Below are 113,833 nucleotides of genomic sequence, written 5' to 3' on the forward strand. Positions count from 1 at the left end.
ATGATCAAATCGGAATGGTGCGCAGCTTCAAATCGGAATGCTGCGCGAGATCACGTCGGAATGCTGCGCACGATCAAATCGGAACACTGCGCGTGATGACCTCGGAATCCGCACCAGCTGCACCGCGCGGCAGATAGATCTAGGCCAAGCCATGGTCGAAGCGGGTCTTGCAGTTGCGTTGCCTCAGTTTAGCGATCGCTATCTCGGCGCCGAGGCGCGCGCCAAGTCCCTCAAACTGGGCATCTGGAGTTCCGACTTCCAACAGCCGGCTGACTATCGGGCCGCCAATCCCAGGGTTCATCGGCCTAAGCCGAAGGCATCCGCCGTGCGCCAGCCTATTGCATCGCCGGCGCCGTCCGGCGTCTTTTACCGCAATTGCAATGCGGCATGGGCAGCGGGTGCCGCACCATTATACCGCGGTCAGCCCGGATATCGGCCAGAAATGGATGGCGACGGTGACGGGGTGGCTTGCGAGCCATTTCGGCGTCGCTGAGCATTTAGGCTGGGTTGAAAGGCCTTCAGCCAAAGTTTCTGGCGCGGTGTTGCGACTTTGCGTAGGCCAAAGACATGATGATCATCGGCACGAGAATCGAAGAGACGGGAACCTTGCTCCGCGACGCGGGCGGTTTCTCACTTCGCCGTGACCTTGGCGGCCGGTGGCGCCTCGACTTGCACCGCGTTCCGGTCGACCATATCGAAAAGCGTGTTCGCATTACGGGCATCGTGGTGGGTGAAGACCTTGTCGATGTCGACGGTGTAGCGCCTGAGAACATTGCTCCTTCACCGCTCGCCGCTGGCGCGTAGCCCCAGTGCGCCACCTGCACCGCTAGAACAAATATTTGAGGGCCTGCCACGCCCCGACGAGGAACGAGCCGCCTACTAACGCGGTCGCGATCCAGAATTCGATAGCGAGCGCCCGGTCGCGCCATTTGGGTCCGCGTTCTTGCATAGGCTCGGCATGACAGCGCGAAATATTGTAGGAAAGCGAATAATCGACGCTTGGCGGCTTCAACATCCTACGGAATATGCATCATAACCCGAACGCACATACAGGCGTTCGATACCGCTGACTCTTTTGCAGAATGCCTGCTTACAGCCTAATAGGTGAAAAGCAGACATTGTCGCTCGTCGGCCATTCGTGGGTCGGCGACTGAATATCCATATCCGACCGCCGATCGAGAGCAGGCCGAAGTTGTGTAGCTGGATAATTTCTGGTGAAAGCGGCCCGGCCGGCGGATGGTGTTTTCTAATCTCGGTCACTACGAATAGATGAGCGAGATCTGCTGGCGAAAGCGCTGGCGCGTTTTTCGTCGAAATCATTCTCCGAATTGCCTAAGCTCAAGACAGTCTTCTCATTGGAAGCGAGACATCGACAGGTAAAGTTTTGCGCGATGCCTACCTTACGTCAGCTTGAGTATCTCGTCGCGGTTGCCGATCTGCGCAACTTTGGGCGTGCCGCGCAAGCATGCAATGTATCACAGCCTACCCTCAGCCAGCAGCTGCGCTCGCTCGAAGACCGACTGGGTGTCGTTCTGATCGAACGGCACATGTCGGGCGCCGAGCTGACGCCGGTAGGCCGCGAAATCACCATTCGGGCGCGGCGCCTGCTCGTCGACGCCGAGGATATCCGCGATCTGGCCCGTCGCAGCGGGGAACGTCTCGCCGGGACGCTACGCTTTGGCGTTACCCCGACACTGGGACCCTATTTGATGCCGCCGATCGTTGCTGCGCTGCATCGCGAGCAGCCTGACCTTCGGCTACATATCAGGGAAGGTATTCCGGAAGAGCAGGCGCTTCAACTTGCGCGCGGTGCGCTCGACATGCTGCTCGGTCCCCTGCCCATCGAAGGTCGCGGACTCACCGTAGAGCCGCTGTTTCGCGAACGCCTGTTTCTGGTCGCCGCCACCGACCATCCACTGGCGAAAATTCCAGACCTGCATGTCGACCATCTGCGCGGCGCGCCGGTTCTGAGCCTCGACCGGCGTCACCACCTCCATCGCCAGGTCGCGAATATTTGCTCCGAGTTCGGCATGGAGCTGCTGCGCGACTATGAAGGCACCAGCCTCGATAGCGTTCACCAGATGGCGACCTCGGGAATAGGACTGGCAATACTCCCCGAACTATACTTCCGCTCCGATGTCGCTGGCCGAACCGGGGTGGTTCTGCTTGAGCCCAAGGGCTTCGAGCTGACGCGCAGCATTGCGGCCGCGTGGCGATCGGGCGCAGCTTATAGCGGCGACTATAGCATCATAGCCGACCGCATCGCAGCCGAGGCTCGGGCGCTGCTTTGATTATGAGCGCGTTCAAACGATAGTTTTCTTCTATCGGTTAGAGCAGAAAATCGAATTGGCCATCTATGGCCTTGCCGCTTATCACTTCTCCCGCGGCCCGGGCCCCTCTGGCGGCTGTCGTTTTGGCAGCTGCGATGTCGGACCGCATCGGATCGGTGATCAGCTCGTGAGTCCGTCAGGGAGTTCTGCACCTTTCCGATCGACCGAACATCGAGAGGAGAGAGGCTATGAATTCTATAACGTATCGATTGGCGCTCGCGCATAGCAAGCTGGACGCGGAGATAAACCGCGAACAGAAGCGCCGAATACCCGATAGCTGGCGGTTACTGCGGCTTAAAAAACTGCGGCTTGTGATCAAGGATCGCTTGCACCGGCTGATCCATTCGCCCCGTCAGGCCAAGGCCTGAGCCATGCGCACTGCCGATGCGGTGTCCGCCATGCCGTGCCCGAATTGCCGGACGGGATTGACCTTGTCCGAGCGTTCGGGCGTCGAAATCGACTATTGCCAGACATGTCGGGGCGTCTGGCTTGATCGCGGCGAGCTCGACAAAATCATCGAGCGCAGCGCCCGCGACGCCCTCCCAGAGCCCCGCCAAGGCGATCACCGGCGGCAAGACAATCGTTCGGATGGCTACCGCGGCGACGACGATCGCCACTACCGCCCAGGCCCGCGAAAAAAGTCCTTCTTGTCGGACCTGTTTGACTGAACGCCGCCGTCGCCGACTTGCATCGGCGGCGGCTTGCCTGCGCATCAATTCCGGGCCCCTCTGGCGACCTTGATGGGTTGCGATGTCGGACAATCATCAATCGCCTGACGTCAGGCCGACCCGGATCGGATCATATTTATGGAAACTCTCGAATATCTATGGTTGGGCAAGCCGCTCTGGATGTGGCTCGCCTTCATTGCCATCGTCGTCACCCTGCTGGCGCTCGACCTCGGCGTCCTGCACAAAAAGCAGCGCGAGATCGGAGTGAGCGAGAGCCTGATCCTGTCGGCGGTCTATATCGGCCTCGGCCTGCTCTTTGGCGCCTGGGTGTGGTGGTACATGGGCGAGACCGCCGGGCTTCAATATGTCACCGGCTTCGTCATCGAAAAAAGCCTCGCGATGGACAATGTCTTCGTGATCGCGATGATCTTCACCTACTTCGCAATTCCGCGGCAGTATCAGCACCGCGTGCTATTCTGGGGGATCCTTGGCGTTATCGTTCTGCGCGCGATCATGATCGGCGTCGGCGCGACCTTGGTCGAGCAGTTCAGTTGGGTGCTCTATATCTTTGCCGCCTTCCTCATCCTGACCGGCATCAAGATGTGGATGACCGCGGGCAAGGACTATGATGTCGGATCGAGCGGGGCACTACGTTTCATCCAGAAGCACCTCCCCGTGACGGACAAGCTCCACGGCGAGCGCTTTTTCGTCCGGCAGCCGGACGCGACGACCGGCAAGGCGAAGCTGTGGGTGACGCCCCTGTTCCTAGCGCTGGCGATGGTTGAAATCGTCGATGTCGTATTCGCGGTCGACAGCGTGCCGGCGATCTTCGCGATCACGACCGATCCGTTCATCGTCTACACCTCGAATATTTTCGCGATCCTCGGGCTACGAGCCCTGTACTTCGCGCTCGCGGCGATGGTGCACCGGTTCCACTATCTCAAATATGCGCTCGCGCTGCTGCTGATCTTCATCGGATCGAAGATCTTCGTGGCCGATGCGCTCGGTCTTGCAAAAATCCCGCCCGCTGTCTCGCTCACGATCACCTTCGCAATCTTGGCAGCTGGGGTCGGCTGGTCGCTGTGGAAGACGCGCCAGCCGTCCACGGCAAGGACAGCGTTGCCTGAATGATCGAACCCGCTTCTCCACCACCTGAAAAGACCAATTCGCAGGCGAACGAACGCCTCCAGCGGACTTTACTAAATCCGCCGGACCCATGAGAAAGGACGCAAGAATGACCTACTCCCGATTCAAACTCAGCCTCTATGCGGGATGGGCAGCTACCACGGCCGTTCTCGTCGTTGCGGTGGCGCACGCATGACGATGAGTCCCAATGAAGCGCTGGCGCTGCTGCGCGATGGAAATCTGGCCTTCCTGAACGACGAGCCGATCATGCCGCCCCTCGATCGCGATACCCGGCTGCGACTGGCCGCTGGGCAGTCGCCATTCGCAGCCTATATCAGCTGCTCGGATTCGCGCGTTCCCCCCGAGCTACTTTTCGGGCGCGGCCTAGGAGAGCTTTTCATTGTTCGAAACGCCGGAAACACCCTCGATACCGCCGCGTTAGGCAGCCTCGAGTTTGCTGTCTCAGTGCTTGGCGTCCCGCTTATCGTGGTGATGGGGCACGAAGGATGCGGCGCAGTCCAAGCGGCTGTCTCGGTGGTCAAGGATCAGGCCCGGTTTCCGGGAAATATCGGCAAGATGATCCAGCCGATCATCCCAGCGGTTCTGGAGGCAGATCTGTCGGAAGGAACCGGGATCGAGTCCGCCGTCAGGCAAAATGTGCGGCGGGTCGTCCGTGAGCTGCGCGACGATGCGTCGCCGTTGTTTCTTCAAGCACAGGCCGAGGATAATCTAATCGTCGTTGGCGCCTATTACGAGCTTGGAAGTGGGAAAGTAGATTTTTTCGATCTTCCGGCGTGAACGCCCTTTAGCCCTCGCATTAACGTTACCATTGTGAGTATGCGCGCGTGAAACAAATTGCCGAAGCGATATGCCATCCATTGGGCGCGTGCGGCTGTCTTGCACCTGGACCTGCCTGATTGCAGTCGGACGCTCTGACCGGCCCCCACCGAGTGGTCCGGGTGGATTGTTAGTGCATTGACGCCTCCCTCGCCAGTGTTGCCCTCCGGTTCCGCTTCGCTCCACCTACGGCCAACACTGGCGAGGGAACGGCCTCCGGCGCCGGTGGCCGATATCCGAGCGAGCTGTGCGGCCGGACGGTGTTGTAATGTCGGCGCCAGGCTTCGATCAGGATCCGGGCCTCGGCGAGCGAGTAGAAGATTTCGCCGTTGAGCAGTTCATCGCGCAGCGATCCGTTGAAGCTTTCGCAATAGCCATTCTCCCAGGGCGATCCGGGCGTGATGTAGAGCGTCTTCACACCGACCTTCGCCAGCCATTCCTGCACCGCCGTGGCAATAAACTCCGGCCCATTGTCAGACCTGATATGCGCTGGTGGCCCGCGCGTGACGAACAGTTCGGCCAGCGCCGCCAGCACGTCGTCGCTCCTGAGTTTACGCGCCACGGGCAACGCCATGCACTCCCGGCTCGCCTCGTCGATGATCGACAGGATACGATATTTGCGACCATCGTGGGTGCGGCCCTCGACGAAGTCGTAGGACCAGACATGGCCGGGATACTCGGGCCGAAGCCGGATGCACGATCCGTCATTCAGCCAGAGCCGCCCGCGTTTCGGTTGTCTTTGCGGCACCTTCAGCCCCTCGCGTCGCCAGATGCGCTCGACTCGCTTGCGGTTCACATGCCACCCCGCATCGCGCAGCAACGCCGTCACCCGGCGATAGCCATAACGACCATATTGCCGCGCCAGCGCAATGATATCCTCGGTAAGAGCCGCTTCGTCATCTGCCCCGCGGGGCGCCTTGCGCTGTGTCGATCGGTGCTGCCCGAGTACGCGGCAGAGCCGCCGCTCGGACACCGGAATCATCGTTCTGATGTGGTCGATACAGCGCCTTCGGCGCGCGGGGCTCAGAAGTTTCCCCGGGCAGCTTCCTGCAATATCAGCTTGTCCAAAGTGAGGTCGGATATCGCACGCCGAAGCCGAAGATTCTCCTTCTCCAGGTCCTTCATCCGACGCGCCTGGTCGGTTTTCAGGCCGCCATATTCCTTGCGCCACCGATAATAGGTCTGCTCGCTGACCGCGATCCGGCGACACGCTTCAGCCGTCGTGGCGCCCTGCGCCAGCACAACCTCCGCTTCACGCAGCTTGCCAATAATCTCTTCCGGGCGATGCTTCTTGCTCGGCATTCATAATCTCCTTCGTAATCCAAAATATCATCAATTTTGGACCACTCAGAAGGGGGCAGATCACTTCCAAAATTAATTGTACACAATCGGACAATGAGTCGAAGGACCGCTAACCTTGGGCTTCGAGCGAGAAAGGAAGCATCTAAATTGAACAACCTGAACCCATGATTGATTGCCGATCACTTAGTCGCACCGAAGTGCCGAAGCTTCCGTGATATCCAGCAAGTTCGCTTGTCGATGCCCGACGAGCAAATAAAGTTTCGCCGTCTGCTCGAGCTCCTCAATCGCGGCTCCTGCCGCCGTCAGTGATAATCCAGAAACAACAGGGCCATGATTTGCCAGCAAAATCGACGAATATCGACCTGCCAATGCGTCGATCGCATCGGCCACGCGGGGGTCTCCGGGTCGAAAATATGGCAAAAGCGCGGTGCGTCCGACCTTCATCAGATAATAAGCTGTGAGCGGTGGAAAAACATCGGCGGGATCAAGATCGGGGAGCATCGAGGCGGCGACCGAGTGGGTCGAGTGCAAATGAACAATTGCTCGAGCTGCGCCGCGTGTGCGGTACAATGCACTGTGCAATGGTAGTTCTTTCGTCGGCGCACGGCCGTCCATGGTGCTGCCATCGGAGCCAAGCAGCGTGAGCGTAGCAGGATCCAGCTCGCCAAGCGATGAATCGGTCGGCGTCACGATCATTCGTCCATCGTCCAACAGCACACTGATATTGCCCGACGTTCCATGGGTATATCCCCGATCGAAAAGCGATCGTCCCAAGCGGCAGATGTCTTCGCGGATCGGCGAGAGGCTCATGGCATGGTCTCCATCATCCTGAGAGCTTTCGCGAAAAATTCATCGTCGCCGAAATTGCCGGATTTCAGGGCGAAGCTGATCCCGCTTGCAGAAAGAAGCGGAACGCCCGGGGCAACGTCTGGCCCTACTGCCATTGCGCCGGGACGAAGCGCCTCAACGACCGCGCCGGACGTTTCGCCGCCAGCAACAACCAGACGTGCAACGCCACGATCTCTCGCTCGCAACGCAAGCTTGGCCATAAGGTTTTCGATCGCCGCCGATACCGCGCCAAAACCGGCTCGCGTGCGACCGCTGGCAACGGCGTCAGGCGTGATGGTCGAATAGATCAAGGGAGCCTTGTCCTGATATTCGCGCGCGAACGCGTCAGCATATTCGAGAACGGGATAGCCTGCGAGCAACGCTGCACCATCAATCGCAAAGGCAGGATTATCTTGTTTATATCTGCTGACCTGCGCGTTCGTCGCAGCTGAGCAACTTCCTGCCAGAAGGAGTGCGGGTCCGCGGCCCGCCTCGAACTCGGAACTGCTGGCCGACAGTTTTGCTGCGGCACGGAAATTGTCGGGCAGTCCAAGGGCCAGCGCCGAGCCACCGGTGACCAGTGCCATCGCTTCGGCCGCGTGGCCGATCGCACGCAAATCATCGTCCGTAACGGCATCGCAGACGATAAGGCCCCCCGGCGCAGCGTCGATAGCCTGCTTGATGGCGTCGATCCCAGCCGTGATGATCCGGTGGGGGACGTGCCTGACCGCGCCGCTGGCTTGATGCCCAAGCCAGCGCCGGATGTCGCTATCGGTCATCGGTGTGACGGGATGATCGCGCATGCTCGATTCCGCCAGAAGGGTATCGCCGACGAACAAATGCCCCTGATAGACGGTGCGGCCATTTGCCGGGAAGGCAGGGCACACAATCGCTTTTGTGACGCCAATTTCGCGCATCAGTGCTTCTGCAACGGGTCCGATATTGCCGCTGTGCGTAGAATCGAATGTCGAACAATATTTGAAGTAAAATTGCTCGCAGCCAGCATCGCGCAGCGCCCGCAGCGCGTCAATCGATTGGCTTACCGCGTCAGCGGGCGCGATCGATCGCGTCTTTAGCGCGACGACGCCCGCATCCGAGCGTGCGCCCTGGATATCGCTGGTTGAAGTCAGCAGGCTGGTGCACATACCCTGCCCCGTCAGGATACTCGCGAGGTCCCCCGCTCCTGTAAAGTCATCGGCAATGCAGCCCAAGATCATAAGTCGTGCTCTTTCAGAAATAGCTCGATAGCTTCGGCGCATGCGGCTGGCGCTTCGAGCGGGAGGAAGTGCCCAGCGCCTTCGATCATCGTCAGCGTCGCGTTTGGAGCGCGTTGCAAATCCCGATAGCGATCACTCGGGCAGATATGGTCATCCACCCCCGCAAGCGCCAAAATTGGTCTTTCTGATGCGGCCACGACGGCGCGAAGATCGGGCCGACGGATATTCATTTCGGCCTGCCGCGCATGAACCGAATGACCCTCGGCCTCCGCCATTTCGGCAATCATGTCCACCACATCATTGGGTATTGCACAGGACGGTGACACAAAGGCGGCCCCCCGCCTCTTCATCAGCGCGCGCAACCCTTCGCGGCGCCCCGCCGCAACGTCGTCGCGGCGGGCTCTGGCGTTAGCCGGGTCATCGGGAAAGGCGTTGCCAGAAATCAGGATCACGCCGGCAACCTTGTCCGGTGCCAAGCGAAGCGCGTCGAGCGCGATAAAGCCGCCAAGCGAGAAACCGATCGCAACAAACTCTTCGGACAGCGCATCCAACAGACCGACCGCGGCCTTCGGAATGCACTCAAAACGGCTGTGCGACCAAATGGAGGCGGAGCGCGACAGGCAATTGAGCAGCGGCGCAAACACGCGTGCGTCACACAGCGTGCCGCCGAGGCAAATCAGTGGACGCGCAGCCCCGGTCATGCCCGGCTGGCATTGACGGCATCGCGCATGACCCCGCGCAGCAGCGCAGCATCATTGCCAGGCGTTACCAGGTCGAAGCCCTGCGCGACACGCATGGCCGCGGCTGGTCCGTTCGAACAGAAGATACCAGCAATTTTGCCCGCCTCCACGGTGCGTCGTCTTACCAGCTCAATAGCATCGGCGACTTCGGACACGCTGCTTTCATTTTCGGGCCGATGGCCCAGCGCCAGCGACAGATCATTTGGACCCACGTAAATTCCGTCGAGGCCTTGCACCCCCAGAATATCTTCGAGATTGTCCAATCCCGCCCGGGTCTCAATCATCCCAAACACCAGCAGCTCGCGATTGGCGCCATCCAGATAATCAGCGCCTCCGTACAGCAGTCCGCGTGCCGGCCCAAACGATCGCGTGCCATCGGGGGGATAACGGCAGGCCGAGACAAGATCCGCGGCGTCACGCGCTGTCGAGATCATCGGGCAGATTATGCCATATGCTCCGGCATCGAGGAACCGCATGATTTCCGACGGCACAAGCCCCGAAGGGCGGACCAGCGGAATTGCATCCGTGCTTGAAATCGCCTGCAGCATCAGAATCGCGGTTTCAAAGCCGATCATCCCATGCTGGCAGTCAACCGTTGCAGCGTCGAAGCCCTGATGCGCTACGGCTTCCGCCGCGTAGGCCGAGCCGATTGACAGCCAGGCATTGACGATCGGTCGTCCTTCCGCCTTGAGTTGGCGCAGCTTGTTCGAACGCATGTTTAATTCTCCGGCAGCAAGTTCGCGGGTGCGAGATAACCGTTGGGATCGCGCCCAAGGTTCATGGAGAAAGCGTAAGCGACGAGGGCAGGCTCCCATTCGATGATTGCACGCGCATCGCCGGTGGTCGTAACACTCATTAGCACCGGTTTGTCGCCGACCGATCGGTACGCCCGCCAGCAGTCGCCCGGGACCGAATAGGTCGACCAGGGTTCGGCTCGCGCGCTGGTTTCAGCGTCCTGCTGGCCCAGCACGACTTCGAGGGAGCCTTCCCGAATAATCAGAACCTGCTTTTGCGAAATGCGGAACGGGCCGACCTGCTGCCCCGGCTCGATCCGCATATATTCGAGACCGAACCCATGCGGATTGCGGATTTTGGCGTCCGCATTGCGGTCTTCGGACATCCCGTTGCCGATGACGGGCGCGATTTCGCAACCATGTCCCGGAACGACATGATCCAGCGTGGCGGCGTGCGACCAGACAAGTTCGTCTGCCGCGACCATGCGCGCGCGCATCTGCTCGGGGGTATAGGGCCGCATCGCCGCAATATCGGCCTCGGTCAGCGGTGTAATCAAATCCTTGTCCGCGGGCTTGGTCGCTCCGCTCGCGGTATCGACCATCATATTGTCGCGCGTGAGAAAGAGGCCGTGTCTTGCGGCATTTTCCAGGATGCTGGGATGCCAGACCACCCCGCCCGACTCATCCTGCCCAAGGAGCGTGAATATCCAGCTGTCATCGGGTCCCGTGTTGGTGAAGCCGCGAAAAATCCAGGTCGGGATCGATAATGTATCACCCGCGCGTCCGACGACTTCGCCGTCCTTGCCGTCGGGACCCCAGCGAAACGTCCACTCGCCGCGATAGATCATAAAGACCTCGGCGGTGTAATGCATGTGAAGATTGTTGGTGACGCCGTGCGGCATCGCCGCCACGCCGAGCGCAAAGCCGTGGGGCTCGGCTAGATTTACGACTTGATCGGCCGACTGCGTCACACCGGGCCCGATAATCGAGTAGTTCAACTTGCGATCAGACCCGGGCAATTTGCAATCGATGAAAGCGAGTTGGCAGGGTACCAGATCCTCATATCTGATCAGCCGACTTTCTGCGCTCACAACAACGCTACTCTTCGCATTCATGGTTTGCCCTCATCCCAGCTTGTGATCGCTCACGCCGTGCGACCATGCTGCGCTTTATCACTGCATTCGAATGCACACAATACACTGTTGCGCCAATTCCTGTTTTGCTTCGCGGCGCGAGGGAGATAAGGACCGCAAACCTGCTCCAGCGGGCGGCGACCTCATGATGGATCCAGGATTATGGCGAGAAAAGCGGCACAGACGACCAGTGATGGCGTGGATAAGAACAAGCCGGTCACATCCTATGATGTGGCGCATGAAGCAGGCGTGTCGCAATCCGCAGTCTCTCGATATTTTACGCCCGGCGCCAGCGTGTCGGCCCGTACCCGCGCCAAGATATTAAAAGCAGTCAACAAGCTTGGATATCAACCAAACGCGATCGCGCGCAGTCTCATCACGCGCCGGTCGAGCCTCGTTGCCGTGGTCGTAGCCAATCTCAGCTTCAACCCGGAATTTACCTCGGTCCTTGGCCAGGCGTTGAGCGCGCGTGGGCTCAACACGCTCCTGTTCACGCTTGATCATGAGAGCGACGCAGATCATGTGATCGACCAGCTCTGGCAGTATCGCGTCGCTGGCGTTGTCGCCGCCGTGACCCTGCCCCCCCGCCATGTCGAAATGCTCTCGCAGCGCGAGATTCCTGTCGTTTTTGTCAACCGCGTTTATGAAGAGGTCGCCGTGAATAGCGTCTCCTGCGACCAGTCGGAGGGCGAGCGCTGGCTGGTCGATGAGCTTTGTGCCGCAGGTCACTGCCGTATCGCAATCGTCTCCGGGCCCGAGGATTCGCCCGTCAGTCGGCAGCGCGTGTCGAGCGCCGCTGAACGGATGGCAAACGTCGGGGTCAAACCCGTCGAGATCGTCGTTGCCGATTTCACCTATCAGGGCGGACGCGAGGCCATGCGCAAACTTGCGTCCAGCGCGAACCGGCCCGACGCGATCATCTGTGCCAACGACATGCTCGCCATCGGCTGCATGGACGAGGCTCGTCATGGGTTTGGCCTTAAGGTTCCCGAAGATATCTCGATCGTGGGCTTTGACGGCTCGGCGGCTGGCCAGTGGGCAAGCTATGATCTCGTCACGATCCGGCAGCCGACAAATTTGATGGTCGATGCTGCGATCGATATGCTGATGGCGCGCATAGACGACCCACAGCTTATCACCGAGAAGCGAGTCTTTTCTGGCGAGCTGGTGCGAGGCGCATCCGCCAGACTCGCCAGCACTTGAATTCTATAGGAGAAAAGTTTAGCATTCGAATGCAACAAATGAGGATGCATGATGCCAGACTTTGACCCACTCGCCGACCTCGAACCAAGTGCCTATGCGCCATTTCGTGACCCCCGCGATTATATCCTCTCCTGGACCGACCAGATCTGGATCGACAAGGGCCTCGGCCGCCTCGGCGAGCATTATGCTGACGATATCAAGGTGCATACTGCTTATGGCGAGACCTATGACTTCGAGCATGTAATCCTCAACAGCATCCAGAAAATGAGTGCATTCCCGAACGGCGGCGGTGGGTCGGGAGAAGATGTTGTCTGGGAGCAGCGCGGGCCGATGGGCTTCATCAGTTCGCATCGCGTGCTGAAGACCGGTACCAACCTCGGATATTGGACCTATGGTCCGCCGACCGGCAAAAACTGGGTGTCACGCACGATCGCACACTGCCTCGTCCAGGACGGCAAAGTCGTAGAGGAATGGCTGGTGCGCGACGAATATGCGGTTCTGCAATCGCTCGGCATCGATCCCGAGATGGTCGCCGCGGATTTGGCCAAAGCATCGCCGGTAACCGGCGAGATCATGGCGATCGCTGACGACGCCGGCCCTTTTGCGGGTTCCTACCCCCATCCGGTGCGCGAAGGCGTCTCGGGCGTTCGGCCAGAGCGTTTCGATGCCGCATGCCGGACCATCCTCGATATGTATGACACGGTGTGGAATCGGCGCCGGTTCGATCGTGTCGTCGATTATTGCGACCCAAAAGTCGTTTGTCACACAGTACGCCTGCATCGCGCGCAAGCCATTGACCCTTACCAGCAGCAGATTATCGACCTCCTTGCGGTCTTTCCCGACGGCAAAATCGAGGTGCGCGACCTTGTCGTCTGCCAATCGACCGAACTTGGCCAGCGGATAGCCGCTATCTGGGTTCTTCATGGCACCTACTCCGGCGTACCGCTTTACGGGCCGCCGACGCGCAGTCCGGTCAAGATACTTGGCGCGACACATTTCGAAATGAGGGACGGAAAAATCTTGCGCGAATGGCGGTTGTTCGACGAAATCGCGGTGCTCGCACAGATTATCGGCGCGCGCGCCAACGCCGCAAAGGCTATTGGCGCCGCCTAAAACGCGCCCGGGTCTCGAAATCTATCGACATCGAGACTTCTGCCTTTTGCAGCCAAATAAAAAGGGGGGCGGATGCCCCCCTTTTCTGTTGGTTGTTCGGTTCGCTTAAAAGCGGATCTTGACACGCGCGCCGTAGTTGCGCGGCATGCCCCAGTTCGCCTGCTGCAAGCCATCGCCACCGGTCTGGGTGCGCTGGTTAAGCATTTCGTTTTCGAGGTTTTCGGCAAAGACATCGAGCGTCCATCGTTCATCGGCCGAAAGGAACGACAGGCGCAGGTCGGTCTGCGTAAAGCTCGGCTGGAACCCCGACAGATCGAAGGGCAGTCCGCCATGCGCGAAATAGGAGTCGCTGTAGCGGAACTGCACCTGAGGGGTCAGCGTGCCGACGCCGATGTCGAAGTCATATCCCGTAGCGATCGAGAAAGTGAATTCGGGCGTATAGGGTGGGCGCTCGCCGCGCAGGTCGATAAACCGGCTGGCAGGAACCGCACCGTTAACGACCTGGAAGCCGCCGGGCAGATTGATCCCGAAGCGCGCGTATTTCGCATCGAGATAGGATGCGCCGATCGAGATTTTCCAGGATTCGACCGGAAGCAGGGCGAGCGAGACTTCGGCGCCGCGAGCCTTCAAGACGCCGCCGTTCGAGGATAGCGTGATGAACGAGCCCACATTGGCCGGGTTCGGGATCTGGAAGGTGGTTGCAAGATCCGAATAGCGCACGTCGTAAAGCGAGATGTTGAGCTCGGCCCTGCGGTCCCAGAAGCGTGACTTCATGCCAAGCTCGTAAGAGCGAGACTTCTGAGGCTGCGTGACGGTTCCATTCTGGTTCATCACGCCCGAGAGGAAACCGGTCGAGGCGGTGGCGTAAAGCATGACGTCGGGATTGACGTCGAATTCGGCACCAGCGCGCCAGGTAACATTTTCAAATGTTGCCCTAACATCTGTTTTCGCCGTCGCTGTAGCGGGATTATACGGAAAGATCGTCCGCGGATCGGTGGGCGCCACGCTTGGGGTCAGACTGCCAAAATAGGCCGCATTGCCATTGATCGCGTGCTTGCGTTCGTTGTTGTAACGGATCCCGCCGATCACCCGCAGCGCGTCGCTTATCGAGAATTTGGCTTCACCGAACACGCCGAGATAGCGGCTGTTGATGAACTGCGTATTGTTCGACGCGGAATTGATCGAATTCGCCAACGACACCAGCGGGGTGCCGGTTTGCACCGGCAGGATAACTCCGTTGGTCGAGGTCGCCGTCGGCCGCGCGGCAAGATTGTCCAACGTATGCCGCAGCGACGAGTAGGAAAAGAGCAGCTTGTCATACGACGCATAGCCGCCGGCCGTCAGCTCGAGCGGACCGTCCCACTGCGAGATCAACTGGAGTTCCTGGGTGTAGGATTTGTTATTCTCCTCGACCCACTCGCGCCCGTGCGCATTCGAGCTGTAATCCGAGTCATTACCCAGCAACGAGGAATAGTTGGTGAAGGAACTGATTGATTTAAGGGCCACCGGGCCGAAATCAAAATTGCCTTCGAGCGTGACGTTCGACTCCCGCAGGCGATCGTCATGGACATAATCGCGAATGACGGTGCGCTTGTCCTTGTTGGAGAGGCCCGGAGTACCGTCGATGAGATCGAAGCGGGGCGTTGCCCCCGAACCACGACGAGGATTTTGGCAATCGAGTACCGGACCGAATGGATCGGTCAAGCCATTGGTCGCCGTCGTGCGACAAGCGCCGTTGATCGCGAACATGCCGGCCGGGTTGCCATCTTCCGCTATGCGTGTGTAACGCAGCGTCAGGTCAACGCTATCGCTCGCGCGCCAGAGAGCCGACGCGCGGAACGACAAAGTGTCGGCAACGCCTAGGTTCGGTCCGATCAAATTCTTGACCCAGCCATCGCTGTTGTTAGTCAACAGGGCGAAACGGGCAGCGAAATTGTCGCTGATGCCCGCGTTGACAACCAGTTCGTTGCGAAGGTCGTTAAAGCGGCTGTATCGGGTATCGATGCTGCCGCTGAGGCCCGGCTCGGAGGTGTCGGGCGCATTGGTGTATATGTTGATCGCGCCGCCGAGCGTATTGCGCCCGTACAGCGTCCCCTGCGGCCCGCGTAGAACCTCCAGACGCTGAACGTCGAAGAACGCGCGCGATTGCTGTGACGAACGCGGCTTGAAGACGCCGTCGACAAAAAAGCCGACGATTGACGTGTTGTCCGCGAACGTGCTGTTGGAGTTGGCACCGCGCAATGCGATTTTCGTATCGTTGCCGCCCTTCGCGAACACGAGGCCCGGCGAAAGCTGCTCGAGGCGCGAGACATCGTTGACCCCATTTTTCGCCAGATCCTCGCCAGAAAGAGCCTGGACGGTCGCGCTGACGTCCTGCAAATTCTGCTCGCGCTTCTGTGCGGTGACGACGATTTCCGTCAGTCCGCCTTCATCGACTGTATCAGCGGTGACCGCGGGCGTGGTTTCCTGCGCCGCGACCGGCAGAGCAGTGAGCAACGCCGCAATGGTAAGGCTACCGGCTGTCCAAAGACGCGTGCGATTTGTGCAGTTCATGATTCCCCCTAGGTCTCAAAAGGACTCGAAGTGGCCCCGACGAGATTTTTGTACTTCGAATGCAAAAATCAAACAAGATGTTTTCGACCTGCGTCATGATTATCCAGAGCCCGCGTCGACAAATCCCCGCTTACGGACGATAAATTGCGATATTTCTCAACCAAATTCTCAATAAACTAATTGCATTCGAACGCAAATGAACGCAGAAATCTCTCCGGGAGATGACGATGACCGAATCCAGCGACACCCAATATCCACGCGCAGAAGATATGTCGCTAACGCGCCGTCTAACCGCCCTCGCCTTCCTTGCCGTCGCCTATATTTTTTACGCTTGGGCGTGGAATACGGTCGATGTCCTTCGCCCCTATATTGCGAGTGACTTGAAGCTCTCCCTGACCGAGGCTGGATCGCTCTACAGTGTCCAGGCGCTTGGCGCCCTCGTCGGCGCGGTCGTGAACGGTCAACTTGCCGACCGCTTTGGGCGGCGCAATGCGTTGATGGTCGTCATGATCGGATTTGGGACCGTCCTCGCGCTCGGAACGATCGTCACCAGCTATCCGCAGATCCTCACTCAGCGCTTCGTCCTCGGATATTTCACCGGGTCGATGTACCCGATCACGGTCGGCATTTATGTCGGGCTGTTCAGTACCGAAGTTCGAGGCCGGGTTGCGTCGGTTATCATGGGCTCCTCGTATCTCGCCGTCGCGCTGCTCGGCGCCGCAACCACCCTGATCTTCGAATTCGAGCTTGATTGGCATTTACTGTTATGGGCTGGAGCCGTGCCGGTCGTTCTCGCCTTTCTTGCACCGCTTGCGGTCCCGAACGATCGCAAGATGATACCATATGGCGGTGCCATCTTATCCAGCACGGCCAAGGGCAAGTTACCGATTAGCGAGCTCTTTTCGCCACGCTTTCGGCGCCAGACAATCATGCTGACGATGGTTTCGGGTTTCAATTTCTTTGCCTATCAAGCTTTTAGCGGCTGGGCGACGACCTATCTCAAAACCGTCCGTATGTTCAGCGACGGCGCGATCGGGATATCCGTCAGTTGGATGTTTGCAGGCAGCGTGATCGGCGGCTTCTTCTGGGGCTGGGTGGGCGATCGCTTCGGACGACGGGCGGCAGCGATCGGTTTCTTTCTCGCGGCAGCGCTGATCCTCGTTTATCTCTATGCGCCGATCAGCCCCGCTGTGTTGAATATTGTCGCCTTTGGTTATGGTGCCTGCCTTGCGTGCAGCGTCGTATGGGGACCGTGGCTCTCCGAGCTATACCCCCCTCACCTGCGATCGACCGCAGCGTCGATTTTCAACTGGGGGCGCATATTCAGTTTCTTCGCTCCGTTGCTGACCGGCCAGATCGCCGAACATTTTGGGCTCGCAGCGACGATGACAATCGCCAGCGTCGTTTTTTCGATCGCGGCAATCATCTGGCTCAGCTTGCCCGAAACGCTCAAGCGAAACGCGGAACCGGTCCGGTCTGCGCCCCTGCCCGCGGAGTAAACCCATTGGACATGGCCTCAACGCGGCCGCGAACCATCGGGATTTTCTCCATGGGCGGTACCATTGCGATGACCGCAAACGCCGGCGGGCGGGGCGTAGCCCCGCAAGTGGGCTTCGATCTGTTGTCGCCCATGCGGCGCCTGCATCCCGATCTGACGCTGGCGCATTTCGAACTTTTCGCCAAGCCCAGCCCCAGCGTCTCCCTCGCCGATGTCCAACTGCTTTGCGACCAGATCGAAGAGAAGTTCCGGCTGGGCCTTTGTGGCGCCGTCGTCACGCATGGAACCGACACCCTGGAAGAAACCGCCTTTGCTCTGTCGCTGTTGATGGCGACAGCAAAGCCGGTTGTCGTAACCGGGGCAATGCGGCACCCGGAAGCACCGGGCGCCGATGGACCGGCGAACCTGGCATCGGCCATATTGGTCGCCGCCAGTGGCCAAGCCGATGGACTGGGACCCCTGGTCCTTTTCGGCGACGAAATTCACGCGCCTCATCTGGTCAGGAAGATTCACAGCAGTCGGCCGCATGCATTTACGTCGGATCCCTTCGGACCGATGGGCCATATCGTCGAAGGCCGACTCGACCTCCAGATGCAGCCCACGCTGAAGCACCGGCCGCTGCGTGTGGAAAGTCCGGTGCTGGCCGTACCCGTCCTTCAGGCGGGACTTGATCTCGAACCTGAAACCGTGGCCGCCTTTTCAGATGCCAACATCGGCGCTCTAATCATTGCAGGTGTGGGCGGCGGGCATGTTTCGTCTCGCGCCGTCGATGCCATTGCAGCGCTCGCAATGAGGATGCCCGTGATCATCACCAGTCGCGTCGGCATGGGCCACACCTTGTCGAGAAGCTACGCCTATGGCGGAAGTGAGATGGATCTCGCGCAGCGCGGTGTGATCAACGGGGGCCGCTGGCGACCGGCGCAGGCCCGGATCATCGTGCAGATGCTTTTGTCCGTTGGCAAATCACGCGACGAGATCGCGGTCTGGCTCGCCCGATAGCGCAGCGATCATTTATCCGGCGCGGATAGACGCCGCACGGCGTGATATGGCGGCCTCAAAGGTGTTGAGCAGCAAGCAGGCGATCGTCATCGGACCGACGCCGCCGGGAACCGGGGTAATTGCCCCGGCAACGCCCGCTGCCTCTTCGAACGCCACGTCGCCGACAAGCCGCTTCTCGCCATCGCTTGACGTGATGCGGTTGATCCCCACATCGATCACGATCGCGCCGGGCTTGATCCATTCGGCGCGCACAAGCCCCGGCTTTCCAACGGCTACCACGACGATGTCGGCGCGCCTGCAGATTGCCGGCAGCCCGACGGTCTTGATGTGCGCCACAGTGACGGTGCAGCCTGCAGAGAGCAAAAGGTCCGCCATTGGCTTGCCTACAATATTCGACATGCCGATGACGATGGCGTCGAGTCCCTCGATATTGGCCCGGACCGTTTCGATCAGAAACATGGCCCCCATTGGCGTACAAGGGATTATCCCGCCTGCACCTGTGACGCGCTCGCCGACATTGGTCGGATGAAAGCCATCGACATCCTTCGCAGGATGCACGGCTTTCAGCACGTTGGTGACATCAATATGCTTGGGCAACGGCAGCTGGATGAGAATGCCGTCGGTTTCCGGGTCTCGGTTCAACCGCTCGATGAGGGCTAGAAGCTCGGCTTCGGCAAGCTGCGCGTCCAGTCTGTGCTCGACCGTGGCGATCCCGACCGCGCGTGCTGCCCGGCTCTTGCTGCGCACATAGGTATGGCTGGCCGGATCATCTCCGACCAGGACGACCGCGAGGCACGGTACGATACCGGTCGTGGCGAGCACCTCGACCTTGGCCTTGAGCTCGCCGTTAAGGCGACGCGCAAGCGCGGTTCCGTCGATCAGCGCCGCTGCCATTTCAGTCGCGAAAAACCACGGTGGTCGATCCGTTGAGTAGCGCCCGACCTTCGAGATGGAACGATAGCGCCCGCGCCAGCACCCGGCGCTCGATATCGCGCCCTTTTCGAACCAGGTCGTCCGGACTGTCCGAGTGACAGACGCGCTCGACATCCTGTTCGATGATCGGCCCTTCGTCGAGGTCCGCGGTAACATAGTGCGCCGTTGCGCCAATCAGTTTGACGCCGCGGCTGTGCGCCTGATGATAGGGCTTTGCGCCCTTGAAACCCGGCAGGAAGCTGTGGTGGATATTGATGCAGCGCCCGGACAGATAGACCGACATATCGTCCGACAATATCTGCATGTAACGGGCGAGAACGACCAGATCGACGCGTTCAGTCTCGATCAGCTCGCGGATCTGACGCTCTTGATCGGCCTTCGTTTCTTTTGAGACTGGCAAATGATGAAAGGGTATCGACCCGAAATCAGCAGGGCCAAACGTCACGCGCGGATGGTTCGACACAATGCCGACAATATCCATCTTCAGCTCACCAATACGCCAGCGATAGAGGAGGTCGACCAGGCAATGATCGAATTTGGACACGAGCAGCAGAACGCGCTGCCGCGCCGTGTCCCGGCGCAGTTCCCACTGCATTTCCAGTTCGTCTGCTAGCGCGGCAAGATCCGTGTGCAGCGCCGCCTCGCTTGCGGGTGCGAGGTCGAACACAACGCGCATGAAGAAATTGGCCGTGGTCGTGTCATCATATTGATCGGCTTCGAGGATGTCGCCATTCGCACGAAAGATGGCGGTCGATATCTTCGAGACGATCCCCCGCTGATTGGGACACGAGATCGTGAGGATGAATTTCTCGGTCATATTGCCTTCGTTTCGAACCAGAGAGAAGAAAAAGCGGCGCTATCGCCCAATCGGGACGCCTTCGGCCGCTGCGGCCGTGCGGAGCCAGTGCCAGAAGCTGCCTGCAAAGCTGCGCGGCACAGCAACCGCGATCGTGTTGGGGGACGCACGCCACGCAATGACGTTGATATACCCGATCACGCTGCACACGCAGGCACCGACGGAGGCCAACGTGGCTTCGAGATCTACGAAAATGCCCTTCTGCAGGACGGTCATCGCCGCCGGTCCGTCGAGCTTCAGGAAAGCAAACCCATCGCCCTGATCAAAGGTCGCTGCCGCATCGCCGAGATCGGGGAACGCGCCGTCGCATAGCGATAGCCAGGTTCCGGGTCCGATTTGCAACATTGTGACGGCGGGCGTGTTGCGGGCGAAGCGCCCCAGAACTTCTGCAACGGTGCCCTCTTCGCCGCGGTACGCCATGGTCACGACGGTTCGGGCCGCAGGCCAGGCCGCCACCTGCACACCAACCAAATCGATGGCGCCCAGATCCTCCAGCATCGGATCAAAGGCGGAAGGGCGACGATCAGGCACGAAGACGCTCTCCTGCTGCGTCGAAGAAGACAGGATTACAGACCTCAACCTCGATGCGGGTTCCCCGCATCGGCGACGCGGCGACGATTACTTCGCCAATGCGCTGCGGGCCGTGCGCCAGAACGCCAAGGGCAATCCATTGATCGAATACGCCGGAATAGGCCACCGACGTCACATGACCCTGGCTTTCGCCCGCAACATGTGCGGCTCCGCTGCGAAACAAATGCGAGCCGGCGCTGAGCCGCTGGGTAGGATCGACCGGTTTCAACCCAACAAGGGCTTGCCGACCCGGATCGACAAGCATCGGTCGCTCCGCCATCGCGCGGCCGATAAAATCCTTTTTCCTGGACAGCATCCGCCCGAGACCCAGGTCGTGCGCGGTCACCTGTCCATTCAGGTCACCGCCCGCAACATGCCCCTTTTCGATGCGTAAAATGCCGAGCGCTTCGAGACCATAAGGTGTGCATCCATAAGTCTGCCCCAGCCGTGCAAGCGTACGAACGAGGGCGTCGCCGTGATTGGTCGGGACCGCAATTTCATAGGCGAGCTCTCCCGAAAAACTCAGGCGGAAAAGGCGCATTGGAATGCCGTCCCAGGTCCCGGCAACTGCGCCCATGAACGGAAAGGTCTCGTTGGACAGGTCGATATCCGGCAACAAATCCTGCAGGAGGGCGCGCGATTGCGGACCGGCAACCGCGATCTGCGCCCAGCTCTCCGTCACCGAGCAAGCGTGGGCTCGGAGGTCGGGCCAGATGACCTGCAGCGCGAAATCGACATGGCGCATCACGGCCACGGCATTCACCGTCGTGGTGGTGATCACGTAACGGCTTTCGTCAAGGCGCGCGACGGTTCCATCGTCAAAGACGAAACCATCCTCGCGCAGCATCAACCCGTATCGGCATTTTCCGACCGGCAGCGTCGACATCATATTGGCGTAAAGACGATCGAGCAGCAGTGCTGCGTCGGGGCCTTCGACTTCGATTTTTCCGAGCGTCGACACGTCGCAGATTCCGACCGCAGACCGCACCGCCTTCGCCTCACGAACCGCACTCGCCAGCCAATCCGCATCGCCCGCCCGGGTAAACCATTGGGCGCGCTTCCAGAGGCCAGCATTGACGAAGCTCGCGCCATTTTCTGCTGCCCAGCAATGTGTCGGTGTCAGCCGTACCGGCTTGAGATGCTCGCCGCGGTGCATGCCCGCCAGAGCTCCGATCGCAACCGGCGTGTGCGGCGGACGCGCTGCAATCGTGCCGACGGCGGCCATTTCGACACCGCGATGCTGCGCAAGTACGGCATGCCCGAGAACCTGTCCCGCCTTGCCTTGGTCGGTGGCCATGCCAAGTGTCGTATAGCGTTTGAGATGCTCGACCGAGCGATAGCCTTCGCGGTCGGCAAGCAGGATGTCCTCGACCGTGACATCGTGCTGGAAGTCGACAAAGACCTTCTGGCCGATTGCCCTGACGACATGAGGCGAAGCCTGCGCAGACGTTCCGATGGGCGGCATGCTCGACGCAGGGCTCATAACGCGTGCCGCTGCAGCTTCGCCGCTCGCGAGCGCGTCCGTCAGGGTCAGGGCGCCGTCGGCGGCGCCGGCGAACATCATGCCATCGGAAAGCTTTTCCTGGCGGAAGGCCTGGAGGCTTTCGTTCCAGTCAGGGCGGTTACCCAGATGACTAGCGAAGCCGATATTCGGGTTCCAGCCGCCAGCCATACCGAGAAGGTCGACAGCAATACGCTCTACGCCGCCGTCGTAACGTCGCACTTCGATCGCTGTCAGGCTCTTGCCGAAGGTCCGAACGATTTCCCCAGAGATGGCGGGCGCAAACGCCAGAGACCGTCCCGGTTGGCGGCGCGCATCGATGACGGCCGCCACATCGACACCGGCAGCGGCAAGGTCGGCTGCCACTTCATATCCGGTGTCACAAACAGTGAAGATTGCGGCACGCTTACCGGGCGCGACGGCATATCGATTGATATAAGTCTGGATCGCCGATGCCATCATTACGCCCGGGCGGTCATTGCCGCCGAACGCGATCGGCCGTTCGGTCGCGCCCGTGGCAAAAATTGCCTGCGCCGCCACGATCTTCCAGTAACGCTGGCGCGGCCGCCCGATGGCTGCCCCCGGCAAATGGTCCGACACGCGCTCGACCGCGGCGAAGCTTTTATCGTCATATGCACCGAACAAGGATGTGCGCGTGAGGATTGTTACCCGTTCATTCGCAACCAGTTCCTTGAGTGCAGCGTCTGCCCAGGCCGTGCCCAACTCGCCGTCGACCTTGTAGCGCTGCGAAAGCAGGCGACCACCGACCCGGCTGTCATTCTCGATCAGCAGAACGCGAAGTCCCCCGCGCGCCGCACACAATGCCGCCGACAACCCGGCCGGCCCCGAGCCGACGACAAGCAGGTCGGTAAAGGCATGACTACGATCATAAGTATCGGGATCAGGATCGCCGCTAAGGCGCCCCAGTCCCGCGGCGCGACGGATCAGCGGCTCATAAAGTTTTTCCCAAAGGGCCGCCGGCCACATGAACGTCTTGTAATAGAAGCCAGCCACAAAAATTCTCGACAACAGCCCATTGATCGCCATCAGGTCGAAGTTCGGGCTGGGCCAGCAATTCTGGCTATATGCTTCGAGACCGTCGAACAGTTCCACCGAGGGCGCCCGGCAATTGGGCTCGGCACGCGCGCCGCTCCCCAGCGTCACCAGCGCATTGGGTTCGTCGATCCCGTCGGTCAAAATCCCGCGTGCGCGGTGATATTTGAACGACCGCCCGACGATTTTGACGTCATGAGCAATAAGCGCCGAGGCCAGCGTATCCCCCGAAAATCCTGTCAGCGTCCGCCCATTGAACCGAAACGCGATCGGTTTGCCCCGGTCGATAAGGCCTCCGGCCGGCAGCCTCGTCACCGCCCCTGCTCCGACGCCAGTGTCACCGACAAGAATTTGTGCGTGCGGGTGTCGCGTTCCACGAGCAACCAACTTCGGCACGCTGCAGCATGATACCAATGCTCTTTCTGCGGTCCGGCGGGATTGATCCGTCCATAGACATAGCCCGTTGCTGCGGCGGTACCTGCGTCATATTCCGGGCGTGTGGGGGTGGCTTCTCCCCGAAAGTAGAATTCGCTGCTGTCGCGCGGGCCGCAATGCGGACAAGAGATGATCATCGCGGCAACCTCACTGCAGATTTGCCTGGGCGCCAGCGCCCTTTTCGTCGAGGAGTTGCCCGCTCGCAAAACGATCGAGCCGATAATGTGCCGCGACGGGATGCGGCGCATCGCGGGCGAGCAGATGCGCGAAACACCAACCTGATGCCGGCGTCGCCTTGAACCCGCCGTAACACCAGCCACCGTTGAGATAGAGACCGGGCACTGGCGTCCGATCGATGATGGGCGAGCCGTCGAGCGTCATGTCCATGATGCCCCCCCACGACCGCAACACGCGGGCGCGCCCGACCATCGGCATGATGGCCATCGCCTCCTCGCAAACATCTTCGACGATCGGCAGATTGCCCCGTTGGGCGTAGCTGTTGTAGCCGTCGAGGTCGCCGCCGAAGACCAGCCCGCCCTTGTCGGACTGGCTGATATAAAAATGTCCGGCCCCAAAGGTGATAACGCCCGGGATGACCGGCTTTAGGCCTTCGCTCACAAAAGCCTGAAGCACATGACTTTCGATCGGCAAGCGCAAATCCGCGAACGATGCAACACGCGATGTATTTCCAGCAACCGCCATTCCCACTTTGCCCGCAAGGATCTTGCCGCGGCTCGTTTCTACGCCGGTGACCCGTCCGCTCGGGTCGCGAACGAAACCGGTGACTTCGCAGTTTTGAATGATGTCAACGCCGCGATCCGACGCGGCGCGCGCAAAGCCCCACACGACGCCATCATGCCGCGCGGTGCCCGCGCGCTTCTGGAGCAAGCCCCCGAAAATGGGGAAGCGCGCATTGTCGAAGTCCAGAAACGGCGCCATTCGGCGGACTTCCGCCGGGCCGAGTAAGTCGGCATCGACGCCGTGGAGGCGCATCGCATTACCACGCCGCTCGAACGCGTCGCGCTGCTCGTCGGAATGGCACAGGTTCAAGATGCCGCGCTGGCTGACCATCGCATTATAATTGAGGTCTTGCTCAAGGCCCTCCCACAGCTTCAGCGAATGCTCGTAGAAGGGAATATTGCCGGGCAGGAGATAATTTGACCGAATGATCGTCGTATTGCGACCAGCATTGCCGCCGCCGATCCAGCCCTTTTCGATGACGGCGACACTCGTGACCCCGAATATTTTCGCCAGGTAATAGGCGGTGGCAAGTCCGTGCCCCCCGCCACCGATCACGACCACATCGTAGCGATCCTGCGGCGCCGCATCGCGCCAAGCCGGCTGCCAGCCCCGGTGACCGGTGAGCGCTTGGCGGGCGAGCGTGAACAGGGAATAATGTTGCCGTTCCATCGAAGGCCGGCTTACGCCTTGCCAAAGAAGACCGCATGCCTCATACCGACGCTTCCTTATCCTGTAGCGACATGGGTTTTGAATTTTGACGACCCGGCTCGGCTTCCTGCTCATCGACGGTTTTGCCCTGATGTCGTACGCGCCGGTGATCGAGCCTTTTCGCGCCGCCAACCGGCTTTCCGGTGAAACACATTACAGCTGGCGCCACTATTCGGTTGATGGCGCGCCAGCGCTCGCTTCGACGGGCACTCCGCTGGCGGTCGATGGTCCGGTCGATGCAATCGAAGATACCGACATGCTTTTTGTATGCGCGGGAGGAAATCCAGCGCTGTTCGATGACGCGAACACATTCGCCCAGCTTCGCCGCGCATCGCGTTTCGGTGTGCAGTTGGCCGGCGTATCTGGAGGCCCTTTCATCCTGGCAAAGTCAGGCCTTCTCGACGGGTACCGCTGCACCGTTCACTGGGAACATGAAGCAGCTTTTCTTGAGACTTTCACGGCCCCGCGGCTTGAGCGCGGTCTTTTCGTCATCGATCGCGACCGGATAACCTGCGCCGGTGGATTGGCCGGGCTTGATCTGGCGGTCGCGCTGATTTCCCAGGAGCTTGGCGCTGGCTTGGCCCGCCGTGTCAGCGACTGGTATATCCAATCGGAACAGCGTGAGGGAGGCGGCGCGCAGCGGGCGAGCCCCGGGCAGCGCTACCGCGTCTCCAGCAGTGCTCTCGCGCGCGCCTTGGCAGAGATGGAAGACAATCTTGGCGAACCAGTTGACCGCCGAGCGCTGGCCGCAGCCGCCAACATCTCGGTCCGGCAATTGGAGCGCCTGTTTTCGGCGCAACTCGGAACGACCATAGCGGCACATGACCTGGCGTTGCGGCTCGAAAGATCGCGCCGTTTGTTGGTCGAGACCACGATGGCGATTACCGACGTTGCGACGGCGTCAGGCTTCGCAAGTGCCAGCCATTATTCGAGAGAATTCAAGCGGCGATACTCCACGCCGCCGTCGTCCGCCCGCGTCAGATCGATCGCGAAGTCTATTGCTCACGCGGATCAGTGAGAATTGGAGTACGCTCATGGCCGGCACGAGACGGTCCGGTCGTCGGCACAAAGTGGAGAGAAGCGGACATTCGCTTTGCTTGAGAGGTTCTTCTACGACGAGTTAACAAAGCGGCATTAGATGGTAGGCCAGATTGCCGCGATCATCGCGCACGCCGCCTCAACGTTAGCGATACGTCGAGCCGGATTATCAGATATTCGTGTCGGAACCAGCGGCCAAATTCGCCGAGCGCTGCGTTGGGATATGCCTTTGCAGGTTGTGGATTGCGGGTAGTATGAAGAGTAGCTGTGTTTATACTCGATGCGCGGCCCGAAGGTCGCTTCATCGTCTTCAAATCACGCTTTGGCGGATCATGCTGCATCGCTAGACGAAACGGAGCGGCCCATATAATCAACAAGGCTGACCGAATGGACGGCAGGGTTTCGTTCAAGCTGGGCAATCAGCCGTGATGGCAGAGGGGCCGTCCTGCTATCGAGTAAGATAACGATCCGCTGCGATTTGTCGTCACGGTCGATCGTCAGATCGACCATAGGCTCCTTGTTTGCGCTCACTTGCTTCAGGAGCGGGGCAATCACTTCAGGCGAAGGCTCCGCTTCAATATGGAACGAAACCAAATGCTCTCGTGGACATTTGGCTGCCATTGCGAAACTCCTTGACCCATATTGCGCAAATAGGCCGCCGGGTGCCACCGGCTGCGGCTTTCGACATCAGCCGCAGCCTTCACAGAATTAGTAACGAACCGTCAATTCCAGGCCGATCGTCCGCGGCGTGACGACTTCTACCTGGGTCATGGGTGTGAGTGAGAACGGGTAGAAATTGCGGTTCGTCCGGCCACGGCTTCCGCCGAGATTTTCCGCAAATACTTCTACCGACCATTGATCGGCATTCACGCCCAGACGGGCATTGACGATCGTATAGGCCGGCAGGCGGCTGTTCGCAGCCAGCGTCGGATTAAAGCGCGTGTTGCGGTCGCCGGTGTTCTGCACGCTAAGGAACGCAAAGCCCTCGAGCGTTTTGGACAGCGCATGCGTATAGTCGATCGAGCCGTTGAATTGCCATTTGGGCACGAAGGGCGCCCGGTCTCCTTCCCGGCCACCAACAAAGCTCAGATCTTCGGTCAGCTTGCTGTCGGTGTACCCCAGGCCGCCGCGCAGTGTCAGCCCTTCGGCGGGCCGGATGATCGTCTCAAGCTCGGTGCCCGTGATGTCGAGGCCCCCAGCGTTGACGAAGACGTTGAAACCGCATCCCAATTGCGCAGTGACCTGCGGGTTCTTCCACTTGATCTTGTAGGCGGACACATTGACCGTAAGCGCCCGGTCGAACCAGCTGGTTTTGGCGCCGACTTCATAATTCCACAAGCTGTCAGACTTGAAGCTGTCGGGAGCGGCGCTCAGGCCGCGCGCCGCGAGATCGGCTGCGCAGGTCGTGGCGGGGACCGGTTCGTTGGTACCGCCGAGCCGGAACCCCTTCGCCGCCTGCGCATAGACCATATGATCGCGGTCGAATTCATAGGCGAGGTTGAACTTGGGGTTGAACCCGTTTTCCTTGTTCCGGAAGGGAAAGGTGCCGGTGTTAGGATCCGCGAAGATGCCTGCGAACTGGACGATAGAGCTCTGTTTCGCGTCGAAGTAACGACCGCCAACCGTGGCCTTGAGTTTGTCGCCGATCGGCACGACGATTTCGCCGAACAACGCGATCTGCCGTTCTTTCAGATTGATGTCGCTGGCGAACAGCTGGTCACGATTCGCCCCGAATGCCGGGCTGCTGAAACCGCCCGCCGCATCGACGCCCGCCACAGTCAGGTCCTGATCAAAGTGGTTGCGCTTGTTTTCGTAAAAAGCGCCCACGGTCCACTGTACCGGCGAGCTCGATTTGGACGACAGGCGAAATTCGCCGCTATAATCGCGCTGGTCCGCATTGTTGCCGATCACCCCGAGCGGCAAATTGCGATAGGTCGGCGCCACGAAACTGACGAAGGTGCCAGTTTCGATCAGATAGCCCAGGTCCTTCTTGCGATAGGACCCGACCAGCGTGACGTCGAACGGGTCGAGTTCCTGGTTGACCGTCAGCGAGGCGATAAGATTGCGGTCGACATAAGGCTCGTTCACCGCGACCGTCGTGTTCAGATACCCCGCCTCCTCGGCATAGACACTACGCGCAGCATGACGGGATTTCTGATAGGAGACAAAACTGTCGATCGTTGTGTCGGCACTCGGCGTAAAGCGCGCGGCGATCCGTCCGCCCTTGCTCACTTCGCTGTTCACATTGTCCTCGCCGGTCACGACATTGTCGATGAAGCCGGCGTTATGCTTGTAGAAACCGACCGCGCGGATCGCGAATTTATCCTGTACGACAGGGATGTTGACCATCGCGTCGATCGTACGCGTCGTGCCGCCATGGTCGATGCCCGCCAGCTGGCCTTTGGCGCTCGCTTCGAAATCGCCGGCGTCAGGCTTTCTGGTGATCAGGCGAATGGCTCCAGCCATCGAACCCGCACCATATAAGGTGCCCTGCGGCCCGCGCAGCACCTCGACGCGCTCAAGGTCATAGAGCTTGAGGTTGGGGCTGAAGCGCTGGACCGCGATCGGCGTCTCGTCGATGTAGAGCCCGACCGTCTCCTTGATCTCGGCCTGGTCCTGATTAACGGGTCCGGTCGTGACCCCGCGCACGACGACCTGCGTGTTGGCGCGATTTCCGGTCAACGACAGACCGGGGGTCTGCCCGGCAAATTCTTCGATCGAGTCGGCACCAAGCTTCGACAATTCCTCCGAACCAAGCGCACGAATGCTTGTCGGGACATCTTGGACGGTCTCCGAGCGCTTGCGTGCGGTCACCACGATTTCGTTGCCGCTGGCTTCGCCCACCGCCTCATCGGCGGCTGGAGCAGCCCCCTGCGCCTGAGCCAGCGCGTGCGAGCCATGCATGCTGATGAAGCCGACGGTCAGCATCAGCACGGCGCGGTTTGAGAATGAAGCCACGGGGTCCCCCTTTTTCGATTTCCAACGGTGTTTTCGATGACATGTCATTATTGTGTATTTTATCCAATATCAACGAGAATCTTTGTCGACGTCGAAGCACGGACATGCCTGCGCGGATGGAGAGCGCATTAAAATTTCAAATGGATTCGATCTATATATTTGATATTAATGTATAATATCTCGACCTCACACTCGCCTCCGCCCGACAGAGCAATTTTAGGAATGGAGATTTTATCCAATTGAACTTTCACGCCCTTAGCTGTATCAAAAGTGAAGAGACTGCCTTCCGGCATCCTCACGGGTCATTTTCGGGCAAGGATATGATGGACACTCTCGTCAAACGGCCGACTGGCAAGCTTCGCCGTATGACGGTTGCCGACTCGGCGACCGACGAAATGCGGCGCCGGATACTCGCGGGCGAACTTGCCGACGGAACACCTGTTCGGCAGGACGCGCTGGCGGAAGAACTCGGCAGCAGCCGCATTCCGATCCGCGAGGCGTTATCGCGCCTCGAAGCCGAAGGCCTGGTAGCGAGCTACCCGCATCGCGGATATGTCGTGACGGCGCTGTCGCGCGACGAGATCAAGGAGTTGTTCGAGCTGCGCGCGATGCTCGAGCCCGAACTGCTTCGCGTCGCCATCCCCCGGATGACCGAGGAGCATTTTGCGGAAGCACAGGCCGTGCTCGATCAATATACCGCCAATCTCGATAGCGAGGACGTCCATTTATGGGGTGAGCTCAACACCCGCTATCATCTGGCGCTTTATGCGGCATCGGAGCGGCGCAAGACGATCGAAATCGTCCGCAGCCTGCTGGTCAACACCGACCGCTATACACGGCTCGTCATCACGCTCGACCACGGCGTCGACAGCGCCAAGGATGACCATGGCGGCCTGCTGGATCTGTGCCGGCGCGGCGCAATCAACCAGGCGGTCGCGTTGACACGCGACCATATCCAGCGCGCCGAGGCTGGACTGCTCGACATGCTCGACAATCAGGCTCCCTGACGCATCATGACATCACAGAAAATAATCGATGTCGCCGTCGTCGGGGGCGGCATCATCGGCATCGCATCGGCGCTTGCGCTGCAGGCCACTGGCCGCTCGGTCGTCTTGATCGACCGTAGCGAACCCGGTGGCGGCTGTTCGGCAGGTAATGCGGGTGTGATCGCCACCTCGTTTGTCCTGCCGCTGGCGAGCGTCGCGCATATTCTTGCGGCACCGCGTATGCTCCTGAGCGCCACTGGCCCGCTATCGATGCCCCTGCAACACACGGGACATTATGCTTCATGGATGTACCGTTTCGCACGAGCGGCGACGCCGAAACGTCGGCTTCATGCGATCGCGTTGCTGAAACTGCTCAACGGCCGGGCCCTTGTCGCATGGCGCGATCTGTTGGGTCCGGGCCTTGCGGCTCAGTTCTTGCGCGAGAAAGGCATGCTCGACATCATTCGCGCAGATCGCCCCACGAAGAAACTATGGGCACACGCCGAAGCGCTCGCGTCAGAAGGCATCGCGCTCGATCGGCTTTCTCCCGACGAGGTTGCGGATCTTGAGCCATCGCTCACGCGGCGAATAAGCGCCGGCGTTCTGCACCGGGATGTTGCCCATGTGACCAATCCGCTGGACCTCTCGCGCGCTTTGGTGACCCGCTTTCGGACCGGCGGCGGCGAGGTGCTCCAGCGCGATGTCTCCACCGTGGCGCCTGAAGGCGACGCGGTTGCGATCCGCTGCGCCGATGATCGAATTCTGGCGGGCAAGGCGCTGATCGCGGCAGGCTGGTGGTCGCGCCAGCTCGTCGAGCCGCTAGGCCTCGCCTGCCCGCTGCGGGCCGAGCGCGGCTATCATGTCATGCTGCCCGGCAACGCCGATCTTCTCGGCAGGCCGGTGTCGTTTCATGAGGAGTCCTTCCTTGCCACCCCCATGTGGGGCGGGCTCCGCCTCGCCGGAACCGTCGAGCTGGCCCCGCCGTCCGCCAAACCGGATTGGCGGCGCGCGGATATGCTGCCCGATCTTGCCGAAGCCTATCTCCCGCCGCTCGACCGCGAGGGCAGCTTGCGCTGGATGGGCAGCCGGCCGTCGTTCGCCGACTCGCTGCCGGCGATCGGGATCGTGCCCGCCGCGCCGAACATCCTCTACGCATTCGGCCATCAGCATCTCGGGCTGACCCAGGCGGCGGTGACCGCAGAATATATTCGCGAACTGATCGCTGGCTCGGCGCCCGCTAATATCGAAAACTTCTCTCTCGCCCGGTTCGGCAGGGCTTCTGCACGCGCATTCGCAGACCAGGAGCTGGCAGCATGAAGCTCCTCGACGACCGACAGATCCTTGCGCTCGCGCTCCCCGACGAACTGATCGATGCCATCGAACATGCCTTTGCCAGCCCATTTGGCGCACCCCAGCGGATGCATTGCCACTTGCCGGGCGATGACAACGCAACCTTGCTAATCATGCCAGCATGGCAATCGCGCAGCGAACTCGGGGTCAAGATCGCGACGGTTGTGCCGGACAATTCGGTCAAAGGGCTTCCGACGATCAACGGCATCTACCTTCTGCTCGACGGCGATACCGGCATCCCGCAGGCCATATTGGATGCGCCTGCGCTGACTGCCTTGCGCACCGCCGCCGTCTCGGCCGTCGCGTCGCGTCACCTCTCACGCCCCGACGCGCAGTCGCTGTTGCTCGTCGGAACGGGTGCCTTGATTCCGCATCTCGCCCGCGCGCATGCCGCTGTCCGCCCCCTCGAACGCATCATGATCTGGGGCCGGAATCCCGACAAGGCGCGGCGCGCTGCGGATATGCTCTCCGGCGTGGCGGATCGGATCGAGGCCGTCTCCGATCTCGCGCGTCATGTTGCGAAGGCCGACATCATCAGCTGCGCGACGCTCAGCCGCGTCCCGCTAGTCGAAGCCGACTGGGTCGTCCCGGGTACACACATCGATCTCGTCGGGAGCTTCGCGCCGGATATGCGCGAAGCCGATAGCGACCTCTTCGCGCGCGGCCGCCTCGTGGTGGATACGCAGACCGCGCTTCGAGAAAGCGGTGACCTTATCGAGCCTTTGCGCCGGGGTCATATCGCCGATCCTGCCGTGGACCTTGCTGCATTGCTGGGCGACGCCCGCCTGGGGCGCCGGCATGACGCGGACATCACGATCTTCAAGTCCGTCGGGACCGGGCTCGCGGATATTGCTGCCGCCCGATATCTTCTGGCGAAGTCCGAGGCGGCAAACCGGACGATGGAAGTTCAGGCATGACTGGCACCCCGATGACATACCCGCCGAGAGAGCAAGCCTGGTGGATGGTTGCCGTCTTCTGCTTCGCCGGCTTCATATCCTATACGCACCGGCTGATCCTGAGCGTGCTGGTCGACCCGCTCCAGATCGACCTCGGCATCGGCGACGCCAGCATCAGCCTGCTGCAGGGGGCGGCCTTTGCCATCATCTACGTTCTGGCGGGACTGCCGCTCGGACGGCTGGCCGACCGTGGCCGCCGCCGCCGTATCCTGATCGGCGGCGCGCTGATCTGGTGTACCGGGTCGATCCTGTGCGGTCTCGCGCCGGGCTTCTGGACCCTGTTCGCCGCCCGCGCGGTTGTCGGTATCGGCGAAGCCGCGCTGGCCCCCGCCGCAGCGTCGATGATCGGCGACGCCTTTCCTCCGCATCAGCGTGGCACCGCAATCGGCGTGTTCTTCATGGGCATGGTGGTGGGCGGACCGGCGGCGGTCGGGATCGGCGGCGTCCTGCTGGGAGCGGCGCAAGACGGTGCGTTTCTGGCCGTCCCGTTGCTCGGCACCCTTGCGCCCTGGCGGATCGTGCTGATCCTGATCGGGGTGAGCGGGCTCCTCGTGCCGATCCTTTTGCTGACTGTACGCGAGCCCCAACGGTTGGAAGCGATTGAGCAAGCCCCACTTTCCCACGTCATCGCGCGGCTTGCCTCGGACCGTCTGGTCCTCGGTACATTGCTGATCGCGATCGCGCTGCTTTCGGTTGGCGACTATGGCCTGTTGTCCTGGGTGCCATCCGTTCTCTCCCGCCTGTTCTTGTGGAAGCCGGAGCAGATTGGTTCGATTTTTGGCCTTGTCACCGCCATCGCCGGTATCTTTGGTGCGTTGCTCGGCGGTGTGCTCTCCGATCTTTTCGCGCGACGCGGCGGCGTGCGCGGAAGGCTTGGCTTCAGCATGGCGGCGGCGTCTCTTGCAGGTGTTGGCGCCCTGCTCGTTGCAGCGCCGCATCCCGCGTTGGTGCTGCTCGGCCTGGGTCTGTGGACTTTATGCTCGGCGATCGCGGCAACCGCGGGCGTCGCGGCGCTTCAGGACGTCATTCCCGGCGACCTGCGCGGTATCGGCATGTCACTTGTGGCATTCTGCAACACTCTCCTCGGCCTGGGCATGGGGCCTACGGCTGTTGCCTTGGTCACCGAGCGCGGGTTCGGCAATCCTCTGGCAGTCGGTTATTCGGTGGCCTGCATCGTCGTGCCGGCGGCGATGCTGTCGATCGGACTATTCCATATGTCGCGTAGCGCACTGTTGCATAAACGAGGAGGACGCGATGGCTGAAACGACGAACCCGCTGCCACGCGGAATCCCGCAAGACGCGATGGTGTGGGACAATCACGCCTGCATGCCGCTGCGGCCCGGCGATGATGCCTTTCTCGATCAGCTCGCGCGATGCCGTGATGCCGGTTTGACCGCGATTTCGCTGAATGTCGGTTTCGGCGATCAAGGCATTGCCGAACATGTCCGCATGCTCGGTCATTTCCGTTCGTGGCTCGCAGCGCGGCCCGACGACTATATGCTGATTGGGTCTGCTCAAGATCTTCGCGATGCGAAGGCGAGCGGCAGGCTGGCTGTGCATTTCGACATCGAGGGCATGAATGCACTGGGCGAACAGGCGAGTCTCGTTCACCTATATTACGACCTTGGTGTCCGCTGGATGCTGATCGCCTATAACCGCAACAATCCGGCGGGCGGCGGATGCCTTGACGACGACGGCGGGCTGACCGCGTTCGGACGCGAAGTGATCGGCGAGATGAACCGCGTCGGCATGACGCTGTGCTGCACGCATACCGGTTATCGCACCGCGCGCGAAGCGATCGACCTGTCAGCCGATCCGGTGATCTTCTCCCACTCAAATCCACGCGCGCTGTGGGACAATCCGCGCAACATCCCCGACGACCTGATGCGCGCCTGTGCGGCGCGTGGCGGCGTGATCTGCCCGAGCGGCATCGGCATCTTCCTCGGCGACAATGACAACAGCACGGAAACCTTCGTCCGGCATATCTTGCATGCGCTCGATGTGGTTGGCGAAGATCATGTCGGGATCGGCCTCGATTATGTATTCGACCCCGCCGAACTCGACGAATATGTCACCGCCAACCCCGCCCTTTTCCCAAGCAAAGGGCAATATGGCGCGGGCATGAAAATGATTGCGCCGTGGCGTCTTCCTGAAATTTGCGACGCGTTGCGCGACCGGGGAGTAAGCGATCCAACTCTTTGCAAGCTGCTCGGCGGCAATCTTTTGCGGATAGCCGATCGAGTATGGCGCTGACCTGATGCCATCGTTGTGATCTCTGGTGCGGCCCCCTTTAATACTTGATCACCGCAGGGATAGTTGGCCGATTGCGGTCGGACAGCTTGCAAACACGAGTAGTGAAAAGCAGACGTGCCGGCGATCATTCAATCGCATGTAACTGCGACGCGTTCCGGACTCGACGCTGCCTCTTGCCGACGGGATCGCGGCCATAGGCGCCGGTATTGCGGCGCCACGCACAAGCCAATCCGACGCAAAGACGTGAAACGAAACTTTGTACCGTTATGAACCGGATCGTGGCCGACGTGATTGCAAAACCGCAATATTTGGTTCAAATATGCAAATGGTTCAACGAAACCAGACGCTATTCTCGCGCTATTCGAACGCGGAGGGGGACTTGGAATATAAATGTGCGGCTCGTTCGGGCCACACCCTGAAGAATGAAGAAAGCGGTCGCGGTCAATTGATCGGGGCCGTTGTAAATGCACGCGAAAGCAATCATTTCTTTAATCTTGAAGGCTATCGATCGCCGCCATTGCACGGGCTACCCTGGCAGCAACGGTGTCCGAGCAACCTTGACGCAGGCTCGGCATTGCGCATAGGGGCCACGCCGTGGCTATTGACTCAGGAGTCGAAAGATGAACTTCTTCGAGCAGAAACGGGGGGCCACAGCAACTATGTCGCAAGATACAACTGCACGGCAGCTCACACCGACGACATCGCAGCACTCGGTCGAACTGTGCGATGTCCGTCTCGACCTTCAATTGTCGCGCGAAACCTTGTCGCGCATGAGCGAGGTCGATCACCGCACGACGCGCGCCTTCACCACGGCTACCCGGTTCGCCTTTCGCTGATCCGTGCGGCATCGCCTGCCGCATGACGCAGCCCGAACTGCTCATTACCCAGCCTGTCGGCCTTCACGGGTTCGCCATCGACGATAGCGGTCGGTCGCAGCTCGCGGAAATGCTGAGTGCGGGACCCGGCAATGAAGCGGCCGGAGCGATCCTCGACCATGTCGCGCGTCTCGGTGGCTGCTACGCGATCGTCGAGGAACCGTACACCGACCAGGATTACTCGTCGGACTACGTCAATTTCTACGCGTCGGCGTTCAAGGACTATTCGCGGCGAACGAAGCGCAACCATTTCTTCAACGCCGACGTCGCCGACATTTTCAAGCAGTCGATTTCGGCGCAGATCGAGGCGCTTTCCGGGTGCAAATCCTATCTTGGCTTTACGGTTGTGCGTCCGATCCGCCAATCGCCTATCGGGCGGACCATCCTCCGATTCCCGGACAAGATCGCGGGCCACACGGTTCGTTGCGCAGCGCGGGCGAAGTTCCGTGCGCATTTGCTGGGGGCGGAGCTGCACGTCGAAGGGGCGCCCTTCATCCAGCAAGACGCGCGGGTAGGCGCCTGCGCCCAAGCGGCGATCTGGATGGCATGCCGGCCGATCCACGAGCGGCACCGCCGATCAGGATGGCATGCGGTCAGCGATATCACCCGGCTCGCGACCACGCCGACTGACAATGAATTGAGCGCGGCGCTGCCGCATGGGTCTAAGGGGCTCAGCCCTCTTCACATCGTTCGCGCCCTCCGCGGCATGGGGCACCAGCCCTATTGCGCGAACTATGGCGACGAGGATGTGGATGGTTCCGACGCTTCGGCGGTGGCTGATGTCGTAGAAGCGGATGCTTCCGCAACGGGCGATCCGGCAGCTCTAGAGGCCGGCCTGCTCGACACTGCGATCCCCACCATCGTGCGCTATCTCGATTCTGCGCTCCCGGTGATTCTCGGCATGGCGAATATTCATCATGACGAGCGGGACGGTCATGCGATTACGGCGGTCGGCTATGTCGAGTCTTCGGCACCGGTCCGTGCTGGCGATAGCTACGATTGCTTCGTACGCGCGCTCGTCGTTCACGACGACCAGCATGGGCCGTATCGCCTTCTCGCGCTTACCGCCGACGACGTCGCCGCACTTCCCGCCGACCAGCTCTTGCGGATCGATGGAGAACCGGTGATCGCGGCCGATGAAGTCACCCATATTTTTGTGCCGCTGCCGCCAAGGGTCGTGCGGCTTGGCGATCACGCCGACCTGATCGCCAAGGAGGTGGTCGGCAAGATACGCGATCAGCACTTGCAACTCGGACAGGCGCTTAAGTCCTTGCCCAAGGAGGCGATCGACACGCTTCAGGCTTTCTTCGATCTCAAGGACAGCGGGCAGCTCGTCTTTCGGACCTATCTCACGACTGCCGCGCGTTATCGCCACCATCTCGCGGCGGCCGCGCTTCCCGAGGACGTAAAGATCCGGGCAATCAATCGCGAACTGCCGCATTTCATCTGGGTTACCGAGATTCTTGATCGCGACGCCTCGCCCGGAGCGCCGGGCGAACCGCGCGAACTGCTAGGTCATACGGTAGTCAATGCCACGAGCGCGATCGAGAACGACACCGACCTCTTGTTCGCGCACCTGCCGCATCTCGATTTTCAGCGCGACGTCAACCCGAAGGACGGCGAAGGCGACTTCCGCGACCACTTCACGGGCGTGAAGCTCGGTGGTTCATACCGTCAGCGTATCCGCAGCTAGGGGCGCGGCATAACCGACGGCAGGCTAACATTGTCCGGAAGCATCGCGCTCGTCGCCACCACCGCTTTGGGATTACGCAGCGTGAGATCGACAAAATCGCAATAGGTCCCGCTCGCGAGCGCCCGGCAGAGCTGTCCCACCTGAAGCGCGGCCGCGACGACCGCGGTCGATGGCACGCCAAGGCTCTGACCAGCGATCGCGAGCGCGCCGCATTGCGGGAGCCGACCTTCCACCACAAGCTTTTCGAGGCCGGGGTTGAGGGCAGCCTCGGTCGGGCCGGTGACATCCGGCCAGGCGGTCTGGGGAGTCATTCGGCCTGGGAAGGCGTGAAGGCGCAGATCGAAAATTTCCTCCGCGCTGCTGCCGAGCCCGGCGTCGATCACGAGGTCAAAGCGGCCATCGGCGGCGAGCCGCCGGGCGTCGAGATTATCGACGCCGGCAAGCGCTACTCGCGGCTCCCCGTCTTCGGGCCGGCTAGATGCCCCGAAACTGCGCTCGCAGATCCGGGTCTCGAAACCGAGGCGATCGGCATAGGCGCCGAGCATGCGGGCCTTGCGATGACCGATCCATGCCGGTTCGGTCAGGATTTGCGTCAGCCGATTTTCCTCACCGACGCGATCGCGATCCTGGACGAGGAGGTGGGTCAGCCGACGGTCGGCAAACGGCAGCAGCTCGAGAAGAAACATTGTCGCCTGGCCAAGATTTCCAAGACCGAGCAGCCAGAGCGACGCAGGCAGGCGCGTAATGTCGCCCGGGTCGATTTCGGGCGCGGCAGGATCCCACAGCGATAGGGTCAGGGGCTGGCGGCCTGCCAGCAGGTCGCCCAGAATATGTCGGCGAAAGGCTTCGCTGACCGCAAGGGCGCCGGCCGCGGCGCCGGCAATTACATTGCCCTTGCCTTCGCTTTGGGCGGGATAGGGTGCGACATGGGCTCGCCAGCCCGACACCGTCAAATAGAGATCGGCGGCCGACTGCGGATGGCTGCCGATGTGAAGGCGGTAGGGCTTGGCCGGGATATTGCGGCTACGGCATCCGGCCGCTTCCAGGGCGCGCATGAGCGGCGCCCCGACATGACTGCCGACAATCACGGGCACCGGATCGAGGCCACCGATAAAGACCCCGCCGCGAAACATGCGCGAAGCGGTAGCCGCGATGGCCAGCGCTGCAGCTTGCCCCCATTGCGTGGCCGCCGCTGCCGCATCGATCGACAGCTGGACCTGCCCGCCCTCGAGCCGCGCTCGCGCCAGATCGACGTCGGTTCCGATATCATGTTCCAGAAGCAGTTGCGCTATCCGGTCGTGCTCGAACTGAACGGTCATGCGAACCTCCGCAGACGAAAGAAGCCGGGGCCGCGGGCACTGTGATCCGCCCAGTCCGCACCGCCGAGATATTCGTAAATTCCGATTTCGCCCGGCCCCGTCCGGCGCGACGCGAAGTCGGGGACGATTAGCGCGAGATGACCGCGCCGGGGCATCATGGGGTGCGCCCGGTCGGTGCTGCTCTGACCATAGCCGCCGGGATGCGTGTGAACATCAGCCACGACGCGCCAGCCATGGCGCGCGCAGACGTCCCAGACCTTGTCCATCTGGCCGCCGTCGAACAGGATGATGCCCTGCAAGGCGTCCGGGTCGATATCGTCGTAGAGAAGATAGCCACGCACGAAGCGGTGGTCGCCTTCGATTGTGCCAAGCAGGAAGGCTCCGCTTTCGCGGCGGCCTTCGCCGCGCTGCGCAAGATCATGCAGCAAGCGGGACCACAGCCGCGCCGGGCAGTTCAAGCGAACCGGGGGCGACAGACGCGCCGCAATAAAGCGGATCAGCGAGAAGATCATGAACGGTCTCCAGATAATCGGTGATGTCGCAGCCGGCGCGCCAGGCAAGGTCGGCATATTGGTCGGGCCAGTGCGTTCGCCCGATCCGGTCGATGGGATGGTAGAGGCACGGACCCCAGGTCGAGAAGCTGGGCAGATACGCTCCGCCGCTCTGGCGGGGCCGCTCCTCCTGGATCAGCGCCCGGTCGAGCGCGCCGTGCCAGAGCTCGCCGGTGGGCGCGAGCGCGGGATAGCCGTCGCAGCGCAGCCGGAGCAGGAACCACTCGGGACTGTCCGGCATCGGCGGCGCCGCGATCTCGAAAAAGGCGAAGGGAAAGGCGAGTCGCGCGAGCCGCCAGCGGCCCCGCTCCTCGCCGATCCGAAACGCCCCGGCGACAAGATCGCGCCGCAGCGCGGCCTCGTCGGGCGGAAAGGCGGGCAGTTCCACGAGTCAGCCCTGCGGCTTCACATTGTGGACCAGCACGCCTTCCAGCGCGCAGGATCCGTGCGCGGCCTGACCGAGATGGGTATCTGGGGGCACAACGCGCCCGTCCACCTTCACCTGGAACTGGGCCGGCTTGCCTTCCAGACCGAAGGCCTCAGGCGAAATCGCCCAGCGGATGACGCGGCGGATCGTCGCATTCGGACGAAAAGCGCGCTCGTGCGACTGACCTTCGTAGGACAGGCGTACCTTGATACGCTGGCGCGTCGACGCGTGAAGGACACGGAACTCGCGGCGCAGGTCTTCGATGATCGTCGCCGCGTCGGCCAGCGGCTCGTCGGCATCTTCGAAAGCAAGCTCCTCGATGTCGGTACGGCCGGTTTCCTCGCGGATACGAGCGAGGATATGCGCCACGTCGGCGTCATCGGGAACGGCAAGCTCGATCGGCTTGGCCATGCCCTGCACGGTGAGGATGAGAGAGAAAGCGTTGATGGCGGTCATGTTGAAGGGCCTCCTTTTGAACCCTGCCGCCGCTTCACCATATTCCGGAACCGATGTCAATAACACAAACATCATGTGCCCGTTTTGCAAACCGTTTGCGTTGCAAACAAGGCCCTTGAGCTTGGCTCAACTGTTTGCTACGTTGACGAACCGCTCCCTAGAAACGGCCAACATGCAAGATCCGCTCTACACATTTTTCGGCAGCCGCGTCCGCGCGCTGCGCGAACGCCGGCAGGTCACGCAGGAAGAACTGGCGCGACGCGTCGACCTCTCCCGGACCTCGATTACCAATATCGAGAAGGGTCGCCAGCGCGTCCTGCTCCATCAGATCGTCGATCTGGCGCACGCCCTCGATGCGAAACCCGGGGACCTTTTTCCTGCACCGGCTGCGGCTGAAAAGCCGCTGCGTGACGATGTTGCACAGCTCGTCGAGAAGCTGAAGAACGAAACACCCGGACCTTGAGCGAATTGCCTATCGCCTATGCGCGGATACGCAAGGCGGCTTCGGACCTGATCGCCGGACAGGATGCTCCGCCGCTCGCGCTCGAACCTATTTTGGCAACACTGGGCGTCGAGCTAAGGCGCATCGACGTCGCCGACGATATTTCCGGAATATTGATCCGATCAGCGGAACGGAACGTCGTGGTCGTTAACGCCAAGCATTCGGAGGTCCGGCAGCGCTTTACGATTGCCCACGAAATTGCCCATCTCATGCTGCACGAGGGCGAGGAAGTGCATGTCGATTCGGCGTTCCGCGTCAATTTACGCGACCCACGCTCGGGCACTGCTGAAAACATTGAAGAGGTCGAGGCGAACGCGTTTGCTGCCAATCTGCTGATGCCCGCTGAATGGATACGCAAGGCGCTTGTCGGAACCTGGATCGACGTCAACGATGACAGCGAAGTCGCCCGCCTTGCCGACGTCTTCGCCGTCAGCCCGCAGGCCATGCTCATCCGGCTGACAAATCTGCTGCGACGCTAGTCCGCTAGGGGTTCGCGCGGTGCCACGATATCCAGCCATGACTGGATCGCCAGCGGAACATCGCCGCCATCGCGCATGTCGAACGTTACCTCATTCTGCTGTTGAATTCGGCACACCGAAAAAGCAAGTTTCTCTTCGCGGCTGTTGTCGACAAGGATCGCAGCATCGGCGACCGTTGCAGCGAGCCTGATGGCCATCTGAGTGCGCGGGAATCGGTCGGCAAGCTTGGCGGCGTCGACCGCGTGGCCGCCGCGGGCGACACGGGTCTGGACGCGAAGCGTGGAAAGTACGGCATTGGCGAGCCCGACGAACAGCAACAAAACGAAATAGCCATTGGCTTGCATCTGTTTGATCTGATCGATCTTTGACTCGATGCTGCCGTCCTCAAGCTCGCGCCAGTGAGAGAATACCGTCTCCATCGCAAAGGGCACGCCGTTGCTGAGCGCTTCGGCAACGAAGGCCTGTACGCCATTTTGCGCAACCTTCATCCAACTTTCATTCTGATCGCGCAGCGTTCGCGCCCACTCCGGGAGCGGCGCAGACGCGCTCGTCTCGGGAAGGATCGACAGCATCATGCGGTCGGCGTTCACCAGCGGAATCTGGAGTTGCGGTGCCAGATGCTGGTACCACATCGTCGACTTGCCCGACCCGTTATGACCCGCGAGGATGATGGCGAGCGGTTTGCCCGACGCGAGTTGCGCCGCCAATATGCCGTCGACCGCCCGGGCGAGGGACGTCATAGTTTCTGGAAGGTGCCGTTCACAAAGTGGCCGCGTTCGACTTTTCCATCGAGCTTGCGGATAACCTCCTCGGGCTTATCGGCGTCGACGTGATAAAGCGGAACATCCTTGCGCGGCGAGATGCGGACGCCCGGCTTGATGATCTTCATGCGCGCGCGCTTCAATGCCGACTGACCAAGAGCGACGTTAGCGGCGACTTGCGCTTTGGGGGGCACAGCCGCGCGAACGGTCACCGACCCGAAAGTAACAGAGCGCGTTTTTCCAACCGACTTTTTAACGGTCATGCGAGCCATTTGACACCTAGAATGTTTGCTTTGCTGACAATCAATTTGGCGCCTGCCGCGCATTTGTGCAAGCTAGAAAGTGTAAAGGCAATGTTTGCAACATAAACCAAGCCCCTACCGGAGCGTCGTCGACCCATCCCGTCGCGCGGCGCACAACTATGATCACAGAGCCCGATCACTGCCACTGGGATCGACGATCCGCATCGTGTCGGGGTCGATCAGCATGCGATAGCCACCCGCCTCGGCGAGCTTTTGCGCATAGGCATCGAGGTCGGGTACGTCGGCGCTGACGTCGAGGGGTTTGAAAGCGGTCGAGCGATAGAGGCCGGCCTCCTCTACCGGCTCCATCCGAATTTCTACGGCAAAGCAGATCGTATCGCCCGCAAGTTCGGCCCGGTTGTAATAGAGCGCTTCGATCGCCTCGCCCTCCGCCCCGTCCAGCTTCGCACCCTCGAAACTATCGATCTCGAAGCGCGCCACCGGCGTCTTGTTCAGCAAAAGATCTCCGGCGATCGCTGCCAGCTCGGACTCCCATATCGCATCGAAGCGAAAGCTCTCACCGGGCTCGACCCCCGCCCGCTCGAGAAGCTGGCGCCAGCGCTCGAGAATCGTGGCGATCTCGGGCATTTCATTAAGATAGGGGCCCGTCAATGGCTCGGTTAGCGCCGCCGTGACCGGGACCGCGTTATCGCGCCAGCGGTCGATCGTAAGCGATCCGCGCCCTTCGGCAAGATAGGTCAGCGCGCGCGTCAGCTTCATCCACGCATCGAGCGACTTGCGGCCGTCGTCGAACAGACCGACCGTCTGAAAATGCAGCCCGTCCCGCGACATCCGGATCGTGAAGTCGGCATGCTTCACATACAGTATCGCATCCGCCTCGATCGGCGGGATGACGACGATTTCGGCCTTGAACCGCACCGGCGGTACGAAGGAATCACCGCGGATGACGATCTCACAGTCCCCAACTTTTGGCGGGTCGACCCGAAACTCCTCGATCCGAGCAAGCAGCGGACCTTGATAGGGAATGCGGATGCCAAAGCGACGGTCGAACATAGTGAGGCGCTCGGGAACGAGCGGTGCAATCCCGAGCATCAGGTCCTTGAGATGATCCTGGCCCTCGATGCGCACCACCGCTTCGCCTTCCAGATGGCCATCCTCATATCCGAGTTCGGCAAGCTGGCGCTGCTTCTCGAAGACATAAGCCACCGGATCGTCACCCATCGCGGCGGCGAGCGCCATTTTGAGGCCCTCCGGCGTAAGCTCGAACGGCACGCCGATGCGGCGATAGTCGAAACTGATCGAAGCGCGGTTGATCGCATAGTCCTGTCGTGCCTCGGCCAGGCGAAGGCGCCGCAGAATGCGAGAGAGCTGCGGTCCGAGCAGATGGATAAGATAGCCGCGAAGCGGGTCGCCAGCGGGCGTCAGGCGAAAGACGATCACGAAAGCAGGCTGCGCGTTCTTCGCAATGAGGTCGACCGCCGACAGCTTCGCGGAGACGCGATTCCCGCGCTCGCCCGCCGTCGACTTCAGCTGGATGATACAGGTGGAGGGTTGGCGCTGATCGAGCGGCGTCGCGCGCCCAGCCTCTTCGAGCAGAAATTCGACGAGAAAGTCCCAGCCGGTGACGTCCTGTAAGCTCTTGTTTTGCCTCAGACGGGCACGATCGCAAAGATGGGCGAAGAGAGTCTCGCCGGCACGACCGAGTTCGTATGATGGAAGCGCATCATTCATGCTGCCCCGCTACCAGCTTTTGGGCGCCAATCGAAGCGGTCGCTGGACCATGTTCGATGAATTGCGGCGCCCGCCCTTGATGCGGCGACCGCGATTCTGCAGACACGGACGACATGGGCTGCTCCTGCCCGCTCTTCCCTAATCATCAGGACATTCGCTCCATGATCTCGACCATCTCAAATTGGCAGACCCTCATCGGAAGCTTCTTCGCTGTCGGCGCCGCTTTCGTCGGCGGCACTTATATTACGCGTCAGATCCATCAGGCAGACCGCCTCGAAAGCGGGCGGCTCCGTCGGCGTTTGCTCGCCGCGCGCGCGGTTCTGCCACTCGCCCTGAGCACGCTTTCGCATTACGCGCGCGATTGCGCGATCGAACTACAAAGAGCTTTGGGAACGATGCGCGGCGATCATCTCGGTCGGGCCGAAGTGCTCGTTTTTCCCGCGCCGCCTGCAGAAGCTATCACCAGTCTAACCGAGATCATTGAAGCCTCTGGCGACGATGACATCTCGTTTCCGATCTCCGAGCTTCTTTCCCGGCTTCAGGTACAAAGCGCCCGTCTCGCCGGTCTCGAGGACCGCGAACCGAGAAGGATCGTCGCAGAGCGCGAGCTGCGCGATCATCTGCTCTACACCGCTGAACTCGCAGCGCAGGTTGCGAACATGTACGAATACGCGCGCCGCGAGCGCGACGACATTCCTCTTCACCTGCAGCGCGGCGATGTGAACCGATCGCTCAGCATTTTCGGCATTTACGGCGACGAGCGCGAGGAGATGGCGGCGGCCGCCCTTCGGAGCTGGGATCGTGCGACGCTGCGTCGCCTGAAATCAGGCGAAAAGGATCCGGCGAGCCTTCTCACTCTGGTCGAACACAACCCCGACTATATCCAAGAGCAGCTCGGCATCGAAGCCGTCGACGAGCAATTCCGGTTCCGCGGCCATCGATACGACCGGCTGATCGATGCAGCCGCTTACGCTCTCATTCTTGAGTCCCGATCCGCTGCGCGCTCGATATAGCGGCGAAATCCGCACACCAATTCACTCGATTGTGAAGCGAAGACAGAAATTCATCATGAGCGCCTTGCAGTCAACCTGCTCGACAGGGGCGAGGAATTCTGTGCCATCGAGCGTGCCGCCAATCGAGGCGATGCCTGAACGTTTGTAAGTCGGCAGCGAAAAAGAATAGAGCAAAACATAGCCGCATTTCGTGCGTCAAATCCTATGGCCGCTTTCGCACTCAGGTTACTCGCTGTCGAATGCCAGTATGCAGGCGCGTTCCTGCCGGTAAGTTCTGAAAGGCCCGAAGGGCAGCTCTTAGGCATCGGTTTCGCGGCCGGCTATGACTGGGATCAGGCGCAAAGCAGCCTTTACAGATCACCTCACCAACGGCTATCGCGGCAGCGTGCTCGCAATCGTGAGTACACCTACTGAGTACACATGCGTCGTTTCACGTCGCGGAAAATGGCGGAAAACCGTGGGCTTCCAGCCCATCCGACCCCTCCCGTAGGGGTCACCAGCTCTACTGCCGGTTTCAAACGGGGCGCGCGGCGGCTGCGGACCATCCGGGCGCGCCGAAGCGGCGCCGGAAACTGGCGCGCGAACGGGCTTGGCGACGAACAGTCGGCGCCGCGGTTACCGATCAATCCCCGGTCAGTCGAGCGTCAGCGGCCCATGATCCAGATGCGGCAACACATGGCGCGCGAACAGGTCACATTCGGCGGCGTGCGGATAGCCGGAGAGGATGAAGGCGTCGATGCCCTCGGCCTGATAGGCGCGCAGCTTGGCGAGCACCTGATCGGGATCGCCGACGATCGCGGCGCCGCACCCCGAACGCGCCCGGCCGATCCCCGTCCACAAATTATCCTCGACAAATCCGTCGTCGCCCGCCGACGCGCGCAGCTCGGTCTGGCGCGCGACCCCGGCGGTCGCGGTGTCGAGCGATTTCTGGCGAATCGCCTCGCCCGCTCCATCATCGAGTTTGGACAGTAGGCGGGTGGCATAGGCACGCGCTTCGGCCTCGGTTTCGCGGACGATGACATGGGCGCGATAGCCGAATTTCAGCGTGCGCCCCTTGGCCGCGGCGCGCGCGGTCAGATCACCGACGACATCGCGCACCTTGTCCATCGTGTCGGGCCACATCAGATAGACGTCGGCCGCCTCGGCGGCGGCATCGCGCGCGGCGGGGCTGAGCCCGCCGAAATAGAGCGGCGGGCAGCGGCCCGACAGCGTCGTCATCCGCGGCGGGTCGAGTTCCAGATCGTAAAATTCGCCGCGGTGCGACAGATGCTGCCCCGACAACATCGTCTTCAGGATCTGCATCACCTCGACCGTGCGGGCATAGCGGGGTTCGCTGTCGAGCGTCTGGCCCGGCAGGTCCGACGAGATGATGTTGACCGTGAGGCGTCCGCCGAGGATGCGGTCGAGCGTGGCGATGCGCCGCGCGAGCTGCGGGGGCCAGTCCTCGCCGATCCGCACCGCCATCAGCAGGCGCATCCGGTCGAGGAACGGCGCGATCGCCGCGGCGAACACCGTGGTATCGAGCCCCAGCTGATAGCCCGATGGCAGCAATATATTGTCGAAGCCGCCCTTTTCGGCGGTCAGGACGATGTTGCGGCAATGCTCCCAGCTCGATTGCAGCATCGGATCGGGCTGGCCCAGAAATTCATAATCATCGTCGCACAGCGCCGAGAACCAGCTCACTTCGCACGACCGATGCGTTTCACCCTGGGTCATGGCAGTTTCTCTCCTCGTGCCGCGACAAACACCTCATACCAGCTGGTTCGTGTCCAGCGGACGGCAAAGGCGTCGGCCGCCTCGCCGATCCGCGCCACATTCTGCGTCCCGACGATCGGGATCGGCCGCGCCGGATGCGCCATCAGCCAGCTATACGCCGCCGCGGTGCGGCCGACGCCATGCGCCGCAGCGACGGCATCAAGCGCCGCGACGACCGCGCGTTCGCGGTCATTGGTCGGTTCGGCCAGACGCCCGCCGCCCAGCGGCGACCAGGCGAGCACCGCCATGTCCATCTGCAGCGCCTGATCGAGTTCGCCATTTTCGAACGGCGCGATGCACAGCGGCGACAGTTCGGGCTGGGTGCTGGCGAGCGGGACGTCCAGGAAATGCTGGAGCGCCGCAATCTGCGCGGGCGTGCAGTTCGAAACGCCGACGGCGCGGATCTTGCCCGCCGCCTGCGCCTTGCGCACCGCGCCCGCAACCTCCTGCGGATGGGTCAATATGTCGGGCCGGTGGATCTGCCACAGGTCGATGACGTCGGTCTTGAGCCGCTGCAGCGAGACGTCGATCGCCTGCTCCAGATAGGCGGCGCTGCTGTCGTAGGGCAGCGGCGGCATGATGCCGCCCTTGCTGGCCAGCACCATACGCGCGCGCAAGCCCGAGTCGGCGGCAAACAGTTCGCCGAGCAGGCTTTCGGCGTCGCCAAAGCCGCCGCTGCCGTCAAAGCCATAGATATCGGCGGTGTCGAACAGCGTGATCCCGATATCGAGCGCCGCATCGACCAGCTGGCGCGCGGCGCCGACGGGTCCGGCAAAACGCCACATCCCCCATGCAAGCGAAGAGACGGTAATACCGCTTTGGCCCAAGGGGCGGGTGGTGGGGACGGCGGGGAGGTCGCTCATATGCCAATCTATTCCTTATTTGGTCGCGGGATCGCGCGCGCGCACCGAATCGCGCTCGACGAGGTCGTGTTGCAGGCGGCGGTGAACCAGATTCTGCCCGGTCAGCAGCAGGTCGGTCGCGGTGTGCGCCAGATCGAACACCGGCTGGCGGATTGTGGTCAGCGCGGGCCACACCATCCGCGCCAGCGTCGTATCGTCGAACCCCGCCACCGACAGGTCATTTGGCAGATCGAACCCGGCGCGGTGCGCCGCCGCCAGGACTCCCGCCGCCATATCGTCGTTCGCGGCAAAAATGGCGGTCGGGCGGTGCGGCATCAGCAAAAACCGCTCGCACGCCGCATAACCGCTGTCGAAATCGAACAACCCGTCGGCAATCATCTGCGGTTCGAAGGGCAGCCCGGCGCGATCGAGGGCGCGGCGATAGCCGAACAATCGTTCGTCCGACGCCATATGATTGGGGTGGCCCTTGATAAACCCGATGCGGCGATGCCCCATGTTGATGAGGTGGGTGGTCATGTCGTCCGCCGCCTGCGCGTCGTCCATGAACACCGACGACGTCATCGCATGATTGGTGCCGGGCGAAATGCGAACAAAAGGGATGCCCAGCTGTTCCAGCGTCCGCAGCACCGGGTCGCAATCGGTCACCGGCGACGACAGGATGATGCCGTCGACATGGGTTTCGCTGACCAGCCCGCGCACCTGATCGCCGACGTCGGGATCGTCGACATCGACCGGCTGGCCGAGCAGGCGAATGCCGTCCTGATGGCAGCGCGCCCAGCACCCGGCCTGGATCTGGTTGATATAATAGGGGCTGTGGTTGTCATAGATCAGCGCGATCTGCGCCGATTTGGTCCCGGCCAGGATGCGCGCCGCGACGCTGGGGCGAAACTCGAGATCGCGGATCGCGGCCTCGACCTTTTCGCGGGTATCCTGGCTGACATAGGGATGGTCGTTGAGCACCCGGCTGACGGTCTTGACCGACACCCCGGCGCGCGCCGACACGTCGCGGATGTTGCTGCGCTGGCTCATCAAACAAGCTCCCCCCGATGCACGGACAGTGACTGGAACAGCGGTGTAAAGGCGCTGCCCGTCCGATAAAAGACCGGCGGTGCGCCAAAAGGCGCCGCAACCGTGGACCGTCCACCCGCCATCACGTCGCCGGTCCACACATGGACCCATGTCTCGCCTGCAGGGATCAGAACCTCGCGGTCCAGCGCGCCCTCGTGAAGGATCGGCGCGACCAGCAAATCGCTTCCAAGCAGATATTGATCCTCGCAGGCATAGCAGGCGTCGGTCGGATAATGCAGGAACAGCGGCCGTTGCAACGGCAGCCCCTGCGCGGCGGCTTCGTCGCACAGCGACCGCAGATAGGGGGCGAGCGCCGCGTGGACGCGCGTCATCGCCGCGAAATGATGCAGAATATCGTCGTCGCTGTCGATTTGCAGATTGTCGTCGGGGCGATTGCCCTCATGCGTCCGCATGACCGGCGAAAACGCCCCGAGTTCGGCCCAGCGCTTGAGCAGGTCGGCGGTGCGGACCAGCCCGTGGAGCGAGGTGTAGCCGCCGACGTCGCTGTGGCTATAGGCGTTGCCGACCAACCCCGCCGACAGCGCGGCGGTGATCACGGTGCCGATGCCGTCGTGGCGCGAGAAATCGACGCACTGGTCGCCGGCCCACAGCAAGGGGCAATGCGCCTGCACCCCCGCATGGCCGGCGCGCATGAAAAACAGCGCATCGCCGGTCAGGCCCTTCGCCGCGATCGCGCGCGCGTTGACCTCGGCCCACAGCACCGGCCAGCGGTTGTGCGCCAGCATCGGATCGCTGCCGTCGTGCAGCCGCAGGTCGGTGGGCAGATATTCGCCGAAATCTGCCATCCAGCCCGTCATCCCGATGTCCAGCATCTCGCGCCCGATCACGCGGTCGGCGAACCAGCTGATCGCCGCCGGATTGGTAAAATCGACGATAGCGCAGTCGAACTCGCCAAAGTCCACCAGATAGGGATCGTCGCTATCCTGGCGCAGCGCCAGCAACCCCAGGTCGCGCGCTTCGCCGAACATGCCGCCGTCGATCGCCAGATAGGGGTTCACATAGCCCAGAAAGCGGATGCCCTGGGCGCGCAGCTGCGCGATCCGGTCGGGCAGATCGGGGTAGCGCGCCGCGCTCCAGCGCCAGTCCCAGAACAGGCGGCGACCAAAGCTGGTTTCGCGGATGCCGACCCAATCCTCGCACCACAATCCCGACACGGCGGCCCCCGCATCGCGGATCTTCTGCAACCGGTCAAAGCTCTGGACGCCCTGCTTCAGCCCGATGATTGCGCCCTCGATGGCCCAGTCGGGCAATTTCGGTTGCCGCCCGAAATGGCTCGACAAAATCCCGACCAGCGTCGGCAGGCTGTCAGCGAAGGTAAATTCGATCCGCCCGCACCCTTCCCACCATTCCACACGGTTCACACCGGGATCGGCAAAGTCGAGCACGGCATAAGCGGTGCTGGTCAGATGACAGGCATAATGGTGCGACGAAAGAAACGTCGGCTGCGGATAGTTGGTCGTCCAATAATCGCCGCCCGCCATGCCCTCGCGGTCCATGATCTGCGTCAATTCACGATCTTTATCGCGCCCCACCCCCGGTTCGCTGGTCCAGATCGGAAAGCGGCGGCCGTTCAAACGCAGATAGCTCATCTGCTCGCCGCCGCCCCAGATATGCTCGTCCGGCTGCGCCAGCAGGTCGACGGCCAGCCGATTGCAATCGGCGTCATGGCTTTCGAGGTTCAGCGCGAAGCCATGGCCCAGCGGGACGAGGGTGAGCGTCAGGCCGGGCGGCGCGCCCGCATGGCGCCGCAGTTCCACCCGGTCGGGCCTGACATCGACCATCGGCAGCGCCGCCAGATCGGTGCGCCGATCGTCCATCCGGAAATTGCCGCGGTGCATGACGACATCGGGATCGCCGATGGCGGCGGTGATCGCCGGGTCCGCGGCGCGGTGGCGCAGCAGCGTCATTGCGCCCGCCACCAGGTCGAAACCGTCCTTTTGTGCTCGAAACTCCGCCTTCACGGTCGCTTCCCATCCCCCATCACCATGTTGCCATCGCGCCACAGGTCCCGAATAAAAGGCCGTATCGCGTCGATATGACAGCCATTGTCTATATGACACCGCTTGACATATCAATCGCCATATTTCATCTCAGCGACGGTTGAAGGCCAACAGGCCGCCGCCCGCGACATTCGCTCGGGCACCGATATTGGGAGGGATATGACATGAATCGCAAGTCCGAAATCACGGCCCGCGCGCACAAATTCTGGCTTGCCGGATCGGCGTCGCTGCTCGCCATCGGCGTGGCCGCCCCGGCCGCCGCCCAAGTCGAAGAAATCATCGTAACCGCACAAAAAGTCGAAGAAAATGTGCAGGATGTGCCGATTTCCATTACCGCCGTCACCGGCGACCGGCTGATCCAAAGCGGCACCAGCAGCCTCGAGAATATCGGCGACCTCGTCCCCTCGGTCACCTTCCGCAAGGGCACGACCAGCGCCAATAGCGCGATCATCATGCGCGGCGTCGGCACCATCACCTTTTCGGTCGCCGCCGAGCCCAGTGTGTCCACCGTTGTCGACGGTGTGGTGCTGAGTCGGTCGGGGCAAGCGTTCAGCGACCTGCTCGACATCGACCGGATCGAAGTGCTGCGCGGACCGCAGGGGACGTTGTTCGGCAAGAATGCGTCGGCCGGCCTTGTCAACATCGTGTCGAAAGGCGGCACCGAAACGCTCGAAGCCGATCTGCGCGGCGAATATTATGAAGGCAGCGAATATCGGCTCAAGGGTTCGGTATCGGGGCCGCTGGCGACCGACCTGTCGGCGCGGGTCACCGGCTTTTACGGCAGCTATGACGGCAATATCCGCAACGTCTTTTTCGACACCGACGTCAACGGTTACGAGCATTATGGCGCGCGCGGCATCCTCGATTATGACGGCGACGGCGCGCGCATCCGCGTCATCGCCGACTATTTCAAGGCCAATGACGATTGCTGCGCCGACGTCACCGGGGTCAGCCGCGGCGCCGTTCTCGATGCCGAACTGGGCTTTCCGGTCGCGCTCGGCACCGACCAGCGCACCGTCAATCACAATCTGATCACCCGCACCCGCGACAAGCAGTGGAGCCTGACCGGCAATCTCGATCTCGACGTCCCCGGCGAACATGTGCTGAGCGTCATCCTCGGCTATCGCAACTGGCAGAATACCGAAATTCGCGAGGGCGACTTCCTGCCGCGCGCGATCGTCGGGACCGCCGAACTGCACGACAATGGCTTTGTCAAAACCGATCAGATGTCGGCCGAAATCCGCCTGTCGTCCGATCAGGCGATGCCGTTTTTCTATCAGGTCGGCACCTTCATCTGGCATTCGAACAACCGGCAGGATTTCACCCGCCGCGACATCGTCTGCGCGTCATCGACGCTGCCGCTTGCGCCCAGCGGGGCGCGGCCGTGCAACCTCAATGATCCGGTCAACACCACCTATCCGACCGCGACGTCGTTCAGCGACGTCAACAGCAACAATTTCGCGGTGTTCGGACAGGCGACCTATCGTCTGACCGACCAGCTCAGCCTGACCGGCGGCCTGCGCTGGACGCGCGATACGCTGAGCTATACCCACACCCGCGCGCCGGGGATCAACGCGGCCACCGGCCTGCCGCTCTCCGGCCCCGGTGTGTCGGGCAATCCCGCCGGCGGCACGATCGCGGGCGGCGGCACCGGGCTCAACACTTCGAGCGGCAGCACCCAGAACAACAATATCTCGGGCAAGGCGTCGATCCAGTTCGAACCGACCGACGACCTGTTATTCTATGGCAGCTTTACCCGCGGCTATAAGGGTCCGGCGTTCAACGTCTTTTTCAACTACACCGCCCCGACCAACGCGGTGCCGATCGATGAAGAATCGTCCGATGCCTATGAAGTCGGCATGAAATCTCAATTCTGGGATCGCCGCATCCAGTTCAACGCCGCGTTGTTCCAGGCGACCTATGACGGGTTCCAGGCGAACAACTTCGTCCTCTTGAACGGCCAGATCATCACCAATCTGACCAACGCCGGGACGGTGCGGACCAAGGGTTTCGAGGTCGATACCATCGTCGCCCCGGTCGATGGGCTGACCCTGCGCGGCAGCGTCGCCTATGCCGATGCCAAGGTGCGCCGTTTCAATCCCAATCCGCTGACCAACGCGCCCGACGCCCGCGACGGGACGCGGCTGCCGCTGGCGCCGAAATGGAGCTGGAACGTCGGTGCCGATTATGAAACCCCGATCGGCAGCGCGCTGAAATTCTATGCCGGGACCAGCTACAGCTACACCGGCAAGCAATTCTCGGACCTGGGCGAAGGCGGGCCGCTCGACAGCTACGGCATCTGGAACGCGTCGGTCGGGTTCAGCGACGCCGAAGACCTCTATCGCCTGACCTTCCACGCCCGCAACATCGGGGACAAAAGCTATGCCCTGCTCAACGTCGGCAATGGCCAGCGCTATCAGATCCCGCGCGACGCCGACCGCTATTTCGGGGTCAGCCTGAGCGCCAAGATCCGCTAAGCGCGCGATCAGCCAACGCAAAAAAGGGGCGTCGCGGGATAGACCGCGGCGCCCCTTTTTTTATTGGCCCGTTTTGTCGGGCGGCGGGCCGCGCGGCCCGCCTTCCTTATGCCTCCTCGCTGTTGACCACGACCAGCCGCGGCTGCATCAGGTGGATCCAGCCCAGCGCCAGCAGATAGGCGCTCGCCGACATCAGGAACATCGGCGCATAGCCAAGCCCGGTGTGGAGCGCCCAGCCGGTGAACTCCAGCATCGCAGCGCCCGACAGATTGCCCGCCAGCGCCCCCATCGCGATCACGCTGCCGACCTGACGCGCCGGGACAATGTCGGCGGTCATGCCAAAAATGTTGGTCGAAAAGCCCTGATGGGCAAACAGACCCAGGCCGATTACCAGCGCCGCGGCCCATTGGTTCGGCGCCAGCAGCGCCAGCGGCAGCGGCAGGATGAGCAGTGCATAAAAGAACATCGACGATTTGCGGGCGCCGTTTTCGCTCATCCCGCGGCTGAGCAGCGCCGGAAACAGAAAGCCGCTCGACAGCGCGCCGGCCGCCGCCATGACATAGACGATCGCGGTCGGATAACCGATTTCGCCCTGCCCCAGCGAGAATTGCCGGGCAAAGAAATCGGGGGCCCAGAACAGGATGAACCACCACACCAGATCGGTCAGCGTCTTGGCGCCGATGACCGCCAGCGTTCGCCGATCCTTGATCAGTTTGCGCCACGGATCGGCGCGCTCCTGCGGCGCATCGACCGCCGCCTGCGCGCCCACCGGCCGCAGCTTCGCGGTGCCGAGCCACCAGAAGAACAGCCAGACAAAGCCCAGCGCCCCGGTGATCAGGAACGCCGCCTGCCAGCCCAGCGCCAAAGCCAGCACCGGCACCGCCAGCGGCGCGAGGATGGCGCCGATGTTCGACGCGCTGTTGATGACGCCCAGCCCGACCGAGCGTTCCTTGACCGGCAGATAGGTGGCCGCCGCCTTGATCGCCGCCGGGGTGTTGACCGATTCAGCGATGGCCAGCGCGACGCGCGCCGCGACGAATTGCTGGACGCTGGCCGCCAGCGCATGCGCCATGCCGGCCAGGCTCCACACCCCGACCGCGAGACCATAGCCCCAGCGTACCCCGACCCGGTCAATGAACCAGCCGACGCCGAGCAGCGAAAAGGCGGCCGCGATCTGAAACGACGAGCCGAAATGGGCGAAATCCTGATCGCTCCATTGGAAATCGGCCTGCAACATCGGCTTGAGCAGCGCCAGCACCTGGCGGTCGAGATAATTGAGCGCGGTCCCAAAGAAGATCAGCGCGATCAGGCCGATACGAATGGCGCGCTGCGCGGCGTCGGTCGCGGATGCGGTAGTTTCAGCCATATCGGCCCTCTCTCGTCAGGGTCGCGCGCTATGCGCTGCGCGTCGACCGTTCCAGCCCAATTAGGGCTTGCGTTACGCCGTTTCACGGGCCTAGAGAATCGTATGACACCGCGAGACATAAGGCAAGCCGCTTTGCCGTCCGTATCCCGCCGCGGGCATCGAACAGAGGAGCCAAGCCCATGAGGTCCATCGTTGCGCTCGGCGGCACGCCGCGCCCCGGATCGTCGACCGAAAAAATCCTCGAGATATGCTGTCGCGCCGCGGCGGCCGAGGGTGCGGTCATCACCCGCTTCGACGGCGCCTATATGAGCGCGCTGCCCTATTATCGCGGTCCGGGCCACAGCGATCAGGCGGGGGCCGAAATGGTCGCCGCGGTGCGCGATGCCGACGGGTTGATCATCGCGTCGCCCGGCTATCACGGCAGCATTTCGGGGCTGGTCAAAAACGCCCTCGATTATTTCGAGGATTTGTCGACCGATGTCCGGCCCTATTTCCATGGCCGCCCGGTCGGGCTGATCGCGACCGCGTTCGGCCATCAGGCGGCGATGAGCACCTTGTTAACCCTGCGCAGCATCACCCATGCGCTGCGCGGGTGGCCGACGCCGATCGGCGCCGCGATCCGCACCACCCCCGAAACCTTTGACGATCTGGGCGAAATATTGGACGTCGGGGCGCGGATGCAGCTGGAACTGGTCGGCAAGCAGGTCGTCGGAGCGGCGGGCATCCTGTCATGACCGCCTCCGGCGACAGCGCGCTGGACGCCATCGGCCAGCATCTGGCGGACGGCGGTCTGATCATCCTGGCGGGCGATGCGCTGCGCCATGGCGACCTCGACTTTGCGATGGCGGCCAGCCGGGTGACGCCGCAGGCGATCAATTTCATGGCGCGCCATGGCCGCGGCCTGATCTGCTTGGGGCTGACTCAGCCGCGGGCTTGGAAACTGGGGATCACGCCGCAAAACAGCGGCGAAGGCGGCGACAGCGGACGGCCGTTCGGGGTGTCGATCGAAGCGCGGCACGGCGTCGAAACCGGCATTTCGGCGCATGATCGCGCGCATACTATCGCGGTCGCCATGGCGCCCGACGCGCGCGCCGCCGATCTGGTCAAACCCGGTCATGTCTTTCCGCTGATCGCCGACCCGGGCGGCCTCGCCGCGCGGCGCTCGACGCTCGAGGCGGGGATCGCGCTATGCGATCGTTTCGATCTGGGGGAGGGCGTCGTGCTGTGTGCGATCATGCGCGACGACGGCACGATGGCGCGCTGCGCCGACATGGCGGGCTTCGCCGCCGAGCACGGCACGCCGATCGTCGACATCGGCGATCTGCTCGTTGGATAGCGGGCGTCAGGCAGAGCGGGTCGGCGCCGATCTCTATGGCGAAATCTGGCTCGCCGACGCTCTAACCCGCAAGGCGCGATGGTCGGCGCGATTGTGGCTTCCCGGCCTTTGCGTCATCGCCATCGCGGCGGCGGCGGCGGCGTGGCTGTCCGACCATTATGCAATGCCGGTCATTCTGGCGGGCTTGCTGATCGGCCTCGCGCTCAATTTTCTGGCCGCCAATCCGCGCCTGCATCCCGGCATAGATCTGTGCGGCACGGCGGGGCTGCGGTGGGGGATTGTGCTGCTCGGCACGCAGGTGACGGCGGCGCAGATCGCCACGCTGGGCGTTGCCAGCTTTGCCGCCCTGATCGCCATCGTCGCGCTGGTCATCGCCGCCGGCCTCGTGGGGGCGCGGCTGAGCGGCGACAGCCGGTTCGTCGGCCTGCTGGCGGGCGGCGCGACCGCCATCTGCGGCGCGTCGGCCGCCCTGGCCATTTACGCGCTGATCGGGCGCGAGCGGCTGGACCAGCACCGCTTCACCTTTACCCTGGTCGGGATTTCGCTCGCCAGCGCCATCGCAATGTCCTTCTACCCCCTGCTCGCGGCGCAGTTTCACTTCACCGACCGGCAAGCCGGATTTCTGATGGGCGCCGCCATTCACGACGTCGCCCAGTCGCTGGGGGCGGGCTATAATTATTCGGCGGGCGCCGGCGAGGTGGCGGCGATCGTGAAGCTCACCCGCGTCGCCTTGCTGGCGCCGGTGGTGGCGGTGCTGGCGCTGATCATCGGACGATCGGATCAGGCGGCACGGCGACGTTTTGAACCGCTGGGGATGCCTTGGTTCATCTGGGCGTTTTTGGCCCTGGTGCTGGCCGGATCGCTTTTTCCGCTGCCCGCGTGGCTCAAGGACTATGGCCTGTTGGCGTCGAAAGCGCTGCTGCTGTTTGCGGTCGTTGCAACCGCGATGCGATCGCGCCTCGACACGCTGCTGTCGGACGGCTGGCGGGGGCTCGTCCCGATCCTGGTCGCAACCCTGGTCTCGCTTTTCGCCGCCTTCGGCTTTGCGTGGCGATATCTCTGACCCAGCTTTGGCGGGCGCGTCATCATAAGCAATCGCGGCCCGCGCACCGGTTCATTGCAACTCGCTCCGCATCGGCGCCAATGCCGCGCGATCCGGGCTGTTCGCGGTCGCGCGGTCGCGGCAGGGACAGGGGGTGAGCGATTTTGCGGGCCATATCCACCTCGTCCTGCCCGACCCCACCGAGCGCGCCGCCTGTTTTCGCGCGCTGGCAGGGGGCGGGGCGCGGATCGTGCGCAGCTTTGCCAGCGCCGATGCGTGGCTGGAGGCGGAGGGCGATAGCGGCGGCGCGATCCTGCTGTTTCGCTGGCACCAGCCGGGCCGGATCGATGGCGCGGCGCTGCTCGACCGGGTCGCCGCGCGCGACGACATCGCCGCCTTTGTCGTCGCCGAACAGCTGAGCATCGCCGAATCGCGCGCGATCCTGCGCGGCGGCGCGCGCGACCTGCTGCCCGCGCCGCTCGATCCGCGCGTCGTTTGCCGCGCCGTCGACGCCGAACTGGGCGACTGGACCGCTCGCCAAGCGGCGCGGACCCGGCGCTGCGAGGCCGCAGCGCGGCTGGCGGCGCTGACCCCGCGCGAGCGCGATATCCTGGCCGCGATCGCCGCCGGGCTCGGCAACAAGGCGATCGCGCGGCAGCTGGCGTTGAGCCCGCGGACGATCGAGGTCCATCGCGCCAACATCATGCGCCGCGCCGGCGCGGGCAATGTCGCCGAGCTGCTGCGGTTGCAGTTTACCGCCGAACAGGCGCGCGGCGCGGCGGGTAATCCGGTCCATTATGGCGCATGATCAGCGCGCCGCGCGGCCAGCGCCGCCGTACCCCGACTATAAGGCATTTGAACGGTGCCCCGCCCTTGTGTTGGTCCCCATGGGCGCTGCCGTTCATTCGCAACGGGTCAACCCCACCTGACCCCGCGCAACCGACAGGGCCGACAGAGGATGTTCCTTCCTCTGTCGGCCCTATTGATTCCCGGTCACGACCGCGCGCTGCTCGGCGCGGCCCATCGCAAGCAGGATCGGATCGGTCGCCTGCCGCGCGGCAAAGTCGGCCTTGCTGGCGATCCCCTGCCATTCGATGCCGATCAGCGCCTGCGCGATCGCGCCGCCCAGCGTGTCGCCGGGGCCGGGCAGGATGAGGACATCGGGGGCATATTCCTTGACCGCGACCTGCACCGAGCGCGCGAAATCATAGGGCGCGAGGATCTGGTGGCCGAAGCTATAGTCCCAGACGGCGGCGGGGTCGCTGGCAAAGCGGCGCCAGATATGGCCGCGGCCATCGACCATCGGGATCGCGGGTGCGCCGAACAGCGCGGGCGCCAGTTCGGCCTTTGCCTTGTCCGAGCTGCCGAACATCAGCGGGGTGTGGAACGGACCATGGCCCGCAAGGCGCAGCGGATCGCGGCCGGGGATCGGCGGCGCTTCGGCGAGCAGCGCGGCGAGGCCTGCCTCATTGCCCGCAAAAACGAGCATGCCGGCGAGGTCGATCGACAGCGCGAGCGCGTGATCGGGGCGCGCGGTGATTGCGGCGGCGAGGCCCAGCAGCTGCTCGCGCAGGCCGGGAACGGGGCGCCAAGTCTCATCGACGACTTGCAGCAATATCTGTCCGCCGGGGCCGTGCGTCTGGCTGTTGAGTCCCATCGCGTTCGCGATGCGAAAACCATCCGCGACCGACACCGCGCCGCCGAGCGCGAGCGCGCTGTACCAGCCCATCGAATTGCCCGCGACCGCCACGACGTCGAATTTCTCGCGGTCGATGCTGAGATAGTCGAGGACGGTCGCGGTATAGATCAGCGGCGCCGCTACATCGCCGCGCATATGCGTCGCGACGCTGAAGCGGTCGGCACCGTCGAGTTCGCTCACCGTCGGCTGGCCGCGCGCGCGGCGCTGCGCGTCGAAATCGGCGATCAGGTCGGCAAAGCGCGCGCCGTGCAGCCGCGCGATGCTGCCCAGCTCGCCCTTGCCATAGGTGCCGCGGCCGGGCGCGACGACGAGCGCGGTCTTGCGCGCGCTCATGCCAGCAACGCCCGCGCCGCCGCGGCGATGCTGTCGCGGCTCGGCAGGGTCAGCGTCGCGGCGCGGCCCAAGGGAATGAAGCTGTCGTCGGCGGCAATGCGCGCGAGCTTCTTGTCCGGGACGCGCTCGACGAACAGCGCCATCAGCGCCTCGCTCTGCGACCCGGTGATGCGGCATTCGTCGACGATCAGGATGCGCGTCGCATCGCCGATCGCGGCGACGAGCCTGTCCGCGTCGACCGGTCCGAGCCAGCGGAGGTCGATGACGCGGGCCTTCACCCCTTCGGCGGCGAGCAGCTTTTCGGCTTGGCGCGAATAATAAGTGCCGTTGCCATAGGTGACGATCGCCAGATCGGTGCCGTCGCCATGTACCCCGACGTCGCCGAAGCGGATCGGCGCGCCGTCACCCGGCGCCTCATAAACGCTCGTCCACAGACCATCGCCCTCCTCGTGGAGGTCGCGGGTCATATAGAGCGCGATCGGTTCGACAAACACGACTACCCGCTGCTCCTCACGCGCCAGCCTTACGCACTCGCGCAGCATCGCCACCGCATCGCGGCCGTTCGAGGGCACCGCGAGGATGACGCCGGGGATGTCGCGGAAAACGGCCAAGCTGTTATCGTTGTGGAAATGACCGCCGAAGCCCTTCTGGTAGCCAAGCCCCGCGATGCGCAGCACCATCGGGTTGGTATATTGGCCGTCCGAGAAGAAACTCAAAGTCGCCGCCTCGCCGCGAATCTGGTCCTCGGCATTGTGGACATAGGCGAGGAACTGGATTTCGGGCATCGGCAAGAAGTCGTTGTGCGCCATGCCGATCGCAAGCCCGAGGATCGCCTGTTCGTCGAGCAGCGTGTTGACGACGCGCGCCGACCCGAACCGCTGGTGGAGCTTGGCGGTGACATTATAGACCCCGCCCTTCGGCCCGACATCCTCACCCATAACGGCGATTTCCTGATGCGCGAGCATCAGGTCGGCGAGCGCCCAGCTGAGCAGCCGCGCCATATGCTGCGGCTTGTCCATCGCACCGGCGTCGCTGCCGAACATCGCCTTGCGATCCTCATCCGACGGCGTGTTGGCGCGCGCGATGTCGCGCCGGGGCGGAACGATGCTCGCCATCACATGCGCGGGGGTGGTGATCTTGGGGCGCAGGATCGCCGCCTCGGCCTGCCGCGCCAGTGTCGCGCCGATGTCATCATAGGCATCGGCGATTTCAGCTAAGGTCATCCACCCCTGCTGCGCCATCAGCGCCGCCCCGGCGAGCAGCGGATCGCGCGCCTCGTCGGACTCGATCAGCGCCTTGGGCAGATAGGCGCCCTGGACGTCGGACCCGGCGTGACCATAGAGCCGCACCGTCGCCATGTGGAGGAACACCGGCTTGCGATACCGCCGCGCATAATCGGCGGCTTCGCCGGCGCCAGCATAGGCCGACACGAGGTCGCTGCCGTCGCATTTTATATAGTGCAGCCCGGCGCGGTGCCGGAACTGCGCCTCGATCCAGCCGGTCGGGGTGCGCGTCGAAATGCCGATACCATTGTCTTCGCACAGGAAAATCAGCGGCATCGGCGAACCCTGGAACGCCGCCCAGCCCGCGGTGTTGAACGCGCCCTGCGCGGTCGAATGGTTCGCCGAGGCGTCGCCGAAGCTGGTCAGCACGACCGCGTCGTCCGGCAGCGGCAGCCCGGTCATGCCGAGGCGGCGCGCGATGCCGATCGAGAAGGCCGCGCCGACCGCTTTCGGCAGATGCGAGGCGATCGTCGAGGTTTGCGGCGGGATATTGAGCGGTTTCGACCCGATCACCTTGTGGCGCCCGCCCGAAATCGGGTCTTCGCTCGACGCCGCAAAGCTCAGCAACATGTCCCAGGTCGGGGTCTGCCCCGGCACCTGCCGCGCGCGGTGCAGCTGGAAAGCGTTCGAGCGATAATGGAGGAACGCCATGTCGGTGACGCGCAGCGCCGCGGCGACCGCGGCATTGCCCTCATGCCCCGACGATCCGATCGTATAAAAACCCTCGCCGCGCGCCTGCAGATGGCGCGACAGCCGGTCCATCTGGCGGCTGGTCAGCTGCGACAGGAAAATATCGGTGGCGTCGGCGCGCGACAGCCCGATCGCGGCAGGATCGGGCGCATCGCCGCGGCCCGGCAGCGTTCCATTCGCCAGCGCGGCGAGGAATTTCTCATGTACTGCCTGCGCCGCGTCCACCGACATCCTCCCGTTCGGCCGTGCCTGGTCTGGCAGCTGGTTACGCGCGCAACCATCGGACCCATGCGTCCGCGCGCTATAACGGGGCAGACCGGTACGCAAGCATCTCTTGCCTTGGCGCGCCGCCTCGCGCTACCACCGGTGCGATGACGATGCGGGGCGGATCAGTCTTTTGAGTATGATGGCCTTGTGGATCGCGCAGGCGTCGGTGGCGGCCGATGCGCCGGGCGCCGATGGGGGCGCCGGGGCAAGCCAGGGATGGCTGATCGATCCCGAACTCGTCGATCCCGCCTTTAGCCAGACGATCGCCGGGGGCGGAATCCAGACCGGCTTTCCGCCGCCCGAACCGCGCACGCCGCCGCCCGAGTGGCTGACGTCGCTGTTCGACGCCATCGCGCGCTTTTTCGAGTGGAGCGCCCCCGCCGCCAAGCCGCTGCTGTGGCTCTTTGTCGCGCTGGTGGCCTTGTTCCTGCTCTATCATTTCGTCCCCGCCTTTGCGCGCTGGGTCGATAATCTGCCGTTCCGGCGCAGCGCGGACGATGGCGACGGCGAGGACGCGATCGGGCTGGCCGAAGCCGGTGCGGCGCGCGCGTTGCTCGCCGAGGCGGACGCGCTGGCCGCGGCGGGGCGCTTTTCCGAAGCGGTGCATCTGCTGCTCTATCGCAGCGTCGAGGACATTGAGGGCCGCCGTCCCGGGCTGGTCAAGCCCGCGATGACGTCGCGCGACCTGGCCGCGGCGCGCGATCTGCCGGTGGTGGCACAGGGCGCGTTCAGCCGCATCGCGCGCGCGGTCGAAATCAGCCTGTTCGGCGGGCGCTCGATCGACGCCGACGCGTGGCAACAATGCCGCAGCGCCTATGCCGAGCTGACGGTGCCCAAGAATTGGGCGCGGGCATGAGCGGTCCGGCGGCAAATGACGGCGGTTTCAACCCGCGGCTGATCGCGGGCGTCGTCGCGATCGGGGTGATCGCGTTCATCGCGCTGTGGGCGCTGATCGCGCTCGGCCCGCAGCTCAGCAGCGGCAACGACGGCGGTGGCCACGCGCTGTCGAAAGCGGCGCCAGGCTATGCCGGGATCGTCGATCTGCTCGAACGCAGCGACGCGGTGATCGATCTGCGGCGCAGCGAAGAGGCGCCCGAATATGAGGAGGAATGGCGCGAACTGCTGGTGCTGACCCCGACGCACAGCACCAAGCCCGACGATCTGGCGCGGGTGATCAAGGGGCATCGCGGCGGCCCGATCCTGATCGTCCTGCCAAAATGGCAGACCGGACGCCACCCCGAAAAAGCGGGCTGGTCGGGCAACGGCTTTCCGATCGCCCCGTCGCCCAAGCTGTTGCCACCGACCATAGGTTCGATCGACAAGATCGCCAGCGAGCCACATGCGCGGGGCGCGGCGGCAACGGGCGTTTTCGGCGGGCGCGACGTCACGCTGCCGCTGCGCGGCCTGCGCGCGCAGGTGGTGACCGCGGAGGGATATGAGACGCTGATCGGTTTCCCGCACGGCGGCGCGCTGCTCGCCAAGCGCCCGCGCGACGACATCTACATCCTGTCGGACCCCGATTTCATCAACAATCTGGCCTTTTCGAGCCGCGATCGCGCCCGCACCGCGGCGATGCTGGTCGATGCGGTGGCCGAGGACGCCGACGCCGACGGGCTTGCCTTTGACCTGACGCTCAACGGCTTCGGCAGCCAGCGGTCGCTGCTGCGCTTTGCCTTTGTGCCGCCGTTCATCGGCATCACCTTGTGCCTGATCGCCGCCGGGCTGCTTGCGCTGTGGCAGGCGTGGATGCGCTTCGGTCCGGCGCTGAAACCGGCGCGCGCGATTGCGGTGTCGAAAGCGGCGCTGATCGCCAACAGCGCCGACCTGATCAAACAGGCGCGGCGCGAGCTCGACGGCGCCGACGCCTATGTCCGCAGCCAGCGCAGCGCGATCGCGCGGCGGCTGCACGCGCCCGGCGGGCTCGACGAGGCAGCGACCGACCGCTGGATCGACAAGCATCTGGATGGCCACAGCGCGCTGTTTTCGGCGCTCGCGCGGCGGTTGCCGCTGGCGCGCAATACCCATGAGTTTTTGGCAGACGCGCAGGCGCTGCACGACATCAGGAAGGATCTACTGCGTGACAGCTAACCCCATCGAAAGCGTCCAGGCGCTCGGCGCCGCGATCGAGGCCGAGGTCGCCAAGGTCGTGTTCGGGCAGGGTCCGCTGACCCGCATGGTGACGATCGCGCTGCTCGCGGGCGGCCATGTGCTGCTCGAAGGCCCGCCGGGAACCGCCAAGACCCTGCTCGCGCAAGCCTTCGCCCGCGCGACCGGCCTCGATTTCGGGCGCATCCAGTTCACGCCCGATTTGATGCCTGGCGACATTTTGGGGTCGAACCTGTTCAATTTCCAGACGTCGAGCTTCACCCTGACCAAGGGGCCGATCTTTACCGAACTGCTGCTCGCCGACGAAATCAACCGCACCCCGCCGAAAACGCAGGCGGCGCTGCTCGAAGCGATGCAGGAACGCCGCGTGACGATCAACGGCGAGGCGCATGTGATGAGCCCGCGTTTCACCGTGCTGGCGACGCAAAATCCGATCGAACAGCAGGGCGTCTATCCGCTGCCCGAAGCGCAGCTCGACCGCTTCCTGTTCAAGCTGGTCGTCGACTATCCCGCCGCCGACGAGGAGCGCCGCATCGTCGCCGATCATGGCGGGCGCTTCAAAAGCCCCGCGGTCGGCGATTTTGGGGTGACCGAAGTCGCCAATGCCCAGGCAATCGAGGCGGCGATCGACACCATCGCGACCGTCCGCCTGGCCGACGAGATCGTCGATTATATCGTCCGCCTCGTCCGCGCGACACGCGAGAGCGCCGATCTGGAGTGCGGGGCGTCCCCGCGCGCCGCGACGCTGCTGGCGCGCGCCGCCTGCGCCGCGGCGGCGCTCGACGGGCGCGACTATGTGATCCCCGACGACATCCAGCGGCTGGCGTCAGGCGTGCTGCGCCACCGCGTCATCCTGTCGGCGGCCGCCGAGATCGAGGGCCGGGGCGTCGAACAGGTCGTCGCCGCGCTGCTCGACCGCGAAGAAGTGCCGCGGTGATCTATCCGACCCGCCGGGCGATCTATCTGCTGCTGCTCGGCGCCCCGATGGCGCTCGCGCTCGGGCTGGTGCGGCCCGAGCTGTGGCTCGTCGCGCCCGGCTGGATCGGGGTCATCGCCGCGTGCCTGATCCTCGACACGATTGCCGGCGCCAATCCGCGCCACCTCAGCCTCGACGCACGTTTTCCGCACCAGGTCGGGGTCGGCGACGCCTTTGACCTCTCGCTTGCTGCCAGCGGCGGCGCGGTGCCGCCGCGCGCCGAACTGGCGCTCGCGCTCGACGATCGGCTCGCCGAAGGCGGACGGCTGGCGAGCGACATGCGCGCCGTCGCGGTCGATGGCGGCGCCGCGCGCACGCTGGCCCGCACGCTTTCGCTCACGGCGTCGCGGCGCGGGCAGGCGCTGGTCGAGGCGCTGTGGATCCGCTGGGCCGGGCCGCTCGGCCTCGTCTGGAAACAGCGCAAATTTGCCATCGGCGGTGCGATCAGCGTCGTCCCCAGCCTGCGCGCGGTGACCGAGGAAGGCAGCCGGTTGTTCCAGCGCGACAGCTGGTTCGGGCTGCGCCAGCAACGCCTGCGCGGCGAAGGCACCGAATTTGAGGCGCTCGCCGAATATCAGCCCGGGATGGACCGCCGCGCGATCGACTGGAACGCGTCGGCGCGCCACGTCAAACTGCTGGCCAAGGAATATCGCGTCGAGCGCGACAACCGCGTTGTCCTGGCGATCGACAGCGGGCGGACGATGGCCGAACCGGTCGGCGGCATGCCGCGCGTCGACCGCGCGGTGTCGGCGGCGCTGCTGCTCGCCTATGTCGGGCTGAAACTGAATGACCGGATCAGCCTGTTTTCGTTCGCGGCCAAGCCGCAGGCGCTGACCCCCGCCTATATGCATACCCAGGATTTCCCGGCCCTGCAGCGCGCCGCGAGCCTGATCGACTATGCCCATGTCGAAAGCAATTTCACCCTCGCCCTCACCACCTTGTCGGCGCAGCTCAGCCGCCGCTCGCTGATCATCCTGTTCACCGAATTCACCGATGCGACGAGCGCCGACCTGATGATCCGCGCCGCGGGACGGCTGGCCAGGAAGCACCGGCTGCTGTTCGTCGTCATCAAGGATGACGAGGTCGAAAGCGAGGAACGCCGCCGCCCCGAAACCGGCGCCGACGTCACCAGGTCGAACGTCGCGGCGGCGATGCTGCGCGATCGTCAGCTGGTGATCGCGCGGCTCCAGCGGCTGGGCGCCGACGTCGTCGAAGTGCCCGCCGACGCGATGGGGGCGAGCGCGGTCGAGGCCTATCTGGGCATCAAACGGGCCGGTACCCTATGACCCCCGCGACCTCCACCACCCGCGCGCTCGATGCGCCGAGCTTTTCGACCAGCCGCTTTCGCGCCGAACGCGAAGCCGACTGGATCGCCTTCGACCTGCTGCTGACCAAGCTGGAGAAAAAGGGTGCCAAGGCGCTGACCAGCGATGAACTGCTGCAACTGCCTTTGCTCTACCGCGCCACGTTATCGTCGCTGTCGATCGCGCGCGCGACCAGCCTCGACAAGGCGCTGCTCGATCATCTCGAGGCGCTGTCGATCCGCGGCTATTTCCTGGTTTACGGGGTGCGCGAGAGCCGCCGCAACCGTCTGCGCCGCTTCTTCCTCTACGACTGGCCCGCCGCGGTCCGGTCGGTGTGGAAAGAGACGATCATCATTTCGCTGATCATCCTGCTCGGCGCGTTGACCAGCTATTCGCTCGTCGCGAGCAACCCCGAATGGTATTTCAACTTCGTCGATGAGGAGATGGCGGGCGGGCGCGATCCGCGCGCGACCGCCGAATTTCTGAAATCGACGCTGGGCCAGGGCAAGGCGGCGGCCGGCGACAGCGAAAGCGGCCTCCACGTCTTTGCGACCTATCTCTTCACCCACAACAGCCGGGTGTCGATCCTGTCCTTTGCGCTGGGCTTTGCCTTTGGCGTGCCGACGATGATGCTCGAATATTATCAGGGCATCGGGCTGGGCGCGATGATCGCGGTGTTCGCAGGCAAGGGGCTGGGTTTCGATTTCGGCGGCTGGCTGTTCATCCATGGCACCACCGAGCTGTTCGCGGCGGCGCTGTCGGGCGCCGCGGGGCTGCGCATCGGCACCGCGGTCGTCTTTCCCGGCGCCAAGGACCGGTTGCAGGCCGCCGCCGACGCCGGGCGGACCGCGGGCAAGGTGATGGTCGGGGTCATATTGATGCTGTTCGCGGCCGGGCTGCTCGAAGGATTCGGGCGCCAGCTGATCACCGACACGATGCTGCGCTATGCGATCGGCTCGCTGATGCTGCTCGCCTGGATCGCCTATTATTACATCCCGCGGCGCGAGGATGTCACATGACCGCCGCCGCCACCAACGCCAAGCTGCAAGCGGCGGGCGCCAAGAAAATCCGCCAGTTCATTACCCCGGAGGGGGTCGACCTGGAATTGAAGATCGCCAGTTCGGGGCTGCGCTTCGGCGCGCTGATGATCGATGTCGTGATCATGCTGCTGGTGCTGATCCTGTTCACGCTGCTGATCGCATGGTTGGCGCCCGCCGCCGACGGCGAGCTGACGACGATCGTGTGGATGCTCGGCGCCTTTGTCCTGCGCACCTTCTGGTTCATCGGCTTCGAGCTCGGCTCGCGCGCCGCGACCCCGGGCAAGCGGTTGATGGGCATCCGCGTCGTCGCGCGCGACGGCGGCCGCCTGACCGCCGATGCGGTGGTGGCGCGCAACCTGATCCGCGAGCTTGAACTGTTCCTGCCGCTGATGATGCTGGGGGTCAGTGCTGCCGAGGATATGGCATCGACCTGGACCATCGTTGCCGGGGTCGCATGGTCGCTGACGCTCAGCCTATTCCTGCTGTTCAATCGCGACCGGATGCGGATGGGCGACCTGATCGCCGGCACCTGGGTGGTGATGGCACGGCGCGCCAAGCTGGACGCCGACATCGCGGTCGATGCAGCGGGCGACGCGATGCTGTTCAGCGAGGCCGAGCTGGCGGTCTATGGCATCTTCGAACTGCAGGAGCTCGAACGCGTGCTGCGCGGCCGCGATCCGCGCGCGATGCGCGAGGTTGCCGACGCGATCCGCGCCAAGATCGGCCGCCCGGTCGCCGAAGAGGATGACGTGTTCCTGCTGAGCTATTATCGCCAGCTCAAATCCCGGCTCGAACGCAAATTGCTGTTCGGCAAACGGCGCGAGGATAAATATGCCAGTGACTGACCAGCTTTCCGTAACCGCCGCCCTGCACCAGCGGCGATCGATCCGCAAATTTACCGATCAGCCCGTCGATCCCGCGCTGCTCCAGGACATTTTTGCCGCGGCGCAGCGCGCGCCATCGGGCGGCAACCTCCAGCCGTGGCAGGCGACGCTGCTGACCGGCGACCCGTGGCAGGCGGTGCAGGACGCGGTCGCCGCGCGGCTGGCGATGGGGCGCGCGGGATATGAGCCCGAGTATGACATTTACCCCAAGGGACTGACCGATCCGTGGGAAGCGCGGCGGTTCGGGGTGGGCGAGGGGCTTTATGCCGCGCTCGGCATCCCGCGTGAGGACAAGGCGGGGCGGCTCGCTCAGTTCGTGGAGAATTACCGGGGTTTCGGCGCACCGGTGATGCTTTTCCTGCATTGCTCGCGCATCATGGGGCCGCCGCAATGGGCGGACATGGGCATGTGGCTGCAATCGGTGATGCTGCTGCTCGTCGAGGCCGGGCTCGCCAGCTGCCCGCAGGAATGTTGGGCGATGTACGGGCGGACGGTGCGGCAAGCGCTGGCGCTGGACGACGACCAGATTTTGTTCACCGGGCTGGCGATCGGCTATGCCGATGCCGATGCGGCGGTGAACCAGTGGCCGGTGCCGCGCGTTGCACCGAATGATGTGATTGATTGGCAGGGATTTTGAGGATGACAGCGCGGCGGATGTGGACACAAATTGGCTTGGTGCTGCCGGTGATGCTGGCGGTTGCCGGATGCGCTGCGGTCCCGACCGCGGCGCCGCCACCGCCGCGCCCGGCACCCATCGCCGCCGCGCCGACCCCCGCCCCGCTGCGGACACCAACCCGCGGCTGGGAGGATCGCGCCGTCGATGCCGGCGCGTGGCGCTATGACGCGGGGGGCCGCGCCGCTACGTTCGTCCCGACGGGCGGCGCGGGGCCGCTGCTGACGATGGCGTGCAGCGGCGGCGGCATCCGCCTGACCTCGGCGCTCGCGGGCAATGTCAGCTTGCGGACCAGCGCCGGGACCGACCAGATCCGCTTCGACGGCGGCAATGCGACCCTGCCCAACCGCGACCCGCGGCTCGACCGCATCGCGTTCAGCCGCGGACGGTTTGCGCTGGAGACCCCAAGCGGCGGCGCGTTGACGTTGCCGGTGCAGTCCGAAATCGGACGGGTGATCGAGGATTGCCGGTAAAGAAAATCCTCCCTGTCGCGAAGCGATGGGGAGGGGGACCGCCGCCGTAGGCGGTGGTGGAGGGGCGACACCCTAGCGTCATTGCCCCTCCGTCAGCACTTCGCGCTGCCACCTCCCCATCGCTACGCGACAGGGAGGATTGGAGGTTAACCCCCCAGTTGCACCGTGCCGCCCTTGATCCAGCCCCAGCGGCATGGCCCCTGATATTCGCGGGCGTTGCGGACCGATTTGCCGACCCCGCACATGTCGGGATCGGTCCCGGGGGCGGCAAAGACGACCCCGAACCACGCGTCATTCTCGGCGGCTTCGCACAGCGACACATTGGCACCGCCGGCCAGCTTCGCCTTGACCGCGCGCGTTTCGCCGGGCGCCCAGAACACGTCGGTGCCGCCGGGCTTGACCCGGCTGATGCTCGAACAGGCGGGCAGGCTTGGCCCCTCGGTGCCGACCATCACCGCCCGCGTCGCGAGCGGCTCACCGCTGACGACGGGCGCATTTTCGGCGGGCGGCGCGGGCTGGCTGCACGCGGCGAGCGGCAACGCCAGCGCGGCGATCAGCGCCCGAAACGGACGGGACGAAAAGCGGGGGGGAGGGTTGGTTTGCATGTCCCGAATCTAGCCGCCGTCGCCTGACCTTGCAACGCTCGTCGCGATAGCACCAAGACCCGCATTTTCGCTTGGGTTTTGCGGCCTTCGACCCTATATAATCGGCATGACGGACACCCCTGAAAATATGGCGCCGAGCGCCAACGCCAACCTGCCCAATGCTAACGCTTATGGCGCCGATTCGATCAAGGTTCTCAAGGGCCTGGATGCTGTCCGCAAGCGCCCGGGGATGTATATCGGCGACACCGACGACGGGTCGGGGCTGCATCACATGGTGTTCGAGGTGTCGGACAATGCGATCGACGAGGCGCTCGCGGGGCATTGCGACCTGGTCCTGATCACGCTCAACAGCGACGGATCGGTCAGCGTCGAGGACAATGGCCGCGGCATCCCGACCGGCATCCATGCCGAAGAAGGCATTTCGGCGGCCGAGGTCATCATGACCCAGCTCCACGCCGGCGGAAAGTTCGAGAACACCAGCGACGACAATGCGTACAAGGTGTCGGGCGGGCTGCACGGCGTCGGGGTCAGCGTCGTCAACGCGCTGTCCGAATGGCTTGAACTGACGATCTGGCGCGACGGCGAAGAGCATTGGATGCGCTTTGAACATGGCGACGCGGTCGGTCCGCTCAAGGTTAACGGGCCCGCTCCGGCAGGCAAAAAGGGCACCCGCGTCACCTTCTCGGCCTCGACCGACACCTTCAAGAACGTCCTTGAGTTCGATTTCGACAAGCTCGAACATCGCTACCGCGAGCTGGCGTTCCTCAATTCGGGGGTGCGGATCAAGCTCGTTGACGCACGCCATGCCGAACATGTCAGCCACGACCTGTTCTACGAAGGCGGCATCGCGGCGTTCGTCAAATATCTCGACCGCAACAAGGCCGCTATGCTGCCCGATCCGATCGCGATCAGCAGCGAGCGCGACGGCATCGGCATCGACGTCGCGCTGGAATGGAACGACAGCTATTATGAAAATGTGCTGTGTTTCACCAACAACATCCCGCAGCGCGACGGCGGCACCCACCTCGCGGCCTTCCGCGCCGCGCTGACCCGCACGATCAACGGTTATGGCGACAAGTCGGGCATCCTGAAAAAGGAAAAAGTCTCGCTGACCGGCGAGGACATGCGCGAAGGGCTCACCGCGATCGTCTCGGTCAAGCTGCCCGATCCCAAGTTCAGCTCGCAGACCAAGGACAAGCTGGTCAGCAGCGAGGTGCGCCAGCCGCTCGAAAGCCTGATGGCCGACCGGATGACCGAATGGCTCGAAGAAAATCCCGCTTATGCCAAGGCGGTAATTCAAAAGGTTATCGACGCCGCCGCGGCGCGCGAAGCCGCGAAAAAGGCGCGCGAACTGACGCGGCGCAAGGGCGCGATGGACATTGCGAGCCTGCCCGGCAAGCTCGCCGATTGCCAGGAACGCGACCCCGCCAAATGCGAACTCTTCCTCGTCGAGGGTGATTCGGCAGGTGGATCGGCCAAACAGGGCCGCGACCGCCACGTCCAGGCGATCCTGCCGCTGAAGGGCAAGATCCTGAACGTCGAGCGCGCGCGTTTCGACCGCATTATCTCGTCGAAAGAAGTCGGGACGCTGATCCAGGCGCTCGGCACCGGCATCCGCGACGAATTCAACCTTGAGAAACTGCGCTATCACAAGATCGTGATCATGACCGACGCCGACGTCGACGGCGCGCATATCCGCACCCTGCTGCTCACCTTTTTCTATCGCCAGATGCCCGAGATCATCGAGGGCGGCCATCTCTACATCGCCCAGCCGCCGCTGTACAAAGTCGCCAAGGGGCGCAGCGAGGTCTATCTCAAGGACGACACCGCGCTCGAAAATTATCTCGTCGACGGCGGCATCGACGCGCTGATGCTCGAAACCACCGGCGGCGCGCGGTCGGGCAAGGATCTGCGCGACCTGATCGAGCACGGCCGCCGCCTGCGCGCACTGATGCGCTATGTCCCGCGCGGCCATAATTATGAACTGGTCGAGGCACTGGCGCTGAACGGCGCGCTCGATCCGGCGCTCGACAGCGCCGGCCGCACCGCGGCGGGCATCCGCGCCGCCGAGTGGCTCAACGCCGCCGAACGCGCGTTGACCGGCGGGGTCGAGGCGAAATGGACGATCGTGGCGAGCGACGGCGGCTACACGCTGGAGAAGCGCTGGCGCGGGGTCAGCGACCATCATGCGATCGACGCGGCGTTCCTCGCCAGCCAGGAAGGCCGCCGACTGCACAAGCTCGCGGCCGAACAAGCGGAAACCTATGCCCACCCCAGCCGGTTGGTAAAGGGCAGCAGCGCCGCGGCCCAGGCCGCCGAAGCTGCCGCGCTGGCCGCGGCGGATGCGGCGGACGAGGACGCCGATGCGAGCGACAGCGACCTGCCCGCTGCCACCGTCGGCAAGGTCACCCCGATCACGCGGCCGTCCGAACTGCTCGAGGCGATTTTTGCACACAGCCGCAAGGGGCTGGCGATCAGCCGCTACAAGGGGCTGGGCGAGATGAATGCCGAGCAATTGTGGGAAACCACGCTCGATCCGGCGAACCGCACGTTGCTCCGCGTCGAGGCCGAGCAGGCCGACATCGCGCATGAAATCTTCGAACGCTTGATGGGCGACGAGGTCGAGCCGCGGCGCGATTTCATCCAGACCAACGCGCTGTCGGTGGCGAATCTGGACGTATAGTTTCGATTGGTTCCGCTGAAACGGCGCCGATTCCAACCTCCGGACGCAAATAGACGTCAGTCCAACGCGCGGTGGCTTGCCTTGCCGGACCACCGCTGCTTTTGGCCCTCCCACGAAAAGGGGATGATGTCATGCGGGTCTTTTCAGCCATGCTGATGCCGCTTCTGCTCACGGTTTCAGCCGCCGCGCAGGAAGTCGAAGTCACGAACGCGAGCATCGTCGAGATCGATGCTGAAACCGAAATCGGTGGCGGCATGGCCAGCTATTATGGCCGCGAACTCGCGGGCAACCGCACTGCGAGCGGCGAACGCTTCGATCCCGGCCAGCTGACCGCGGCCCACCGCACTCTGCCCTTCGGCAGCATGGTGCGCGTCACCAATACCGCCAACGGCGACAGCGTGATCGTCCGCATCAACGACCGCGGCCCCTTTGCCCACGGCCGCGTGATCGACATCAGCCACGCCGCCGCGCGCGAAATCGGCATGCACCGCAGCGGCACAGCGCGGGTTCGCATGGCGTTGCTCGACGATTGATTGGCGCAGAGTATCGGTCGGGTAACGACCAGTTGCGGACATTCTTCTCCCCTCCCTTCCAGGGAGGGGTCGGGGGTGGGTGGCCGCCGAAGGCGGCGCTCTGCCTCGGCTCGCTAGCGCTCGCACCCACCCCTAACCCCTCCCTGAAAGGGAGGGGAACGTCTTAAATCCACCCCATATCGGACATTCGCCGCCAATTGGTCAGTCGAACACCGACCATCCCGCCGCATAGGCGAAATGTTCGAGCGCCACCGCGCCAGCGAGCGACGTGCCGGCGTCATTCAGCCCCGGCGACCACACCGCGATCGATCCCTGCCCCGGCGCGATGCACAATATGCCGCCGCCGACCCCGCTCTTGCCCGGCAGACCGACGCGGAAGGCGAATTCGCCCGAATTGTCATAATGGCCGCACAGCATCATGATCGCGTTGATCCGCCGCGCGCGGTGCGGCTCGACCAGCTGCTCGCCAGTCAACGGATCGCGGCCCTCCATCGCCAGGAACAGCCCGGCGCGCGCGAGTTGGCGACAGCTCATCGCGATCGCGCATTGGCGGAAATAGACGCCGACGACGGTTTCGACCGGGTGCTGCAGGTTGCCGAAGGCATCCATGAAATGTGCGAGGCTGCGATTGCGCGCACCGGTTGCGGATTCGGAAAAGGCGACGTCGAAGTCGATCGCAACGCTATCGTCGCCCGCCCGCGCGCGCATGAAATCGACAATTTCTTCTGCCACGGCGTCGCCGTCGCGCCCGTCGATCAGCCGGTCGGTGGTCGCAATCGCCCCCGCGTTGATCAGCGGATTGCGCGGGATGCCGGCCTCGTTTTCGAGCTGGACGATCGAGTTGAAGGCGCTGCCCGACGGCTCGCGCCCGACGCTGTCCCACAGGTCGCTGCCGACGCGGCGCAGCGCAAGCGCCAGCGTAAACACCTTCGACACCGACTGGATCGAAAACGCCTCGTCGGCGTCGCCCGCCGTGTGGACCGTCCCGTCGGGCAGCGCGAGCGCGAAACCCAGCTTGTTCGGATCCACCTGCGCCAACGCCGGAATATAGTCGGCGACCCGCCCCTGGCCAAGCTGCGCGGCGGCCAGCGTCATGGCTTCGTCGATGTGGCGGCGCAGATCGTCGGTCATGGCGACCGCCTAGCATAGTTGCTCACGCGATGCGCCTGTGACACGACAGGCCGGTGTCGATCCCCGCCTCCTTCACCGACTGGTTCGCGGCGCGCGGTTGGCGGCTGCGGCGCCATCAGATCGACATGCTCAGCGCCGCGCGGCGCGGCGAGCACGCGCTGCTCGTTGCGGCGACCGGGGCGGGCAAGACGCTGGCGGGGTTCCTGCCGACGCTCGTCGATCTTGCCGCGCATCCGAGCGACCGGCTGCACACGCTGTATGTCTCACCGCTGAAGGCGCTGGCGGCCGACGTCGAGCGCAATCTGCTTGGCCCGATCGCCGACATGGACCTTGCGATCAGCGTCGAGAGCCGCAGCGGCGATACCAGTTCGGACAAGAAAGCGCGCCAGCGGAGCCGGCCGCCGAACATCCTGCTGACCACGCCGGAATCGCTGTCGCTGCTGATCTCCTATCCCGACAGTTTCATGATGTTCGCCGATCTGAAGACCGTGGTGATCGACGAAATCCATGCCTTCGCGCCCGGCAAACGCGGCGATCTGCTCAGCCTCGCGCTCGCGCGGTTGCAGGCGATCGCGCCCGGGCTGCGCCGCGTCGGCCTGTCGGCAACGATCGCCGACGCCGATGCCTATCGCGGCTGGCTGGCGCCAAACGCCGAGGCCGAAAGCGTGACGCTGGTCGAGGGCGAGGCGGGCGCCGATCCCGATATCCAGATCTTGCTGCCCGAAGGCGCGGTGCCCTGGTCCGGGCATTCGGGGCGTTATGCGGTGCATCAGGTGATGGAGGAAGTCGCCAGGAATCGCACCACGATCATCTTTTGCAACACGCGCGGGCTGGCCGAACTGATCTTTCAGGAGCTGTGGAAGGTCAATGACCTCTCGCTCCCCATCGGCATCCATCACGGCAGCCTCGACCGCGAGGCGCGCCAGCGCGCCGAGGCGGCGATGGCCGAGGGGCGGCTGCGCGCGCTCGTCGCGACCTCCAGCCTCGATCTCGGGCTTGACTGGGGCAATGTCGATTGCGTGATCCAGATGGGGGCGCCCAAGGGGTCATCGCGGCTGCTCCAGCGGATCGGCCGCGCCAATCACCGGCTCGACGAGCCGAGCCGCGCGCTGATCGTGCCCGGCAACCGTTTCGAATATCTCGAGGCGCAGGCGGCGCTCGACGCCGTCGAGGCGGGCGAGCGCGACGCCGACCGGTTTCGCCCCGGTGCGCTCGACGTGCTCGCACAACATGTCATGGCGCTCGCCTGCGCGGCACCGTTTCAGGAAGCCGACCTGCTGGCGGAAATTCGTTCGGCGGCGCCCTACCGCTGGGTTAATGCCGCGCTGTTCACCCGCCTGCTCGGTTTTGTCCGCGACGGTGGCTATGCGCTCAAAAGCTATGACCGCTTTCGCCGTCTCGCCCCCGACGGCCCCCCCGGCCCCACGCGCGGCTGGCGCATCGCGCACCCGCGGCTCGCGGCGCAGCACCGGCTCAACGCGGGGATCATCGTCGATGCGCCGACGCTCGACGTCCGGTTCAAGAACGGCCGGCGGCTGGGCACCGTCGAGGAATATTTCGCCAGCACCCTGAGCCCCGGCGACACCTTTGCCTTTGCCGGGCTGAGCCTGGAGGTCGAGGGCATCCGCGACACCGATGTCCTGGTCCGCGCGACGGCCAAACCGGCGCGCATCCCGTCCTATGTCGGCGCGCGGATGGCGCTGTCGACGCGGCTGGCCGACCGGGTGCGGAGTTTCCTGGCCGATCCAGCGAGCTGGCAACGCTTTCCGCCCGACGTGCGTTTCTGGCTCGAAATGCAGGCACTGCGTTCGGTGCTGCCGCGTCCCGGCGAGCTGCTCGTCGAAACCTTCCCGCATGAGGGCAATCATTATCTTGTCGCCTATCCGTTCGAGGGGTGGAACGCGCATCAGTCGCTGGGCATGCTGATCACCAAAAGGATGGAGCGCGCCGGGTTGCAGCCGCTGGGGTTCGTCGCGTCCGACTATGCGCTGGCGATCTGGTCGCTGCGCCCCGTCACCGACCCGGCGGCGCTGTTCGACCCCGCAGTCCTCGAGAAGGAGTTCGTCGAATGGGTCGAGGGATCGCATCTGCTCAAGCGCGCCTTTCGCGAGGTCGCGGTGATCGGCGGTCTGATCGAGCGCCAGCACCCCGGCAAGCGCAAGACCGGCAAGCAAGTCACCTTTTCGACCGACCTGATCTTTGACGTGCTACGCAAATATGAGCCCGACCATCTGCTGCTCGAAGCGGCATGGGCCGATGCGCGCGAACGGTTGACCGATGTCGCGCGATTGGGCGACCTGCTCGACCGCGCGGCAGGGACGATGTTGCACCAGACGCTGGAGCGGATCAGCCCGCTGGCGATCCCGGTGCTGGTGCTGATCGGCCGTGAAAGCGTCGCGGGCGCCGACATCGACGATGCGCTGCTCGGCGAGCTGGCGGACAGCCTGGCCGATACGGCCATGCGCCCGGATTAGCGCAGGCGACACCCGGCGCCGACGCCGCTTGCCGCCAACCCGCAACAGGCGTAGATTGCCGACAAAGATAAAGAGGATGCCCGCGATGACCCACCTTTTCAGGCGGTCGATGTTCTGGACGGCACTGCTCGCCGCGCCGGTGCTGATCGGCGCCAGCCAAACGCCGCCTGCGCCGCCCGTCGTCGCGATTCCGGCCGCGCCCGACCCGATCGACGACGTCGTCGAACCCGGCATGGCCAGCGAGATCGTGCCGTTCATCCAGCCCTTCGACCTTGATGCGACGCGGCGAATGTCGGTGAAGGTCATGGTCGGCGGCAAAGGGCCGTTCGCCTTTCTGGTCGACACCGGCGCCGAACGGACGGTGATTGCGCGCGAACTTGCCGCGCGGCTCGGCCTGATCGAGGGCGCGAAGCTGCGGCTGGCGACGATCGGCGGATCGGCGACGGTGCCCAGTTTCCGCGTCGCCGCACTGCGAATGTCGAACCTGCACCTCGCCGCGGTCGATGCCCCGGCGTTTCACGGCCGCCACATCGGCGCTGCCGGGTTGATCGGCGTCGATATGCTCGAGGACCGCCGGGTGCTGATCGATTTTCGCAAGGAAACGATGCAGATTCTGGAAACGCGCCGCCGTGCGCCTTCGCTGATCAAAGACGATGACGCGATCGTCGTCACCGCCCGCAATTCGGCGGGGCGCCTGATCCTGTCCGATGCGCGGTTGAACGGCAAACGCATCGACGTGATCGTCGATACCGGCGCTCAGACCAGCGTCGGTAATCTGGCACTGCAGAAAATGGTCGCTGATCGCCGCGCCAATCGCTTCCCCTTCATTGCCACCGAGCTCAGCGCGGTGACCGGCGAGGCCGTGCCAGCCTTGCGCACCGCGATCAAACGGATCGTCATCAACGGCATGGACGTCAACGACCTGCCGGTCAGTTTTGCCGACAGCCAGGCGTTCCGCGCCCTGGGGCTCAATGAACGGCCCGCGCTGCTGCTCGGCATGGACAGCCTGTCGCTGTTCGACCGGGTCGAGATCGATTTCCCGAACCGGCGCGTCGTGTTCGACCTGCCCGACGCAGCAGGCCGCCAGACCCGGCAACGCATGGCATTGAATATCATCGCCAACGGCGGATAGCGCGCTTGCCGGTCGCGGGCCGCGGCGTCATAGCGACACGATGACCGCCGCCACCGCTTTCGATTTTGGTGGCCATCGCTTTGTCGCGCTGGCCGACCGGGCGCTTTATTGGCCGCGGCACGGCGCGTTGATCGTTGCCGACCTGCATCTGGAAAAGGCCAGCTGGTATGCGGCGCTCGGCCAGCCGCTGCCGCCTTATGACAGTCACGACACGCTCGACCGGCTGGCGCGGCTGGCAACCGAAACCGGCGCGCGCGCCATCTGGTGCCTGGGCGACAGTTTTCACGACCGCGATGCCGCCAGCCGCATCGTTCCCGCCGCCGCCCAGCGGCTGCGTGCCCAGGCCGCCGCGACGAAGCTGTTGTGGATCGCCGGCAATCACGACGGGCTCAGCGGCCGCGCGTGGGGCGGCGAGGTCGCCGACGAGTTGCTGATCGACGGCATCATCTTGCGCCACCAAAGCGATCCGCACGAACGGCGTCCCGAAATGTCGGGGCATTTCCACCCCAAGTTGCGGCTGACGGTGCGCGGACGCAGCGTCGCCCGCGCCTGCTTTGCGGCCGATGATCAGCGCCTGATTCTGCCCGCTTTTGGCAGCTTGACCGGCGGTCTGGACGTCAGCGATCGGGCGATCGCGGTCAATTTTCGGGATCATTATCGTGCGATGCTGGTCGCGCAGGGCAAGTTAATTTCTTTTCCGTACCGCAATGGGCAGGAAAATGACGCTACGGCAAGCGGCATAGCCACCGGTTGACCGTCGTCGCGGCGTCCCGCGGCCCCGTTTCTCGCCTGTGGCGCAAAAGCCTCACCCATCCAAAGAATCGCGAAAATGCAGGGCTCTGGCTGGATTGGCGGCGCGTTTCGGTTATGAATTGCCGCCTAAAAATAATGAAATTGAGAGAGGAGTGCCCGACATGAAATCATCTTCCCTTTGTGCTGCCCGCTTCATGCGCACCAGCGCGCTCGGCGTTTCGCTGGCGATTGCCGTCGTTGCCGCGCCCGCCTTTGCCCAGGATGCGGCGACCGACGAAGTCGTCGACGACAGCGACAACACCCCGATCATCGTCACCGCGCAGGGCCGCTCGCAGCTCCTGTCCGACGTGCCGGTCGCGATCTCGGCGGTGAACGCCGAAACGCTGCAGAACAGCGGCGCAAACGACATTCGCCAGCTGAACCAGGTGGCGCCGTCGCTGCTCGTCTCGTCGACCGGATCGGAAGCCAATGGTTCGGCGCGTATCCGCGGCATCGGTACCGTCGGCGACAACCCCGGCCTCGAAAGCTCGGTCCCGGTGTTTATCGACGGCGTCTATCGCTCGCGTTCGGGCATCGGCCTTAACGAGCTGGGCGAAATCGACCGCGTCGAAGTGCAGCGCGGACCCCAGGGCACGCTCGGCGGCCGCAACTCGTCGGCGGGTCTGATCAGCATCTATTCGAAAAAGCCCGAGTTCGATTTCGGCGCCAATGGCGAAATCACCTATGGCAATTATGATTTCCTGCGCTTTACCGGCAGCGTGACCGGCCCGATCAGCGAAACGATCGCGGCGCGCCTCGACGGGGTCTATGTCCAGCGCGACGGATTCTATCGCGACACGACGAACAACACCGACGTCAACGACCGCGACCGCTATTTTCTGCGCGGCCAGATCCTGTTCGAACCGACCGACGCGCTGTCGATCCGGCTGATCGCCGACTACACCTATCGCAGCGAAAAATGCTGCGCCGCGACCTATGTCGATAACAGCGTCAATCCGTTCATCGGCAACCTCAACAACCCGTCGACCCCGCTGGCGCCGTTGCAGACCACCGGCAACAACATCATCAACGTCCTGCGCGATCTGGGCCAGCCGTTGTCGGCGTTCAACCAGGGCTATGGCCGCGCGATCTCGGTCAGCCCGGGGCGCAGTTTTGAAGGCCAGACCAAGGATTACGGCTTTTCGGGCCAGATCGATTATGATTTTGGCGGCGCGACGCTGACCTCGATCACCGCGTACCGCCAATATCGGTCGGGCCAGGCGTCGGACACCGACTATGGCGCCGTCGACATCCTCTACCGTGCGCCGAGCGACGACGCCTATCGCCAGTTCCACACCTTTACGCAGGAGCTGCGCCTGCAGGGCGAAGCGTTCGACGGCACGCTCGACTGGCTGATCGGCGGCTTCTACGCCAACGAAAAGCTGACCGTCCGCGACAATCTGCGCTTTGGCCGCCAATATGGCCGGTTTGCAAATTGCCGGATCATTTCGGGCGGTGGGCTGGCCGGTCTCTATTCACCGACCAATCCCTCGTGCGTGGTGCCGGGTGTCGGGCCAGCGACCATCGCCGGGGCGAGCGGACCGATCTCTGGGGCCGATATCGTCGCCGCTTTCACCGCGCTCGATGGCCTTAACGATCGCGGCACGACCAACGACCGCTATTTCCAGAACGGCACCAACTGGGCGCTGTTCACCCACAACATCGTCCACATTACCGACCAGCTCGATCTGACGCTGGGGCTGCGTTACACGAACGACAAGAAAAAGTTCGACGCAACCTTCGGCAATGACAACAATGTCTGCACGACGGTGCAGGGTCTCGTCCTCGATGATGCCACCAACCCGTTGACCACCGCGACCGCCCGCGCACTTGCGGGCGCCCTGATTGGCCTCAGCTGCCAGGGCAATTCGACCGCCGAGCTGAACGGCGTGTCGATCAACGACGAGCGGAGCGAGGATGAATGGACCGGCACCGCAATCCTGTCGTACAAGCCGGTCGACGACCTGCTGCTCTACGCCAGCTTTGCGCGCGGTTATAAAGCGGGCGGCTTCAACCTCGATCGTTCGGCGCTCAAATCGCCGATCGTGCCGTTCGGCGGACAGGCTGGCGCACAGGCGCTGGTCGGCAATCTGCAGTTCGACCCCGAGTTGGTCGACAGCTATGAACTCGGCGCCAAATATTCGACCGGTCCGTTCAGCCTCAGCGTGTCGGCGTTCCGCTCGGATTTCAGCAATTTCCAGCTGAACACCTTCAACGGCACCGTGTTTCTGGTCCAGACGATCAACGGCTGCGACAATCTGGTCGGTGGGCCGAATGCCGATACCGACCTGAGCAACACGACCGGAACCTGCGCCCGCGACGACGTCACCTATGGCGTCCGCACTCAGGGGTTCGAGCTGGAGGCGCAGCTGGCCCCGGCGCGCAATTTCCGCATGGCCGCCGGCCTGACCTATGCCCGCACCAAATATCGCGGCGACCTGGTCGGCAACAAGAGCGGCTCGGCGCTCGACTCGGCGCTGCGCAAGCTGCCCGGCAACAACCTGTCGAACGCCCCCGAACTGGTCGCCACCGGCAGCGTGACCTGGACCCCCGACATCGGCAGCAGCGGGCTGACCGGCCTGGTCTATATCGATGGACGCATGACCAGCGATTACAACACCGGCTCCGACCTGTTCCCGCAAAAGGCGCAGGATGGCTATGCGCTGTTCAACGCCCGTCTTGGCATCCGCGGCCCCGACGAGAAATGGGGCGTCGAGCTGTGGGCGCAGAATATCTTCAACAAAAACTACGCCCAGGTCGCGTTCAACTCGCCGTTCCAGGCGGGGACGACGTCGGCACCGTTCGTCGACCCGCAATATCCGGGCGGCCGCCAGATCTTTTCGCAGTTCCTGGCCGAACCGCGGACCTATGGCGTGACGCTGCGCGGCAAATTCTGATCGCACATCGTCTTTGGCGACATGGAGGGCGGGGCCGTTGGTCCCGCCCTCTTTTTTTGCCCGAAGCGCCCAGGCGCAAGCCAAGTCGTCCGATGAGGCAGCTGTGGCACAAAAGCCGCGGTTGGCGAGCAATGACGCAGCGTCAGCGGCTGGCGCTAGCCTGCACCCGCAATGTCGTGATACGCTCGCGATCAAAGATAATATCGTGCCGCTCTCCCACAAAAAATGACCGTGTGTGGAGGGCCATCATCATGAAAATCAAGTTCAGCCGTACCGCCTGCCTGCTGCGTACCAGCGCCGCCGGCCTGTCGCTTTCGTTCGCCATGCTGTCGGTGCCTGCCATCGCGCAGGATGCCGGGGCGGAGGCGAATGACGAAACGATCATCGTCACCGCCACCCGGCGCAGCGAAGCCCTGTCCGATGTGCCGATCGCGGTATCCGCGGTCACCGGCGAAACCCTCGAAAAGACGGGTGCGACCGACGTCCGCGCGCTGGGCCAGGTGGCGCCGTCGTTGCTGGTATCGGGGGCGACCAGCGAGGTCAATTTCTCGGCGCGCATCCGCGGCATCGGCACGGTCGGGGAAAACCCCGGACTGGAATCGTCGGTCGGCCTGTTCATCGACGGGGTGTATCGCAGCCGCACCGGGGTCGGCCTGTCCGAGCTCGGCGATATCGAACGCGTCGAAGTGCTGCGCGGGCCGCAGGGCACCTTGTTCGGCCGCAACTCGACCGCCGGGTTGATCAACATCGTCACCAAAGGCCCAGAGCTTGGCGCGTTCGGCGCCAAGGGGTCGATCAGCTATGGCAATTATGATTATTGGCGCGTCGACGGCATGGTCAACGCCCCGCTGGGCGACAAGGCCGCGGTGCGGGTCGACGGGGTGTGGCAACAGCGCGACGGCTTTATCGACAATGCGACGGCTGGCGAACCCGACATCAACGACCGCGACCGCTGGCTGGCGCGCGCGCAATTTCTGCTCGAACCGAGCGACAGCCTCAAGCTCCGCCTGATTGCCGATTACAGCGAGCGCGACGAAAATTGTTGCGGCGGCGTCCTGCTCAATCCGGTCCGCAACCTGACCCGCGGTGCCGACGGTTTTCCGGTCGCGTCGGCGAACACGCTGCTGCCGGTGTTGCAGGCGCTCGGCGCCAACCATCAGGTGCCGCCCACGGGCACCAACTTCGTGCGCCGCCAATCGACGACGCCGGGGGTGACCTATCGTTCGGATACCAAGGATTGGGGGGTGTCGGGCGAAATCGGTTGGGAGCTGGGCGGCGCGTCATTGACCGCGATCACCGCCTATCGCGATTACAAAAATGCCCAGGGCCAGGACGCCGACTTCAGCGCCCTCGACGTGCTGCGCCGCACCGACCTCGACCGCCGTTTCCGCCTGTTCACGCAGGAACTGCGGCTGCAGGGTGAGGCGTTCGACGGGCGGCTCGACTGGCTGGTGGGCGGCTATTATGCGAACGAAAAACTCAATGTCGACGACGACATCGTCTACGGCAACAATTACGAGCAATTCGCCAACTGCCTGTTGTTCGCCAGCGCGCTGCCGACCGCGGTTCTGCCGTCGAACCCGCAATGCGTCAACGTGCCGGTGGTCCAGGGGACAATCACCGCGCTGTCGGGATTGCCCGTCGGCGACCCGCGCCGCGCGTCGATCCCGCTGCTGTCGGCCCTGATCGCCAATCCCGCGCGCCCCGGCTTTGGGTCGCTCGCCGCCGCGCTCGGCCAGCCGACGCTGGCGATCAACGGCACCGGCAACCAGGGATCGACCTTTGCCCAGAAAAGCCGCAACTTTGCGGTCTTCACCCACAATAGTTTCGACATCATCGAGGATGCGCTGACCCTGACCGTCGGCGCGCGCTATACCAGCGAGCGCAAGACGCTGGATGCCGACGCCAATTTCAACAATGCGATCTGCCCGCTGGTGGTCAATTCGCCGTTCCAGTCGCTCGCGACCCTGCCCTGCGTGATCAATGGCACCGCGCCCGATCTGCCGCGCGGCAGTGCCGGGACCAAATTCAAGGACAACGAATGGACCGGCACCGCGGTGCTCAGCTGGAAACCGACCCCCGACGTGCTCGTCTATGGCTCGGTGTCAAAGGGGTATAAGGCCGGCGGGTTCAACCTCGACTTCTCGGCGCTCGACCGCACCTGCAACGCCACCTTCGACACCGCCTGCGCAGCGCGGCTGGCGCTGCCCGCGAACACCGGCGGCAACGGCCGCCCCGAGGCGAGCGACCTGCAATTCGTCAGCGAAAAGGTCGATGCCTATGAACTGGGGGTCAAATATGACGGCCCCGGCTTCGATCTCAACGTCGCTGCCTTTTTTCAGGAATATAGCAATTACCAGCTCAACACCTTCAACGGGGTCAATTTCGAGGTTACCAATATCCAGGCATGCAAGGACGATCTGAACGGCGCCGATAGCGACGGATCGGGAACGACGGGCGCCTGCGCGTCGAACCGGCTGAAGCCCGGGGTGCGATCAAAGGGGATCGAGATCGAGGCGTTCCTGCGCCCGGCGCGCTATCTGTCGGTGAACATGGGGCTGACCTATGTCGACACCCTCTATCGCCGCAACCTGGTCGGCACCGGCGGCCGGCCGCTGTCGCCGGTGCTGTTCCAGCTGCCCGGCCGCGGGGTGTCGAACGCGCCGCGCTATGTCGCGACCGCGGGGGTCAGCTGGACTCCGCCGATCGGGGGTTCGGGGATGAGCGCGCTCGTCTATTTCGACACCCGCCTGCAAAGCGACACCAACACCGGATCGGACCTCGATGTCGAAAAGATCCAGGATGGTTTTGCAATCTTCAACGGACGGCTGGGCCTTTATGGGCCCGATCGCCGCTGGGGCGTCGAGCTGTGGGGCCAGAATCTGTTTAACAAACGCTATTACCAGATCGGCGCCGACATGCCGCTCCAGGGCGGCGGCACCTTCCGCGCCGTCGCGGCCCCGGCATCGAGCGGGCTCAGCGGCACCGCGAACCAGCTGTTCGTCGGCTTTCCCGGCGAACCGCGCACCTATGGCGTGACGCTGCGCGGCCAGTTCTGATCCGACCTCTCCCTCTCCCCCACATGGGGGAGGGCGCGGCGAGGGCCTGTCGCAGCCGGGCACTGTTGCGTCAGGCCCTTTCCTTTGGATGCTCGGTAACTGCGCCTGCTTCGGGTGGGAAGCCGCCCTTCAAACATCGTCATGCTGAACTTGTTTCAGCATCCATGGCCTGACCTCTCATCAAGCGCTGCGCCAAAGGAAACGGCAGGCCATGGATGCTGAAACAAGTTCAGGGTGACGAGATAAGAGGTGTCGGCTTTTGGTCGTCAGCAGCCCGCTGCTACCGCGCGCGCGCCGCCTGATGCGCGATGTCGGTCATCAGCTTGCGGAACAGCACCGCGCCCGGTGTCCCCGACGATTTGAGCGCGCGCTCGCAATCGATGAGGCGGCTCATCAACCGGGCGACGCGCACCGAATCCCAGATCCGTAGCTGCGCCGTCACCGCATCGCGTTCTTTCCAGAAAATCCCGCTGGTTCGCGCCGCGACGACGGTCGCCGGATGTGCCCCGGCATCGACCTCGGCGCGCAGCCGCGCGAGCGCCATGGCGCGGATCGCCAGCGCGCGGATGATACGGATTTCGGCAACCCCCACCGCCGTCGCTTTCGCCAGCATCGCCGGCAGGTCGCGCACCTTGCCGCCCAGCGCGACGTTGATGCACTCGCTGACGTCTTCCTCATGCGTCGCGGCGCCCAGCGCGGCGATGTCGGCGGCGGTGACCTGCCGCTGGCGGTCGGCCGCAGCGTCCAGATAAAGCGCCATTTTTTCGATCTCACGCCGCATCAGCGCCTGGTCGCCCGACACCAGATCGACAAGCAATTGTGCCTCGGCATTGGCCAACCGCAGCCCCTGGTCCTCGGCGGCCGCCATCGCAATGCCGACCAGCGCGCGGCGGTCGGGCTGATAACAGATCGCGGCGACGCCATGGTCGGAGCCCTCGACCAGCTTGATCAATTTCGACTTGGCGGTGATCGATGCGCCGGTGGCGATCACCGGATTGATCGCGGTTTCGGCGGCGAGCAGCGCCTCGACCGCCGCCACGCTGTCGTCGCCGCTGCCGGTGATTTCGAGCCGGATGACCCGGCGCGGCGAAAAGAGCGACATCGAAACGGCTTCGGCGGCCAGCAGCGACGGGTCCTGCGCCATTTGCGCTCCCGACAGGTCGAGCCGTTCGGCATCCTTGCCGGCAAGCGCGACCAGATGGCCCGCGACGGCTTCCATCGTCGCTTCGTCGGGGCCGGTGAGCAGGATGAAGCGGAGCGCGGGATCGAGCCGGGACTGGCGTTCGAGGTCGGCGGGCTTGACCGTCTTCATCGCCGGTTACGGCGTCGGCGCGGGTGTCGCCGGTGGCAGGGCCGATGTCCGGCCGCCGCCGCGATCGGCAAACACCGCGAGCCGCGCGACGATCTGGTCGGAAATCCCCGAGGCGAGCCGTTCGAGCGCCGACGATTCGGCGGCGATCGTCGCATATTCGCTGCCCACGACATCGATCCCGGCGTCCTGGGCCGCGGTCGCGTCGAGCAGCACCTCGCCCGATGCCGCATCGACGAGTTGGTAACGGGCGCGCAACGTGCGGCGTTCGCGCGTCACCGCGTCATCGGCGCGGACCCCGAAACCGGTGATCGAATCCTCGAGCCGGACGTCGAGCCGCAGCCGCTTGCCCGCGCCTTGCCCGCCCTGCGTCGCCTGCAACCGGTCGCGCAGCGCGTTGCGGACGAGCCAGCCACTATGCCCCTCGATCGGGGCGACATCGACGTCGGCCAGCACCTGCGCCACCGCGCCCTGGCTGCCGTTAGCATATAAAGGACGCAGCCCGCAGCCGCCGAGCATCAGCGAAGCGGCAACAAGCGAGGAGGTGAGGAGGGTGCGCATCAGGGAACGATATTCACCAAACGGTCGGGGACCACAATCACCTTCTTCGGCGCCGCCCCGCCGAGCAATTCGGCGATGCGCGGGCGCGCGAGCGCCGCGGCTTCCACCGCGTCTTTGTCGAGGCCTTTGGCGAGCGTCATCGTATCGCGCAGCTTACCCGCCATCTGGATCGCAATTGTCACCTCGTCATCGACGAGCAGTGCCGGATCGGCGGCGGGCCATGCGGCATCGGCGATCATCGCGGTCGTGCGCTGACCTTCGGGAAGCGCGGCCCAGGCCTCTTCGGCCAGATGCGGCATCATCGGTGCGACGAGGCGGATCAGCGTCAGACACGCCTCGGCGCGGGTCGCCGACGGCTTCGCCTTCTCGATCTCGTTCGCGAGCGCATGGATTTTGGCGACTGCCTTGTTGAAGCCGAGCGATTCGATGTCAGCGGCGACCCCCGCGATCGCCTGATGCAGCTTGCGCGCCAAGCCCGCATCCACGGTTCCGTCGCCGAGATTTTCGGTGTCACCGAACAGGCGCCACAACCGCTGGACAAAGCGCCACGCGCCCTCGATCCCCGCTTCGCTCCACGGCAGGTCGCGTTCGGGCGGACTGTCGGAGAGCATGAACCAGCGCGCGGAATCCGCGCCGTACTGGTCGAGGATGGCGTCGGGATCGACGACATTTTTCTTCGACTTCGACATCTTGATGACGCGGCCGATCGCCACCGGCGCGCCGTCGGCGGCCAGCGTCGCGCGATCGGCGCTGCGCTCGATCTCATCGGGCGTGAAGTACAGCGGCGGCAAGCCTTCGCCCTGATCGCGGCTGTACGTCTCGTGCGTCACCATGCCCTGCGTGAACAGGCTGGCGAAGGGTTCGACGATGTCGATCATCCCCATCTTGTGCAGCGCGCGGGTCCAGAAGCGCGCATAGAGCAGGTGCAGGATCGCATGTTCGATGCCGCCGATATACTGATCGACCGGCAGCCAGCGGCGGATCACCTCGGGATCGAACGGCTTGTCGCTGGGCGAGCTGGCGAAGCGCAAGAAATACCACGACGAATCGACGAAGGTGTCGAGCGTGTCGGTTTCGCGCAACGCGTCGCCGCCGCAGGTCGGGCAGGCGACATGTTTCCACGTCGGATGACGGTCGAGCGGATTGCCGGGGACCGAAAAATCGACATCTTCGGGCAGCACGACGGGCAGCTGGCTTTTCGGAACCGGCACCGTGCCGCAGCTGTGGCAATGGATGAACGGGATCGGGGTGCCCCAGTAACGCTGGCGCGACACGCCCCAGTCGCGCAGGCGCCACACCGTGGTCCCCTTGCCCCAACCCTCATGCTCGGCGCGCGCGACGACGGCCGCTTTGGCTTCGTCGATGCTCATGCCATCAAGGAAATGGCTGTTCACCAGCTTGCCGGGGCCGGTGTACGCCTCGGTGCCCGTGAAATGCTGCGCGACCTCGTCGCCATCGGCGATGACGCGGTGGACTTGCAGGCCATATTTATGCGCGAAATCAAGATCGCGCTGGTCGTGCGCCGGGCAGCCAAAAATCGCCCCGGTGCCATAATCCATCAACACATAATTCACGACCCACACCGGCATGTGCCAGTTCGGGTCGAGCGGATGTTCGACCGACAGGCCGGTATCAAAGCCCAGCTTTTCGGCGGTTTCGAGCTGCTCGGCCGAGGTGCCCTGGCGGCGGCATTCGGCGATGAAGGCCGCCAGTTCGGGGGCATCCTTCGCCAGCTGTTCGGCCAGCGGATGGTCGGGAGAAATCGCGGCAAAGCTCGCGCCGAACAGCGTGTCGGGCCGCGTCGTGAAGACATCGAAGCCCGGTGCGCCGCCGGCCATTTTGAAGCTGAATTCCAGCCCCTGCGACTTGCCGATCCAGTTTTCCTGCATCAGCCGCACCTTGTCGGGCCAGCTGTCGAGGCTGCCGAGGCCTTCGAGCAGTTCCTCGGCGAAGTCGGTGATCTTCAAAAACCACTGCGACAATTTCTTCTTTTCGACCAGCGCACCCGAACGCCAGCCGCGGCCGTCGATCACCTGTTCATTGGCGAGCACGGTCATGTCGACCGGATCCCAATTGACGTAGCTGTGCTTGCGCGTCACCAGCCCGGCGGCGAACAGGTCGAGGAACAAGGCTTGTTCCTGGCCATAATAATCGGGCTCGCACGTCGCGAGCTCGCGGTTCCAGTCGATCGCGAGGCCAAGCCGTTTGAGCTGGCCGCGCATCGACGCGATATTGTCGCGGGTCCAGCCGCCGGGATGAACGCCCTTTTCCATCGCGGCATTTTCGGCCGGCATCCCGAAGGCATCCCAGCCCATCGGATGAAGGACGTCATGCCCGGTCATCCGCTTGAAGCGTGCCAGCACATCGCCCATCGCATAGTTGCGGACGTGACCCATGTGGATGCGCCCCGACGGATAGGGGAACATCTCGAGGATATAGGCCTTGGGCTTTTCGCCGCCATCGGTGGTGGCAAAGCTGTTCGCCGCCTCCCACGCCGCTTGCCAGCGAGCATCGGCGGCCAAGGCGCCAAAGCGCGGTTCGCGGGTCATTCGTCGGTTACCCCGTTTGTCTGTCTGGGCGGCGCGGCGCCGCCGGATTAGCCTTCGATGGCGCTACGGCGCAGATCGCGGGCGCGGGTGAGGATGATTTCCTCGAGCTTTTGCACCGTCGCCGCCTGCACCGGCGCATCGACCCAGGCGCCGCCCTGTGCGACCTGGCGCGAGGCGACGACGCGCAGCGCATCGGCACGCAGATCGCGGTCGAGGATCGACACCGTCACCTTCATCCGCTCGCCGGGGTTGCCCGGGTTCGCATACCAGTCGGTGATGATCACCCCGCCCGACGAATCGGCCTGGAGCAACGGCATGAACGACAGCGCGTCGAGCGAGGCGCGCCACAAATAGCTGTTGACGCCGATCGTCGTGACCTGGCTGGCGGCGAGGTCGGCGCGCGGCCGGTCCTTGCCGGCGCAGGCCGAAAGGCCGAGCGCCGCGAGCCCGAGCAGCGTGAACACGACCGGACGGCGACCGCGCTGGGCAAGGACGGAAAGCTGGGACATGCCGATAACACCTTATCTCTTGAGCGCCGCCGCATCACGAAGACCGGACCGCGCAGAACGGAATTGCGAGCGTCTCTATCGCCCTTGCCGCCGCCCCGCAAGCGCGGCAATTTCGGCTTTGCCGCGGTTCAGAGTCTGGTCAGATTTGAGATGCAGTGTGACGATCGCGCAACAATTTCGGTGAAAAGCGGGCCTGGTGCGATAAATCGGTGGGATTCACTGGCAATATCGCCGCCGCAGTCCTATCTCAGGATTCGATTGGGGTTGGAGTCGCAGCAACATGGCGCGGAAATCGCGACATTTTTGGAAGGGAAGTCTCACCGCTTTGGCGGTGGTTTCGCTTGCCTTGCCGCCAGCCCTCGCCGCCATGTCGCGGTCTGACCGCATCCGCGACACCGCTTTATCCGAAACCCTGCTCGGCCAGTTCACCCCGGCATCGGGCGATCCGCGCCTGATCGCACGCTATGCCAAAATGTCGGCGGAACAGCGCCGCAGTTTCAGCTTCACGCCCGCGCTCACCGATGACAGCCGCAAGAACCGCGCGATCACCGTCGTGATTCGCGCCCGCGACGACGCATCGAGCGCCGCGCGGACGTCGGCATTGGCGGCTGGCCGCACCGCACCGATCGCCATTACTCCGGTCGCCTACAATTTGGGTGCCTCGGTCGGGTTCGAGAAATTCGTCACCCCGTCGCTGCCGCGCGGCACCGACCTGCGCAACCTGCCGGTCGCCAAGGCGCCCGAACAGGCCGAAAAGAAATCACGCTTTGCGACGCGCATGCTTAACCGGCCGAGCGATCCGAGCGGCGCGACCGACCGCATCACCACACCCGGCGAAGCCTCCGCCGTCGATGTCGTCAGCAGCTATCGCCTGACCAAGAATATCGATGTCACCGCCGGCGTCCGCTACAAGAGCGACGACCGCGTCGAACCGCTGACCGATACGCGCCGCGACAGCCAGGCGGTCTATGTCGGAACCGCGTTCCGCTTCTGACGCATCCGGCGCTTCACCGCCGCATTTTCCCAAGCATCGATCGCGGCCCACCCGGGTCTGACGTGACGCGTCCGGCGGTTCAGTTCGCGCGCCAGCGCGGGCGTCATTCCGCCAAGCGCGACCGGCTGCGCCCCCGCGAGACGCGCCAGCCGCAACCACGCAGCCGGGCCGAGCGCCGCAGCGCCGAGGTGCGAGCGTGTCGAATGCAGCGGCGAGATGAAAGCGCCGTTGGCCCCTACGCGGCGCGCGCGGCGCGCCTCGCGCGCGTCATGCACCGGCATCGTGACGATCAGGCCCAGCCGGTGCGCCTGCGCGGCGCGGTGGGCGTCATGCTGGCGCAGATGAACACCACCGGCGCCCCAGCGCCCCGCCCTATCGGGCGTCCCGGCGAGCAATATCGTCAAGCCGCGCGCCCGCGCCACCCGCATCAGCCGCCGCAACAGGCGCCAGCGCGCGCCGCGGGTCAGGCTGTCATGCCGCAGGACGATCCCGCTGCCCGGCGGCAGCGTCGCCGCCAACTGGACGACCCCGACCGTCAGCCGTTCGTCGCTGAACAGCCATTGCGGCGGCAGGGGGTGGCGTCGGACCATCGCCCTTCCTATAGGCGCGTCGCGGGCGCAAGCAACGCGCCGGGATAGGACGATCAATGAGCGACGCGGCGGACAGACTGAGCGAAGTGCAGGCCAAGATCGCCGACGCAGCAACGCGCGCGCAGCGGCGCGCCGACGATATCTGCCTGATCGCGGTGTCGAAAACGCATGATGCTGCAGCGATCCGCCCGCTGATCGCGGCGGGCCAGCGCCATTTCGGGGAAAACCGGGTGCAGGAAGCCGCCGCCAAATGGCCCGACCTGCGCGCCGAAACCCCCGACATCAAACTGCACCTGATCGGCCAACTGCAATCGAACAAGGCCGACGAAGCCGTCGCGCTGTTCGACGCGATCCATTCGATCGATCGCTCGTCGCTGGTGCAGGCGCTGGCAAAGGCCTGCGAAAAGACAGGCAAGCAGCCGCAGCTGTTCGTGCAGGTCAATATCGGCGACGAGGAGCAAAAGGGCGGCTGCAACGTCGCCGACCTGCCCGCGCTTTTGGCCGAAGCTAAGGCGACCGGGCTGACGATCGAAGGCCTGATGGCGATCCCCCCCGCCGACATTGAACCCGCGCCCTTCTTCGCGCTGCTCGATGAGCTGGCAGAGCGGAACGGCCTGCCGGGGCGGTCGATGGGGATGAGCGGCGATTATGAGACCGCGGTGATGCTAGGCGCAACGCATGTGCGCGTCGGGACTGCGCTGTTTGGGGTGCGGGGATAAGTGGAACTATCGGCTCCATTGTTGGAACTGCAACCATGACCCTCCGTCGCTCCTTGTCGACTCCAATACCCGAGATATTCTTCGCCGCTGAGCAGATTCTGCAAGCCCTCAAAAAACACGATGCAGGGGATGTGAGCGACGCGGACGCTCTCCTTCGCGCCGCAAACAATGACATCGTTAGAGCTTACACGGAACAAGCATGGGGGAAGGGCGCTACTGCCCGATACGGTTTCTTGAGCATTAGCAAAGCTCCGCCACACTTCCCGCTCTCCGATCGGCCACGACCGCGGATGCCCAATGCCTCTACGCGCGCGATGGTTATAGCCCGCGATGGGTACCATTGCCGCTTTTGCGGTATTCCGGTCATCGACCCGACATTGAGGCGGTTGGTCAGCTCTTGCTACCCGTCAGCAGTGGGTTGGGGATCAACGAATGATAGCCAGCACTCGGCATTCCAATGCATGTGGCTCCAGTTCGACCACATCCTCCCGAATAGTCGGGGCGGCAACAGTCTCCTCGATAACATCGTGATCGCGTGCGCGGCGTGTAACTTCGGTCGGATGGAAGCCACGCTCGAAGAGGCGCGGCTTCATCACCCTCTCCAAGTGGATCCACCAATAGCTTGGGACTACCATGCAGAATGGGACGGACTGGAGAGGTTTCGCGGCAAACTCCGAAGCGCTTCAGCCTCGTCGCTCTATTGATACTCCACCGTCACCGGAATGCGCCCCCGATAATCACCGTCATCGGCGCCCGCGATCTGCAACCGGCCGCCGAAACGAAACTGCAAACGCCCGTCGGGGCCGAGCCGCGGGGCGGCGGACAGGTCGGTGATCAGGTCGGTGACGCGCGCAGTGCGGCCGTGGCCGCCCTCCAGATCGACGCTGGTCGGCAGGATGACGCGCACTTCGGCGCCGGGCGCGCCGCGCACGGTAACAACACCCGTCAGCGCAAAGCCGCCGAGATCGACGACGTCGCCGCGCAGGCGGCGCGTGCCCGAGACCGGATCGACCGCGACCTCGCCGCCCATCGCGCCGACCGCGATGCGGCCCATGTCGAGCCGGGTTTCGACCTCGACGCGCAGCGGCACCTCGGCCTCGCGCGCCGTCGCGCTGGTCGCCCTGTCGGGCGCGCAGAGCAGGCACTGCACTGCCGCCGCGGGGCCACTGGCAAAAGTCAGGACAAAGGCAAGGAAAAGGCGCAGTTTCACCTCTGACCGCATAGCCGCACCATGGTTAACCCCGCGTAAAACGCCCGCACCGCTAATCGCTGGCTAGTTTTGCGCTTTTCGGCCACATGTGCGCGATGATCACACTCGTGCCGTCCCCCCGGCTGAACGCGCTCGCCACCGCCGTGCCGGGCCACGACATCCATCAGGCCTTTATCGATTGGGCGTCCCCGCGACTGACCGACGAGCGCGTCCGCGCCGTCTTTTCGCGGATGACCGCGCGGTCGGGGATTGATCATCGCTGGTCGGTGCTGCCCCCCACAGCGAATGGCGGATCGCCGGTCGCGGCGGGCGGGTTTTACGATGTTCCCGGCCTGCCGCCGACCTCGACGCGGATGCACGCTTATGCCGATCATGCCCCCGAGCTCGCGATGCAGGCGATTGCCGCGCTGGGCGATGCGTTCGATGCGGCGCGGATCACCCATATCGTCGTCGCCAGCTGCACCGGCTTTGTCGCGCCGGGGATCGACCAGATCCTGGCGCGGCGGCTGGGTCTGTCCCCGACCGTCGAGCGGGTACTGATCGGGTTCATGGGTTGTTACGCCGGGGTCACCGCGCTGCGCACCGCGCGGCATATCGTGCGGTCGGAGGCGGGTGCGGTAGTGCTGGTGGTCAGCGTCGAGCTATCGACGCTCCACCTGCAACTCGAAGATGCCCCCGAACCTTTGCTCGCGATGCTCCAGTTCAGCGACGGCGCCGCAGCGGCGATCGTGTCGGCCGATCGAGTCGGATTCGAGCTGGGCGACGGCGCCAGTCTGGCGCTGGAGGATAGCGCCGACCTGATCCGCTGGGACATTGGCGACACCGGCTTTGCGATGCAGCTGTCGGGCGAAGTGCCGGGACGGCTGCGCGACGCGTTGTCCGCCCCGGAGGTACGAAGCCAGTTGTTCGGCGCGGGCGATCCGCCGCCGCTCCTCGCAGTCCATGCCGGGGGGCGTTCGGTGCTCGATGCGGTCGAGCATGCGCTGGCGGTGCCAGCCGAGGCACTGTCCGACAGCCGCGCGGTGCTCGCGCGCTTTGGCAATATGTCGTCGGCGACGATCCTGTTCGTGCTCGCCGACATGATGGCGCGCGGGGCGACGGGCGAGGGGCTCGCGATCGCTTTCGGTCCCGGGCTCGCTGCCGAAGCGATCCGCTTCACGGCATGAACCCCTTCACCAGCCTTCGCGCGCCGATCGACGCCGAAGAGGAGATGGACGCGGTAGAGCTGGCGCCCGCCCGCTATGCCAAGGTGCTTGCCGACCTGTCGCGGATCAACGCGCTGACGCTGGCGGCGCGCTCCACGCTGGGGTTTCTCGACCGCGTCGCCGCGAGCGGGCTGGGGACAAAGCCGTGGCGGATCCTCGATGTCGGCTTTGGCAGCGGCGACATGCTGGCGCGGATCGACCGCTGGGGGACCAAGCGCGGCGTCGCGCTTGATCTGGTCGGGATCGATCTCAACCCGAAAAGCGCGCCGGTCGCCGAAGCCCGCCTGGGCGCGCGGGCGCAGTTGGTCACCGGCGATTACCGCGATCTGGCGGGGCGGGGGTGGGACATCATCCTCTCCAGCTTGGTCACCCATCATATGAGTGCCGCCGAGCGCGACGCATTCCTACGCTTTATGGACGCCGAGGCGGCGCGCGGCTGGCTGGTCAACGACCTCCACCGCCAGCGCCTGCCCTTTGCCGGCTATCCGCTGCTGGCGGCGCTCGCGCTGGTCGATCCGATCGTCCGCCGCGATGGCCAGCTGTCGGTCGGTCGCAGTTTTCGGCGCTCAGAGTGGCAGGCGATGCTGACCAAAGCCTTGCCCGATACCGCGGCGGATACGCGCATCTTTCGCAGCTTTCCCTATCGCCTGTGTGTCGAGCGTATCCGGTGACCGACGCGATCGTCGTCGGCGCCGGGCCCGCCGGGGCCGCCGCAGCGATCGGGCTGGCGCACGCGGGCGCCAAGGTGCTGCTGCTCGAACGGACGCGCGAAACCGGCGATGCGCTGTGCGGGGGGTTCCTGAGCTGGCATTCGCTGGCGCGGCTCGCCGCGCTCGGCATCGACCGCGCGGCGCTGGGCGGCCAGCAGGTCGCGCGGGTGCGGCTGTTCGCCGGGTCGCGCCGCAGCGAGACCCGTCTGCCGCAAGCCGCCATGGGGGTGTCGCGCCGCCGTCTCGATACGGTCTTGCAAGCAGCGGCGGTCGCCGCGGGGGCTGATCTGCAGCGCGGGGTCCACGCGACCACGATCGACGGTGCCGCCGTCCAGACACGCGATGGAACGACGCTCACCGCTCCCGCGCTATTCCTCGCCGCGGGCAAACACGGGTTTCGCGGTTTTCCGCGCGAACCTGCACCCTGGCAGCAGCGCGATCCGGTGATGGGCCTGCGGCTGCGGCTGCCGCATCACCCTGCGCTCGATCGGTTGGTTGGCGACGCCGTCGAGCTTCATCTGTTCGACCGCGGCTATGCCGGGCTGGTGCGGCAGGAGGACGGCAGCGCGAACCTGTGTCTCGCCACCCACAAGTCGCGCCTTGACGACGCGAGCGGCGATCCGGCGGCGCTGCTGCGCACCCTGGGCGCCGCGCATCCGATGCTGGCTGAGCGGCTGGCGTTTGCCGACTGGTCCCAATCGATCGACGCGATCGGCCATGTTCCCTATGGCTGGCGCACCGCCGACACCGCGCCCGGGCTGTTCCGCCTCGGCGATCAGGCGGGAGTGATCCCCAGCCTGGCGGGAGAGGGCATGGGACTGGCGATGGCCAGCGGTCATGCGGCGGTGGCGGCATGGCGCCGCGGCGGCGGTGACGCAGCGCCCGCGTTCCAGCGCACGCTCGCGGCGCGCATGACGCGGCCCTTTGGCATCGCCAGCGCCGTCTGGCGCACCGGCGAAAACCCGCGCACAGCGGGCGGTCTGACTTCGCTGGCGGCGGCCTTTCCATCGCTGGTCCGCTGGGCGTCGCAAGCGACGCGAATCCCGGGCGACTGAACGGCCCGCCCCTTGCGGGACCGCAGGTTCGGTCCGATATTGGGGGCAACCGCGACGCCGCCGACGATCGACCGCAGCCAAGGAGACATCCATCATGACCGACCCGAAACCCGACGCCGCGCTCGACCCGATGGCGCATCATGTGCTGCGCGAGGGCGGCACCGAAAGGGCATTCACCGGCAAATATACCGATCACAAGGGCGACGGCCTGTACCGCTGTGCCGGTTGCGGCGAACCGTTGTTCGACAGCCGCACCAAATATGACAGCGGCTCGGGCTGGCCAAGCTATACCGCGCCCGCCGAAGGCGGCGCGGTCGAGGAACTGACCGACACCAGCCACGGCATGGTCCGCACCGAAGTGCGGTGCGCCAAATGCGAGGGCCATCTCGGCCATGTCTTCCCCGACGGTCCCGGACCGACCGGGCTGCGCTATTGCATCAACAGCGCGGCGCTTGACTTCGAGGGTCGCGCGCCGGATGAGGCGCAGACCGGCGAAGGCTGAACCAGCCCGTCGCCGGGGGGCTGCGATGAAAGGCTGACGCTGACAGGAGCGCGGCGAGGGAAGGAATACACCGCTTTGCGCCGCGAACGAGAGCCGTCATCGTCAGGAAATTCATCATCTTCGGGTAAGCGCGGCGGTGCGGTGCCAACAGGCGAACCGTCGCGCTTTCGCGTCTGGGTGCGGCGAATTTTCCGCTGGGGGCTCGGCCTGGCGCTCGTCGCGCTCGTTGCGCTGGCGGTCGCGGTCGGTATTGCCGTGCAGCGGATGCCGAGCTTTGAGGAGCTCAAGAAATCACCCGCCGGCCAAACGATCCGCGTCCGCGCCGCCGACGGCACCGTCTTCCTGTCGCTTGGCCCCAACTACGGCCGCTGGCTGACCCTGCGCGAAACGCCGCAGGTCATGCAGGACGCGATGGTTGCGGTCGAGGATCGGCGCTTTCGCTATCACCCCGGGCTTGATCCCGTCGGCATGGCGCGCGCCGCGGCGGTCGCGGTGCAGAACCGCGGCAGCGGGCGGCGCCTGCAGGGTGCCTCGACGATCACTCAGCAGCTGGCGCGCAACGTCTTTCTGTCGAACAGCTATGATTTCAAGCGCAAGGCACGCGAGATGATCCTCGCGATGGCGCTCGAATGGAAATTCTCGAAGGACGAGATCCTCGAGCTCTATCTGAACAAGGTCTATTTCGGCGGCGGCAGTTACGGCATCGATGCCGCCACGCGCCGCTTTTTCGGGCATAGTGCGACCGAAATGTCGCTGTCCGAGGCCGCAGTCGTCGCGGGGCTGGTGAAAGCACCGTCGCGCTATTCGCCGACCGCCGATGCGTCCGCCGCGCTGGGCCGCGCCGGGGTGGTGCTGAGCGTGATGGTCGACGCCGGGGTCATCACCCAGAGCCAGGCCGACAGCGCCGAACCCGCCGATGTCCAGCTGGCACAGGAAACCGGCCAGAATAGCGCCCGCTATTTCAGCGACTGGGCGCTGCCGCAGCTCGACATGCTGATCGACGAGGGCGCCGAGGCGCTCGACGTCTATACCACGATCGACCTCAATATGCAGCGCGCGGCCACCGCCGCAATCCAGGCCAACACCCCGCGCGGGGTGCAGGGCGCGCTGGTCTCGCTCGACCGCGACGGCGCGGTGCGCGCGATGGTTGGCGGCACCGATTATGTGACGTCGAACTATAACCGCGCGACGCAGGCGCTGCGCCAGCCGGGATCGGCGTGGAAATTGTTCGTCTATATGGCGGCGCTCGAGGCGGGGTATAAGGTCGACGATCCGGTGGTCGACGAACCGGTGACGATCAACGGCTGGTCGCCGCGCAACTCGTCGGGGCGCTTCGCCGGCACGATGGATCTGCGCAGTGCCTTTGCCTATTCGGTCAACACCGTCGCGGCAAAGCTGGGCGACGAGGTCGGCTTTTCGTCGGTCGCCAATATGGCGCGGCGGTTCGGCATCACCACTCCGGTCAACACCCACCCGTCGATGGTGCTGGGCAGCGCCGAGGTGCGGGTGATCGACATGGCCGCCGCCTTTGCCGCGGTGTCGCGCGGCGGCATTTCGGTCGAGCCTTACGGGATCACCAAGGTGACCACCGCCGACGGCCGCCTACTGTATCAGCGCGCGGCGGAACGCGGCCAGGTGCTGGTCGACAATTGGGTTGCCGCGGGGATCACCGACTTGCTCCAGACCGCAGTCAATACCGGCACCGGGCGCGCGGCGCAGATCGGCCGCCCCGTTGCGGGCAAGACCGGGACGACGTCGAGCAACAAGGACGGTTGGTTCCTGGGCTTTTCCAGCGGGCTGACGACGGGCGTCTGGATGGGCCGCGACGATGCCAAGGCGGTCGGCGGATTGCAGGGCGGCCGCGCCCCGGCGCAGGCCTTTGCCGATTATATGCGCGTCGCGGTCGCGCGGCGTCCGATCGAGGCGTTCGACACCGAAGTCGTGCTACCCGAATGGCAGCTCGAGGACGAAGGCGAAGCCTATATGGGCGAACCCGGCGAAGGCGGGTTGGTCGATGAGAACGGCATGCCGATCGAGCTGCCCTATGACCTGCGACCACCCGAAAGTGCCGACCCCGCCCCGGCGCCCGAGGATGGCCCGGTACTCGACCAGCAATGGATCGAGGAGCAGACCGGGCGGCGTGGACCCGGCGACCCCGGCGCCGCACCCAAAAACGGCGCGGCGCCCAAAGTGCCGCCGCCGGTGACCAAAGCGCCAGCGCAGCGCCCGCCACCGGCTGAGTTCAATTAGAAACTGCTCTGTCCAGATGAACCGTAGACCTGAGCTTGTCGAAGGGCGCCTCACCGAGAAGCGCCCTTCGACAAGTTCAGGTCTACGGCTAGAATCCCGGCGGCTAACAGCTACTCAGGCCGCGAAACGGTAGCGGTGGAGACCGCGCCCTTCGCGGCGCAGCCAGCCGCGCGCCGCAGCGACATCGCCGTCGTGCAGTTCGTCGACCAGCGCATGGAAGGCGGGGCCATGGTCCATATGCTCGAGATGCGCGACCTCGTGCGCCACCGTCGCGCGCCGGACATGGTCGGGCGCCATCACCAGTCGCCAGCTGTAGCGCAGGTCGCCGCCGTGCGTGCAACTGCCCCAGCGGCTGCGCGGATCGCCGACCCCGACGCGCCCGACCGCCAGTCCGGCGCGGGCGGCAATGTCGCGGCTTTCGCGATCGAGCAATGCCAGCGCCTGCGCTTTCAGCCAGCGTTCGACACGGCGTCCGACTGTTTCGGCAGGACCGCCCACGCGTAGCGCGCCCGGTTCGAGTGCAATCGCGCGTGGCGCGGTGGGCGCCCAGTCGATACGGCGATCGATGCCCAGGAACGGCAGCGAGGCGCCGGGTCCGACGATCACTGGCAGCGCCGCCTTGCCCACCTGTTCAGTCAGCCACGCCTGTTGCTCGCTCGCCCATTTCAGCGCGGCGCGGACGTTGGTGCGGCGCGGCACGGTCAGCCGCAGTTGGCCGCGCGCGGCGTCGAACACCAGGCGGTAGCGCCGCGACTGGGCGTGCTGGACGACGCGCACCGGCCACGCCTCGTCGGCGACCCAGATGTGCGGCCCCTCGGCCCGCAGATCAAACCACGCGTTCGACAAGATGATTTTCTAGCGGTCCCGCAACATCCTCGCTGACCGTCCAGCCCGCGATCGACTGACCGGCGCGGTGGACGGCATCGCGATCGCCCGACACCAGATAATGCCATGCCGGCAGCGGCCGATCCTCGGCGCGCAGGCGGTAGGCGCAGCTTTGCGGCAGCCATTCGATGTCGGCAACCTTGGCCTTGGTCAACGTCAGGCAATCGGGGACGTGGCGGCGGCGATGTTTGTAATCGCCGCAGCGCGCGGTGGTGAGATCGAGCAGGCGACACGCAACATTGGTCGGATAAATCCGCCCCGTATCTTCATCCTCGATCTTGTGCAGACAGCATTTGCCGCAACCGTCGCACAAGGCCTCCCACTGGCCGGCGTCGAGGCTGGCGAGCGGCGCTTCCCAAAAGGGGCGGGGCGCCGCGCCCCCCATCACTTGACCCATTTCGCCAGATCGGCGGCGACAGCGGCGGGCGCGCCCTCGTCGGCGTCGGTCGAGGGGTCGTCGAGCGGCAGCAGCGCAAGCGGCTTGCCCGCCGGATCCATCAGAAAGGCAAGCTGGCTGTGCGCCATCAGGTAGCGGTCGGGCGCCGAACCATCGACCTTGTTGAACGTGACGACATAGGCCTTGGCGACCGCGGCAATCTGTTCGGGGGTGCCGGTCAGGCCGAGCAGGCGCGGATGATAGCGCGCCACAAACGGCTTCAGCGCTGCGGGCGTGTCGCGCACCGGATCGACGGTGACGAACAGCGGCGCGATCTTCGCTCCGCGCGCGGGATCGGACTTTTCGAACTGCGCCAGCCCGCGCATCAGCTTTTGCAGGTCGACGGGACAGATGTCGGGGCAGAAGCTGTAGCCGAAATAAACGAGGCGATACTGGCCGGAGAAATCGGTATCGCGGACGGTTTTGCCATTCTGATCGGTGAGCGTGAACGGGCCGCCGATGCGCGCGCCTTCAAGCGGCGGGGTCGCCGGCGGCGCGTCGGCGGCGCTATTGCATCCCGCCAGCATCGCACCCAATGCGACGATGAGGCTTGCACGGACCAGCTTTTGTCCCATATTCGCGATATTCATCATGGGGCCAGCCTTGGTCGGCTAGGCGCCGAAAATCAACCATTGTCGTCGCAGCGTTGCGGCGGTTCTCGCCAAGGGTTACCCAGATCATGTTCCGACGCGCGGAGTTCCGCCTCGCCATCCTCCTCCTCGCCTTTTTTGCGGCGACAGGCCTGCCCCATGGCCCCGCGCAGGCGCAGTTCCGCGGCGGCTATGCCTTTTTGCAGGCGGTCGACGCCCGCGACGGGACCAAAGCAACCGACGCGCTCAAGGATGATGCGACGCTGATCAACACGCGGCATCCCGAATCGGGCGAAACCGCGCTCGCCATCGTTGCCAAGCGCCGCGACGCCACGTGGCTGCGCTTTCTGATCGCCAAAGATGCCGACCCGTCGATTGCCGACCGGCAAGGCATGACCCCCCTGATGCACGCCGCACTGCTTAACTTCACCGACGGCGCGACCGAATTGCTCGACGCCAAGGCGCCGGTGGACCAGACCAACCGCCGCGGCGAAACCGCGCTGATCCTGGCGGTGCAGACCAAGAATGTTGCGATGGTCCGCCTGCTCGTCCGGCGCGGCGCCAATCCCGACAAAGCCGACCATTCCACCGGCATGACGGCGCGCGATTATGCCAAGCGCGACGACCGGACCGGACAGATCGTCACGCTCCTCGACGCCAAGGCCGATGGACCGGGACGCGAACTAGGGCCGAGCTTTGGCCCCAATTGATCGGCGCAATGTGATATCTTGATTGACAATCACATTACAGTGTGAGACACGTTGGTCATGTCTACACAATTGATCGAGCGCATTCGCGCCATCGTCGATGACGGCAGCATGTCGCGGTCGGGCCTCGCCCGTGCCGCGGGCCTGCACGCCAACAGCCTGCGCGATCTCGACTCGCCCGGCTGGAACCCCACCGCCGAAACCTTGCGCAAGCTGGAAAACTGGCTCGCGCACGGCAGCGACCTGTCGCCGATGGCAACCCCGGAAGAGATTATCGCCGAGGCGCGCAACGGCCGGATGTTCATCCTGGTCGACGACGAGGACCGCGAGAATGAGGGTGATCTGGTCATCCCGGCGCAGATGGCGACCCCCGATGCGGTCAATTTCATGGCGACCCACGGCCGCGGACTGATCTGCCTGACGCTGACCAAGGCGCGCGTCGATCTGCTCGGGCTCGAGTTGATGAGCCGTGCGAACGGCACCCGCCACGAAACCGCCTTCACCACGTCGATCGAGGCGCGCGAGGGCGTCACCACCGGCATTTCGGCCGCCGACCGCGCGCGCACCGTGTCGGTCGCGATCGACGGCGCCAAAGGCCGCGACGACATCGTCACCCCCGGCCATGTCTTTCCGTTGATCGCGCGCGACGGCGGGGTGCTGGTGCGCGCCGGACATACCGAGGCGTCGGTCGACATCGCGCGGCTCGCCGGGCTCAACCCCTCGGGAGTGATCTGCGAGATCATGAACGACGACGGGTCGATGGCGCGGCTCGACGACCTGATTCCCTTTGCCCGGCGCCACGGGCTGAAGATCGGGACGATCGCCGACCTGATCGCATACCGCCACCGCAACGACCGGCTGGTCGAATGCGTCGCCGACGATCCGTTCGAATCGGATTATGGCGGCGACTGGCGGCTGAAATCCTATCGCAACAAAATCGATGGCAGTGTCAATCTGGTGCTGCAAAAGGGCGCGGTCGATCCGGAGGGCGTGACGCTGGTGCGCATGCATCCGGTATCGCTCTTCGACGACATCATGGGCCGCCCGGGCCCGAAAAAGCGCCGCCTCCAGCGCTCGATGGACGCGATCGGCGAAGCCGGTGGGGGCGTGATCGTGATGCTGATGCGTCCGCTGCCCGGATCGGCCGAAGCCGAAGCGGCACCCCCGCCCGAAGGCGGCATGGACCTTCGGACTTACGGTATCGGTGCACAGATCCTCGCCGACCTTGGCGTCCATGCGATGGAACTGCTCACCCCCACCCACAGTAATATCGTCGGCCTCGAAGGCTATGGCCTGTCGGTCGTCGGCGAACGCCCCATTCCCGGAGAAGCATAATGGCCCACGTGCTGATCGTCGAAGCCCGCTTTTACAGCCAGCTCAACGACATGCTGCTCGACGGCGTGCGCAGCGCGCTCGAGGCTGAGGGGCACAGCCATGAGACGGTGACGGTCCCCGGCGCGCTCGAAGTGCCCGCGGCGATCTCGCTCGCCGCCGATACCGGCCGTTACGACGCCTACGTCGCGCTCGGCGTCGTTATTCGCGGCGAAACCTATCATTTCGAGGTCGTGTCGAACGAAAGCGCGCGCGGCATCATGGCGCTGACGCTCGATGGCCTGGCGATCGGCAACGGCATCCTGACCGTCGAGAATGACGAACAGGCGCTTGCGCGCGCCGACAAGACGCGCAAGGATAAGGGCGGCGAAGCGGCGAAGGCCGCGCTCGCCATGCTGGCCCTTAAGGAACAATTCGGCATTGGTTGATCGCCCGCCCCCCAGCCGTTTTTCCGTCGTCGAGCGCGGCGGGCGGCTGGTGGTGATCGACAAGGAAACCGGCCAGACGCCGCTGAGCGCCGCCGAGCGCATGGAAATTCACGATCGCCTGCTGGGCGTCGAGCCGGTCCGGCCCGAGCGGCCCAGCAATGCGCCTGACCTGTCCGCCGCGGCGCGCGCCGAATCGGGACTGAGCGCCCGCCCGGCGCCGAACCAGCCGCAATCGGCAACCCCCACCAAGCCGCGTATGGTCGCCGCAACGGCCGAGCAGGGCAAGCGGCCCTGGTCGCCAGCGCCGGGCGACCGGCCGGCGCTGAAGGCGAACACCCCCGCGCGCATCCCGAGCCGCCCCGCCCCGCAAAGCGGCGCCCGCAAGACGATCGTCACCGGTAAATGGTGGGATGCGAAAGGTCCGCGCACGATCGAACTCGGTCCAAAGGGGCAACAGACGCTGAGCGGCGGTTTTGTGACGCTGTTCGTCGTCATGGTGATCGCGGCGATTGTCGCGCTGATCATTCAGCCCGTACTGCTTTTCGTCGGCGGCTTCCTGCTGTTCCGCTTTGGCAGCAATATCCTCGGCCCGCTGGGCGCCGGGATCGTCGACAAGGCGTTGGCCGAGCAGGGTTAGCCAAAATCCTCCCTGTCGCGTAGCGATGGGGCGGTGGCAGCCCGGAGGGCCGACGGAGGGGCTATCGCGCGACGTCGCTGCCCCTCCACCATTCGCTTCGCGAGCGGTCCCCCTCCCCATGGCTGCGCCACAGGGAGGATTGATCGAGCCTTAGGCGTCCACCAGCGCCGGATAGTCGGTGTAGCCCTCGGCACCCGCCGAATACCAGGTCTGCGGATTGTCGGCCGACCATGGAGCGCCGCTCTGGATGCGTTCGACCAGATCGGGATTGCCGATATAGGGGCGGCCAAAGGCGATCGCATCGGCAAGACCGTCGGCAAGTGCTGCCTCCGCCTTGGCGACGTCATAGTCGCTGTTGAGGATCAGCGGACCTTTGAACGCCTTGCGGATCGCGGGCGATTGTTTGGGGACGTCGGTGTTGCCGAAGGTGCCGTCGGGGCCGGGTTCGCGCAGTTCGAGAAAACCGATGCCGAGCGTATCGAGCGCCGCAGCCGCAGCGGTGAACAAGGGTTCCGGATTGCTGTCATCGACGCCCTGCGAATTGCCATTGGGCGACAGCCGCACCGAGACGCGGTCGGCGCCCCAGACGCCGATCAGCGCTGCGGTCACTTCGCGCAGCAGCCGGATGCGGTTTTCGACCGACCCGCCATAATCGTCATCGCGCAAATTGCTGTTGTCGCGCAGGAACTGGTCGATCAGATAGCCGTTGGCGCCGTGCAGCTGCACCCCGTCGAATCCGGCCTTTTTGGCATTTTCTGCCGCCTTGACATAATCATTGATCAGTCGCGGAATCTCGGCCAGCTCCAGCGGGCGCGCGACTTCAAGGTCACGGCGGCCGACCGGCGTATGCGCCCGGCCCTCGCCTTGCGTCGCCGAGGCCGAGACCGGCGGCTTACCATCATTGAACACCGAATGGACGAGGCGGCCCATGTGCCACAGCTGCGCGACGATGCGCCCGCCGGCGGCATGGACGGCATCGGTCACCGGCTTCCAGCCTTCGACCTGCGCGTCGGTCCACAGACCCGGGGCCGACGGCCAGCCAAGGCCTTCCTGCGAAATGCCCGTCGCTTCCGAAATGATCAGGCCTGACGAGGCGCGCTGGCGATAATATTCGACCGCGAGTTCGGTCGGGACAAATCCCGGCCCGGCGCGGCCGCGGGTCAGCGGCGCCATGATGATGCGATTCGGCGCCTGAATGGCGCCCAGCTTGATCGGGTCGAAAAACGATACGGCCATAAATCCTCCACGTTCCAAATTCCGCGCGACGACCGTTCGGGGCGCCGCTATGGCCCGCAAAGCTATGGATGCCGCGGTGCCTGCACAATGGTCAGTATCAAAAGAAAATCTAAATGACAGCCAAGATCGAAAGCCTCGACGAGAAAGCCGGTGCGACGCCGACCGCGGGGCGCTGGGCTTTTCTGGCGCTGCTCGCGGGCAATATTTCGCTGTCGATCGGCGCGCTGCTCGTCCGCCTCGCCGACACCGGGCCAACCGCCTCGGCCTTCTGGCGCATGGCAATCGCGCTGCCCGTCCTGCTCGCGCTGGCCTGGCGCGAGAGCGGCGGGCGGTTGCCGCCGCGCAATGCCATCGTCGTTGCCAGCGCGGCGGGCGTTTTCTTCGCGCTCGATCTGGTCGCATGGCATATCGGCATTCTCCAGACCAAGGTCGCCAACGCGACGCTGTTCGGCAATTGCGCCAGCCTGCTCTTGGTGATCTGGGGCATTTTCCTCGCGCGCCGCTGGCCGCGCGGGTGGCAGGCGCTGGCGATCCTGCTCGCCTTTGCCGGGTCGGCGCTGCTCATGGGGCAAAGTTACGAACTGTCGCCCGCCTACCTCGTCGGCGACCTGCTCAGCCTGCTCGCGGGGGTGCTCTACACCGGCTATGTCCTGCTGATGCTGCGGGTGCGCGGGGCGCTCGAGCCGTGGACCGCGCTGGCGATATCGTCGATCGTCTGCGTTCCGATCCTGCTCGGCACCGCGCTGGCGCTGGGCGAGGCAATCATGCCGCAGAACTGGACCCCGCTGATCCTGCTTGCGCTGACCAGCCAGATTATCGGTCAGGGGCTGATGACCTGGTCGCTACCGCGCTTCTCGCCGCTCGTCATCGGGCTGACCTTGCTCGTTCAGCCCGCGGTCGCCGCGCTCGCCGGATGGCTGGCGTTCGGCGAGCTGCTTGGCCCGATCGATATTTTTGGCGGCATGCTGGTCGGCGCGGCGCTCGTGCTGATCCGGTTGCCGAGCCGCCGCGCAGCGCCTATCTGAAGTCTATGGCCTCGATCCTCCCTGCCGATCCGACCCTCGACGAAATCCGCGCCGCGCTCGCGCCGCTGATCGCCGCGTCCGCGGCGTTCGACGGTTTCGGCGCCGCCGCGCTCGCCGACGCCGCGCGCCGCGCCGCGGTCGATCCCGATGTCGCCCGTCTCGCCTTTCCCGGCGGCGGGCGCGACATGGTCGATGCATGGTTCGCCGACATCGACGATCGCATGGCAGCAAATTGGCCCGCCGAGAAACTGGTAACGCTCAAGATTCGCGAGCGGATCACCACCCTCGTCGAAACGCGCATCGACCTGCTCGCGCCCGACCGCGAATCGCTGCGCCGCGCCCTCGCACTGCTGGCGCTACCCACCAATGTGCCGTTCGCGGCCAAGCTCGGCTGGCGCAGCGCCGACATCATGTGGCGGCTCGCGGGCGACACCGCGACCGATTATAATCACTACAGCAAACGCGCGATTCTCGGCGCCGTCTATGCCTCGACGATGGCGGTGTTTCTGAACGACGAGAGCGACGGTTTTGCCGACACGCGCGCCTTCCTGGCGCGCCGGATCGATCAGGTCATGCGCTTCGAAAGCTGGAAATATCGCCGCGCCTCGCGCACCATCGAACGCCCCAGCCTCGCCCGCTTCGTCGGGCGGCTGCGCTATCCGGGGCGTTGACTGCGACGCATAAGGGACTGGCGCCGCCCGTCTGTTATTGATAATCGCTAGCAAATGAACCCAAAGCTCGATTCCGCCAAGCTCGGCATTGCTGTCCGCATTTCCCGCATCGATTGGGACCATATGTCGCATGACGAGGGGCGGCGGTTGCGCGAATTCGGATTGATGGAAGGGATTGAAGTCACCCCACTCCACCGCGGCAGCCTGTTTTCGCGCGATCCGTTGGCGCTGGCGATCGGGCGGATGCAGGTGATCATTCGCGCGCGGCAGGCGGCGATGATCGAAGTGGCGCCGACCGCGCCATGACCGCTGCCATTCCGACGATCGCGCTGGTCGGCAATCCCAATGCCGGCAAATCGAGCCTGTTCAATGCGCTGACCGGCGCGCGGCAAAAGATCGCCAATTATCCGGGGGTCACCGTCGAACGCAAGGCGGGGCACGCCAGCTTTGCCGACGGGCGGCCGCTGTCGCTGGTCGATCTGCCCGGCAGTTACAGCCTGACCCCCGCCAGTCCCGACGAGGCGGTGACGCGCGACGTCGTGCTGGGCCAGCAGGCGGGCGAACGGCGCCCCGATGCGCTGGTCGTCGTCGTCGATGCCGCCAATCTCGACAATCATCTGTGCTTCGCGCTCGAACTGATCGCGCTCGGGCTGCCGACGGTGGTCGCGCTCAACATGCTCGACCTCGCGACACGCGACGGGCTGACGCTTGACCCCGCGATCCTGTCGCGCGAACTCGGCGTGCCGGTGGTGCCGACGGTTGCGGTGCGCAAGCGCGGGCTGACCGACCTGCTCGCGGCGGTCGATGGCGCGATCCTGTCGCATCAGACGCAGGCGACCGCGCAGCCCGCACCGCCGCCGTCCGACGTCGCGCTGCACCAGCGCGCCAAGGCGATCGCCCGCGCCGCAACGCTGTCCGAAACCCCGGTGCGGCGCTGGACCGCACAAGTGGATGCGGTTGTGCTGCATCCCGCCCTCGGCTTCCTGATCCTGCTCGCGCTGATGTTCGTGATGTTCCAGGGGGTCTATGCCTGGTCCGAAGCACCGATCGGCTGGATCGAGGGCGGCATCGCGGCGCTGCAGGAGGCGGTGACCGCGGCGCTGCCCGACGGTTTCCTGCGCGGGTTGATTATCGAGGGCGTCCTCGGCGGGGTCGGGTCGGTGATCGTCTTCCTGCCGCAGATCCTGATCCTGTTCCTCTTCATCCTGTTGCTCGAGGCGACGGGCTACATGACCCGCGCCGCGTTCCTGATGGACGGCATCATGGCCAAGGTCGGATTGTCGGGGCGCGGCTTCATCCCGCTGCTGTCCAGCTTTGCCTGCGCGGTCCCCGGGATCATGGCGACGCGCGCAATCCCCGATGCGAAGGACCGGCTGACGACGATCCTGATCGCGCCGCTGATGACCTGTTCGGCGCGGCTGCCTGTTTACACGCTGATCATCGGCGCCTTCATTCCGAATAGCAATGTCGGCGGCTCGCCCGTCGGGCTGCAAGGGCTGGTGCTGTTCGGCCTCTACCTGTCGGGCATCGTCGGCGCGCTCGTCGTCGCGCTGGTGCTACGCCGCACCGTCGCCAAGGGCAATGCCGCGGGCTTCATGATGGAAATGCCGCGTTATCAATGGCCGCGGCTGCGCGATGTCGGCATCGCGCTGTGGCAGCGTGCGTGGATCTTTCTGCGCCGCGCCGGGACGATCATTTTTGTCACCACGATCGCGCTGTGGCTGTTGCTGAGTTATCCCAAGGTGCCGACGGACAGCACAGAAAGCCAGGTCGATTACAGCGTCGCCGGGCGCATCGCGAGCGGCCTCGAGGTTGTCGTCGCGCCGATCGGCTTCAACCATGACATCGCGCTCGCACTGATCCCCGCCATGGCGGCGCGCGAGGTTGCGGTGTCGGCGCTCGCCACCGCCAATGCGATCGAAGCGGGTGATGACGAAGAAGCGATGGCGCAATCGTTGAGCGAGCGTTTGCAGGGCCGCTGGAGCATCGCCACCGCGCTCGCGTTCCTCGCCTGGTTCGTGTTCGCGCCGCAGTGCATTTCGACGATCGCGATCACCCGGCGCGAGACCAATGGGTGGAAATGGCCGCTGTTCATGGTTGGCTATTTGTTCGCGCTCGCCTATGCCGCAGCAGGTATCACTTACTGGACAGCGGTCGCTTTCGGGCTCGGCTGATCCTTCCAACATTCAAGCGGAGCGGAGCGGCATGGCTGGCAGCGTCAACAAGGTAATTTTGATCGGCAACCTCGGCGCCGATCCCGAAATCAAATCGTTCCAGAACGGCGGCAAGATCGCCAATATCCGCATCGCAACGTCGGAAAACTGGAAAGACCGGATGACCGGCGAGCGCAAGGAGCGCACCGAATGGCATAATGTCGTGATCAACGGCGAAGGGCTGGTCGGGGTCGTCGAACGCTTCCTGAAAAAGGGCTCGAAAGTCTATATCGAAGGCTCGCTGCGCACCCGCAAATGGCAAGACCGCGACGGCAACGACAAATATACCACCGAAGTGGTGATCGCCGGGATCGGCGGCGCGCTGACCATGCTTGATGGCGCCCCCGGTGGCGGTGGCGGTGGATCGCGCGGCGGTGGCGGCGACGACAACTGGGGCAATGGCGGCGGATCGAGCGGCGGCTCGGGCGGCGGCTGGAACCAGGGCGGCGGCTCGGGCGGATCGTCGGGCGGCGGCGGTTCCGGCGGCGGTCGTCCGCCCTTCGACGACGATCTGGACGACGACGTCCCGTTCTGAGTTCTGACGAATGATAGCAAGCGACCTGACCACCGCCGCGGACGTCGCGCGCGGCGTGTGTCGGCTGTTTGCGCAGGCAGGGCTGGTCGCAATCCCCGAAGTGCCGCTGCCCAACGGGCGGCGCACCGACCTGACCGCGATCGATGCCAAGGGCCAGATCACCATCGTCGAGATCAAGGTCAGCCGCGCCGACCTGCACGGCGACGGCAAATGGCCCGACTATTGCGATTGGTGCGACCGCTTTTACTGGGCGCTGGCATCGGGGCTTGACCCCGCAATCCTTGACACCCCCGACTATCGTCCCGAGACATCGGGGCTGATCATCGCCGACCGCTATGGCGCGGCGGTGGTGCGCGAGGCGGCGAGCTGCAACTTGGCCCCGGCCCGGCGCAAGGCCGAGCTGCTACGGATCGGTCGGCTCGCGATGCGGCGATCGATGGTGACAGCCGACCCGGAACTGGGGCTGGGCTGGATGGAAGGCTAGGCGCCGCGCGCCTGCATCCGCGCCAGATAGCGCGCGAGGATGTCGATCTCGAGATTGACCGAGCGCCCCGCCGCGGCTTCGTCGAGCGTCGTCATTTCCTGGGTGTGCGGGATGATATTGAGCGTGAAATGCCCTTCGCCCTCGGGCTGGTCGGTCACGTCGTTGACCGTCAGCGACACGCCATCGACGGTGATCGAGCCCTTGGGCGCAATATGCGGCGCGAGCGACGCGGGGGCCGCGACGGTAACCGTGACGCTGTCACCGACGGGCACGACCGACACGATGCGCCCGATGTCATCGACATGCCCGGTCACAATATGCCCGCCCAACTCGTCGCCGACTTTGAGCGCGCGTTCGAGGTTGAGGCGGCGGCCCGCGTCCCACATTCCGGGTGCGGTGCGCGCGAGCGTTTCGGCGCTGGCATCGATTGCAAACCAGTCGCCGTCGCCGTCGCGCCCCTTGTCGACCACGGTCAGGCACGCCCCCGAACAGGCGATCGACGCGCCAAGGTCGATGGTGCCGGTGTCGTAGCGGGTAGCGATGACCAGCCGCGTGTCGCCGCGATCTTCGCGCGAACGAACGGTGCCGATGTCGGTGATAATGCCGGTGAACATGGGAGCGCTTATCCTTCTCTGACTCGCTCGTAAACGTCGAGTCGGTCGCTGCCAAGCAGGCGGCTGTCGGTCAGGCGCCAGCGGCCATGGGCGTCGGCAAGATTGGTCAGGCCGATGTCGCCGAGCGCAGGCTTGCCGCCGCCGATCAGGATCGGGGCGCGGTAGAAGAGCAGGCGGTCGACGCGGTCGGCGGCGAGGAAGGCCGACGCCGCGCCGGCGCCGCCCTCGACCAGCACCGAATTGATGTCGAGCGAATCGAGTGCCGTCGGCGCGCACACCGCGGTCCAGCCGTCGGGCGCATCGCCGCGGGTGAATAGCAGCTTGCGCGGGCTGCGCGCGGCGAGCCCGGGCAGGCGCACGTCGAGCGTCGGCGCGTCGGCGTCGAGCGTCCCGCGCCCGACCAGGATCGCCTGATGCTCCGCGCGTTCGAGATGGCCGTGCGCGCGCGCGCGATCACCGGTGATCCAGCGGCTCGTCCCATCGGGCCGCGCGATGCAGCCGTCGAGCGAGGTTGCGAGCTTGAGCGTGACGAACGGCCGTCCGGCGGCCTGCCGCGTCCACCAGGGCGCCATCGCAGCGCACGCCTCAGCGGACAAGACGCCTTCGACAACCCCAATCCCCGCTTGCCGCAACCGCGCGATTCCCTGGCCGTCGGTGCGCGGGTCGGGATCCTGCGCCGCAATGACGACGCGCGCGATGCCCGCAGCGATCAGCACATCGGTGCAGCACGGACCGCGCGGGCTGGCGTGGGCACAGGGTTCGAGGCTGACATAAGCGGTGGCGCCGCGCGCCGCGTCGCCCGCGACGGCGAGCGCCATCGCCTCGGCATGCGGGCGGCCGCCGGGTTGGGTCCAGCCGCGCGCGACGACCTTGCCATCCTTGACGATCAGGCAGCCGACGTTGGGATTGGGCGCCGACGCCGGGCGGCCGCGCCGCGACAGCGCGATGGCAGCCGCCGTCCAGTCGGCATCGGCGGGCGACCGTTGCATGCGGTCAGTCGGCAGCTTGCGATTGCGGTCCGCGCGCCGCGCGCTCGGCAAGCGTCGAGCGCTGGACCGCAACCGGCTTTTTCTGCTTCGCCGCCGCCGCCGCTTCATCGCCCAGCGTTTCGCGGGTCACCTCGTCGGCCTCGGCCGAATCATATTCGACCCCCATCATGTCGGCCAGCCGCTGATATTCGGCGCGCTTCTCAGCGTTGGCGCGCGTTGTTTCCTTGGCGCGCGCGACCCATTCGGCGCGAATTTCGGCAGCACTGCGGTCCGCCGACCAGTTTTCGAAATAGATGATCTCGACCTTGGGCTCTTCGGTGCGAATCAAATGTTCGGAAAAGCCATAGAAAATCACGAGCGGCAGCGCGACCGCGACGCCCCAGCTGGCCCAGCGATGCGGGCGAGGTTCGCGGATATAGGCCCAGAAATCGGACAGGCCGCCGCCGATGTCGACAGTGTTGAACATTCCCATGTCCCCAATTTAGGCGAAGCTGCGGCAATTTGCGAGGGGGCAAGGATTGCGCAGGACGATTGCTGGGAACGTTCGCGATTGCAAAAAATGCAATTGCAGATGCTCTTTTCGCAGTTGCACAATTTTTTGTGCGCTGCAATATGAGCATGCCTTTTAGGCATCCTCTCCCAAAACTTTCATGGGCCACCCTCGGGTGGCCCTTTTTTTCGACCTTTTTAGTTGAGAGATGGCGATTCTGGCTCCGTTGGGTGATTCGCGAATCACGCCTGCAACGGCATCCGCTTTTCGAATCGGCGTACTTCAGCGATAAAACTGCCCGGCAACGGTGTCACGCCGCCGCTGTCGAGGTCGATATGCGCGTAGCTGATCGCGATATCGGTCAACCGTTCGCTGTCCCGAAAAATCGCGCAATGAACGGTAAAACTTGTCCGTTCGAACCGGCTCACCCGCGCCGCGATGGTGATCTGTTCGTCCAGCCGCGCCGGGGCATGATATTCAATTTCGCACCGCGTCTCGCGAATATCCGTACCATATTGGTGAAAATAGGGTCCGGGTTGGCCCTCACCTAGCGCGCGGAAATATTCGGTCACCCCGATATCGGCATAGACCAGATAATTGCCGTTGAAGACGATGTTCTGCCCGTCGATCTCGTTGAAACGCACGCGGACCGTTTCGTGGACCCGAAAATCCTCGCGCGGCACATCGCCGTTGCGGCTGTCCATCGCCGCGTCAGGCCGCGAGCGCGGCGGGGGTGCGGTCGAGCGGCGCGCACGCCGCTGCAAGCCAGTCCCGGTCGCCGCCGGTCATCCCCGGCGAGAGCTTTGCCAGCACTTCAGCATGATAGGCGTCGAGCCAGTCGGCCTCGGCGGGCGACAGCAGCGCGGTTTCGACCAGATTTTGCGCGATCGGGGCAAAGGTGATCGTCTCGAACCCCAGCATATCCTCCTCGGCGCCGTCGATGCTGACGGGCACCACGATCACCAGATTTTCGATGCGGATGCCAAAGCTGCCCGCCTTGTAATAGCCGGGCTCGTTCGACAGGATCATCCCGGCGTGGAGCGGTTCCTCGGTCCCCGCCTGCCCGCCGGCGGGCTTGGCGATGCGCTGCGGCCCTTCATGGACCGCCAGATAGGCGCCGACGCCGTGGCCGGTGCCATGCGCGTAATCAACTCCATCGGCCCACAGATACTGGCGCGCCAGAATGTCGAGCTGGCTTCCGCGCGTCCCCTTGGGAAAGCGCGCGGTCGCGAGCGCGATATGCCCTTTCAGCACCTGGGTGAAGCGCCGCCGCATTTCGGCGGTCGGCGCGCCGATCGCGATCGTGCGCGTGATGTCGGTGGTGCCATCGGCGTACTGCCCACCCGAATCGACCAGATAGAGCGTCCCGGTCTCGATGGCGCGGTTCGTGGTCTCATCGACCTTGTAATGCGGCAGCGCGCCATTCGGCCCCGCGGCCGAGATAGTGTCGAAGCTCAGATCGACGAGCGCGCCATTTTCGTCCCGGAAAGCGCGCAGCTTCGCCGCAGCACCAAGTTCGTCGAGCCCGCCCTGCGGCGCGACATCTTCCATCCATTGCAGGAAGCGCGACACCGCAACGCCGTCGCGAACATGCGCGGCGCGCGTGCCGCCGAGCTCGACATCGTTCTTGATCGCCTTGGGCAGCACCGCGGGGTCGCGGTGGCGTTCGGTTTTCGCCCCGGCGGCTTCCAGCGCGGTAAAGATCGCGGCAACGGCGCGGTCGGGGTCGACCGCGACCCTTTTGTCCTTCAGGTCGGCAAGCGCCGCCTCGAACGCATCGCGATCATGGATGCGCACGCTGTTGCCCAGATGCGCGCGCACCGCGTCGGTGACCTTTTCAGGCGCAATGAACAGGTCGGCGGTGGCATCGGCGTGGAGCAGCGCAAACGCCAGCCCGACCGGGGTGTGGCTGACGTCGGTGCCGCGAATGTTGAAGGTCCACGCGATCGAATCGAGCGCGGTCATCACCGTGGTGTCGAGGCCGTTCGCTTTCAGCCAGTCGGCGATCACTTCGCGCTTCTCGACCGCGCTCTGCCCCGCGAGCGCGACATCGTGAACGCTCACGACCGCATCGCTCGGCGCCGGCTGGTCGTCCCACGCCGCGTCGAGCGGATTTTTATCGACCGCGACCAGCGTTGCACCCTTGGCGGTCAAAGCCCGGCCCAGCGAACGCGCCCAATCGATGCCGTGCAGCCAGGGGTCGAAACCGATCTTCTGCCCCGCAGCGACATGCGCGCCCAGCCATTCGGCGACGCTCGACGCGGGTACCCCGACATAGTCGAACAGCGATCCATCGACCTGATCGCGCACCTGCACCGTATAGCGCCCGTCGATAAACACCGCGGCCTTGGTCGGCAGCACCGCCGCCGTCCCCGCCGAGCCGCCAAAGCCGGTCAGCCACGCCATGCGCTGCGCATAGTCGCCGACATATTCGCTCATATGCTCGTCGCTGATCGGGACGACAAAGCCGTCGAGGCCGCGCGCGGTGAGGGCTTCGCGGACGCGGGCGAGCCGTTCGGCATGGATGGTGCTGGACATCAGACGTTCCTTATTCCTACATCGCTGACGATCCCGCCCATCTCGGGCGACACCGCGGGGGATTTTTCGATGCGCGCTATTTGGATGTTTCTGGCGGCAATTGCCACCCCGCTTGTCGCATCATCGCCCCTGCTTGCCCAACAGAAAGACCCCGCCTTGACCAGCCCGACCCCTGCCCTGCCCGCCGCCCCGGTCGCCGCCACGCGCCCG

The 113,833-nt window shown here is 64.3% G+C and carries 108 protein-coding genes (1 of these 108 cut by a window edge); 60 read left to right on the forward strand and 48 right to left on the reverse strand.

Annotated features, from left to right (window positions below):
* Positions 1-151 precede the first annotated feature (151 nt).
* Both FFS68_RS18045 and FFS68_RS05640 read left to right on the forward strand, forming a co-directional pair.
* Positions 152-493 (forward strand): excalibur calcium-binding domain-containing protein, encoded by a 342-nt coding sequence (locus FFS68_RS18045; RefSeq protein WP_249340031.1) that lies wholly within the window; start codon positions 152-154, stop codon positions 491-493.
* A 74-nt stretch (positions 494-567) separates the two neighbouring features.
* Positions 568-804, forward strand: coding sequence for a DUF5818 domain-containing protein (locus tag FFS68_RS05640; RefSeq protein WP_137752227.1), 237 nt, complete (start codon positions 568-570; stop codon positions 802-804).
* A 22-nt stretch (positions 805-826) separates the two neighbouring features.
* On the opposite strand, the gene FFS68_RS18185 is transcribed toward FFS68_RS05640, so the two are convergent.
* Entirely contained in the window at positions 827-949 is a 123-nt protein-coding gene (locus FFS68_RS18185; RefSeq protein ID WP_283214591.1) for a hypothetical protein, read from the reverse strand.
* A gap of 442 nt (positions 950-1,391) precedes the next feature.
* On the opposite strand from FFS68_RS18185, the gene FFS68_RS05645 reads away from it, so the two are divergent.
* The 5 genes from FFS68_RS05645 (at position 1,392) to FFS68_RS05665 (ending at position 4,921) form a co-directional block, all read left to right on the forward strand.
* Positions 1,392-2,291, forward strand: coding sequence for a hydrogen peroxide-inducible genes activator (locus FFS68_RS05645; RefSeq protein WP_137752228.1), 900 nt, complete (start codon positions 1,392-1,394; stop codon positions 2,289-2,291).
* Between the two features lie 227 nt (positions 2,292-2,518).
* On the forward strand, positions 2,519-2,698 hold the full coding sequence (locus tag FFS68_RS05650) for a DUF465 domain-containing protein (protein ID WP_137752229.1): 180 nt from the start codon (positions 2,519-2,521) through the stop codon (positions 2,696-2,698).
* A gap of 3 nt (positions 2,699-2,701) precedes the next feature.
* Positions 2,702-2,998: a zf-TFIIB domain-containing protein gene (locus FFS68_RS05655; RefSeq protein WP_137752230.1), complete on the forward strand. Its 297-nt coding sequence runs from the start codon at positions 2,702-2,704 to the stop codon at positions 2,996-2,998.
* Between the two features lie 138 nt (positions 2,999-3,136).
* Positions 3,137-4,129, forward strand: coding sequence for a TerC family protein (locus FFS68_RS05660; RefSeq protein WP_137752231.1), 993 nt, complete (start codon positions 3,137-3,139; stop codon positions 4,127-4,129).
* 186 nt (positions 4,130-4,315) lie between these two features.
* The gene (locus FFS68_RS05665) at positions 4,316-4,921 is read left to right on the forward strand and encodes a carbonic anhydrase (RefSeq protein WP_212742319.1); all 606 of its coding nucleotides are present in this window, start codon (positions 4,316-4,318) and stop codon (positions 4,919-4,921) included.
* Positions 4,922-5,090: 169 nt separating this feature from the next.
* On the opposite strand, the gene FFS68_RS05670 is transcribed toward FFS68_RS05665, so the two are convergent.
* From FFS68_RS05670 to FFS68_RS05695, 6 genes are all read right to left on the reverse strand, one after another.
* Positions 5,091-6,262, reverse strand: a protein-coding gene (locus FFS68_RS05670; RefSeq protein ID WP_137752232.1) for an IS3 family transposase whose coding sequence is annotated in 2 segments (ribosomal slippage) — positions 5,091-5,998 and positions 5,998-6,262 — 1,173 coding nt in all. Because the reading frame shifts where the segments join, the coding sequence is not laid out codon by codon here.
* Positions 6,263-6,445: 183 nt separating this feature from the next.
* A complete protein-coding gene (gene otnC / locus FFS68_RS05675) occupies positions 6,446-7,072 on the reverse strand; it encodes a 3-oxo-tetronate 4-phosphate decarboxylase (protein ID WP_137752233.1) in 627 nt (208 codons plus the stop codon).
* A complete protein-coding gene (gene otnK, locus FFS68_RS05680; RefSeq protein ID WP_137752234.1) occupies positions 7,069-8,307 on the reverse strand; it encodes a 3-oxo-tetronate kinase in 1,239 nt (412 codons plus the stop codon). Before otnK ends, otnC begins: the two co-directional genes overlap by 4 nt.
* Complete coding sequence (locus FFS68_RS05685; RefSeq protein ID WP_137752235.1) at positions 8,304-9,008, reverse strand: alpha/beta hydrolase; 705 nt, start codon at positions 9,006-9,008, stop codon at positions 8,304-8,306. Before FFS68_RS05685 ends, otnK begins: the two co-directional genes overlap by 4 nt.
* On the reverse strand, positions 9,005-9,763 hold the full coding sequence (locus FFS68_RS05690) for an aldolase/citrate lyase family protein (RefSeq protein ID WP_137752236.1): 759 nt from the start codon (positions 9,761-9,763) through the stop codon (positions 9,005-9,007). Before FFS68_RS05690 ends, FFS68_RS05685 begins: the two co-directional genes overlap by 4 nt.
* Before the next feature lie 2 nt (positions 9,764-9,765).
* On the reverse strand, positions 9,766-10,752 hold the full coding sequence (locus tag FFS68_RS05695) for a hypothetical protein (RefSeq protein ID WP_212742320.1): 987 nt from the start codon (positions 10,750-10,752) through the stop codon (positions 9,766-9,768).
* A 324-nt stretch (positions 10,753-11,076) separates the two neighbouring features.
* On the opposite strand from FFS68_RS05695, the gene FFS68_RS05700 reads away from it, so the two are divergent.
* Both FFS68_RS05700 and FFS68_RS05705 read left to right on the forward strand, forming a co-directional pair.
* Positions 11,077-12,117: a LacI family DNA-binding transcriptional regulator gene (locus FFS68_RS05700; RefSeq protein WP_137752238.1), complete on the forward strand. Its 1,041-nt coding sequence runs from the start codon at positions 11,077-11,079 to the stop codon at positions 12,115-12,117.
* 48 nt (positions 12,118-12,165) lie between these two features.
* Complete coding sequence (locus FFS68_RS05705) at positions 12,166-13,230, forward strand: ester cyclase (protein ID WP_137752239.1); 1,065 nt, start codon at positions 12,166-12,168, stop codon at positions 13,228-13,230.
* A gap of 105 nt (positions 13,231-13,335) precedes the next feature.
* On the opposite strand, the gene FFS68_RS05710 is transcribed toward FFS68_RS05705, so the two are convergent.
* On the reverse strand, positions 13,336-15,783 hold the full coding sequence (locus FFS68_RS05710; protein ID WP_137752240.1) for a TonB-dependent receptor: 2,448 nt from the start codon (positions 15,781-15,783) through the stop codon (positions 13,336-13,338).
* A gap of 227 nt (positions 15,784-16,010) precedes the next feature.
* On the opposite strand from FFS68_RS05710, the gene FFS68_RS05715 reads away from it, so the two are divergent.
* Together FFS68_RS05715 and FFS68_RS05720 are read left to right on the forward strand one after the other, a co-directional pair.
* Positions 16,011-17,282 carry an MFS transporter gene (locus FFS68_RS05715; protein ID WP_171003753.1) on the forward strand — a complete coding sequence of 424 codons (1,272 nt, stop codon included), beginning with the start codon at positions 16,011-16,013 and terminating at the stop codon, positions 17,280-17,282.
* A gap of 11 nt (positions 17,283-17,293) precedes the next feature.
* The gene (locus tag FFS68_RS05720; protein WP_283214592.1) at positions 17,294-18,280 is read left to right on the forward strand and encodes an asparaginase; all 987 of its coding nucleotides are present in this window, start codon (positions 17,294-17,296) and stop codon (positions 18,278-18,280) included.
* Positions 18,281-18,292: 12 nt separating this feature from the next.
* Here the strand turns inward: FFS68_RS05720 and folD are convergent, their stop codons facing one another.
* Genes folD through FFS68_RS05750 form a run of 6 tightly spaced genes read right to left on the reverse strand, consistent with a single transcriptional unit; the run spans position 18,293 to position 25,038 of the window.
* The gene (gene folD, locus FFS68_RS05725) at positions 18,293-19,174 is read right to left on the reverse strand and encodes a bifunctional methylenetetrahydrofolate dehydrogenase/methenyltetrahydrofolate cyclohydrolase FolD (protein WP_137752243.1); all 882 of its coding nucleotides are present in this window, start codon (positions 19,172-19,174) and stop codon (positions 18,293-18,295) included.
* A 1-nt stretch (position 19,175) separates the two neighbouring features.
* On the reverse strand, positions 19,176-20,030 hold the full coding sequence (gene purU / locus FFS68_RS05730; protein WP_137752244.1) for a formyltetrahydrofolate deformylase: 855 nt from the start codon (positions 20,028-20,030) through the stop codon (positions 19,176-19,178).
* A 39-nt stretch (positions 20,031-20,069) separates the two neighbouring features.
* Positions 20,070-20,600: a sarcosine oxidase subunit gamma family protein gene (locus FFS68_RS05735; RefSeq protein ID WP_137752245.1), complete on the reverse strand. Its 531-nt coding sequence runs from the start codon at positions 20,598-20,600 to the stop codon at positions 20,070-20,072.
* On the reverse strand, positions 20,593-23,508 hold the full coding sequence (locus FFS68_RS05740) for a sarcosine oxidase subunit alpha family protein (protein ID WP_137752246.1): 2,916 nt from the start codon (positions 23,506-23,508) through the stop codon (positions 20,593-20,595). Before FFS68_RS05740 ends, FFS68_RS05735 begins: the two co-directional genes overlap by 8 nt.
* Positions 23,505-23,876: a sarcosine oxidase subunit delta gene (locus tag FFS68_RS05745; protein WP_349290370.1), complete on the reverse strand. Its 372-nt coding sequence runs from the start codon at positions 23,874-23,876 to the stop codon at positions 23,505-23,507. The genes FFS68_RS05740 and FFS68_RS05745 overlap by 4 nt, the downstream gene beginning before the upstream one ends.
* Positions 23,776-25,038, reverse strand: coding sequence for a sarcosine oxidase subunit beta family protein (locus FFS68_RS05750; protein WP_137752341.1), 1,263 nt, complete (start codon positions 25,036-25,038; stop codon positions 23,776-23,778). The genes FFS68_RS05745 and FFS68_RS05750 overlap by 101 nt, the downstream gene beginning before the upstream one ends.
* A gap of 85 nt (positions 25,039-25,123) precedes the next feature.
* Between FFS68_RS05750 and FFS68_RS05755 the strand changes: the two genes are divergently transcribed.
* Positions 25,124-26,095: a GlxA family transcriptional regulator gene (locus tag FFS68_RS05755; protein WP_249340032.1), complete on the forward strand. Its 972-nt coding sequence runs from the start codon at positions 25,124-25,126 to the stop codon at positions 26,093-26,095.
* A gap of 350 nt (positions 26,096-26,445) precedes the next feature.
* On the opposite strand, the gene FFS68_RS05760 is transcribed toward FFS68_RS05755, so the two are convergent.
* Both FFS68_RS05760 and FFS68_RS05765 read right to left on the reverse strand, forming a co-directional pair.
* Positions 26,446-26,736 (reverse strand): hypothetical protein, encoded by a 291-nt coding sequence (locus FFS68_RS05760; RefSeq protein WP_137752248.1) that lies wholly within the window; start codon positions 26,734-26,736, stop codon positions 26,446-26,448.
* Positions 26,737-26,823: 87 nt separating this feature from the next.
* A complete protein-coding gene (locus FFS68_RS05765; RefSeq protein WP_158213750.1) occupies positions 26,824-29,073 on the reverse strand; it encodes a TonB-dependent receptor in 2,250 nt (749 codons plus the stop codon).
* Between the two features lie 365 nt (positions 29,074-29,438).
* On the opposite strand from FFS68_RS05765, the gene FFS68_RS05770 reads away from it, so the two are divergent.
* The 7 genes from FFS68_RS05770 to FFS68_RS05800 all read left to right on the forward strand — a co-directional run bounded on the left by FFS68_RS05770 (position 29,439) and on the right by FFS68_RS05800 (position 37,186).
* Positions 29,439-30,080, forward strand: a complete 642-nt coding sequence (locus FFS68_RS05770; protein ID WP_137752250.1) for a GntR family transcriptional regulator — start codon at positions 29,439-29,441, stop codon at positions 30,078-30,080.
* Positions 30,081-30,086: 6 nt separating this feature from the next.
* A complete protein-coding gene (locus tag FFS68_RS05775) occupies positions 30,087-31,376 on the forward strand; it encodes an FAD-dependent oxidoreductase (RefSeq protein WP_088439630.1) in 1,290 nt (429 codons plus the stop codon).
* A complete protein-coding gene (locus FFS68_RS05780; RefSeq protein ID WP_088439632.1) occupies positions 31,373-32,326 on the forward strand; it encodes an ornithine cyclodeaminase family protein in 954 nt (317 codons plus the stop codon). The genes FFS68_RS05775 and FFS68_RS05780 overlap by 4 nt, the downstream gene beginning before the upstream one ends.
* A complete protein-coding gene (locus FFS68_RS05785) occupies positions 32,323-33,627 on the forward strand; it encodes an MFS transporter (RefSeq protein ID WP_088439634.1) in 1,305 nt (434 codons plus the stop codon). Before FFS68_RS05780 ends, FFS68_RS05785 begins: the two co-directional genes overlap by 4 nt.
* Entirely contained in the window at positions 33,620-34,618 is a 999-nt protein-coding gene (locus tag FFS68_RS05790) for a membrane dipeptidase (RefSeq protein ID WP_088439636.1), read from the forward strand. Before FFS68_RS05785 ends, FFS68_RS05790 begins: the two co-directional genes overlap by 8 nt.
* A gap of 620 nt (positions 34,619-35,238) precedes the next feature.
* Positions 35,239-35,454: a hypothetical protein gene (locus tag FFS68_RS05795; protein ID WP_137752251.1), complete on the forward strand. Its 216-nt coding sequence runs from the start codon at positions 35,239-35,241 to the stop codon at positions 35,452-35,454.
* 22 nt (positions 35,455-35,476) lie between these two features.
* Complete coding sequence (locus FFS68_RS05800) at positions 35,477-37,186, forward strand: hypothetical protein (RefSeq protein WP_137752252.1); 1,710 nt, start codon at positions 35,477-35,479, stop codon at positions 37,184-37,186.
* On the opposite strand, the gene FFS68_RS05805 is transcribed toward FFS68_RS05800, so the two are convergent.
* The 4 genes from FFS68_RS05805 to FFS68_RS05815 are packed head-to-tail and all read right to left on the reverse strand — an operon-like array spanning position 37,183 to position 39,939.
* Positions 37,183-38,505, reverse strand: a complete 1,323-nt coding sequence (locus tag FFS68_RS05805; protein WP_088439646.1) for a hypothetical protein — start codon at positions 38,503-38,505, stop codon at positions 37,183-37,185. The two genes, FFS68_RS05800 and FFS68_RS05805, sit on opposite strands and share 4 nt — an antisense overlap.
* The gene (locus FFS68_RS05810; RefSeq protein WP_171003755.1) at positions 38,502-39,017 is read right to left on the reverse strand and encodes a Mov34/MPN/PAD-1 family protein; all 516 of its coding nucleotides are present in this window, start codon (positions 39,015-39,017) and stop codon (positions 38,502-38,504) included. The genes FFS68_RS05805 and FFS68_RS05810 overlap by 4 nt, the downstream gene beginning before the upstream one ends.
* Entirely contained in the window at positions 38,923-39,444 is a 522-nt protein-coding gene (locus FFS68_RS17820; protein WP_088439650.1) for a hypothetical protein, read from the reverse strand. Before FFS68_RS17820 ends, FFS68_RS05810 begins: the two co-directional genes overlap by 95 nt.
* 3 nt (positions 39,445-39,447) lie before the next feature.
* The gene (locus tag FFS68_RS05815; protein ID WP_137752254.1) at positions 39,448-39,939 is read right to left on the reverse strand and encodes a hypothetical protein; all 492 of its coding nucleotides are present in this window, start codon (positions 39,937-39,939) and stop codon (positions 39,448-39,450) included.
* Between FFS68_RS05815 and FFS68_RS18050 the strand changes: the two genes are divergently transcribed.
* Both FFS68_RS18050 and FFS68_RS05825 read left to right on the forward strand, forming a co-directional pair.
* Positions 39,929-40,402 carry a helix-turn-helix domain-containing protein gene (locus tag FFS68_RS18050; protein ID WP_201792024.1) on the forward strand — a complete coding sequence of 158 codons (474 nt, stop codon included), beginning with the start codon at positions 39,929-39,931 and terminating at the stop codon, positions 40,400-40,402. The genes FFS68_RS05815 and FFS68_RS18050 overlap by 11 nt on opposite strands.
* On the forward strand, positions 40,399-40,920 hold the full coding sequence (locus tag FFS68_RS05825) for an ImmA/IrrE family metallo-endopeptidase (protein ID WP_088439656.1): 522 nt from the start codon (positions 40,399-40,401) through the stop codon (positions 40,918-40,920). Before FFS68_RS18050 ends, FFS68_RS05825 begins: the two co-directional genes overlap by 4 nt.
* Here the strand turns inward: FFS68_RS05825 and FFS68_RS05830 are convergent.
* The 3 genes from FFS68_RS05830 to FFS68_RS05840 form a co-directional block, all read right to left on the reverse strand.
* Complete coding sequence (locus FFS68_RS05830) at positions 40,917-41,627, reverse strand: zeta toxin family protein (RefSeq protein ID WP_249340033.1); 711 nt, start codon at positions 41,625-41,627, stop codon at positions 40,917-40,919. The genes FFS68_RS05825 and FFS68_RS05830 overlap by 4 nt on opposite strands.
* Before the next feature lie 29 nt (positions 41,628-41,656).
* Entirely contained in the window at positions 41,657-41,944 is a 288-nt protein-coding gene (locus FFS68_RS05835) for a hypothetical protein (protein ID WP_137752255.1), read from the reverse strand.
* A 162-nt stretch (positions 41,945-42,106) separates the two neighbouring features.
* Positions 42,107-43,675 (reverse strand): hypothetical protein, encoded by a 1,569-nt coding sequence (locus tag FFS68_RS05840; RefSeq protein ID WP_088439658.1) that lies wholly within the window; start codon positions 43,673-43,675, stop codon positions 42,107-42,109.
* A 161-nt stretch (positions 43,676-43,836) separates the two neighbouring features.
* Between FFS68_RS05840 and FFS68_RS05845 the strand changes: the two genes are divergently transcribed.
* On the forward strand, positions 43,837-44,688 hold the full coding sequence (locus FFS68_RS05845) for a hypothetical protein (RefSeq protein WP_088439660.1): 852 nt from the start codon (positions 43,837-43,839) through the stop codon (positions 44,686-44,688).
* A 633-nt stretch (positions 44,689-45,321) separates the two neighbouring features.
* On the opposite strand, the gene FFS68_RS05850 is transcribed toward FFS68_RS05845, so the two are convergent.
* From FFS68_RS05850 to FFS68_RS05865, 4 genes are read right to left on the reverse strand one after another with little or no spacing between them, the layout of a single operon-like run.
* Positions 45,322-46,404, reverse strand: coding sequence for an LLM class flavin-dependent oxidoreductase (locus tag FFS68_RS05850; protein ID WP_137752256.1), 1,083 nt, complete (start codon positions 46,402-46,404; stop codon positions 45,322-45,324).
* Positions 46,401-47,306 (reverse strand): aldo/keto reductase, encoded by a 906-nt coding sequence (locus tag FFS68_RS05855; protein WP_137752257.1) that lies wholly within the window; start codon positions 47,304-47,306, stop codon positions 46,401-46,403. The genes FFS68_RS05850 and FFS68_RS05855 overlap by 4 nt, the downstream gene beginning before the upstream one ends.
* 15 nt (positions 47,307-47,321) lie before the next feature.
* Positions 47,322-48,335, reverse strand: coding sequence for a LacI family DNA-binding transcriptional regulator (locus FFS68_RS05860; protein ID WP_137752258.1), 1,014 nt, complete (start codon positions 48,333-48,335; stop codon positions 47,322-47,324).
* Positions 48,335-50,356, reverse strand: a complete 2,022-nt coding sequence (locus FFS68_RS05865; protein WP_137752259.1) for an alpha-glucosidase — start codon at positions 50,354-50,356, stop codon at positions 48,335-48,337. The genes FFS68_RS05860 and FFS68_RS05865 overlap by 1 nt, the downstream gene beginning before the upstream one ends.
* A 203-nt stretch (positions 50,357-50,559) precedes the next feature.
* Here FFS68_RS05865 and FFS68_RS05870 point away from each other — a divergent pair, with 203 nt between their 5' ends.
* The gene (locus FFS68_RS05870) at positions 50,560-52,872 is read left to right on the forward strand and encodes a TonB-dependent receptor (protein ID WP_137752260.1); all 2,313 of its coding nucleotides are present in this window, start codon (positions 50,560-50,562) and stop codon (positions 52,870-52,872) included.
* A gap of 106 nt (positions 52,873-52,978) precedes the next feature.
* On the opposite strand, the gene FFS68_RS05875 is transcribed toward FFS68_RS05870, so the two are convergent.
* Positions 52,979-54,238 (reverse strand): MFS transporter, encoded by a 1,260-nt coding sequence (locus tag FFS68_RS05875; RefSeq protein ID WP_137752261.1) that lies wholly within the window; start codon positions 54,236-54,238, stop codon positions 52,979-52,981.
* Positions 54,239-54,417: 179 nt separating this feature from the next.
* On the opposite strand from FFS68_RS05875, the gene FFS68_RS05880 reads away from it, so the two are divergent.
* The 4 genes from FFS68_RS05880 to FFS68_RS05895 all read left to right on the forward strand — a co-directional run bounded on the left by FFS68_RS05880 (position 54,418) and on the right by FFS68_RS05895 (position 57,424).
* A complete protein-coding gene (locus tag FFS68_RS05880) occupies positions 54,418-54,972 on the forward strand; it encodes an NAD(P)H-dependent oxidoreductase (RefSeq protein ID WP_137752262.1) in 555 nt (184 codons plus the stop codon).
* Entirely contained in the window at positions 54,969-55,574 is a 606-nt protein-coding gene (locus FFS68_RS05885) for a 3,4-dihydroxy-2-butanone-4-phosphate synthase (RefSeq protein ID WP_137752263.1), read from the forward strand. The genes FFS68_RS05880 and FFS68_RS05885 overlap by 4 nt, the downstream gene beginning before the upstream one ends.
* The gene (locus FFS68_RS05890; protein ID WP_137752264.1) at positions 55,567-56,637 is read left to right on the forward strand and encodes a putative sulfate exporter family transporter; all 1,071 of its coding nucleotides are present in this window, start codon (positions 55,567-55,569) and stop codon (positions 56,635-56,637) included. The genes FFS68_RS05885 and FFS68_RS05890 overlap by 8 nt, the downstream gene beginning before the upstream one ends.
* Positions 56,638-56,770: 133 nt before the next feature.
* Positions 56,771-57,424, forward strand: coding sequence for a LuxR C-terminal-related transcriptional regulator (locus FFS68_RS05895; RefSeq protein WP_249340034.1), 654 nt, complete (start codon positions 56,771-56,773; stop codon positions 57,422-57,424).
* 171 nt (positions 57,425-57,595) lie between these two features.
* On the opposite strand, the gene FFS68_RS05900 is transcribed toward FFS68_RS05895, so the two are convergent.
* Together FFS68_RS05900 and FFS68_RS05905 are read right to left on the reverse strand one after the other, a co-directional pair.
* Entirely contained in the window at positions 57,596-58,648 is a 1,053-nt protein-coding gene (locus FFS68_RS05900) for an ACP S-malonyltransferase (protein WP_137752266.1), read from the reverse strand.
* The gene (locus FFS68_RS05905) at positions 58,645-60,852 is read right to left on the reverse strand and encodes an alpha-ketoacid dehydrogenase subunit alpha/beta (protein ID WP_249340035.1); all 2,208 of its coding nucleotides are present in this window, start codon (positions 60,850-60,852) and stop codon (positions 58,645-58,647) included. The genes FFS68_RS05900 and FFS68_RS05905 overlap by 4 nt, the downstream gene beginning before the upstream one ends.
* A 172-nt stretch (positions 60,853-61,024) precedes the next feature.
* Between FFS68_RS05905 and FFS68_RS05910 the strand changes: the two genes are divergently transcribed.
* From FFS68_RS05910 to FFS68_RS05945, 8 genes are read left to right on the forward strand one after another with little or no spacing between them, the layout of a single operon-like run.
* The gene (locus FFS68_RS05910; protein WP_137752343.1) at positions 61,025-61,744 is read left to right on the forward strand and encodes a DUF4129 domain-containing protein; all 720 of its coding nucleotides are present in this window, start codon (positions 61,025-61,027) and stop codon (positions 61,742-61,744) included.
* Positions 61,741-62,976, forward strand: a complete 1,236-nt coding sequence (locus FFS68_RS05915) for a DUF4350 domain-containing protein (RefSeq protein ID WP_137752268.1) — start codon at positions 61,741-61,743, stop codon at positions 62,974-62,976. Before FFS68_RS05910 ends, FFS68_RS05915 begins: the two co-directional genes overlap by 4 nt.
* Positions 62,966-63,931 (forward strand): MoxR family ATPase, encoded by a 966-nt coding sequence (locus FFS68_RS05920; protein WP_137752269.1) that lies wholly within the window; start codon positions 62,966-62,968, stop codon positions 63,929-63,931. Before FFS68_RS05915 ends, FFS68_RS05920 begins: the two co-directional genes overlap by 11 nt.
* Positions 63,928-65,256 carry a DUF58 domain-containing protein gene (locus FFS68_RS05925; protein WP_137752270.1) on the forward strand — a complete coding sequence of 443 codons (1,329 nt, stop codon included), beginning with the start codon at positions 63,928-63,930 and terminating at the stop codon, positions 65,254-65,256. Before FFS68_RS05920 ends, FFS68_RS05925 begins: the two co-directional genes overlap by 4 nt.
* Positions 65,253-66,293, forward strand: a complete 1,041-nt coding sequence (locus FFS68_RS05930; RefSeq protein WP_137752271.1) for a stage II sporulation protein M — start codon at positions 65,253-65,255, stop codon at positions 66,291-66,293. Before FFS68_RS05925 ends, FFS68_RS05930 begins: the two co-directional genes overlap by 4 nt.
* Positions 66,290-67,159: an RDD family protein gene (locus FFS68_RS05935; protein WP_137752272.1), complete on the forward strand. Its 870-nt coding sequence runs from the start codon at positions 66,290-66,292 to the stop codon at positions 67,157-67,159. The genes FFS68_RS05930 and FFS68_RS05935 overlap by 4 nt, the downstream gene beginning before the upstream one ends.
* Complete coding sequence (locus FFS68_RS05940; protein ID WP_137752273.1) at positions 67,146-67,835, forward strand: nitroreductase; 690 nt, start codon at positions 67,146-67,148, stop codon at positions 67,833-67,835. Before FFS68_RS05935 ends, FFS68_RS05940 begins: the two co-directional genes overlap by 14 nt.
* 17 nt (positions 67,836-67,852) lie before the next feature.
* On the forward strand, positions 67,853-68,344 hold the full coding sequence (locus FFS68_RS05945; RefSeq protein WP_137752274.1) for a hypothetical protein: 492 nt from the start codon (positions 67,853-67,855) through the stop codon (positions 68,342-68,344).
* A gap of 146 nt (positions 68,345-68,490) precedes the next feature.
* Here the strand turns inward: FFS68_RS05945 and FFS68_RS05950 are convergent, their stop codons facing one another.
* Positions 68,491-68,949, reverse strand: a complete 459-nt coding sequence (locus FFS68_RS05950; protein ID WP_137752275.1) for a hypothetical protein — start codon at positions 68,947-68,949, stop codon at positions 68,491-68,493.
* Positions 68,950-69,055: 106 nt separating this feature from the next.
* On the opposite strand from FFS68_RS05950, the gene gyrB reads away from it, so the two are divergent.
* The gene (gyrB, locus tag FFS68_RS05955) at positions 69,056-71,632 is read left to right on the forward strand and encodes a DNA topoisomerase (ATP-hydrolyzing) subunit B (RefSeq protein ID WP_249340036.1); all 2,577 of its coding nucleotides are present in this window, start codon (positions 69,056-69,058) and stop codon (positions 71,630-71,632) included.
* A 131-nt stretch (positions 71,633-71,763) separates the two neighbouring features.
* Positions 71,764-72,165, forward strand: coding sequence for a septal ring lytic transglycosylase RlpA family protein (locus tag FFS68_RS05960; RefSeq protein ID WP_137752276.1), 402 nt, complete (start codon positions 71,764-71,766; stop codon positions 72,163-72,165).
* A gap of 201 nt (positions 72,166-72,366) precedes the next feature.
* Here the strand turns inward: FFS68_RS05960 and FFS68_RS05965 are convergent, their stop codons facing one another.
* A complete protein-coding gene (locus FFS68_RS05965) occupies positions 72,367-73,296 on the reverse strand; it encodes a glutaminase (RefSeq protein WP_171003756.1) in 930 nt (309 codons plus the stop codon).
* 53 nt (positions 73,297-73,349) lie between these two features.
* On the opposite strand from FFS68_RS05965, the gene FFS68_RS05970 reads away from it, so the two are divergent.
* The 5 genes from FFS68_RS05970 to FFS68_RS05990 all read left to right on the forward strand — a co-directional run bounded on the left by FFS68_RS05970 (position 73,350) and on the right by FFS68_RS05990 (position 83,650).
* Complete coding sequence (locus tag FFS68_RS05970; RefSeq protein ID WP_137752277.1) at positions 73,350-75,770, forward strand: ligase-associated DNA damage response DEXH box helicase; 2,421 nt, start codon at positions 73,350-73,352, stop codon at positions 75,768-75,770.
* 85 nt (positions 75,771-75,855) lie between these two features.
* Complete coding sequence (locus tag FFS68_RS05975; protein WP_137752278.1) at positions 75,856-76,902, forward strand: retroviral-like aspartic protease family protein; 1,047 nt, start codon at positions 75,856-75,858, stop codon at positions 76,900-76,902.
* Between the two features lie 40 nt (positions 76,903-76,942).
* A complete protein-coding gene (gene pdeM, locus FFS68_RS05980; RefSeq protein WP_137752279.1) occupies positions 76,943-77,656 on the forward strand; it encodes a ligase-associated DNA damage response endonuclease PdeM in 714 nt (237 codons plus the stop codon).
* Positions 77,657-77,816: 160 nt separating this feature from the next.
* Complete coding sequence (locus FFS68_RS05985; RefSeq protein WP_171003757.1) at positions 77,817-80,591, forward strand: TonB-dependent receptor; 2,775 nt, start codon at positions 77,817-77,819, stop codon at positions 80,589-80,591.
* 251 nt (positions 80,592-80,842) lie between these two features.
* The gene (locus tag FFS68_RS05990) at positions 80,843-83,650 is read left to right on the forward strand and encodes a TonB-dependent receptor (protein WP_137752280.1); all 2,808 of its coding nucleotides are present in this window, start codon (positions 80,843-80,845) and stop codon (positions 83,648-83,650) included.
* Between the two features lie 280 nt (positions 83,651-83,930).
* Here the strand turns inward: FFS68_RS05990 and holA are convergent, their stop codons facing one another.
* The 4 genes from holA to FFS68_RS06010 are packed head-to-tail and all read right to left on the reverse strand — an operon-like array spanning position 83,931 to position 88,578.
* On the reverse strand, positions 83,931-84,962 hold the full coding sequence (gene holA / locus FFS68_RS05995; RefSeq protein WP_137752281.1) for a DNA polymerase III subunit delta: 1,032 nt from the start codon (positions 84,960-84,962) through the stop codon (positions 83,931-83,933).
* A gap of 6 nt (positions 84,963-84,968) precedes the next feature.
* Complete coding sequence (lptE, locus tag FFS68_RS06000) at positions 84,969-85,520, reverse strand: LPS assembly lipoprotein LptE (RefSeq protein ID WP_137752282.1); 552 nt, start codon at positions 85,518-85,520, stop codon at positions 84,969-84,971.
* Positions 85,520-88,069 (reverse strand): leucine--tRNA ligase, encoded by a 2,550-nt coding sequence (gene leuS, locus FFS68_RS06005; protein WP_137752283.1) that lies wholly within the window; start codon positions 88,067-88,069, stop codon positions 85,520-85,522. Before leuS ends, lptE begins: the two co-directional genes overlap by 1 nt.
* Before the next feature lie 47 nt (positions 88,070-88,116).
* Positions 88,117-88,578: a DUF3576 domain-containing protein gene (locus FFS68_RS06010; RefSeq protein ID WP_171003758.1), complete on the reverse strand. Its 462-nt coding sequence runs from the start codon at positions 88,576-88,578 to the stop codon at positions 88,117-88,119.
* 367 nt (positions 88,579-88,945) lie between these two features.
* Here FFS68_RS06010 and FFS68_RS06015 point away from each other — a divergent pair, with 367 nt between their 5' ends.
* Positions 88,946-89,572: a hypothetical protein gene (locus tag FFS68_RS06015; protein WP_249340037.1), complete on the forward strand. Its 627-nt coding sequence runs from the start codon at positions 88,946-88,948 to the stop codon at positions 89,570-89,572.
* On the opposite strand, the gene FFS68_RS06020 is transcribed toward FFS68_RS06015, so the two are convergent.
* Complete coding sequence (locus FFS68_RS06020; protein ID WP_137752285.1) at positions 89,545-90,162, reverse strand: thiamine phosphate synthase; 618 nt, start codon at positions 90,160-90,162, stop codon at positions 89,545-89,547. The genes FFS68_RS06015 and FFS68_RS06020 overlap by 28 nt on opposite strands.
* A 56-nt stretch (positions 90,163-90,218) precedes the next feature.
* On the opposite strand from FFS68_RS06020, the gene FFS68_RS06025 reads away from it, so the two are divergent.
* Complete coding sequence (locus tag FFS68_RS06025) at positions 90,219-90,881, forward strand: YggS family pyridoxal phosphate-dependent enzyme (protein WP_137752286.1); 663 nt, start codon at positions 90,219-90,221, stop codon at positions 90,879-90,881.
* Positions 90,882-91,306: 425 nt separating this feature from the next.
* Here FFS68_RS06025 and FFS68_RS18105 read toward each other — a convergent pair whose 3' ends face one another.
* Both FFS68_RS18105 and FFS68_RS06035 read right to left on the reverse strand, forming a co-directional pair.
* Positions 91,307-91,474 carry a hypothetical protein gene (locus tag FFS68_RS18105; RefSeq protein ID WP_249340038.1) on the reverse strand — a complete coding sequence of 56 codons (168 nt, stop codon included), beginning with the start codon at positions 91,472-91,474 and terminating at the stop codon, positions 91,307-91,309.
* 104 nt (positions 91,475-91,578) lie between these two features.
* On the reverse strand, positions 91,579-92,091 hold the full coding sequence (locus tag FFS68_RS06035; protein WP_249340039.1) for a DUF4402 domain-containing protein: 513 nt from the start codon (positions 92,089-92,091) through the stop codon (positions 91,579-91,581).
* 95 nt (positions 92,092-92,186) lie between these two features.
* Here FFS68_RS06035 and FFS68_RS06040 point away from each other — a divergent pair, with 95 nt between their 5' ends.
* From FFS68_RS06040 to FFS68_RS06060, 5 genes are all read left to right on the forward strand, one after another.
* Entirely contained in the window at positions 92,187-93,257 is a 1,071-nt protein-coding gene (locus FFS68_RS06040) for a type III polyketide synthase (protein WP_137752289.1), read from the forward strand.
* A complete protein-coding gene (locus tag FFS68_RS06045) occupies positions 93,254-93,967 on the forward strand; it encodes a methyltransferase domain-containing protein (protein WP_249340040.1) in 714 nt (237 codons plus the stop codon). Before FFS68_RS06040 ends, FFS68_RS06045 begins: the two co-directional genes overlap by 4 nt.
* On the forward strand, positions 93,964-95,061 hold the full coding sequence (locus tag FFS68_RS06050) for an FAD-dependent monooxygenase (RefSeq protein WP_137752290.1): 1,098 nt from the start codon (positions 93,964-93,966) through the stop codon (positions 95,059-95,061). The genes FFS68_RS06045 and FFS68_RS06050 overlap by 4 nt, the downstream gene beginning before the upstream one ends.
* Before the next feature lie 94 nt (positions 95,062-95,155).
* Positions 95,156-95,563, forward strand: coding sequence for a peptide-methionine (R)-S-oxide reductase MsrB (msrB, locus tag FFS68_RS06055; protein WP_137752291.1), 408 nt, complete (start codon positions 95,156-95,158; stop codon positions 95,561-95,563).
* Between the two features lie 141 nt (positions 95,564-95,704).
* Positions 95,705-97,813, forward strand: a complete 2,109-nt coding sequence (locus FFS68_RS06060) for a PBP1A family penicillin-binding protein (protein ID WP_249340041.1) — start codon at positions 95,705-95,707, stop codon at positions 97,811-97,813.
* Positions 97,814-97,927: 114 nt separating this feature from the next.
* On the opposite strand, the gene FFS68_RS06065 is transcribed toward FFS68_RS06060, so the two are convergent.
* Genes FFS68_RS06065 through FFS68_RS06075 form a run of 3 tightly spaced genes read right to left on the reverse strand, consistent with a single transcriptional unit; the run spans position 97,928 to position 99,727 of the window.
* Positions 97,928-98,659, reverse strand: a complete 732-nt coding sequence (locus FFS68_RS06065) for a M48 family metallopeptidase (RefSeq protein WP_249340042.1) — start codon at positions 98,657-98,659, stop codon at positions 97,928-97,930.
* Positions 98,640-99,083, reverse strand: a complete 444-nt coding sequence (locus FFS68_RS06070) for a YcgN family cysteine cluster protein (protein ID WP_137752293.1) — start codon at positions 99,081-99,083, stop codon at positions 98,640-98,642. The genes FFS68_RS06065 and FFS68_RS06070 overlap by 20 nt, the downstream gene beginning before the upstream one ends.
* Positions 99,083-99,727 carry an SCO family protein gene (locus tag FFS68_RS06075; RefSeq protein WP_137752294.1) on the reverse strand — a complete coding sequence of 215 codons (645 nt, stop codon included), beginning with the start codon at positions 99,725-99,727 and terminating at the stop codon, positions 99,083-99,085. The genes FFS68_RS06070 and FFS68_RS06075 overlap by 1 nt, the downstream gene beginning before the upstream one ends.
* Positions 99,728-99,813: 86 nt before the next feature.
* Between FFS68_RS06075 and FFS68_RS06080 the strand changes: the two genes are divergently transcribed.
* The 4 genes from FFS68_RS06080 to FFS68_RS06095 are packed head-to-tail and all read left to right on the forward strand — an operon-like array spanning position 99,814 to position 102,828.
* Entirely contained in the window at positions 99,814-100,434 is a 621-nt protein-coding gene (locus FFS68_RS06080) for an ankyrin repeat domain-containing protein (protein WP_137752295.1), read from the forward strand.
* Between the two features lie 57 nt (positions 100,435-100,491).
* Positions 100,492-101,766 carry a 3,4-dihydroxy-2-butanone-4-phosphate synthase gene (gene ribB, locus FFS68_RS06085; RefSeq protein ID WP_137752296.1) on the forward strand — a complete coding sequence of 425 codons (1,275 nt, stop codon included), beginning with the start codon at positions 100,492-100,494 and terminating at the stop codon, positions 101,764-101,766.
* A complete protein-coding gene (gene ribH / locus FFS68_RS06090) occupies positions 101,766-102,191 on the forward strand; it encodes a 6,7-dimethyl-8-ribityllumazine synthase (protein WP_137752297.1) in 426 nt (141 codons plus the stop codon). Before ribB ends, ribH begins: the two co-directional genes overlap by 1 nt.
* The gene (locus FFS68_RS06095) at positions 102,184-102,828 is read left to right on the forward strand and encodes a hypothetical protein (RefSeq protein ID WP_137752298.1); all 645 of its coding nucleotides are present in this window, start codon (positions 102,184-102,186) and stop codon (positions 102,826-102,828) included. The genes ribH and FFS68_RS06095 overlap by 8 nt, the downstream gene beginning before the upstream one ends.
* Before the next feature lie 150 nt (positions 102,829-102,978).
* Here FFS68_RS06095 and FFS68_RS06100 read toward each other — a convergent pair whose 3' ends face one another.
* Entirely contained in the window at positions 102,979-104,064 is a 1,086-nt protein-coding gene (locus FFS68_RS06100) for an alkene reductase (protein WP_137752299.1), read from the reverse strand.
* A gap of 113 nt (positions 104,065-104,177) precedes the next feature.
* On the opposite strand from FFS68_RS06100, the gene FFS68_RS06105 reads away from it, so the two are divergent.
* The 6 genes from FFS68_RS06105 to FFS68_RS06130 are packed head-to-tail and all read left to right on the forward strand — an operon-like array spanning position 104,178 to position 108,992.
* Complete coding sequence (locus FFS68_RS06105) at positions 104,178-105,089, forward strand: DMT family transporter (RefSeq protein WP_137752300.1); 912 nt, start codon at positions 104,178-104,180, stop codon at positions 105,087-105,089.
* A gap of 5 nt (positions 105,090-105,094) precedes the next feature.
* Positions 105,095-105,760, forward strand: coding sequence for a COQ9 family protein (locus FFS68_RS06110; protein WP_137752301.1), 666 nt, complete (start codon positions 105,095-105,097; stop codon positions 105,758-105,760).
* Positions 105,761-105,814: 54 nt separating this feature from the next.
* The gene (locus tag FFS68_RS06115; RefSeq protein ID WP_137752302.1) at positions 105,815-106,066 is read left to right on the forward strand and encodes a FeoA family protein; all 252 of its coding nucleotides are present in this window, start codon (positions 105,815-105,817) and stop codon (positions 106,064-106,066) included.
* A complete protein-coding gene (locus tag FFS68_RS06120) occupies positions 106,063-107,934 on the forward strand; it encodes a ferrous iron transporter B (protein ID WP_137752303.1) in 1,872 nt (623 codons plus the stop codon). Before FFS68_RS06115 ends, FFS68_RS06120 begins: the two co-directional genes overlap by 4 nt.
* 31 nt (positions 107,935-107,965) lie before the next feature.
* Positions 107,966-108,508 carry a single-stranded DNA-binding protein gene (gene ssb / locus FFS68_RS06125; protein ID WP_137752304.1) on the forward strand — a complete coding sequence of 181 codons (543 nt, stop codon included), beginning with the start codon at positions 107,966-107,968 and terminating at the stop codon, positions 108,506-108,508.
* A 10-nt stretch (positions 108,509-108,518) separates the two neighbouring features.
* A complete protein-coding gene (locus tag FFS68_RS06130) occupies positions 108,519-108,992 on the forward strand; it encodes an MmcB family DNA repair protein (RefSeq protein WP_249340043.1) in 474 nt (157 codons plus the stop codon).
* On the opposite strand, the gene FFS68_RS06135 is transcribed toward FFS68_RS06130, so the two are convergent.
* The 5 genes from FFS68_RS06135 to FFS68_RS06155 form a co-directional block, all read right to left on the reverse strand.
* Positions 108,989-109,606, reverse strand: coding sequence for a riboflavin synthase (locus FFS68_RS06135; RefSeq protein WP_137752305.1), 618 nt, complete (start codon positions 109,604-109,606; stop codon positions 108,989-108,991). The genes FFS68_RS06130 and FFS68_RS06135 overlap by 4 nt on opposite strands.
* Positions 109,607-109,614: 8 nt before the next feature.
* Positions 109,615-110,595: a bifunctional diaminohydroxyphosphoribosylaminopyrimidine deaminase/5-amino-6-(5-phosphoribosylamino)uracil reductase RibD gene (ribD, locus tag FFS68_RS06140; RefSeq protein WP_137752306.1), complete on the reverse strand. Its 981-nt coding sequence runs from the start codon at positions 110,593-110,595 to the stop codon at positions 109,615-109,617.
* A 4-nt stretch (positions 110,596-110,599) separates the two neighbouring features.
* Positions 110,600-111,061: a hypothetical protein gene (locus tag FFS68_RS06145; RefSeq protein WP_249340044.1), complete on the reverse strand. Its 462-nt coding sequence runs from the start codon at positions 111,059-111,061 to the stop codon at positions 110,600-110,602.
* A gap of 266 nt (positions 111,062-111,327) precedes the next feature.
* Positions 111,328-111,789, reverse strand: a complete 462-nt coding sequence (locus tag FFS68_RS06150; RefSeq protein WP_137752308.1) for a thioesterase family protein — start codon at positions 111,787-111,789, stop codon at positions 111,328-111,330.
* A 7-nt stretch (positions 111,790-111,796) separates the two neighbouring features.
* Positions 111,797-113,623 carry an aminopeptidase P family protein gene (locus FFS68_RS06155; RefSeq protein WP_137752309.1) on the reverse strand — a complete coding sequence of 609 codons (1,827 nt, stop codon included), beginning with the start codon at positions 113,621-113,623 and terminating at the stop codon, positions 111,797-111,799.
* A gap of 84 nt (positions 113,624-113,707) precedes the next feature.
* Here FFS68_RS06155 and FFS68_RS06160 point away from each other — a divergent pair, with 84 nt between their 5' ends.
* Positions 113,708-113,833, forward strand: partial view of a S9 family peptidase gene (locus tag FFS68_RS06160; protein WP_137752351.1) — the beginning only. The gene runs 2,022 nt beyond the window's last position; only the first 126 of its 2,148 coding nucleotides appear in the window; its start codon is at positions 113,708-113,710; the stop codon falls past the right edge of the window.

The sequence above is a fragment of the Sphingopyxis sp. L1A2A genome (assembly GCF_005502465.1).
Classification (GTDB): Bacteria; Pseudomonadota; Alphaproteobacteria; order Sphingomonadales; family Sphingomonadaceae; genus Sphingopyxis.

Excerpts from the sequence above, each read along its gene's own strand:
- otnK (WP_137752234.1), bottom strand. The coding sequence starts at position 8,307 with ATGATCTTGGGCTGCATTGCCGATGACTTTACAGGAGCGGGGGACCTC.
- FFS68_RS05950 (WP_137752275.1), bottom strand. The coding sequence starts at position 68,949 with ATGCAAACCAACCCTCCCCCCCGCTTTTCGTCCCGTCCGTTTCGGGCG.
- FFS68_RS18105 (WP_249340038.1), bottom strand. The coding sequence starts at position 91,474 with ATGAAGCCGCGCCTCTTCGAGCGTGGCTTCCATCCGACCGAAGTTACA.
- FFS68_RS05750 (WP_137752341.1), bottom strand. The coding sequence starts at position 25,038 with ATGGAACGGCAACATTATTCCCTGTTCACGCTCGCCCGCCAAGCGCTC.
- leuS (WP_137752283.1), bottom strand. The coding sequence starts at position 88,069 with ATGACCCGCGAACCGCGCTTTGGCGCCTTGGCCGCCGATGCTCGCTGG.
- FFS68_RS05775 (WP_088439630.1), top strand. The coding sequence starts at position 30,087 with ATGACATCACAGAAAATAATCGATGTCGCCGTCGTCGGGGGCGGCATC.
- FFS68_RS06070 (WP_137752293.1), bottom strand. The coding sequence starts at position 99,083 with ATGGGGGGCGCGGCGCCCCGCCCCTTTTGGGAAGCGCCGCTCGCCAGC.
- FFS68_RS06100 (WP_137752299.1), bottom strand. The coding sequence starts at position 104,064 with ATGGCCGTATCGTTTTTCGACCCGATCAAGCTGGGCGCCATTCAGGCG.
- FFS68_RS05965 (WP_171003756.1), bottom strand. The coding sequence starts at position 73,296 with ATGACCGACGATCTGCGCCGCCACATCGACGAAGCCATGACGCTGGCC.
- FFS68_RS05975 (WP_137752278.1), top strand. The coding sequence starts at position 75,856 with ATGACCCACCTTTTCAGGCGGTCGATGTTCTGGACGGCACTGCTCGCC.
- ribD (WP_137752306.1), bottom strand. The coding sequence starts at position 110,595 with ATGCAACGGTCGCCCGCCGATGCCGACTGGACGGCGGCTGCCATCGCG.
- FFS68_RS05650 (WP_137752229.1), top strand. The coding sequence starts at position 2,519 with ATGAATTCTATAACGTATCGATTGGCGCTCGCGCATAGCAAGCTGGAC.
- FFS68_RS05880 (WP_137752262.1), top strand. The coding sequence starts at position 54,418 with ATGAGGTCCATCGTTGCGCTCGGCGGCACGCCGCGCCCCGGATCGTCG.
- FFS68_RS05985 (WP_171003757.1), top strand. The coding sequence starts at position 77,817 with ATGAAATCATCTTCCCTTTGTGCTGCCCGCTTCATGCGCACCAGCGCG.
- ssb (WP_137752304.1), top strand. The coding sequence starts at position 107,966 with ATGGCTGGCAGCGTCAACAAGGTAATTTTGATCGGCAACCTCGGCGCC.
- FFS68_RS06025 (WP_137752286.1), top strand. The coding sequence starts at position 90,219 with ATGAGCGACGCGGCGGACAGACTGAGCGAAGTGCAGGCCAAGATCGCC.
- FFS68_RS05930 (WP_137752271.1), top strand. The coding sequence starts at position 65,253 with ATGACCCCCGCGACCTCCACCACCCGCGCGCTCGATGCGCCGAGCTTT.
- FFS68_RS05640 (WP_137752227.1), top strand. The coding sequence starts at position 568 with ATGATGATCATCGGCACGAGAATCGAAGAGACGGGAACCTTGCTCCGC.
- FFS68_RS05945 (WP_137752274.1), top strand. The coding sequence starts at position 67,853 with ATGTGGACACAAATTGGCTTGGTGCTGCCGGTGATGCTGGCGGTTGCC.
- FFS68_RS05870 (WP_137752260.1), top strand. The coding sequence starts at position 50,560 with ATGAATCGCAAGTCCGAAATCACGGCCCGCGCGCACAAATTCTGGCTT.
- pdeM (WP_137752279.1), top strand. The coding sequence starts at position 76,943 with ATGACCGCCGCCACCGCTTTCGATTTTGGTGGCCATCGCTTTGTCGCG.
- FFS68_RS06110 (WP_137752301.1), top strand. The coding sequence starts at position 105,095 with ATGGCCTCGATCCTCCCTGCCGATCCGACCCTCGACGAAATCCGCGCC.
- FFS68_RS05905 (WP_249340035.1), bottom strand. The coding sequence starts at position 60,852 with ATGTCGGTGGACGCGGCGCAGGCAGTACATGAGAAATTCCTCGCCGCG.
- FFS68_RS05910 (WP_137752343.1), top strand. The coding sequence starts at position 61,025 with ATGATGGCCTTGTGGATCGCGCAGGCGTCGGTGGCGGCCGATGCGCCG.
- FFS68_RS05760 (WP_137752248.1), bottom strand. The coding sequence starts at position 26,736 with ATGGCAGCCAAATGTCCACGAGAGCATTTGGTTTCGTTCCATATTGAA.
- FFS68_RS06145 (WP_249340044.1), bottom strand. The coding sequence starts at position 111,061 with ATGTTCAACACTGTCGACATCGGCGGCGGCCTGTCCGATTTCTGGGCC.
- lptE (WP_137752282.1), bottom strand. The coding sequence starts at position 85,520 with ATGCGCACCCTCCTCACCTCCTCGCTTGTTGCCGCTTCGCTGATGCTC.
- FFS68_RS05780 (WP_088439632.1), top strand. The coding sequence starts at position 31,373 with ATGAAGCTCCTCGACGACCGACAGATCCTTGCGCTCGCGCTCCCCGAC.
- FFS68_RS06115 (WP_137752302.1), top strand. The coding sequence starts at position 105,815 with ATGAACCCAAAGCTCGATTCCGCCAAGCTCGGCATTGCTGTCCGCATT.
- FFS68_RS05655 (WP_137752230.1), top strand. The coding sequence starts at position 2,702 with ATGCGCACTGCCGATGCGGTGTCCGCCATGCCGTGCCCGAATTGCCGG.
- msrB (WP_137752291.1), top strand. The coding sequence starts at position 95,156 with ATGACCGACCCGAAACCCGACGCCGCGCTCGACCCGATGGCGCATCAT.
- FFS68_RS05795 (WP_137752251.1), top strand. The coding sequence starts at position 35,239 with ATGAACTTCTTCGAGCAGAAACGGGGGGCCACAGCAACTATGTCGCAA.
- FFS68_RS06155 (WP_137752309.1), bottom strand. The coding sequence starts at position 113,623 with ATGTCCAGCACCATCCATGCCGAACGGCTCGCCCGCGTCCGCGAAGCC.
- FFS68_RS06120 (WP_137752303.1), top strand. The coding sequence starts at position 106,063 with ATGACCGCTGCCATTCCGACGATCGCGCTGGTCGGCAATCCCAATGCC.
- FFS68_RS05805 (WP_088439646.1), bottom strand. The coding sequence starts at position 38,505 with ATGACCGTTCAGTTCGAGCACGACCGGATAGCGCAACTGCTTCTGGAA.
- FFS68_RS05720 (WP_283214592.1), top strand. The coding sequence starts at position 17,294 with ATGGCCTCAACGCGGCCGCGAACCATCGGGATTTTCTCCATGGGCGGT.
- FFS68_RS05665 (WP_212742319.1), top strand. The coding sequence starts at position 4,316 with ATGACGATGAGTCCCAATGAAGCGCTGGCGCTGCTGCGCGATGGAAAT.
- FFS68_RS05815 (WP_137752254.1), bottom strand. The coding sequence starts at position 39,939 with ATGACCGCCATCAACGCTTTCTCTCTCATCCTCACCGTGCAGGGCATG.
- FFS68_RS05790 (WP_088439636.1), top strand. The coding sequence starts at position 33,620 with ATGGCTGAAACGACGAACCCGCTGCCACGCGGAATCCCGCAAGACGCG.
- FFS68_RS05960 (WP_137752276.1), top strand. The coding sequence starts at position 71,764 with ATGCGGGTCTTTTCAGCCATGCTGATGCCGCTTCTGCTCACGGTTTCA.
- FFS68_RS05845 (WP_088439660.1), top strand. The coding sequence starts at position 43,837 with ATGATCTCGACCATCTCAAATTGGCAGACCCTCATCGGAAGCTTCTTC.
- FFS68_RS05855 (WP_137752257.1), bottom strand. The coding sequence starts at position 47,306 with ATGAGCGACCTCCCCGCCGTCCCCACCACCCGCCCCTTGGGCCAAAGC.
- FFS68_RS06130 (WP_249340043.1), top strand. The coding sequence starts at position 108,519 with ATGATAGCAAGCGACCTGACCACCGCCGCGGACGTCGCGCGCGGCGTG.
- ribB (WP_137752296.1), top strand. The coding sequence starts at position 100,492 with ATGTCTACACAATTGATCGAGCGCATTCGCGCCATCGTCGATGACGGC.
- FFS68_RS05710 (WP_137752240.1), bottom strand. The coding sequence starts at position 15,783 with ATGAACTGCACAAATCGCACGCGTCTTTGGACAGCCGGTAGCCTTACC.
- holA (WP_137752281.1), bottom strand. The coding sequence starts at position 84,962 with ATGAAGACGGTCAAGCCCGCCGACCTCGAACGCCAGTCCCGGCTCGAT.
- FFS68_RS06075 (WP_137752294.1), bottom strand. The coding sequence starts at position 99,727 with ATGATGAATATCGCGAATATGGGACAAAAGCTGGTCCGTGCAAGCCTC.
- FFS68_RS05840 (WP_088439658.1), bottom strand. The coding sequence starts at position 43,675 with ATGAATGATGCGCTTCCATCATACGAACTCGGTCGTGCCGGCGAGACT.
- FFS68_RS06015 (WP_249340037.1), top strand. The coding sequence starts at position 88,946 with ATGTCGCGGTCTGACCGCATCCGCGACACCGCTTTATCCGAAACCCTG.
- FFS68_RS05885 (WP_137752263.1), top strand. The coding sequence starts at position 54,969 with ATGACCGCCTCCGGCGACAGCGCGCTGGACGCCATCGGCCAGCATCTG.
- FFS68_RS05940 (WP_137752273.1), top strand. The coding sequence starts at position 67,146 with ATGCCAGTGACTGACCAGCTTTCCGTAACCGCCGCCCTGCACCAGCGG.
- FFS68_RS05745 (WP_349290370.1), bottom strand. The coding sequence starts at position 23,876 with ATGCGCCGCATCCCGTCGCGGCACATTATCGGCTCGATCGTTTTGCGA.
- FFS68_RS18050 (WP_201792024.1), top strand. The coding sequence starts at position 39,929 with ATGGCGGTCATGTTGAAGGGCCTCCTTTTGAACCCTGCCGCCGCTTCA.
- FFS68_RS05685 (WP_137752235.1), bottom strand. The coding sequence starts at position 9,008 with ATGACCGGGGCTGCGCGTCCACTGATTTGCCTCGGCGGCACGCTGTGT.
- FFS68_RS18045 (WP_249340031.1), top strand. The coding sequence starts at position 152 with ATGGTCGAAGCGGGTCTTGCAGTTGCGTTGCCTCAGTTTAGCGATCGC.
- FFS68_RS05645 (WP_137752228.1), top strand. The coding sequence starts at position 1,392 with ATGCCTACCTTACGTCAGCTTGAGTATCTCGTCGCGGTTGCCGATCTG.
- FFS68_RS05860 (WP_137752258.1), bottom strand. The coding sequence starts at position 48,335 with ATGAGCCAGCGCAGCAACATCCGCGACGTGTCGGCGCGCGCCGGGGTG.
- FFS68_RS05915 (WP_137752268.1), top strand. The coding sequence starts at position 61,741 with ATGAGCGGTCCGGCGGCAAATGACGGCGGTTTCAACCCGCGGCTGATC.
- FFS68_RS05810 (WP_171003755.1), bottom strand. The coding sequence starts at position 39,017 with ATGATCTTCTCGCTGATCCGCTTTATTGCGGCGCGTCTGTCGCCCCCG.
- FFS68_RS05660 (WP_137752231.1), top strand. The coding sequence starts at position 3,137 with ATGGAAACTCTCGAATATCTATGGTTGGGCAAGCCGCTCTGGATGTGG.
- FFS68_RS06150 (WP_137752308.1), bottom strand. The coding sequence starts at position 111,789 with ATGGACAGCCGCAACGGCGATGTGCCGCGCGAGGATTTTCGGGTCCAC.
- gyrB (WP_249340036.1), top strand. The coding sequence starts at position 69,056 with ATGACGGACACCCCTGAAAATATGGCGCCGAGCGCCAACGCCAACCTG.
- FFS68_RS06045 (WP_249340040.1), top strand. The coding sequence starts at position 93,254 with ATGAACCCCTTCACCAGCCTTCGCGCGCCGATCGACGCCGAAGAGGAG.
- ribH (WP_137752297.1), top strand. The coding sequence starts at position 101,766 with ATGGCCCACGTGCTGATCGTCGAAGCCCGCTTTTACAGCCAGCTCAAC.
- FFS68_RS05800 (WP_137752252.1), top strand. The coding sequence starts at position 35,477 with ATGACGCAGCCCGAACTGCTCATTACCCAGCCTGTCGGCCTTCACGGG.
- FFS68_RS06020 (WP_137752285.1), bottom strand. The coding sequence starts at position 90,162 with ATGGTCCGACGCCACCCCCTGCCGCCGCAATGGCTGTTCAGCGACGAA.
- FFS68_RS05785 (WP_088439634.1), top strand. The coding sequence starts at position 32,323 with ATGACTGGCACCCCGATGACATACCCGCCGAGAGAGCAAGCCTGGTGG.
- FFS68_RS05900 (WP_137752266.1), bottom strand. The coding sequence starts at position 58,648 with ATGAGCGCGCGCAAGACCGCGCTCGTCGTCGCGCCCGGCCGCGGCACC.
- FFS68_RS06040 (WP_137752289.1), top strand. The coding sequence starts at position 92,187 with ATGATCACACTCGTGCCGTCCCCCCGGCTGAACGCGCTCGCCACCGCC.
- FFS68_RS05705 (WP_137752239.1), top strand. The coding sequence starts at position 12,166 with ATGATGCCAGACTTTGACCCACTCGCCGACCTCGAACCAAGTGCCTAT.
- FFS68_RS05715 (WP_171003753.1), top strand. The coding sequence starts at position 16,011 with ATGACCGAATCCAGCGACACCCAATATCCACGCGCAGAAGATATGTCG.
- FFS68_RS18185 (WP_283214591.1), bottom strand. The coding sequence starts at position 949 with ATGCAAGAACGCGGACCCAAATGGCGCGACCGGGCGCTCGCTATCGAA.
- FFS68_RS06010 (WP_171003758.1), bottom strand. The coding sequence starts at position 88,578 with ATGTCCCAGCTTTCCGTCCTTGCCCAGCGCGGTCGCCGTCCGGTCGTG.
- FFS68_RS05850 (WP_137752256.1), bottom strand. The coding sequence starts at position 46,404 with ATGACCCAGGGTGAAACGCATCGGTCGTGCGAAGTGAGCTGGTTCTCG.
- FFS68_RS06105 (WP_137752300.1), top strand. The coding sequence starts at position 104,178 with ATGACAGCCAAGATCGAAAGCCTCGACGAGAAAGCCGGTGCGACGCCG.
- purU (WP_137752244.1), bottom strand. The coding sequence starts at position 20,030 with ATGACCGAGAAATTCATCCTCACGATCTCGTGTCCCAATCAGCGGGGG.
- FFS68_RS05835 (WP_137752255.1), bottom strand. The coding sequence starts at position 41,944 with ATGACCGTTAAAAAGTCGGTTGGAAAAACGCGCTCTGTTACTTTCGGG.
- FFS68_RS05990 (WP_137752280.1), top strand. The coding sequence starts at position 80,843 with ATGAAAATCAAGTTCAGCCGTACCGCCTGCCTGCTGCGTACCAGCGCC.
- otnC (WP_137752233.1), bottom strand. The coding sequence starts at position 7,072 with ATGAGCCTCTCGCCGATCCGCGAAGACATCTGCCGCTTGGGACGATCG.
- FFS68_RS05700 (WP_137752238.1), top strand. The coding sequence starts at position 11,077 with ATGGCGAGAAAAGCGGCACAGACGACCAGTGATGGCGTGGATAAGAAC.
- FFS68_RS05935 (WP_137752272.1), top strand. The coding sequence starts at position 66,290 with ATGACCGCCGCCGCCACCAACGCCAAGCTGCAAGCGGCGGGCGCCAAG.
- folD (WP_137752243.1), bottom strand. The coding sequence starts at position 19,174 with ATGGCAGCGGCGCTGATCGACGGAACCGCGCTTGCGCGTCGCCTTAAC.
- FFS68_RS05770 (WP_137752250.1), top strand. The coding sequence starts at position 29,439 with ATGACGGTTGCCGACTCGGCGACCGACGAAATGCGGCGCCGGATACTC.
- FFS68_RS05690 (WP_137752236.1), bottom strand. The coding sequence starts at position 9,763 with ATGCGTTCGAACAAGCTGCGCCAACTCAAGGCGGAAGGACGACCGATC.
- FFS68_RS06135 (WP_137752305.1), bottom strand. The coding sequence starts at position 109,606 with ATGTTCACCGGCATTATCACCGACATCGGCACCGTTCGTTCGCGCGAA.
- FFS68_RS05875 (WP_137752261.1), bottom strand. The coding sequence starts at position 54,238 with ATGGCTGAAACTACCGCATCCGCGACCGACGCCGCGCAGCGCGCCATT.
- FFS68_RS06080 (WP_137752295.1), top strand. The coding sequence starts at position 99,814 with ATGTTCCGACGCGCGGAGTTCCGCCTCGCCATCCTCCTCCTCGCCTTT.